At 69.9% G+C, this 115343-nt stretch carries 80 protein-coding genes, 1 tRNA gene and 3 rRNA genes (2 of these 84 cut by a window edge); 63 read left to right on the top strand and 21 right to left on the bottom strand.

All coding sequences use genetic code 11. From position 1 onward, the window contains the following. On the top strand, positions 1 to 1031 hold the 3' portion of the coding sequence (locus OG622_RS15045; RefSeq protein WP_371576578.1) for a LacI family DNA-binding transcriptional regulator. 40 nt of this gene lie to the left of the window's left edge; only the last 1031 of its 1071 coding nucleotides appear in the window; its start codon lies off the left edge, out of view; the stop codon is at positions 1029 to 1031. A 244-nt stretch (positions 1032 to 1275) separates the two neighbouring features. On the opposite strand, the gene OG622_RS15040 is transcribed toward OG622_RS15045, so the two are convergent. Continuing rightward, a complete protein-coding gene (locus OG622_RS15040; protein ID WP_371576577.1) occupies positions 1276 to 2484 on the bottom strand; it encodes an RNA-guided endonuclease InsQ/TnpB family protein in 1209 nt (402 codons plus the stop codon). Positions 2485 to 2755: 271 nt separating this feature from the next. On the opposite strand from OG622_RS15040, the gene OG622_RS15035 reads away from it, so the two are divergent. Next, positions 2756 to 5227, top strand: coding sequence for a CBM35 domain-containing protein (locus OG622_RS15035; protein ID WP_371576575.1), 2472 nt, complete (start codon positions 2756 to 2758; stop codon positions 5225 to 5227). A 76-nt stretch (positions 5228 to 5303) separates the two neighbouring features. Here the strand turns inward: OG622_RS15035 and OG622_RS15030 are convergent, their stop codons facing one another. The 4 genes from OG622_RS15030 to OG622_RS15015 all read right to left on the bottom strand — a co-directional run bounded on the left by OG622_RS15030 (position 5304) and on the right by OG622_RS15015 (position 11405). Next, a complete protein-coding gene (locus OG622_RS15030) occupies positions 5304 to 6491 on the bottom strand; it encodes a sulfotransferase (RefSeq protein WP_371576573.1) in 1188 nt (395 codons plus the stop codon). 170 nt (positions 6492 to 6661) lie between these two features. Continuing rightward, positions 6662 to 7708, bottom strand: coding sequence for an AI-2E family transporter (locus OG622_RS15025; protein ID WP_371584099.1), 1047 nt, complete (start codon positions 7706 to 7708; stop codon positions 6662 to 6664). Positions 7709 to 8070: 362 nt separating this feature from the next. Next, positions 8071 to 10122 carry a TIM-barrel domain-containing protein gene (locus tag OG622_RS15020; RefSeq protein ID WP_371576571.1) on the bottom strand — a complete coding sequence of 684 codons (2052 nt, stop codon included), beginning with the start codon at positions 10120 to 10122 and terminating at the stop codon, positions 8071 to 8073. A gap of 269 nt (positions 10123 to 10391) precedes the next feature. Further along, on the bottom strand, positions 10392 to 11405 hold the full coding sequence (locus tag OG622_RS15015; protein ID WP_371576570.1) for a LacI family DNA-binding transcriptional regulator: 1014 nt from the start codon (positions 11403 to 11405) through the stop codon (positions 10392 to 10394). Positions 11406 to 11745: 340 nt separating this feature from the next. Here OG622_RS15015 and OG622_RS15010 point away from each other — a divergent pair, with 340 nt between their 5' ends. Continuing rightward, positions 11746 to 12555: an endo-1,4-beta-glucanase gene (locus OG622_RS15010; RefSeq protein ID WP_371576568.1), complete on the top strand. Its 810-nt coding sequence runs from the start codon at positions 11746 to 11748 to the stop codon at positions 12553 to 12555. A 165-nt stretch (positions 12556 to 12720) separates the two neighbouring features. Beyond that, positions 12721 to 14661, top strand: coding sequence for an acyl-CoA dehydrogenase family protein (locus OG622_RS15005; RefSeq protein ID WP_371576566.1), 1941 nt, complete (start codon positions 12721 to 12723; stop codon positions 14659 to 14661). Between the two features lie 96 nt (positions 14662 to 14757). Here OG622_RS15005 and OG622_RS15000 read toward each other — a convergent pair whose 3' ends face one another. Further along, positions 14758 to 15213 carry a lamin tail domain-containing protein gene (locus tag OG622_RS15000; protein WP_371576565.1) on the bottom strand — a complete coding sequence of 152 codons (456 nt, stop codon included), beginning with the start codon at positions 15211 to 15213 and terminating at the stop codon, positions 14758 to 14760. Positions 15214 to 15405: 192 nt separating this feature from the next. Between OG622_RS15000 and dxr the strand changes: the two genes are divergently transcribed. From dxr to OG622_RS14945, 11 genes are all read left to right on the top strand, one after another. Continuing rightward, positions 15406 to 16680 carry a 1-deoxy-D-xylulose-5-phosphate reductoisomerase gene (gene dxr, locus OG622_RS14995; RefSeq protein WP_371576564.1) on the top strand — a complete coding sequence of 425 codons (1275 nt, stop codon included), beginning with the start codon at positions 15406 to 15408 and terminating at the stop codon, positions 16678 to 16680. Beyond that, positions 16677 to 17981: an RIP metalloprotease gene (locus OG622_RS14990; protein WP_371576562.1), complete on the top strand. Its 1305-nt coding sequence runs from the start codon at positions 16677 to 16679 to the stop codon at positions 17979 to 17981. Before dxr ends, OG622_RS14990 begins: the two co-directional genes overlap by 4 nt. A gap of 257 nt (positions 17982 to 18238) precedes the next feature. Beyond that, positions 18239 to 19396 (top strand): flavodoxin-dependent (E)-4-hydroxy-3-methylbut-2-enyl-diphosphate synthase, encoded by a 1158-nt coding sequence (gene ispG, locus OG622_RS14985; protein ID WP_371576561.1) that lies wholly within the window; start codon positions 18239 to 18241, stop codon positions 19394 to 19396. A 213-nt stretch (positions 19397 to 19609) separates the two neighbouring features. After that, positions 19610 to 20464, top strand: a complete 855-nt coding sequence (locus OG622_RS14980; RefSeq protein WP_371576559.1) for a GNAT family N-acetyltransferase — start codon at positions 19610 to 19612, stop codon at positions 20462 to 20464. A 122-nt stretch (positions 20465 to 20586) separates the two neighbouring features. Further along, a complete protein-coding gene (locus tag OG622_RS14975) occupies positions 20587 to 21117 on the top strand; it encodes a GNAT family N-acetyltransferase (RefSeq protein ID WP_371576557.1) in 531 nt (176 codons plus the stop codon). Between the two features lie 136 nt (positions 21118 to 21253). Continuing rightward, positions 21254 to 22960: a proline--tRNA ligase gene (locus OG622_RS14970; RefSeq protein WP_371576556.1), complete on the top strand. Its 1707-nt coding sequence runs from the start codon at positions 21254 to 21256 to the stop codon at positions 22958 to 22960. A gap of 132 nt (positions 22961 to 23092) precedes the next feature. After that, complete coding sequence (locus tag OG622_RS14965; RefSeq protein WP_371576555.1) at positions 23093 to 23482, top strand: hypothetical protein; 390 nt, start codon at positions 23093 to 23095, stop codon at positions 23480 to 23482. After that, positions 23482 to 24453 (top strand): FAD:protein FMN transferase, encoded by a 972-nt coding sequence (locus tag OG622_RS14960; protein ID WP_371576554.1) that lies wholly within the window; start codon positions 23482 to 23484, stop codon positions 24451 to 24453. The genes OG622_RS14965 and OG622_RS14960 overlap by 1 nt, the downstream gene beginning before the upstream one ends. Further along, a complete protein-coding gene (locus tag OG622_RS14955; protein ID WP_371576552.1) occupies positions 24450 to 25031 on the top strand; it encodes a ferric reductase-like transmembrane domain-containing protein in 582 nt (193 codons plus the stop codon). Before OG622_RS14960 ends, OG622_RS14955 begins: the two co-directional genes overlap by 4 nt. Continuing rightward, positions 25028 to 26287 (top strand): NADH-ubiquinone oxidoreductase-F iron-sulfur binding region domain-containing protein, encoded by a 1260-nt coding sequence (locus OG622_RS14950; protein WP_371576550.1) that lies wholly within the window; start codon positions 25028 to 25030, stop codon positions 26285 to 26287. The genes OG622_RS14955 and OG622_RS14950 overlap by 4 nt, the downstream gene beginning before the upstream one ends. 4 nt (positions 26288 to 26291) lie before the next feature. Then, a complete protein-coding gene (locus OG622_RS14945) occupies positions 26292 to 26504 on the top strand; it encodes a ferredoxin (protein WP_371576549.1) in 213 nt (70 codons plus the stop codon). A gap of 126 nt (positions 26505 to 26630) precedes the next feature. On the opposite strand, the gene OG622_RS14940 is transcribed toward OG622_RS14945, so the two are convergent. The 3 genes from OG622_RS14940 to OG622_RS14930 are packed head-to-tail and all read right to left on the bottom strand — an operon-like array spanning position 26631 to position 28580. Continuing rightward, entirely contained in the window at positions 26631 to 27563 is a 933-nt protein-coding gene (locus tag OG622_RS14940; RefSeq protein WP_371576547.1) for an aminoglycoside phosphotransferase family protein, read from the bottom strand. Between the two features lie 28 nt (positions 27564 to 27591). Beyond that, entirely contained in the window at positions 27592 to 28047 is a 456-nt protein-coding gene (locus tag OG622_RS14935) for a ferritin-like domain-containing protein (RefSeq protein ID WP_371576545.1), read from the bottom strand. Next, the gene (locus tag OG622_RS14930; protein ID WP_371576543.1) at positions 28044 to 28580 is read right to left on the bottom strand and encodes a hypothetical protein; all 537 of its coding nucleotides are present in this window, start codon (positions 28578 to 28580) and stop codon (positions 28044 to 28046) included. The genes OG622_RS14935 and OG622_RS14930 overlap by 4 nt, the downstream gene beginning before the upstream one ends. A 288-nt stretch (positions 28581 to 28868) precedes the next feature. Between OG622_RS14930 and rimP the strand changes: the two genes are divergently transcribed. The 9 genes from rimP to OG622_RS14885 all read left to right on the top strand — a co-directional run bounded on the left by rimP (position 28869) and on the right by OG622_RS14885 (position 41358). Continuing rightward, complete coding sequence (rimP, locus tag OG622_RS14925) at positions 28869 to 29378, top strand: ribosome maturation factor RimP (RefSeq protein ID WP_046706848.1); 510 nt, start codon at positions 28869 to 28871, stop codon at positions 29376 to 29378. A gap of 2 nt (positions 29379 to 29380) precedes the next feature. Then, positions 29381 to 30367, top strand: a complete 987-nt coding sequence (nusA, locus tag OG622_RS14920; RefSeq protein WP_371576541.1) for a transcription termination factor NusA — start codon at positions 29381 to 29383, stop codon at positions 30365 to 30367. A 148-nt stretch (positions 30368 to 30515) separates the two neighbouring features. Continuing rightward, positions 30516 to 30812 (top strand): YlxR family protein, encoded by a 297-nt coding sequence (locus tag OG622_RS14915; protein ID WP_371576539.1) that lies wholly within the window; start codon positions 30516 to 30518, stop codon positions 30810 to 30812. 147 nt (positions 30813 to 30959) lie between these two features. Beyond that, complete coding sequence (gene infB, locus OG622_RS14910) at positions 30960 to 34133, top strand: translation initiation factor IF-2 (protein WP_371576537.1); 3174 nt, start codon at positions 30960 to 30962, stop codon at positions 34131 to 34133. Between the two features lie 198 nt (positions 34134 to 34331). Next, positions 34332 to 34625 (top strand): DUF503 domain-containing protein, encoded by a 294-nt coding sequence (locus tag OG622_RS14905; RefSeq protein ID WP_371576535.1) that lies wholly within the window; start codon positions 34332 to 34334, stop codon positions 34623 to 34625. A 72-nt stretch (positions 34626 to 34697) separates the two neighbouring features. After that, positions 34698 to 35144, top strand: coding sequence for a 30S ribosome-binding factor RbfA (gene rbfA / locus OG622_RS14900; RefSeq protein WP_371576533.1), 447 nt, complete (start codon positions 34698 to 34700; stop codon positions 35142 to 35144). Then, a complete protein-coding gene (gene truB / locus OG622_RS14895; RefSeq protein ID WP_371576531.1) occupies positions 35141 to 36055 on the top strand; it encodes a tRNA pseudouridine(55) synthase TruB in 915 nt (304 codons plus the stop codon). Before rbfA ends, truB begins: the two co-directional genes overlap by 4 nt. Before the next feature lie 308 nt (positions 36056 to 36363). After that, a complete protein-coding gene (locus OG622_RS14890; protein ID WP_371576529.1) occupies positions 36364 to 40269 on the top strand; it encodes a trypsin-like peptidase domain-containing protein in 3906 nt (1301 codons plus the stop codon). Positions 40270 to 40404: 135 nt separating this feature from the next. Next, positions 40405 to 41358 carry a bifunctional riboflavin kinase/FAD synthetase gene (locus tag OG622_RS14885; protein ID WP_371576527.1) on the top strand — a complete coding sequence of 318 codons (954 nt, stop codon included), beginning with the start codon at positions 40405 to 40407 and terminating at the stop codon, positions 41356 to 41358. 96 nt (positions 41359 to 41454) lie between these two features. Here OG622_RS14885 and OG622_RS14880 read toward each other — a convergent pair whose 3' ends face one another. The 3 genes from OG622_RS14880 to eccE all read right to left on the bottom strand — a co-directional run bounded on the left by OG622_RS14880 (position 41455) and on the right by eccE (position 47674). Beyond that, positions 41455 to 45225: an SCO5717 family growth-regulating ATPase gene (locus tag OG622_RS14880; RefSeq protein WP_371576526.1), complete on the bottom strand. Its 3771-nt coding sequence runs from the start codon at positions 45223 to 45225 to the stop codon at positions 41455 to 41457. A gap of 296 nt (positions 45226 to 45521) precedes the next feature. After that, positions 45522 to 46301: a hypothetical protein gene (locus OG622_RS14875; protein ID WP_371576524.1), complete on the bottom strand. Its 780-nt coding sequence runs from the start codon at positions 46299 to 46301 to the stop codon at positions 45522 to 45524. Then, positions 46301 to 47674, bottom strand: coding sequence for a type VII secretion protein EccE (gene eccE, locus OG622_RS14870; protein ID WP_371576522.1), 1374 nt, complete (start codon positions 47672 to 47674; stop codon positions 46301 to 46303). The genes OG622_RS14875 and eccE overlap by 1 nt, the downstream gene beginning before the upstream one ends. A gap of 204 nt (positions 47675 to 47878) precedes the next feature. On the opposite strand from eccE, the gene eccB reads away from it, so the two are divergent. The 8 genes from eccB to OG622_RS14830 all read left to right on the top strand — a co-directional run bounded on the left by eccB (position 47879) and on the right by OG622_RS14830 (position 57290). Then, positions 47879 to 49402, top strand: coding sequence for a type VII secretion protein EccB (gene eccB, locus OG622_RS14865; RefSeq protein ID WP_371576520.1), 1524 nt, complete (start codon positions 47879 to 47881; stop codon positions 49400 to 49402). Between the two features lie 25 nt (positions 49403 to 49427). Next, positions 49428 to 50759 carry a type VII secretion-associated serine protease mycosin gene (gene mycP, locus OG622_RS14860; RefSeq protein WP_371576518.1) on the top strand — a complete coding sequence of 444 codons (1332 nt, stop codon included), beginning with the start codon at positions 49428 to 49430 and terminating at the stop codon, positions 50757 to 50759. Between the two features lie 480 nt (positions 50760 to 51239). Beyond that, the gene (locus tag OG622_RS14855) at positions 51240 to 52445 is read left to right on the top strand and encodes an IS256 family transposase (protein ID WP_371584098.1); all 1206 of its coding nucleotides are present in this window, start codon (positions 51240 to 51242) and stop codon (positions 52443 to 52445) included. 488 nt (positions 52446 to 52933) lie between these two features. Then, the gene (locus OG622_RS14850) at positions 52934 to 53380 is read left to right on the top strand and encodes a hypothetical protein (RefSeq protein ID WP_371584097.1); all 447 of its coding nucleotides are present in this window, start codon (positions 52934 to 52936) and stop codon (positions 53378 to 53380) included. Between the two features lie 2 nt (positions 53381 to 53382). Continuing rightward, positions 53383 to 55152 (top strand): hypothetical protein, encoded by a 1770-nt coding sequence (locus tag OG622_RS14845; protein WP_371584096.1) that lies wholly within the window; start codon positions 53383 to 53385, stop codon positions 55150 to 55152. A 94-nt stretch (positions 55153 to 55246) separates the two neighbouring features. Beyond that, positions 55247 to 56467: a S8 family serine peptidase gene (locus OG622_RS14840; RefSeq protein ID WP_371576516.1), complete on the top strand. Its 1221-nt coding sequence runs from the start codon at positions 55247 to 55249 to the stop codon at positions 56465 to 56467. A gap of 97 nt (positions 56468 to 56564) precedes the next feature. Continuing rightward, the gene (locus OG622_RS14835) at positions 56565 to 56915 is read left to right on the top strand and encodes a WXG100 family type VII secretion target (RefSeq protein WP_119580949.1); all 351 of its coding nucleotides are present in this window, start codon (positions 56565 to 56567) and stop codon (positions 56913 to 56915) included. A gap of 75 nt (positions 56916 to 56990) precedes the next feature. Next, positions 56991 to 57290, top strand: a complete 300-nt coding sequence (locus tag OG622_RS14830) for a WXG100 family type VII secretion target (protein WP_371576513.1) — start codon at positions 56991 to 56993, stop codon at positions 57288 to 57290. Between the two features lie 279 nt (positions 57291 to 57569). Here the strand turns inward: OG622_RS14830 and eccCa are convergent, their stop codons facing one another. Further along, positions 57570 to 61544, bottom strand: a complete 3975-nt coding sequence (eccCa, locus tag OG622_RS14825) for a type VII secretion protein EccCa (protein ID WP_371576511.1) — start codon at positions 61542 to 61544, stop codon at positions 57570 to 57572. Between the two features lie 335 nt (positions 61545 to 61879). On the opposite strand from eccCa, the gene eccD reads away from it, so the two are divergent. Continuing rightward, positions 61880 to 63388 carry a type VII secretion integral membrane protein EccD gene (gene eccD / locus OG622_RS14820; protein WP_371576509.1) on the top strand — a complete coding sequence of 503 codons (1509 nt, stop codon included), beginning with the start codon at positions 61880 to 61882 and terminating at the stop codon, positions 63386 to 63388. Between the two features lie 350 nt (positions 63389 to 63738). Here eccD and OG622_RS14815 read toward each other — a convergent pair whose 3' ends face one another. After that, the gene (locus OG622_RS14815) at positions 63739 to 64032 is read right to left on the bottom strand and encodes a DUF397 domain-containing protein (protein WP_371576507.1); all 294 of its coding nucleotides are present in this window, start codon (positions 64030 to 64032) and stop codon (positions 63739 to 63741) included. Between the two features lie 429 nt (positions 64033 to 64461). Here OG622_RS14815 and rpsO point away from each other — a divergent pair, with 429 nt between their 5' ends. From rpsO to OG622_RS14790, 5 genes are all read left to right on the top strand, one after another. After that, complete coding sequence (rpsO, locus tag OG622_RS14810) at positions 64462 to 64749, top strand: 30S ribosomal protein S15 (RefSeq protein WP_030041128.1); 288 nt, start codon at positions 64462 to 64464, stop codon at positions 64747 to 64749. 493 nt (positions 64750 to 65242) lie between these two features. Then, positions 65243 to 67462 carry a polyribonucleotide nucleotidyltransferase gene (locus OG622_RS14805; protein WP_046706241.1) on the top strand — a complete coding sequence of 740 codons (2220 nt, stop codon included), beginning with the start codon at positions 65243 to 65245 and terminating at the stop codon, positions 67460 to 67462. Next, positions 67459 to 68838, top strand: a complete 1380-nt coding sequence (locus tag OG622_RS14800; protein ID WP_371576505.1) for a M16 family metallopeptidase — start codon at positions 67459 to 67461, stop codon at positions 68836 to 68838. Before OG622_RS14805 ends, OG622_RS14800 begins: the two co-directional genes overlap by 4 nt. Positions 68839 to 68862: 24 nt before the next feature. Continuing rightward, positions 68863 to 69615, top strand: a complete 753-nt coding sequence (dapB, locus tag OG622_RS14795) for a 4-hydroxy-tetrahydrodipicolinate reductase (RefSeq protein WP_371576503.1) — start codon at positions 68863 to 68865, stop codon at positions 69613 to 69615. A gap of 16 nt (positions 69616 to 69631) precedes the next feature. Continuing rightward, positions 69632 to 70087 carry a hypothetical protein gene (locus tag OG622_RS14790; protein ID WP_371576501.1) on the top strand — a complete coding sequence of 152 codons (456 nt, stop codon included), beginning with the start codon at positions 69632 to 69634 and terminating at the stop codon, positions 70085 to 70087. 86 nt (positions 70088 to 70173) lie between these two features. Here OG622_RS14790 and OG622_RS14785 read toward each other — a convergent pair whose 3' ends face one another. Then, the gene (locus tag OG622_RS14785) at positions 70174 to 70731 is read right to left on the bottom strand and encodes a hypothetical protein (RefSeq protein WP_371576499.1); all 558 of its coding nucleotides are present in this window, start codon (positions 70729 to 70731) and stop codon (positions 70174 to 70176) included. Between the two features lie 187 nt (positions 70732 to 70918). On the opposite strand from OG622_RS14785, the gene thyX reads away from it, so the two are divergent. The 8 genes from thyX to OG622_RS14745 all read left to right on the top strand — a co-directional run bounded on the left by thyX (position 70919) and on the right by OG622_RS14745 (position 82164). Continuing rightward, entirely contained in the window at positions 70919 to 72568 is a 1650-nt protein-coding gene (gene thyX, locus OG622_RS14780; protein WP_371576497.1) for an FAD-dependent thymidylate synthase, read from the top strand. 211 nt (positions 72569 to 72779) lie between these two features. Further along, positions 72780 to 73679, top strand: a complete 900-nt coding sequence (gene dapA / locus OG622_RS14775) for a 4-hydroxy-tetrahydrodipicolinate synthase (protein ID WP_371576495.1) — start codon at positions 72780 to 72782, stop codon at positions 73677 to 73679. A 150-nt stretch (positions 73680 to 73829) separates the two neighbouring features. Beyond that, the gene (locus OG622_RS14770; RefSeq protein ID WP_371576493.1) at positions 73830 to 75512 is read left to right on the top strand and encodes a ribonuclease J; all 1683 of its coding nucleotides are present in this window, start codon (positions 73830 to 73832) and stop codon (positions 75510 to 75512) included. Positions 75513 to 76014: 502 nt separating this feature from the next. Further along, positions 76015 to 77540, top strand: a 16S ribosomal RNA gene (locus tag OG622_RS14765). Positions 77541 to 77849: 309 nt separating this feature from the next. Further along, positions 77850 to 80972, top strand: a 23S ribosomal RNA gene (locus OG622_RS14760). Positions 80973 to 81067: 95 nt separating this feature from the next. Beyond that, a 5S ribosomal RNA gene (gene rrf / locus OG622_RS14755) occupies positions 81068 to 81184 on the top strand. The 16S, 23S and 5S rRNA genes sit together here, the layout of an rRNA operon. Positions 81185 to 81298: 114 nt before the next feature. Further along, entirely contained in the window at positions 81299 to 81961 is a 663-nt protein-coding gene (locus tag OG622_RS14750) for a DegT/DnrJ/EryC1/StrS family aminotransferase (RefSeq protein ID WP_371584095.1), read from the top strand. 130 nt (positions 81962 to 82091) lie between these two features. Further along, positions 82092 to 82164: transfer RNA gene (locus OG622_RS14745), tRNA-Thr, on the top strand. A gap of 49 nt (positions 82165 to 82213) precedes the next feature. Here OG622_RS14745 and OG622_RS14740 read toward each other — a convergent pair. After that, the gene (locus tag OG622_RS14740; protein WP_371576491.1) at positions 82214 to 84958 is read right to left on the bottom strand and encodes a SpoIIE family protein phosphatase; all 2745 of its coding nucleotides are present in this window, start codon (positions 84956 to 84958) and stop codon (positions 82214 to 82216) included. A 406-nt stretch (positions 84959 to 85364) separates the two neighbouring features. Here OG622_RS14740 and OG622_RS14735 point away from each other — a divergent pair, with 406 nt between their 5' ends. From OG622_RS14735 to OG622_RS14690, 10 genes are all read left to right on the top strand, one after another. Then, a complete protein-coding gene (locus OG622_RS14735; protein WP_371576489.1) occupies positions 85365 to 90860 on the top strand; it encodes a HAMP domain-containing protein in 5496 nt (1831 codons plus the stop codon). A gap of 297 nt (positions 90861 to 91157) precedes the next feature. Next, positions 91158 to 91841 carry a two-component system response regulator gene (locus OG622_RS14730; RefSeq protein WP_371576487.1) on the top strand — a complete coding sequence of 228 codons (684 nt, stop codon included), beginning with the start codon at positions 91158 to 91160 and terminating at the stop codon, positions 91839 to 91841. Positions 91842 to 92024: 183 nt separating this feature from the next. Then, positions 92025 to 94760 carry a DNA translocase FtsK gene (locus tag OG622_RS14725; RefSeq protein ID WP_371576485.1) on the top strand — a complete coding sequence of 912 codons (2736 nt, stop codon included), beginning with the start codon at positions 92025 to 92027 and terminating at the stop codon, positions 94758 to 94760. Positions 94761 to 95083: 323 nt separating this feature from the next. Next, on the top strand, positions 95084 to 95947 hold the full coding sequence (locus OG622_RS14720; protein WP_371576483.1) for a helix-turn-helix domain-containing protein: 864 nt from the start codon (positions 95084 to 95086) through the stop codon (positions 95945 to 95947). Between the two features lie 123 nt (positions 95948 to 96070). Then, the gene (gene rimO / locus OG622_RS14715; RefSeq protein WP_371576481.1) at positions 96071 to 97552 is read left to right on the top strand and encodes a 30S ribosomal protein S12 methylthiotransferase RimO; all 1482 of its coding nucleotides are present in this window, start codon (positions 96071 to 96073) and stop codon (positions 97550 to 97552) included. After that, positions 97549 to 98280 carry a CDP-diacylglycerol--glycerol-3-phosphate 3-phosphatidyltransferase gene (gene pgsA / locus OG622_RS14710; protein ID WP_371576479.1) on the top strand — a complete coding sequence of 244 codons (732 nt, stop codon included), beginning with the start codon at positions 97549 to 97551 and terminating at the stop codon, positions 98278 to 98280. Before rimO ends, pgsA begins: the two co-directional genes overlap by 4 nt. After that, positions 98277 to 98822, top strand: coding sequence for a CinA family protein (locus OG622_RS14705; RefSeq protein ID WP_371576478.1), 546 nt, complete (start codon positions 98277 to 98279; stop codon positions 98820 to 98822). The genes pgsA and OG622_RS14705 overlap by 4 nt, the downstream gene beginning before the upstream one ends. 109 nt (positions 98823 to 98931) lie before the next feature. Further along, a complete protein-coding gene (locus tag OG622_RS14700) occupies positions 98932 to 99309 on the top strand; it encodes a helix-turn-helix domain-containing protein (protein WP_005481441.1) in 378 nt (125 codons plus the stop codon). Positions 99310 to 99575: 266 nt separating this feature from the next. Then, a complete protein-coding gene (locus OG622_RS14695) occupies positions 99576 to 100046 on the top strand; it encodes a Dps family protein (protein WP_371576476.1) in 471 nt (156 codons plus the stop codon). Between the two features lie 254 nt (positions 100047 to 100300). Then, on the top strand, positions 100301 to 100594 hold the full coding sequence (locus tag OG622_RS14690; protein WP_371576474.1) for a hypothetical protein: 294 nt from the start codon (positions 100301 to 100303) through the stop codon (positions 100592 to 100594). On the opposite strand, the gene OG622_RS14685 is transcribed toward OG622_RS14690, so the two are convergent. The 3 genes from OG622_RS14685 to OG622_RS14675 form a co-directional block, all read right to left on the bottom strand. Continuing rightward, positions 100542 to 101306, bottom strand: a complete 765-nt coding sequence (locus tag OG622_RS14685; protein WP_371576472.1) for an SDR family NAD(P)-dependent oxidoreductase — start codon at positions 101304 to 101306, stop codon at positions 100542 to 100544. The genes OG622_RS14690 and OG622_RS14685 overlap by 53 nt on opposite strands. 32 nt (positions 101307 to 101338) lie before the next feature. After that, complete coding sequence (locus OG622_RS14680; protein ID WP_371576470.1) at positions 101339 to 102187, bottom strand: Fpg/Nei family DNA glycosylase; 849 nt, start codon at positions 102185 to 102187, stop codon at positions 101339 to 101341. A gap of 170 nt (positions 102188 to 102357) precedes the next feature. After that, positions 102358 to 107316 carry an ATP-dependent helicase gene (locus OG622_RS14675; protein WP_371576468.1) on the bottom strand — a complete coding sequence of 1653 codons (4959 nt, stop codon included), beginning with the start codon at positions 107314 to 107316 and terminating at the stop codon, positions 102358 to 102360. Between the two features lie 136 nt (positions 107317 to 107452). Here OG622_RS14675 and OG622_RS14670 point away from each other — a divergent pair, with 136 nt between their 5' ends. From OG622_RS14670 to OG622_RS14660, 3 genes are read left to right on the top strand one after another with little or no spacing between them, the layout of a single operon-like run. Then, positions 107453 to 108379 (top strand): AraC family transcriptional regulator, encoded by a 927-nt coding sequence (locus OG622_RS14670; protein WP_371576466.1) that lies wholly within the window; start codon positions 107453 to 107455, stop codon positions 108377 to 108379. 28 nt (positions 108380 to 108407) lie between these two features. After that, positions 108408 to 109190 (top strand): AzlC family ABC transporter permease, encoded by a 783-nt coding sequence (locus OG622_RS14665; RefSeq protein ID WP_371584094.1) that lies wholly within the window; start codon positions 108408 to 108410, stop codon positions 109188 to 109190. Continuing rightward, positions 109187 to 109495, top strand: coding sequence for an AzlD domain-containing protein (locus OG622_RS14660; RefSeq protein ID WP_371576465.1), 309 nt, complete (start codon positions 109187 to 109189; stop codon positions 109493 to 109495). The genes OG622_RS14665 and OG622_RS14660 overlap by 4 nt, the downstream gene beginning before the upstream one ends. Before the next feature lie 81 nt (positions 109496 to 109576). Here the strand turns inward: OG622_RS14660 and OG622_RS14655 are convergent, their stop codons facing one another. Then, positions 109577 to 110521, bottom strand: a complete 945-nt coding sequence (locus OG622_RS14655; RefSeq protein WP_371576463.1) for a hypothetical protein — start codon at positions 110519 to 110521, stop codon at positions 109577 to 109579. Between the two features lie 80 nt (positions 110522 to 110601). Between OG622_RS14655 and OG622_RS14650 the strand changes: the two genes are divergently transcribed. From OG622_RS14650 to recX, 4 genes are all read left to right on the top strand, one after another. Beyond that, complete coding sequence (locus tag OG622_RS14650) at positions 110602 to 110796, top strand: DUF3046 domain-containing protein (protein ID WP_371576461.1); 195 nt, start codon at positions 110602 to 110604, stop codon at positions 110794 to 110796. Positions 110797 to 110890: 94 nt separating this feature from the next. Further along, a complete protein-coding gene (locus tag OG622_RS14645) occupies positions 110891 to 112354 on the top strand; it encodes an AI-2E family transporter (protein ID WP_371576460.1) in 1464 nt (487 codons plus the stop codon). A gap of 294 nt (positions 112355 to 112648) precedes the next feature. Then, positions 112649 to 113776 carry a recombinase RecA gene (gene recA / locus OG622_RS14640; RefSeq protein WP_371576459.1) on the top strand — a complete coding sequence of 376 codons (1128 nt, stop codon included), beginning with the start codon at positions 112649 to 112651 and terminating at the stop codon, positions 113774 to 113776. A 3-nt stretch (positions 113777 to 113779) separates the two neighbouring features. Further along, the gene (recX, locus tag OG622_RS14635; RefSeq protein WP_371576458.1) at positions 113780 to 114718 is read left to right on the top strand and encodes a recombination regulator RecX; all 939 of its coding nucleotides are present in this window, start codon (positions 113780 to 113782) and stop codon (positions 114716 to 114718) included. A gap of 195 nt (positions 114719 to 114913) precedes the next feature. Here recX and OG622_RS14630 read toward each other — a convergent pair whose 3' ends face one another. Continuing rightward, positions 114914 to 115343 carry the 3' portion of a cysteine dioxygenase gene (locus tag OG622_RS14630; protein ID WP_371576456.1) on the bottom strand. 110 nt of this gene lie beyond the right edge of the window, so 430 of the gene's 540 nt are visible here — the last part of the coding sequence; its start codon lies off the right edge, out of view — the gene reads right to left on this strand; it ends in the stop codon at positions 114914 to 114916.

Here is a 115343-nt window from a genome sequence, read left to right as displayed (position 1 = left end):
GGGACGTCGCGACCGCCGCCGGAGTCTCGTACCAGACCGTTTCCCGGGTGATCAACAACCACCCCAGCGTCAAGCACACGACGCGGGAGCGGGTGCGGGCGGCCATCGACGAGCTGGGGTTCCGGCGGAACGCCACCGCGCTGGCGCTGGCCAGCGGGCGCAGCCGCGCGGTGACCGTGCTGACCGCCAACACCACCCACTACGGCTATGCCTCGATCCTCCAGGGCATCGAGGAGGCGGCGCGGGCTGCGTCGTACGCGGTCGGGATCGGTGTCCTCGAATCGGCGGAGGAGGTCGCGGTCGCCGCCGAGGTGCGGCGGGCGGCGGACGCGGGCGGCGGCCTCATCGTGATCGCCTACGATCCGGCCGGTGTGGCGGCCCTCGGAGCGGTTCCCGCCGAACTGCCGGTCGTCGGCGTCGTCGAGACCCCCGCGAGCCCGCCCGGCGGCGACCGCCCCTGGGTGTGGACCGATGACCGCGAGGCCGCCTACGCGGCGACCCGTCACCTGCTCTCCCTCGGCCACGAGACCGTGCACTACGTCGCGATCCCGTCCAGCACGCGGCGGACCAGCGCCGCCCGTACCACCGGCTGGCGGCAGGCGCTCAAGGAGGCCGGGGCCCCGGAACCCCGTCCGCTGCAGGGGAGTTGGGGTCCGGCGGGCGGCCACGCGGCCGGGCTCAGGCTGGCGAGGGACCCGGCGGTCACCGCGGTCCTCTGCGGCAACGACGACCTCGCGCTCGGTGTGCTGCGGGCGCTGCACGAGGCCGGCCGGTCCGTGCCCGGCGAGGTGAGCGTCGCCGGGTTCGACGACGCCCCGCACTCCGCCTATCTGACCCCGTCCCTGACGACCGTACGCCTGGACTTCACCGGCCTCGGGCGGGCCGCGTTCGCCCTGCTGCACGGGGTGGTGGAGAAGTCCGCGCAGATCGCCCCGCACCCCGTCTCCGTACCGGAACTGGTGGTGAGGGAGAGCGTGGGCCCACCGCCCGCGCCGCCGACCGGCCAACCCGCGACCGGCACACATGCCTGAACTCTCGCTACGAGCACAGCTGTTCCGCATTTTGCCCTGCCCAGCACCCGTCCCGTTCTCGAAAGGCACGCGTTGGCTTCCTCTCCCTCGTAAACGAGGGGGATTCCCACGGCTCGCGCCGTGGGGTTTCCTGCTTCGTCGCCGACTGCCCGCCCGGAGTTCTCCGTTGAGGTCTTACACCAGCTCCACAAAATCAAAAATCAAAAAATCACCAGTGGAGCCGTCAATTGACTTCCTCCCCCGCCTAAAGGCGGGGGATTCCAGCGGTCGCCCGCTGGGGTTCCTGCTTCATCGACGACCGCCCCGTCCGGGAGGACTCCCGTTGAGGTCTTACACCGTCTCCACAGGCAGACACGGCCAGCCCGGCCGCGAGAATGTTCTTCGCCGCGTTCACGTCGCGGTCATGCACCGTGCCGCAGCCGCACGTCCACTCGCGGACGTTCAGCGCCAGTTTCGCCCGGACCGTGCCACAGGACCCGCACAGCTTGGAGCTGGGGAACCAGCGGTCGATCACAACGAGTTCGCGCCCGTACCAGGCGCACTTGTACTCCAGCATGGAGCGCAGCTCGCGCCAGGCCGCGTCCGAGATCGCACGCGCCAGCTTGTGGTTCCTGACCATGTTGCGGACGGTGAGGTCCTCGATCACGACCGTTTGGTTCTCACGGACGAGACGAGTGGTCAGCTTGTGCAGATGGTCCCGGCGCCGGTCGGTGATCCGGGCATGGACCTTGGCGACTTTCACCCGGGCCTTGTCCCGGTTCGCGGAGCCCTTGGTCTTGCGGGACAGCTCCCGCTGCGCCTTCGCCAGCCGGGCCCGGTCACGGCGCTCGTGACGGGGGTTGGTGATCTTCTCCCCGGTGGACAGGGTCACCAGGGAGGTGATGCCCGCGTCGATGCCGACCGCGGCCGTGGTGGCCGGTGCTGGGGGGACCGTGTCATCGCACAGCATCGACACGAACCAGCGCCCGGCCGCGTCCTGGGACACGGTCACCGTGGACGGCTGCGCGCCCTCGGGCAGCGGACGCGACCACACGATGGCGAGCGGCTCGCGCATCTTGGCGAGTGTCAGGGCGCCGTCGCGGTAACGGAACGCGGAGCTGGTGTACTCCGCCGAACGGCGGGACTTCTTGCGCGACTTGAACCGCGGGTACTTCGCCCGGCCCTCGAAGAAGTGGGTGAACGCGCCCTGCAGATGCCGCAGGCACTGCTGCAACGGCACCGAGGACACTTCGGTGAGGTAGGCGAGTTCCTCGGTCTTCTTCCACGCGGTGAGCATCGCCGAGGTCGCGTTGTAGTTGACCCGCTCCCGGCGCTGGTACCACGCGATGGTCCGGGCTTCCAGGGCCAGGTTGTAGACCTTGCGCACGCACCCGAACGTCCGCGACAGCTCCGCCGCCTGCGCATCGTCGGGATAGAAGCGGTACTTGAACGCCCGCTTCACGTGAGTGGTCATAACTCACAAACTATCACATCAGTTCGTGAGTTTCTGCGGGCATCGGGTGGCGGACGGCGATCCGCCCTGACGGCGAATCGCCTTTCCCTGCCCTGCTCCGCAGGAGTCTGTTTCCTCTCCGCCCTGAAGGGCGGAGTATCCACGGAGGGATCCCGATGACCGGAGGTCCAGCAGCGTGATCACCCCCACCCGCACGAGAACCCGCACACGGACCCGAACCAGGTCTCGAACCAGGACCGCCCTGGTCACAGCACTACTTGGAGTCACCTTCATGGCAGGCACCCTCCCCGCCACGGGAGCGTCGGCGGCGGCCGCCGCCGATCCGCAGCGCCTCACCGTCGACCTCTCCGCCTCCGAGGGCCCGGTGATGCGCGGCGCCAACGGCGCGCTGTACGGGCTCAGCGACGACGGGGTGCCCAGCGACGCGGCCCTGGCCCCCCTGAAGATCACCAGCATCTCGCAGAAGCCGGAGGGCGGCGCCCAGCACCCCAACGGCGACGCGCTCACCGTCTCCAAGTCCTTCTTCCGCAACGGCGGCGGCGAGGTCCTGGTGATGATGCAGGACATCTACGCCAAGTGGCCCTACGAGGACCTCGGCATCGACGACTACCTCCCCAAGGTCGACAAGATCGTCAAGGAGGTCTCGGCCGACCCGAACAGCGACCGCTTCGTCTACATCCCCTTCAACGAACCGGACCTGATCTGGTACGGCCTCAACGCCTCCGACCCGGCGAAGTACGAGGCCAACCGCGACCGGTTCCTCAAGGACTGGAAGACGGTCTACGAGCGCATCCGCGCCATCGACCCCGACGCGCGCATCGCCGGCCCGAACGAGTCGGGCTACCACACCCGCCTGATCACGGACTTCCTCACCTTCGCCAAGCGTGAGAAGGTCCTGCCCCAGATCATGACCTGGCACGAACTGGACTCCGGCTCGCTGCGCGACTTCCAGGGCCACTACGACAACTACCGTTCCATCGAGCGGCAGTTGGACATCAAGCCCCTCCCCGTCAACATCGACGAGTACGCCAACCGCCGCGACCTCTCGGTCCCCGGCCAACTCGTCCAGTGGGTCTCGATGTTCGAGCGGAACAAGGTGTACGCCAACCAGGCCTACTGGGACGCGGCGGGCAACATGGACGGCAACGTCGTCCGCTCCAACATCCCCAACGGCGGCTGGTGGTTCTTCCGCTGGTACGCGGGCCTGACCGGGGACACCGTCAAGGTCACCCCGCCGCAGGCGAACACCATCGACACCCTCCAGGGACTCGCCTCCCTCGACACCTCCCGCCGCCAGGCGCAGGTCCTGCTCGGCGGCTCCGCCGGTGACACGGACGTCGTGGTCCGCAAGGTCCCCCGGTCCCTCTTCGGCCGTACGGTCACCGCGACCGTCGCCGAGGCCGCCTGGTCCGGCTACGAGGGCCAGCACGCGACCCCGCGCGTCCTCTCCCGTACGAAGGTGAGGATCGCGGACGACGGCACGGTGACCGTCCCGCTGCGCGGGCAGCACAAGATGTCCGCCTACCGCGTCGTCCTCACCCCGGGCGGCTCCGGCACCCCCACCACCCCGTCCGTCCCCTGGACCGCCTCCTACGAGGCCGAGGACGCCGCCATCACCGACGGCAAGGTCTACACCCAGGGCACCGTGAGCAACGCCAACGGCTACGCGGCCTCCGGCACCAAGGACGTCGGCTCGCTCAACCAGGCCGGCAGCAGGGTCGACTTCACGGTGTCGGTGCCCAAGGACGGCACGTACGACCTGGCCATCCTCTACGGCAACCAGTCCGGGGTCCCGGCCACCCAGAAGCTGACGGTCGACGGCGGCGACCCGGTCACCGTCACCTATCCCTCCACCGAGAACTGGACCTACCGCGCCAAGAAGGACCTCACGGTCCAACTCCCGGCGGGCACACACCAGTTGGCTCTGGCCAAGGGCAACACCGAGGTCACCCTCGACCGGATCGACCTCACCGCCCGCACCGCCGAGCCCGCCGCCTCCTACGAGGCCACGCTCGCCGACATCGGGGGAAGGCCGTCGTACGACTACTCCTCGTCGGCGGGTGTCGGCACGGGCGCGCTGGTGCTGCGCTCCGGCGACAAGGCGATCTTCGACGTGTACGCCCCGCGCGACGGCTACTACCGGGTGGTGCCCCGGGCGTCGGCGCCGGTGAGGCTCGCCCTGCACGGGCAGTCGGTGGCCGCGGTGCCCGACCGGCCGCTGCGGCTCTACCTCGTGGCGGGCAACAACCGCGTCACCGCGACCGCCAAGCACACCGCCGTCCGCTCCCTCGACGTCACCGGCGCCGGTTCGACCACCGGCACGCTCGCGTACGAGGGCGCCGCGGCCACGCTCGCCGGCGGAGCCAAGCTCGTCGACTCCGCGTACGCCTCGGCCGGGTCGTACATCGGCTGGCTCGGCAACAGCGCGGACAGCACCGCCGAGTTCACGGTGAACGCCCCCACCTCCGGCCGCTACGTCCTGGTCGTCCACTACGCGCACAACGAGCGCCGCGACAACGGCCACTCGTACAACACCGACATCATGTCCCGTACGGCGGACATCACGGTCGGGGCCGCTGCTCCGCGCAAGGTCACCTTCAAGAACACCTGGGGCTGGGACGACTACTGGACGGTGGGCGTCCCCGTCGACCTGAGGAAGGGCGCCAACAAGGTGACCTTCGGCAACGCGGGCGCGTGGGCGCCGAACATCGACCGGATCGAGGTGGGCCGGGTCGTCGGCTAGGACGTACCGGCTCCCGGCCACCGGCGGACGCTCCGGTGGCCGGGACCCGTGTCGTTTCAGGCCCGGTCAGGCCCGGTCAGGCCCGGTCGACCTCGGCCCGCAGCGCGTTGTAGTCGCCGAAGGCGGACTCGACGTCGGCCCGGGTGAGGCCGTAGCGGGCCAGGTCGTAGCGGTGGGGTCGCGTGCCCTTGGGGCGGGCGACGATCCGGGGGAGCCGGGCGGCGTCGGCGTCGGTCCACCGGGCGCCGACGGCCTCGTAGAGCTTGGGGGCGCCCGTGGCCGGGTCCGTACCGAGCCAGGAGTACGGGACGTCCACCAGGGCCTCGCGGGGGATGGCGGCCCGGGCCGCGAGCGCGCGCTCCATGGAGCGGCTCAGCAGTTCGAGCCACTGGGCGCCGAGGACGTGCAGGTCGAGGGGGCGGAGGGTGCCGACCATGCCCTGCTCGACCAGGCTGCAGAACGACCCGACGACGGTCGCCGGGTCGCGGTGGGTCCACACGATCGTGGCGTCGGGGAAGACGGCGCGCAGGGCGTCGAGGTTGCCGAGGTGCATGGGGGACTTGAGCATCCAGCGGCGGCGCGGGCGGCCGTACTGGAGCACCTGGTAGACCTGCTTGAGGTAGCCGTAGTCCGGGACGAAGTCACGCTCGAAGTGCCAGGCCTGGTACTCGGGTATGCGGGCCTGGGACAGGGGCACCATGGCGTGCGGCAGGACGAAGGTGCACTCCTCGGGGCCCTCGGCGGCCATGGGGTGGATGTCCTGGAAGCGCGGGGCGAACAGGTTGATGCCGCCGACCCACCGGCGCGTGGACGTGATCGCCTTCCGCCGGGACTCGGCCGAGGGGTGGAGGCCGGGCGCGAGCAGCTCCCACAGCAGCGGACAGCGGTGCTCGTCCGAGATCGACAGCACCCCGTGGGTGAGTGTGGTGGCGGTGCGCGGCAGACCGACCACGAACACCGGCCGCTCGATGGTCTCCCGCTCGATCTCCGGGTGCTCGGCGATCAGCCGCCGGACGCGGGCCCGGTTGGTGAGATGCCTGCGCAGATGGGCCTGGGCGGACTGCCAGCCGACGGCGGTGAGGTCGGCGTCGCCCGCCCAGTGGCGCAGCAGGAACCGGAAACCGTCGGTGAACTCCTCGTCCCCGTCCGACTGCCCGGCCTTGGCGACGATCCGGTCGAAGACCCGGTCCGGGTCGCGACGTGAGCCGAGAGTCGGCCGGAGTAACAGGTTGGCCAGGGAGAGGGACAGGGGAGCGGAGGTCATCGAGGACTTCCCTTCGGTGCGGGTCGGGTGCGGGTCGGGTGCGATCCGGGTCCGGGCGTGATCCGGGTCCGGGCGTGATCCGGGTCCGGGCGTGATCCGGGTCCGGGCGTGATCCGGGTCCGGGCGCGTCGCCGACGGCGGTCGCCCGGGTGACGCGCCCGGACCCGTGATCATCCTGCCGCGCGGGCGACTTCCCGCGTGCCCGGGGATGCCGTCTCGCCTGCCCCGTCCCCGTACCGCGCCCGCAGCTCCGACAGCACACCGGACACCGCCGCCGTGAGCGGCACCGCGAGGAGCATGCCGAGGATGCCGGCGATGGAGGCCCCGGCCGTGAGGGCCAGCAGAATGGCCGCCGGGTGCATCTGCACGGTCCGGCTGTGGATCATCGGCTGGAGCACGTTCCCCTCCAGGATCTGCACCGCGAAGACGACCCCCACCGCCCACAGCGCCGTCACCAGACCGCGGTCCGCGAACGCGACGAGGATCGCCACCGCGCCCGACAGGAACGAGCCCAGATACGGGATGTACGCGCCGACGAACACCAGCGCGCCGAGGCCGATCGCGCCCGGCACCTGGAGTATCAGCAGACCGATGGCGATACAGGCGCCGTCGATGAAGGCGATGAGCGTCGTTCCCCGCATATAGCCCTCGATGGCCCGGAACGCGCGCCGGGCCATCACCTCCAGAGTGTCACCGGAGCCGCGCGGCGCGAGCGAGTGCAGGGAGGCGACCGCCTTGTCGGAGTCGCGCAGGAAGAAGAACATCAGCAGCATCGCCAGGATGGCCATCGCGACGAACTCGCTGACCGCGCTGACCCCGGTGAGTACCCCGGAGGCAGCGGTGCCGCCGAACTTCGACAGCAGCTCCTTGGCGTTCTTCGCGAGGTCGTCCAGCGAGGTCCCCGCGAGCCCGAACTCCTCACTGAGGACCTTCGCCGCGTCCCTGAGCGAGGTGATGATCTGGTCCCCGGTGTCGATCAGTGCGGCCACCACGATGTACGCGGCCCCGCCCATCACCACGATCACAGCCGCGCAGGTCAGCCCGGCGGCAAGGGACTTGTTGAACTTCATCGCCACCAGCCGCCGGTAGAGCGGGCCGAGCAGCGCCGTACCGAGCAGGGCGATCAGCACCGGCGTGACCGCCGTCTGGAACGTCACGCAGATCCACACGCCCACAGAGACGACCCCCGTCACCAGCAGGGTGAGCGCGCTCCACACGGCGATGTGCCGCGCGGGCCCCGGCAGGAAACCACGGGGGACACTCCCGTCCGACGCCACGACCGCTCTCGGCGGCTCCACGTACCCGCCGGTGGTGCGTATCGTCGTACGCGTCCGGTGAACCGGTCTGCGCGCGGCCCCGCCCCTACGGCCCGGCCGTCCCCCGCGTACTCCGCGAGAGTCTCCCGTACGGCTGTTCATCCTCGGTCATCTCCACTTGCTCAGAGGTCGCGCACACCCCCTGCGGATCATGGGATGGCCGTGGCGCCATAGCGTAGACCCGGCCGGCGAACGGGGATCGGGCCGGTCCGCCACCTCTGCGAGGTCGCCGCCCCCACCCGCCCCACCCCCGCGCCGCGTCCCTACTCGGCGATCGGCAACGACACCCCGTCCCGCAGAAACACCGGAATCCGCTCCAGCGGCGCAGCGACGGTCACCGACCGGCCCCCCTCATATGTCTCCCCGGTCCACGCGTCGGTCCAGCGGGCCCCCACCGGCAGATACGTCGTCCAACTCGTCGCCCCCGCCTCCAGCACCGGCGCGACCAGCAGATCCCGCCCGAACAGGTACGCGTCGTCGACCGACCAGGCCCGCTCATCCTCGGGGAACTCCAGGAACAGCGGCCGCATCACCGGCAGCCCTTCCTCGTGGGCCTCCCGCATCACCCGCAGCACATACGGCTTCAACCGCTCCCGCAGCCGCAGGTACGCCTCCAGGATCGCCCCGGCCTGCTCCCCGTACGACCAGACCTCGTTGGGCCCCCCGGTCATGGCCGGCCCCAGCGGCATACCGGGCTCACGGAAGCCGTGCAGCCGCATCAGCGGCGAGAACGCGCCGAACTGGAACCAGCGCACCATCACCTCGCGGTACTCCGGATCGTCGGGGTCGCCCCCGTGGAAGCCGCCGATGTCGGTGTTCCACCAGGGGATGCCGGACAGCGCGGTGTTCAGGCCTGCCGCGATCTGCTGGCGCAGGGTGGTGAAGTCGGTGCCGATGTCACCTGACCACAGTGCGGCGCCCCACCGCTGACTGCCCGCCCACGCCGAACGGTTGAGGGAGACGATCTCCTCCTCACCGGTCGCCCTCAGCCCCTCGTAGAAGGTGCGGGCGATCTCGGCCGGATAGATGTTGCCGACCTCCAGGCCGGGCCCCGCCCAGTAGCGCAGGTTCTCCTGGAAGCCCGGCTTGATCTCCGGCTCGCAGGCGTCCAGCCAGAACGCCTTGATGCCGTACGGCTCCAGGTAGTTCTCCTTCACCCGCGACCACACGAACTCCCGCGCCTCCGGGTTCGTCGCGTCGTAGAACGCCACCTGGACCGTCGACGCGACCTCCTTGTCCGGCCAGTCGGCGTGCGCCATCGGACCGTACTGGGTGCCGATGAAGTAGCCGCGCTGCTCCATGAGGTGGTGGTTCTCGCTGAGCGGCGACACCGACGGCCACACGGACACCACCAGCTTGATGCCCAGCTCGTCCAGCTCCCGGACCATGGCCCCCGGGTCGGGCCACTCGCTCAGGTCGAACTTCCACTCCCCGAGGTGCGTCCAGTGGAAGAAGTCGCAGACGATGACGTCTATGGGCAGGCCCCGCCGCTTGTACTCCCGTGCCACGGCGAGGAGTTCGTCCTGCGTCCGGTAGCGCAGCTTGCACTGCCAGAAGCCGGCCGCCCACTCGGGCAGCATCGGCGAGCGGCCCGTCGCCGCGCTGTAGCGGCGCTGCGCGTCGGCCGGATCGCCCGCGGTGATCCAGTAGTCGATCTGCCGGGCCGAGTCGGCGACCCACCGGGTGCCGTTCCCGGCCAGCTCGACGCGGCCGATCGCCGGGTTGTTCCACAGCAGGGTGTAGCCGCGGCTGGAGGTGAGCACCGGGATGCCGACCTCGGCGTTGCGCTGGACCAGGTCGAGCACCAGGCCCTTCTGGTCGAGCCGCCCGTGCTGGTGCTGCCCGAGGCCGTACAGTTTCTCGTCGTCGTACGCGGCGAAGCGCTGCTCCAGGCGGTGGTAGCCGTTGCCGACGGCGGTGTAGAGACGCGAGCCGGGCCACCAGAAGTGGGCGCGTGCCTCCGACAGCAGCTCGCCGCCGTCGTCCGTGCGGCTGTAGCGGATCAGGCCCTCGGCGTTCACCTCGACGGTGAGCGCGCCGACGGTCAGCCGGCCCAGCCCGTCCTCGATCTTGACGCTGCTCTCGGTGCTCTCCGCCTCGTCGAGCAGGGCGCCCGGCAGCCCGTCGAGGATCGGGCCGCCCAGGCGGGCGCGGACCCGGACCGCGTCCGGCCCCCAGGGCTCGATCCGCAGGGTCTCCTGGCGTCCGCTCCACTCCAGGGCGCCGTCCCGTTCACGGAACGTGCCGACGGTGGGGGATGACTGGGCGAGGCTGACCGCGCCCGTCGGGGTCGGGTTCTCGGCAGGCTGATTCACGGGAGGTCTCCTGGAAGGGAGGAAGGGCGGCACACCCGGCTCGGCTCCGGCGGGCAGGGCGATGGGGAGAGGAGGGAAGGCGGGAAGGCGGGAAGGCGGAAGGAAGAGGAGGAGGGGGCCGTACGGCGATCTCCGTACAGCGGCTCGCATACGACGGCTCGCATTCGACGGCTTGTCTGCGACAACTGAACTGCGGCGACTGAACTGTGACGGCTGGTCTGCGACGACTGGTCTGTGATGGTCTACGACGGATCGCGTACGACGCGGGCTCAACCGGTGGTGGACAGCGGCCCCGTGCTCGCGCGGACCGTCAACTCGGGGGCGAGGAGCACCACTTCGTCGGCGTCCCGGCCCTCCAGCTTGGCGATCAGCTGCTCCACGGCCCGCCGGCCCATCTCCTGGGCGGGGATGGCCACGGACGTCAGCCGTACCGAGGCCTGCACGGCGACCTGGTCCGGGCAGACCGCGATCACCGAGACGTCCTCGGGCACCGCGCGCCCCTGCTGCCGCAGCAGCGCGAGCAGCGGTTCCACCGCGGACTCGTTCTGCACGACGACCCCCGTGGTGCCCGGCCGTTCGTCGAAGATCCGGGCCAGGGTCGCGGCCATCGCGTCGTAGCCGCCCTCGCACGGGCGGTGCAGCACGCGCAGGCCCAACTCCCTTGCCCGGGACCGGAGTCCGTCGAGGGTGCGCTCGGCGAACCCGGTGTGCCGTTCGTACACGGCGGGTGCCTCGCCGATGACCGCGATGTCACGGTGGCCGAGCATCGCCAGATGCTCCACGCACAGCGCGCCCGTCGCCCCGAAGTCGAGGTCGACGCAGGTCAGGCCGCTGGTGTCGGCCGGCAGCCCGATGAGCACCGACGGCTGGTCGGTGCCGCGCAGCAGCGGCAGCCGCTCGTCGTCGAGCTCCACGTCCATCAGGATCATCGCGTCGGCGAGCCCGCTGCCCGTGACACGGCGTACCGCGTCGGGGCCCTCCTCGCCGGTGAGCAGCAGCACGTCGTAGCCGTACGTGCGGGCCGTGGTGGCCACGGCTATGGCGATCTCCATCATCACCGGGACGTACATGTCGGTGCGCAGCGGGACCATCAGGGCGACGATGTTCGACCTGCTGCTCGCCAGGGCGCGGGCCCCCGCGTTCGGGTGGTAGCCGAGCTCCTGGATGCTCCGCTCGACCCGCTGCCGGGTGCCCGCGGAGATGGACCGCTTGCCGCTGAGGACATAGCTCACCGTGCTCGCCGAGACTCCGGCGTGCTGGGCGACCTCGGCGAGGGTGACCATCCAGCTCTCCAAGCGTGTTTAAGCGCTTCGACAGCGCGCTATCTCTGAACAAGGGCGAGTGAGGGTGGCTCGACAGTAGCTCGGCGGTCGGTGGGTGTCCATAGGTTGTCGAAGCGCTTCGATGATGCCGGGCGCCCAAGGGGATGGTGGGGGGTGGGGTGAGTGGCGGCTGCGAGTGTGTGGGGGTTTGTCGCGTCCACGCGGCGGAGCCGCATATTGACACAGCCCCGCGCCCGTGGGGGCGTGCCTCTCACTCCCAGCTTAGAACTCGACGGCAACTTCGGGAGGCGCGGTGGCGACCAGGTCGCGTAAGTGTCCGCCCCTCCGGAAGGAACCACCCATGCGGCACCGTCGCTCCCGCCTGACCCGTACGGCCAAGATCGGCGCGGCCGCTGTCACCGCACTCGCGGTCGGGGCCTCCGTGACCGTCGCGATGGCGGGGGAGGAGGCCAGGAAGTGCACGGACTTCGACACGATCACGCTGGGCAAGTACTACGTGAACAACAACGTCTGGAACAGGGAGAAGGCCACCGGCACCCAGTGCGTCTGGGACAACTCCCGGTCCGGGTCCACCATCTCGTGGGGGACCAGCTACAGCCTGGCCAACAGCGGCACGGGCAAGGACTACGACGTGAAGTCGTACGCGAGCAGTGTGCTCGGCTGGCACTGGGGCTGGAAGACCGACAAGGCGGCGACGCGACTGCCCATCCGGGTCGGCGACCGGAAGCCGGTGCGGACGAGCTGGGAGTTCTCGGTCAGCTCCGGCCCCGGCACCATGAACGTCGCCTACGACCTGTGGCTGCACTCCAAGAACACCGCCGACTGGCAGGACCAGCCCACCGACGAGGTCATGATCTGGCTCAACCGGCAGGGCGGCGCGGGCCCGCTCGGCACCAAGTACGGGAGCGTCAGCCTCGGCGGGTCGATGTGGGACATCTACACCGGTGACATCGGCTGGAAGGTGTACTCGTTCGTCCGCCGCACCAACACCACGAAGGCGACCCTGAACCTCGACGAGTTCACCCAGGCCCTGGTCCGCCGCAAGCTGCTGAGCAACGACAAGTACGTCTCCGGCATCGAGGCGGGCACCGAGGTCTTCAAGGGCACGGGCCGGCTGGACACGAAGGCGTACTCGGTCGACATCGGCTGAAGGCGGGGCGCGCGTCGGCCGAAGAGGTCGAACGCTCGGCCGATCGCGCACGCGAGGGGTGGCGGGGCGGTCCGGAATCGGGTACCAACGATCGAGTAGCACCCATCGGTAACCAATCAGGTACCCATCCGGTACAAGATCCCGATTCGCGGCGAGGTGAGCCTCATGTCCGCCCCACCCCTCAAGAAGCCCGTTGTCACAGAACGCGAGGCCCGCCAGGTGGCGGAGGCCGCCCGGGAGCAGGCCTGGCGCAAGCCCAGCTTCGCCAAGGAACTGTTCCTGGGCCGGTTCCGCCTCGACCTCATCCACCCCCACCCGCTGCCCACGGACGAGGCCGTCCGGCGCGGCGAGCAGTTCCTGACCAAGCTCCGCGACTTCTGCGAGGCGAAGGTCGACGGGGCCCTGATCGAGCGCGAGGCCCGTATCCCCGACGAGGTGATCAACGGGCTCAAGGAGCTCGGCGCCCTCGGCATGAAGATCGACCCCAAGTACGGCGGTCTCGGACTCACCCAGGTGTACTACAACAAGGCGCTGGCCCTGGTCGGCTCGGCCAGCCCGGCCATCGGTGTCCTGCTCTCGGCGCATCAGTCGATCGGCCTACCGCAGCCGCTGAAGCTGTTCGGATCCCCCGAGCAGAAGGAAAAGTTCCTGCCGCGCTGCGCCCGCACCGACATCAGCGCCTTCCTCCTCACCGAGCCCGACGTCGGCTCCGACCCGGCCCGGCTCGCCACCACCGCGGTGCCCGACGGGGACGACTACGTCCTGGACGGCGTGAAGCTGTGGACGACGAACGGCGTGGTCGCCGACCTCCTCGTCGTCATGGCGCGGGTGCCCAAATCCGACGGACACAAGGGCGGCATCACCGCCTTCGTCGTGGAGACCGACTCGCCCGGCGTCACCGTCGAGAACCGCAACGCCTTCATGGGCCTGCGCGGCATCGAGAACGGCGTCACCCGTCTCCACCAGGTCCGGGTGCCCGCCGCCCACCGCATCGGCCCCGAGGGTGCGGGCCTGAAGATCGCCCTCACCACCCTCAACACCGGCCGCCTCTCGCTCCCGGCGTCCTGCGTGGCCGCCGGCAAGTGGTGCCTGAAGATCGCCCGCGAGTGGTCGGCGGCCCGTGAACAGTGGGGCAAGCCGGTCGCCCACCACGAGGCGGTCGGGCAGAAGATCTCCTTCATCGCCGCCACCACCTTCGCCCTGGAAGCGGTGCTCGACCTGTCCTCGCAGATGGCCGACGAGGACCGCAACGACATCCGTATCGAGGGCGCCCTGGCCAAGCTCTTCGCCTCCGAGATGGGCTGGCGCATCGCCGACGAACTGGTCCAGATCCGTGGCGGCCGCGGCTTCGAGACGGCTGATTCGCTCCGGGCACGCGGCGAACGGGCCGTCCCCGCCGAGCAGATCCTGCGCGACCTGCGCATCAACCGGATCTTCGAGGGCTCCACGGAGATCATGCACCTGCTGATCGCCCGCGAGGCCGTCGACGCCCACCTCTCCGTGGCCGGCGACCTCATCGATCCGGAGAAGTCCCTCTCCGACAAGGCGAAGGCGGGCGCGAACGCGGGCGTCTTCTACGCCAAGTGGCTGCCCAAGCTGGTCGCGGGCCCGGGTCAACTCCCGCGCACCTACGGCGACTTCCACCCGGCCGGCCACCCCGACCTCGCCACTCATCTGCGCTACGTCGAGCGCAACGCCCGCAAGCTGGCCCGCTCCACCTTCTACGCCATGTCCCGCTGGCAGGGCCGCATGGAGACCAAGCAGGGCTTCCTGGGCCGGATCGTCGACATCGGCGCCGAACTCTTCGCGATGAGCGCGGCCGTCGTACGCGCGGAGCTGCTCCGCACCACCACCGACCACGGCCGCGAGGCCTACCAACTGGCCGACACCTTCTGCCGCCAGTCCCGTATCCGCGTCGAGGAACTCTTCGGCCGCCTCTGGAACAACACCGACGACCTCGACCGCAAGGTGGTCAAGGGCGTCCTCGGCGGCGCCTACGAGTGGCTGGAGCAGGGCGTGATCGACCCGTCGGGCGAGGGCCCGTGGATCGCGGACGCGACACCCGGTCCGAGCGAGAAGGAGAACGTCCACCGCCGCATCCGATGACACCTCACACTCCCCCCGCGCCCCTTCGAGGGGCGCGGGGAACCGCGCGACCAGTCAGCCGGCCCGCGGCCTACGAACGACCCTCCCCCGCAGCGCCTAGCAGTACTTGTCGCTGGGGTCCCGAGTCGTCCAGGAGCAGGAGTCGACCTTCGAACCGCCGGCCTTCGACAGCGTCGCCGTATCACTCGTGTTGTTCCACACGTACGCCTTGCGGTCCTGGAACTTGGTCGCGCTGGTGTCCGTACCCGACCCGGTGCGGACCTTGATGTACTTGCCCGCCCCGATCTTCACGTCGAGGAACGTGTACCTGTGGTTGTCGGGGTCCTTGAGCACCCAGCCCTTCAGGGAGATCGCCGACGAACTCGTGTTCTTGATCTGCACCCACTCGCCGTTGAGGCTCGTGTTGGAGCGCGTGTCCTTGCCCGGACTGTCGAAGTACACGCGGTGGATGACCACACCTCCGGCGGCCTCGGCCGGGCTGCTCAGCAGAGTGCCGGTCAGGGCCACGGCTCCGGCGAGCGCGGGCAGGGCAGCGCGTATGCGCTTGTGCATGGATCCCCCCAGGGTCCTCGTTCACGTTCTGTTGATCCGATAATCGGATCAACAGGGCAGAAGTCATATCACTCCGCCTTCACGCGCGCTTCACAAACGGAGAAACAGCCTCGTCAACCACAGACCGCACGAAGTGGGTCATCAAGGGGACGCGCGGTCCTGCCGGACACCGGATGCGGCCACAATGGAGGGATGAGCGACAGTCCAGCCCCTCTCGCCGATCCGCATCTCGTCTTCGACCCTGTCGACGGTGTCCGGGACGTGGTGATCCTCGGATCGACAGGATCGATCGGCACCCAGGCCATCGACCTCGTCCTGCGCAACCAGGACCGCTTCCGCGTCACCGGGCTCTCCGCCGCCGGAGGGCGGGTGGAGCTGCTGGCCGAGCAGGCGCACCGCCTGCGGGCGCGGACCGTCGCCGTCGCCCGCCAGGACGCCGTGCCGGCGCTGCGCGAGGCCCTGGCGGGGGCGTACGGGCCCGGGGAGGCCCTGCCCGAGATCCTCGCCGGACCGGACGCCGCCACCGAGGTGGCCGCGTCCGACTGCCACACCGTGCTGAACGGCATCACCGGCTCCATCGGCCTCGCCCCGACCCTCGCCGCCCTGAAGGCGGGCCGTACCCTCGCGCTCGCCAACAAGGAGTCGCTCATCGTCGGCGGCCCGCTGGTGAAGGCGGTGGCCGAGCCGGGCCAGATCATCCCGGTCGACTCCGAGCACGCCGCCCTCTTCCAGGCCCTCGCCTCCGGCACCCGGGCCGACGTGCACAAACTGGTCGTCACCGCTTCCGGGGGCCCGTTCCGTGGCCGTACGAAGGCGGAGCTGGCCGACGTGCGGCCCGCCGACGCCCTCGCGCACCCCACCTGGGCCATGGGCCCGGTCATCACCGTGAACTCCGCGACCCTGGTCAACAAGGGCCTGGAAGTCATCGAGGCGCACCTCCTCTACGACATTCCCTTCGACCGTATTGAGGTGGTCGTGCATCCCCAGTCGTATGTCCACTCGATGGTTGAGTTCACGGACGGATCGACGATGGCCCAGGCGACGCCCCCCGACATGCGCGGGCCCATCGCCATCGGCCTCGGCTGGCCGCAGCGCGTCCCGGACGCCGCGCCCGCCTTCGACTGGACCAAGGCGTCCACCTGGGAGTTCTTCCCCCTCGACAACGACGCGTTCCCGTCGGTCGGGCTCGCCCGGCATGTGGGACAGCTCGCGGGCACCGCCCCGGCGGTGTTCAATGCGGCCAACGAGGAGTGCGTCGACGCGTTCCTGCACGGCGGTCTCCGGTTCGACGCGATCATGGAGACCGTCACGCGGGTCGTCGAGGAGCACGGCACCCCCGCGACGGGAACTTCCCTGACCGTGGCGGACGTCCTCGAAGCGGAGACCTGGGCGCGCGCCAGGGCCCGTGAACTGACCAACTCGACCGGCAAACCCACCGAGCGGACTACCGCGGAGGCCCGTGCATGACGACCCTGATGTTCATCCTCGGCATAGTGGTCTTCGTGATCGGCCTGGCGTTCTCGATCGCGTGGCACGAGCTGGGCCACTTCTCGACCGCCAAGCTCTTCGGCGTCCGCGTGCCCCAGTTCATGGTGGGCTTCGGCCCGACCGTCTGGTCACGCAAGAAGGGCGAGACCGAGTACGGCGTCAAGGCGATCCCGCTCGGCGGCTACATCCGCATGATCGGCATGATCCCGCCCGGCCCGGACGGCCGGATCGAGAGCCGCTCGACCTCCCCGTGGCGCGTGATGATCGAGGACGCCCGCGCGGCCTCCTTCGAGGAGCTCCAGCCCGGCGACGAGGACCGCCTCTTCTACAAGCGCAAGCCGTGGAAGCGCGTCATCGTGATGTTCGCCGGACCCTTCATGAACCTGATCCTGGCCTTCGTGATCTTCCTCGGCGTGATGATGACCTTCGGCACCCAGACCTCGACGACCACGGTCAGCAAGGTCTCGGACTGCGTCATCTCCGCGAGCGAGAACCGCTCGAAGTGCAAGGACAGCGACAAGGAGGCCCCCGCCAAGGCGGCGGGCCTGAAGCCCGGCGACAAGATCGTCGCGTTCGACGGCACCCCCGTCGAGGACTGGTCCGCCCTGCAGGCCGACATCCGTGACAACCCCGGCAAGCAGGTCACACTCACCGTGGACCGCAAGGGCGAGAAGGTCGACCTCGACACCACCCTCATCAAGAACAAGGTCAGCCAGACCGACGGCAAGGGCGGCTACGTCGAGGGCAAGTACGTGTACGCCGGCTGGCTCGGCTTCACCCCCGCCTCCGACATCCTCCCGCTGTCCTTCGGCGCCTCCGTGGACCGCATGGGCGACATGATGGAGAACGGCGTCGAGTCCCTGATCTCCCTGCCCGCCAAGGTCCCCGCCCTGTGGGACGCCACCTTCGGCGACGGCGAGCGTGAGGCCGACTCGCCCATGGGCGTGGTCGGCGCGGCCCGCGTGGGCGGCGAGATCTTCACCATGGACATCCCCGCCACCCAGCAGCTCGCCAGCTTCCTCATCCTGCTGGCCGGCTTCAACCTCTCCCTCTTCCTGTTCAACATGCTCCCGCTCCTCCCGCTCGACGGCGGGCACATCGCGGGCGCCCTGTGGGAGTCGCTGCGCCGGAACACGGCAAAGGTGCTGCGCAGGCCCGACCCCGGCCCGTTCGACGTGGCGAAGCTGATGCCCGTCGCGTACGTGGTGGCCGGCATCTTCGTCTGCTTCACGCTGCTGGTGCTGATCGCGGACCTGGTGAACCCGGTGCGCATCTCGTAGTCACCCGTTGTTCACGGCGGCCGGGCACGCTCGCGGAGCGGCGCCCGGCCGCCGTCGTACGGGTACGTGCGCCCACCTGCGTCCGAACTCCGCAGCGAGTCTCCCCAACGGGTGGGTTACGGACCGATGGAGGTCCCCCGCCGAGTGCATTCGAGGTGGGGGAGTGCTCCGGCCCATGCCTGTGCCGTAATCTCGAAGCCTGGAGCCCGCCCGTACCGGGACCCGATCCTGATCCACAACCTGGGGTTGCACAGCAGATGACTGCGATTTCTCTCGGCATGCCGTCCGTTCCGACCAAGCTCGCCGAGCGCCGGAAGAGCCGGCAGATTCAGGTCGGGTCCGTGGCGGTCGGTGGAGACGCCCCGGTGTCGGTCCAGTCGATGACCACCACGCGCACGTCGGACATCGGCGCCACGCTGCAGCAGATCGCCGAGCTGACGGCCTCCGGCTGCCAGATCGTCCGCGTCGCCTGCCCCACGCAGGACGACGCCGACGCCCTCCCGGTGATCGCCCGCAAGTCGCAGATCCCGGTCATCGCCGACATCCACTTCCAGCCGAAGTACGTCTTCGCCGCGATCGAGGCCGGGTGCGCCGCCGTCCGCGTCAACCCCGGCAACATCAAGCAGTTCGACGACAAGGTCAAGGAGATCGCCAAGGCGGCGAACGACCACGGCACCCCGATCCGCATCGGCGTCAACGCCGGCTCGCTGGACCGCCGCCTGCTCCAGAAGTACGGCAAGGCGACCCCCGAGGCGCTGGTCGAGTCCGCTCTCTGGGAGGCCTCCCTCTTCGAGGAGCACGGCTTCCGGGACATCAAGATCTCGGTCAAGCACAACGACCCGGTCGTCATGGTCAACGCCTACCGCCAGCTGGCCGCCCAGTGCGACTACCCCCTCCACCTCGGCGTCACCGAGGCCGGCCCCGCCTTCCAGGGCACCATCAAGTCGGCCGTCGCCTTCGGCGCGCTGCTCTCCGAGGGCATCGGCGACACGATCCGCGTCTCCCTGTCGGCCCCGCCGGTCGAGGAGATCAAGGTCGGCAACCAGATCCTCGAATCCCTCAACCTCCGCCAGCGCGGCCTCGAAATCGTCTCCTGCCCCTCCTGCGGCCGCGCCCAGGTCGACGTCTACAAGCTCGCCGAAGAGGTCACCGCCGGCCTCACCGGCATGGAGGTCCCCCTCCGTGTCGCCGTCATGGGCTGCGTCGTCAACGGCCCCGGCGAGGCCCGCGAGGCCGACCTCGGCGTCGCCTCCGGCAACGGCAAGGGCCAGATCTTCGTCAAGGGCGAGATCATCAAGACCGTCCCCGAATCCAAGATCGTCGAGACCCTGATCGAGGAGGCGATGAAGATCGCCGAACAGATGGAGGCGGACGGCGTCACCTCGGGCGAACCGACGGTGGCGGTGGCGGGCTGAGGGGCCGCAGGCCCCTCAGGGGCGCGGGGCTGTATCCGATGTGCGGCTCCGCCGCGTGGGCGCGACCAGCCACGCCGCACCCGTACCCGCCGAAGCGCAGTAGCCCCCGGGCCATGGGGCGCCCGCCCGTGGCGCAGCCACAGGGCCCCCCGCCACAGCCCGGCAGGGTATCGTGCGGAGACCAGCGCAGACCCCAGGGTGAGGCCCCCGCACGTGTTGACCCAGACCACCACCAGGGTCCTCGAACCGAGTGACCTGGACGCCGCACTCGCCGTCCTGGACCGAGACCCCGTCGCGAACGCCTTCGTGACGTCCCGCGTCCGGGTCGCCGGCCTCGACCCCTGGCGGCTGGGCGGCGAGATGTGGGGCTGGTACGAGGACGGCGCTCTGACCTCCCTCTGCTACGCCGGCGCCAACCTCGTCCCCATCTGCGCCACCCCCCGCGCCGTACGCGCCTTCGCCGACCGCGCCCGCCGGGCCGGCCGCCGCTGCTCCTCGGTCGTCGGCCCCGCCGAACCCACCGCCCAGCTCTGGCGGCTGCTCGAACCCAGCTGGGGCCCGGCCCGCGAGGTCCGCCCCCACCAGCCCCTCATGGTCACCGACCGGCTCCCCGACCCCGCCGAGGTCATCCCCGACCCGTACGTCCGCCGGATCCGCAAGGACGAGATGGACGCGATCATGCCGGCGTGCGTGGCGATGTTCACCGAGGAGGTCGGCGTCTCCCCGCTGGCCGGCGACGGCGGCCTGCTCTACCAGGCCCGGGTCGCCGAACTCGTGGGCTCCGGCCGCTCCTTCGCCCGCCTCGGACCCGACGGCCGTGTCGTCTTCAAGGCCGAGATCGGCGCAGCGACCCCCCGGGCCTGCCAGATCCAGGGCGTCTGGGTGGCCCCCGAACACCGGGGCCAGGGCCTGGCCGCCCCGGGCATGGCGGCGGTCCTCCGCTACGCCCTGGCCGACGTCGCCCCCCTGGTCAGCCTCTACGTCAACGACTTCAACACGGCGGCGAGGCGCACGTACACCAGGGTGGGCTTCCAGGAGGTCGGCGAGTTCATGAGCGTGCTGTTCTGAGAGGCCGGACCCCGTAAGGGGCGCGGCGCTGTATCGGGCTGCGGCCACGCCGCGTGGGCGCCGTCGGCCACATCCGGCCCGCGCCCCGCAGACAACCCGAACCCCCCTGTAGCATCCGCAACATGAGCCTCGTCATCGGCCCCTTGGACCTCTCCGCCCACGTAGACGAGGCCCTAGCCGTCCAAGCAGTCGCCTTCGGACTCGCCCCCGACGAGGTAGCCGTACGCCGCCACATCGTCCTCCGCCACATGACCTACCCGGGGGCACGCGCACTCGGCGTCACGGCCGAAGGCCACCTCGTCGGCTTCGTCTACGGCATGCCCAACGACCGCACACACTGGTGGTCCACCGTGGTGGAGCCCTACCTCCGCGCCCTCCACCACGAGCACTGGCTGGACGACTCCTTCGTGATCACCGAACTGCACGTCCACCCCCGCCACCAGAACCACGGCGTCGGCCGCGCCCTGATCACCACCATCACCGACAGCGTGCCCGAACCCCGCTCGATCCTCTCCGCGATCGACGTCGACAGCCCGGCCCGCGGCCTGTACCGCTCCCTCGGCTACACGGACCTGGCCCGCCAGGTCGTCTTCCCCAGCGCCCCCAAGCCGTACGCGGTGATGGGCGCCCCCCTGCCCCTGCGCCGCAGGTAGCCGCCGTACCACCCCGTGCCGTCACCGCCGGATTTCCAAGGGCCCCCGCCGCCCGGCTAACCTCCTGCCATCACCTCTCCCCGACTCTCGGCCGCGCTCGAGCGGGGGGACCCCCATCGGCAGGAGTACGAGAACCATGGCGAACGCACCGGTCCAGCGCATGTCCCAGTTGATGGCGAAGACGCTGCGCGACGACCCGGCGGACGCCGAGGTGCTCAGCCACAAGCTGCTCGTCCGCGCCGGCTACGTCCGCCGCACCGCGGCCGGAGTGTGGACCTGGCTGCCGCTCGGCAAGAAGGTCCTCGCCAACGTGGAGCGCATCGTCCGCGAGGAGATGGACGCGATCGGCGCCCAGGAGGTGCTGCTCCCCGCACTGCTGCCGAAGGAGCCGTACGAGGCCACCGGCCGCTGGGACGAGTACGGCCCGGAGCTGTTCCGCCTGAAGGACCGCAAGGGCGGCGACTACCTCCTCGGCCCGACCCACGAGGAGATCTTCACGCTGATCGTGAAGGACCAGGCGTCCTCCTACAAGGACCTGCCGGTGATCCTCTACCAGATCCAGACCAAGTTCCGTGACGAGGCCCGCCCCCGCGCCGGCATCCTGCGCGGCCGTGAGTTCCTGATGAAGGACTCGTACTCCTTCGACACGGAGGACGAGGGCCTCGCCCAGTCGTACGCCCTGCACCGCCAGGCGTACCAGAAGGTGTTCGAGCGTCTGGGCCTCGACTACCGCATCTGCGCGGCGACCGCGGGCGCGATGGGCGGCTCGAAGTCGGAGGAGTTCCTGGCCCCGGCCGGCGCCGGCGAGGACACCTTCGCGGACTGCCCGGCGTGCGACTTCGCGGCCAACACCGAGGCGATCACGTTCGAGTTGAAGCCGGTGGACGCCGACGGCGTGCCCGCCCTCGAAGAGATCCCGACGCCCGACACCCCGACGATCGAGACCCTCGCCGCCCACCTCGGCGTCGCGGCCTCCGCGACCCTCAAGAACCTCCTCGTGAAGGTCGACGGCGAGATCGTCGCCGTCGGTGTCCCCGGTGACCGCGAGGTCGACATGGGCAAGGTCGAGGCGCACTTCGCCCCGGCGGTCGTCGAGATGGTCACCGAGACGGACTTCGCGGGCCGCCCCGACCTGGTCCGCGGCTATGTCGGCCCGCAGGGCCTCGGCGAGAAGTTGACGTACATCGCCGACCCGCGGGTGGCGCCGGGCACCGCCTGGATCACCGGAGCCAACAAGGCCGGCACACACGCCAGGAACGTCGTCGCGGGCCGTGACTTCGAGGTCGGCGCGTACGTCGACGTCGTGGTCGTCCAGGAGGGCGACCCCTGCCCGAACTGCGGCACCGGCCTCAAGCTGGACCGCGCCATCGAGATCGGCCACATCTTCCAGCTCGGCCGCAAGTATGCCGACGCCCTCAAGCTCGACGTCCTCGGCCGGCATGGCAAGCCCGTCCGCGTCACCATGGGCTCGTACGGCATCGGCGTCTCCCGCGCGGTCGCGGCCCTCGCCGAGCAGTCCGCCGACGACAAGGGCCTGTGCTGGCCCGCCGAGGTCGCCCCCGCCGACGTGCACGTCGTCGCCGCGGGCAAGGCCCTCCAGACCGAACTGGCCCTCGACGTCTCCGAGAAGCTGCGGGCCGCCGGCCTCCGCGTCCTGGTCGACGACCGCGCCGGAGTCTCCCCGGGCGTGAAGTTCACCGACTCCGAGCTGATCGGCGTACCGAAGATCCTGGTCGCCGGCCGCCGCTCCGCCGAGGGCGTCCTGGAGCTGAAGGACCGCCGCACCGGTGAGCGCGAGGAGCTGACGGTCGACGAGGCGATCGCCCGCCTGACCACCGCCTGATCGCCGCTCGATCGCCGCTTGAAGGAAACCCTCAGAATCTTCTCCGGGGACCTATAGCCACCTCACAGGTTTCTCTCAGACCGTTCCCCGACCGTAGGGCGTGACAGAACGTCACTACGGAGGGGAACGGGCATGACGACCAGTGAACGAGGCGCCCTCGCGGGAATGCGCAGAGGCGCCCGGCGTACGGCGGCCACCGCGGCGGCGGTCACGCTCGCGGCGGCGGCCGGCATGTTCGCGCTGATCGGCACGATGCAGGCGGACGCGGACACCACCGCGAGCGGCAGCGGCAGCGGCACGAGTTCGACGTCGTCGAGCACGAGCAGCGACACGGGTTCGGGCAGCGGCAACGGCACCAGCAGCGGCACGGACACGTCGTCGGACTCGTCCTCCTCCTCTTCCTCTTCCTCCGACGGTTCGAGCGACTCCTCCTCGGAGTCCTCCTCGGACCTTCAGTCCTCCTCCGACGGCATGACGTCCTCCACGGACGACTCCGCGGACTCCACGTCGGGGGCGTCGTGATGACCGCGTCCACGACCTCCCGCCCCACGGCCGCCACGGACTGGCGGGCGCTCGGCACGAGTGTCCGCCTGGTCACCACCGACCCGGCCCTGCTCGACTCCTGCAACCTGCTCCTGGCCCGGCACCTGGCCGAGGTCGACGCCACCTGCAGCCGTTTCCGTGCGGACTCGGAGCTGTCGACGCTCAACGCGGCCGAAGGACGTCCCGTGAAGGTCAGCCCGCTGCTGGCCGAGGCCCTGGCGGTGGCCCTGCGCGGCGCCCGCGCCACGGACGGCGCGGTGGACCCCACGGTCGGCTCGGCGATGGACGCCCTCGGCTACGACCGTGACTTCACCCTGGTCCAGGAGGACGACCGCCCGGTGCGGCTCACGGTGAAGCGGGTGCCGGGCTGGAGCCTGGTCGAACTGGACCACGCCACGAACACGGTGACCCTCCCGCCCGGCGTCAGCCTGGACCTGGGAGCCACGGCCAAGGCATGGGCGGCCGACAGGGCGGCACGGACGCTGGCGCGGACGGCCGACTGCGGCATCCTGGTCAGCCTCGGCGGCGACACGGCCGTCGCGGGCGAACCCCCGGCCGGCGGCTGGCGCGTCCGCGTCCAGGACGAGACGGCCCCGGTCGACCGCCTCCCCGAGCACGGCCCGTACGCCACGGTCGGCATCCGCAGCGGCGGCCTCGCCACCTCCGGCACCACCGCCCGCCGCTGGCGCCGCGGCGACCACGACCTCCACCACATCGTCGACCCCCGCACGGGCCAACCCGCCGCCACCCCATGGCGCACCGTCTCGGTGGCCGCCGCCACCTGCGCCGACGCCAACGCCGCCACCACCGCCGCCCTGGTCAAGGGCGAGACCGCGGTCCGCTGGCTGTCCCGCCTGGGACTCCCGGCCCGACTGGTCACCCACGAGGGCACGGTCGTCACCACACCGGGCTGGCCCTCCCCGACGCCGAGAGCCGAGCCCGCCGCATGAGCGACGAGATCCTCTGGTACGCCAACAGAGCCACCGGCGCCGTCTGTCTGGTCCTCTTCACCGTCGTCGTCCTCCTCGGCATAGCGGTGCGGCTGCGCACCCGCATCCCCGGCCTGCCGCGCTTCGGCACGGTCTCCCTCCACCGCGTCCTCTCCCTCTCCGCCACCGCGTTCCTGGCCCTGCACATCGTGGCCGCCGTCATCGACGACTACGTGGACATCACGGTCGTCGACGCGTTCATCCCCTTCGTCTCCGACTATCAGCCCCTCTGGCTCGGCCTCGGCACGGTCGCCCTCGACCTGCTGCTCGCCGTCCTGGTCACCAGCCTCCTGCGGGCCCGCGTCGGCCACCGCACCTGGCGCGCCGTGCACTGGCTGGCGTACGCGTCCTGGCCGTTCGCCCTGGTCCACGGCATCGGCATCGGCACCGACAACGGCACCGCCTGGATGCTCTGGCTCACGGCCGCCTGCGTCGCCGCGGTGCTCGCCGCCCTCGCCCCGCGCGCCGCCCACGCCGTACGCGCCTCCCGCCGCACCCCCGCCACCCTGCTCCGCACGGCCGAAGGAGCCCGCCCGTGACCACCACGACCGCCCCCACCGCCCCGGCGTTCCTCTCCGACCTCGTCATGCCACCCCGGCTCCTCGCCCCCGGCGGCACCCCGGCCGACCACCCCACCCACGAACAGCGCTACGGCCCCCTCACCGCCCTCACCCCCGCCGACCTGCTCCGGGTGACCGCCGAGTCCGGCCTCACCGGCCGTGGCGGCGCCGCCTTCCCCACCTACCGCAAGCTCGCCTCCGTCGCCGAGGCGGGCCGCCGCACCGGCCGCGCGCCGGTGGTCGTCGCCAACGGCTCCGAGGGCGAACCCGCCAGTGCCAAGGACAAGACGCTGCTGCGCCTGTCACCCCACCTCGTCCTGGACGGCCTCCGCCTGGCCGCCGAGGCGACCGGCGCGGCCGAGGCGTACCTCGCGGTCGAGGCGTACCTCGCGGTCGAGGAGGGCACGGCCCACCTGGAAGCGGCCGTCACCGAACGCCGCGACCCGGTTCCCGTGCGAGTCGTCCGTGTCCCCGGGCGCTTTCTCTCCGGCGAGTCCTCGGCGCTCACCCAGCACCTCGACGGCCGGGCCGCCCTGCCCCGCCACCAGAACCCCCCGGTCCGCGAACAGGGAGTGCATCGCGCCCCCACCCTCGTCCAGAACGTCGAGACCCTCGCCCACCTGGCCCTGATCGCCCGCTACGGCGCCGACTGGTACCGCTCGGCCGGCACCCCCGCCGAACCCGGCAGCGTCCTGTGCACGCTCCACGTCCCGGGCCACACCCCCCGCGTCGTGGAAGCCCCCTACGGCCTCCCCCTGCACCGCCTGCTCCCCCTCCACGGCACGAGCGCGGTCCTGATCGGCGGTTACCACGGCACCTGGATCCCCGCCCACCGGGCCGCCCGACTCGCCCTCAGCGCAACCGACCTGGGCGCCGGAGTCCTCGTCGCTCTCCCCGCCGACCGCTGCGGCCTCGCCGAGACCGCCCGGGTCCTGCGCCACCTCGCCCTGGAGTCCGCCGGCCAGTGCGGCCCCTGCCTCAACGGCCTGCCCCGCATCGCCGCCGCCTTCCGGACCCTGGCAGCCCCCGGCCCCCAGGGCACCACCCGCGACGACATCGCGCGCTGGGCCGGCCTGGTGGAGGGCCGAGGAGTCTGCCACCACCCCGACGGCACCGTCCGCCTGGCCCGCAGCGCGTTGACCACCTTCGCCCCGGAACTCGACGCCCACGCCAAGGGCTACTGCACGGCCACGAACCACACGCCCGTCCTGCCGGTCCCCGAGAACAGGACCTGACCCGATGAACGCCTCCACGGCCCCGACCCTCGACGTCGACTGGACCGCCTGCCAGGGCCACGGCCTGTGCGCGGAGCTCCTGCCGGACCACATGACCCTGGACGAATGGGGCTACCCGCTCTTCGAGAAGGGCCCCCTGCCGAGAACGGCATGGAAACGAGCCAAGAGAGCGGCGGCCGACTGCCCGGTCCTGGCTCTGAAACTGAACGTCGGGTAGGACGGCGCCGGGTTCTCAGGGGAGCTGGCCGGTCGATATACGGCCCCGCCGCGCGGGCGCGACCAGCCGCGCGCGACCGTCACTGGCCGGACGCACCCGACCGAACCGGCTCTGTACCCGAACAGGTCAGAGCCACCCGGCGAACTCCAGCAACAACTCCGCGTCCCGAGGCCGCCCCACCCGCCGAGCCCGCACCCCCGACTCCACGGCCCGGAACAACGTCCACCCCCGCAACCGCTCCTGATCCACATCCAACGACTCGGCCAGCTTCTTCACCCGCCGCCGAGTGATCGCCGCCCCCGACGGCGAGGCGATCAGATCCTCCACCCGGTCCCGCACCAGCCGAGCAAGATCGAACGCGCACTCACCCACCACCGGATCCGGCCCCACGGCCAGCCACGGCGACCGCTCCCCGGCCAGCACCTTGCTCTGCCGGAACGTCCCGTGCAGCAGCCGCTCCTCGGGGACATCCGCGAGCAACTCCTCGCGCACGGCGAGAGCGGCGTCGACCAGGGCCTCGGTCTCCCCGTCACCGGCGGAGCCGATCCGCATCAGCTCGGCCTGCCGCCCCGTCCGCCCGGCCACGGTCTCGAAGACATGCGCCGCGGGCGGCTCCACCCACAGCCGCCGCATGGTCGCCGCGGCCTCCAGCAGCGCCTTGGCCTCGGGCAGCGACCGCACCGACAGATCGGGACGCAGCCGCTCCAGCAGCAGCACGCCGGAACTGTCCCCGGGGTTGAGCATCTGCACCGCGCCCCGCCCGTCCCAGTGCGCCAGGGCCGCGCGCTCACTCTCCGGCCGCGCCCGCTCGGGCGCCAGCTTGAGCACGGCGGGAGTGCCGTCGATCAGTCGTACGAGGAGCACCAGACTGCTGCGGCCGCCGGGTGCCTGCACCCGCTCGACGGTCAACTCGCGTAGATCGACGGCCTGTCGCAGCAGCTCGGGGAGGGTTTCCAGCCATTCGCCGATGCCGTCACCGCCGTCCGGCCGCCGGGTCTCGGCGAGCGCCCGCACCAGCCGCTGCGGCGGTTCGAAGTCCTCGAAAGCCATGCGAGCCATGTGCGAGTCGTTCCCTTCCGGAGCGTGATCAGGTGCGCGGTGTCGCCGACGGGCCGGCGGCGGCCGTCCGCTCGGCGAGACCAGGGAAGGCTACGCTTCCGCCCCGCCACCGCACCGCCCGCACCGCCGCTTCCCGCAGCGCCTCGGCCGCTGTGCCGCGCCGGTCCCTCTCGGAGGCCCGGACGAGATCGGAGTACACGTTGGCCACCCGCTCCTCCAGTTCGGCGGCGAGCCGTTCGGCGGAGTCGGAATCGGTCACCTGGAAGGGCAGCGTGTATCCGGCCGCCGCGACGGTGGGTGTGCCCCCCAGGTCCCGCACGGTCCGGGTGAGTGCGTCCCGGCGGGCCCGGTGCGCGTCGTACGCCTCCCGGGCCTCGCGCTGCCGCGACTCACCGATCTTCCCGCCGACGACGCCGTACCCGTACACGGCGGCGTGCTCGGCCCCGAGCGCCGCCTGTACCGCCTTCAACTCCCCGCCGCTCACTTCGCACCCTCCGTCAACACGTACGCGTGGCTGGCCCCCGCGGCGGCCACCGAAGCCATCAGCCGCGCCATCTCACCCGGTACCTCCAGCAACGCCTCGGCCCGCTTGTCGGCGAGCCTCCGCTCGGCGGCGGCCAGCTCGGTGAGGGCCGCCCTGGGGTCCTCGGGCGCGGGGGAGGGGGACGCGGACGCGGAGGGCGAGCCGGACGGAGAAGCGGACGCCCTGCCCGCACCCGCCGCCTTCCCGCCCCCGAACGCCCGGGCATGCCGTACGACCTCGCCCCGCAGAGGCGTCAGGAGCGCGGCCAGATCCGGATGCGCGGCGATGACGGCGTCGTACCGCTCCAGGAGCGCCTCGCTGTCCCGTGCCACACGCGCGCGTGCCCGCTCCACGGCCGAGGGACCGCTCCCGGCCGCATCCGCCCCCTCACCCCCGGGCGAGCACCCCACGAGCACGCCCACGCCGGCGGCCCCGACGAGCAAACTCCTTCTACGCGGCCCCGACGGGGCACGCGACGACAGGCTGAACGACACAACAGACGTCCTCGGGAGGTCGTACGAACAAAGAAGCGGTGTGATCACGGTACCCGTGAAACCCGCTGTGCCCCGATAGGGCGCGGGGCTGTATCGACACGCGGCTCCGCCGCTCGGGCGCGACCAGCCCTCACGCACCCGCAGCCGCCCGAATACCGGCACTCCCGAGCCATGGGGCACCCCCGCGCACAGCGACCGCGTGGACGGCAACACCCCAGCGGAGCGGCTACCCTTTGACCTGACACGCGCCCTACCCACAACAGCACACGCGGCCGAGGAGTCACCCGGATGAGCACCACCCAGAGCGAGAGGCTGCGAGAACTACTGGAACCGCTCGTACGCTCCCAGGGCCTGGATCTCGAAGAGATCGCAGTGGACTCGGTCGGACGCAAGCGGGTGCTGCGCGTGGTCGTCGACTCCGACGAGGGCGCGGATCTGGACGCGGTCGCCGAGGTCAGCCGGGCGCTCTCGGCCAAGCTGGACGAGACGGACGCGATGGGCCAGGCGGAGTACACCCTGGAGGTCGGGACGCCGGGCGCCGAGCGCGCCCTCACCGAGCACCGGCACTACCGTCGCGCCGTGGACCGTCTGGTGAAGTTCACGCTCCGCGAGGACGGGGAACTGATCGCCAGAATCCTGACCGTGGACGACGACGGCCTCGACCTCGAAGTGCCCGGTGTGAAGGGCCGCAAGGCCACCGCCCGCCGGCTCGCCTTCGACGAGATCGACAAGGCCCGCGTCCAGGTCGAGTTCAACCGCAAGGACAAGAAGGACATGACGGAAGAAGAGGAGGCGTAGCCGTGGACATCGACATGAGTGCCCTGCGGGGTCTGGTCCGGGAGAAGGAGATCTCCTTCGACCTGCTGGTCGAGGCGATCGAGGCGGCCCTCCTCATCGCCTACCACCGCACCGAGGGAAGCCGCCGTCACGCGCGCGTGGAGCTCAACCGGGAGACCGGCCATGTGACCGTGTGGGCGAAGGAGGACCCCGAGGACCTGGAGGAGGGGCAGGAGCCGCGCCCGTTCGACGACACCCCGTCGGACTTCGGGCGCATCGCCGCCACCACCGCCAAGCAGGTGATCCTGCAGCGGCTGCGGGACGCGGAGGACGACGCGACGCTCGGGGAGTACGCGGGGCGCGAGGGCGACATCGTCACCGGTGTGGTCCAGCAGGGCCGCGACCCGAAGAACGTGCTCGTCGACATCGGCAAGCTGGAGGCCATCCTGCCGGTGCAGGAACAGGTCCCGGGCGAGGCGTACCAGCACGGCATGCGGCTCCGCTCGTACGTCGTACGGGTGGCGAAGGGCGTACGCGGTCCTTCCGTGACGCTCTCCCGCACGCACCCCAATCTGGTGAAGAAGCTCTTCGCGCTGGAGGTGCCGGAGATCGCCGACGGGTCCGTCGAGATCGCCGCCATCGCGCGTGAGGCGGGTCACCGTTCGAAGATCGCCGTCCGCTCCACCCGCAGCGGCCTGAACGCCAAGGGCGCCTGCATCGGCCCGATGGGCGGCCGGGTGCGCAATGTCATGGGCGAGCTGAACGGCGAGAAGATCGACATCGTCGACTGGTCGGACGACCCGGCGGAGATGGTGGCGAACGCGCTCTCCCCGGCCCGGGTCTCCAAGGTCGAGGTGGTGGACCTCGCGGCCCGCTCCGCGCGCGTGACGGTGCCCGACTACCAGCTGTCGCTGGCGATCGGCAAGGAGGGGCAGAACGCCCGCCTCGCCGCCCGCCTCACCGGCTGGCGGATCGACATCCGCCCGGACACCGAGCAGCCGGCGGAGTAACCACTCGATCGGACGTCCGAGCTGGGCCATCCGGGTACTTCCCGGGGCCGGGGAATAGATCCAGGCCGCAGGTGGCTTAGATCACGACAACAACCGTTCGATTTTTGCCCCGAAGGGGTGAGGTCGGTGCGGGGAGGTAGACTTAGCAGTGTCTGGCCGGACGCGCGCCCGCGCATGCCCTGAACGCACCTGTGTGGGGTGCAGGCAGCGATCGGCCAAGACCGAACTGCTGCGGGTCGTGGCGACCGAGGACGAATGCGTCCCCGATCCTCGCGGTACGCTGCCCGGCCGGGGTGCGTACGTTCACCCCGCCCAGGTCTGTCTCGACTTGGGGCTACGCCGCCGGGCGTTCACGAGGGCGCTGCGTGCCCCGGGAGCGCTCGACACAAAGGCGTTGCGCCGATACGTGGAGCAGACAACAGTTGCCGAGCAGGCAACACCGTAAAACGTGCCGTGCGGAACCTCCGTACGGCCCTGGTACCCCGCGAGTTGGAAGTAGGTCGAGATTGCGATGAGCACTCGATGAGCACGCGATGAGTACGCCCATGAAGTAGCGACGGTCCGGACGCACCCGGACCTAAAAAGGAGCGAAGTGGCTAAGGTCCGGGTATACGAACTCGCCAAGGAGTTCGGGGTTGAGAGCAAGGTCGTCATGGCCAAGCTCCAAGAACTCGGTGAATTCGTCCGTTCGGCGTCCTCGACGATCGAGGCGCCCGTTGTACGCAAGCTGACCGATGCCCTCCAGCAGGGCAACGGCGGCGGTAAGTCCGCCCCCCGCAAGTCCGCCCCGGCTCGTCCGGCGGCACCCTCTTCCGCGCAGGCCGCACGTCCGGGCGCCCCGCGTCCGGGTCCGGCCGCACCGAAGCCGCCCGCCGCGGAGAAGCCCGCGGCCGCGTCTCCGGCCCCGGGCCCGCGCCCGCTGCCGGGTCCCAAGCCGCCGGCGCCGAAGCCCGCTCCGGCCTCCCCGGCCCCGAGCGTGCCCGAGTTCCAGGCACCCCCGTCGGCTCCGGCCGCACAGTCCCCGCGACCGAACGTCCGTCCCGGCCCGGCTGCTCAGCGACCGGCCGGTGGCCAGGGCGGCCAGCGTCCCGGCGGTCCCGGTCAGGACCGACAGGACCGTGGTCAGGACCGGCAGGATCGCGGTCAGGACCGTCCGGACCGTGGCCAGGCGCCGCGTCCCGGTGGTCAGCGTCCCGGCGGTGCCGGTGCGCCCAAGCCGGGCGGTGCCCGTCCCGCGGGTCCGCGTCCCGGTAACAACCCCTTCACGTCCGGTGGCTCCACCGGCATGGGTCGCCCGCAGGGCCCCCGCCCCGGTGGCGCTCCGCGTCCCGGCGGCCAGGGTGGTCCCGGTGGCGCCCAGGGCGGTGCGCGTCCCGCGGCTCCCGGCCAGGCGCCGCGTCCGCAGGGTGCCGGCGGCGGTCCCCGTCCGCAGACTCCGGGCGGCTCACGCCCGACCCCGGGCGGCATGCCCCGTCCGCAGGGTGGGGCTCCCCGTCCCGGCGGCGGCCCCCGTCCGAACCCCGGCATGATGCCGCAGCGTCCCGCTGCCGGCCCGCGTCCCGGTGGCGGTGGCCCCGGCGGTCGCGGTCCTGGTGGCGCCGGTCGTCCCGGTGGTGGCGCCGGCGGTGCCGCTCGTCCCGGTGGCGGCGGCGGTGGCTTCGCGGGTCGTCCCGGTGGTGGCGGCGGCGGCGGTGGCTTCGCCGGTCGTCCCGGTGGTGGCGGCGGCGGTTTCGCGGGTCGTCCCGGTGGCGGTGGCCCCGGTGGTGGCGGCGGCTTCGGTGGCGGCGGCGGTCGTCCCGGCTTCGGCGGTCGTCCCGGTGGTCCGGGTGCCCGTGGTGGCACGCAGGGCGCCTTCGGTCGTCCCGGCGGTCCCGCGCGTCGTGGTCGCAAGTCGAAGCGGCAGAGGCGCCAGGAGTACGAGGCCATGCAGGCCCCGTCGGTCGGCGGCGTGATGCTGCCTCGCGGCAACGGACAGTCCGTCCGCCTGTCGCGCGGTGCGTCGCTCACCGACTTCGCCGAGAAGATCGGCGCCAACCCGGCGTCGCTCGTCGGCGTGATGATGAACCTCGGCGAGATGGTCACTGCCACGCAGTCAGTCTCCGACGAGACGCTGAAGCTCCTCGCGGACGAGATGAACTTCATCCTCGAGATCGTCAGCCCGGAGGAGGAGGACCGCGAGCTTCTCGAGTCCTTCGACATCGAGTTCGGCGAGGACGAGGGTGGCGAGGAGTTCCTCGTCGCGCGTCCGCCGGTCGTGACCGTCATGGGTCACGTCGACCACGGTAAGACCCGCCTTCTCGACACCATCCGCAAGACGAACGTCGTCGCGGGCGAGGCCGGCGGCATCACGCAGCACATCGGTGCGTACCAGGTCGCGACCCAGGTCAACGACGAAGAGCGCAGGATCACCTTCATCGACACCCCGGGCCACGAGGCGTTCACCGCCATGCGTGCCCGTGGTGCGAAGTCGACCGACATCGCGATCCTCGTGGTGGCGGCCAACGACGGTGTGATGCCCCAGACGATCGAGGCGTTGAACCACGCCAAGGCGGCCGGTGTGCCGATCGTGGTCGCGGTCAACAAGATCGACGTCGAGGGTGCCGACCCGACCAAGGTGCGCGGTCAGCTCACCGAGTTCGGTCTGGTGGCCGAGGAGTACGGCGGCGACACGATGTTCGTCGACATCTCCGCCAAGCAGGGCCTCAACATCGAGGCTCTCCTGGAGGCCGTGGTCCTCACCGCGGACGCCTCGCTCGACCTGCGGGCCAACCCGGAGCAGGACGCGCAGGGTATTGCGATCGAGTCCCACCTCGACAAGGGCCGCGGCGCCGTCGCGACCGTCCTGGTCCAGCGAGGCACCCTGCGGGTCGGCGACACCATGGTGGTCGGCGACGCGTACGGCCGTGTCCGCGCGATGCTCGACGACAAGGGCGACAACGTGGAAGAGGCGGGTCCCTCGACCCCGGTCCTCGTCCTCGGTCTCACCAACGTCCCGGGCGCCGGCGACAACTTCCTGGTTGTCGACGAGGACCGTACGGCGCGTCAGATCGCCGAGAAGCGCGCGGCGCGTGAGCGCAACGCCAACTTCGCCCGCCGGGGTGTCCGGTTCTCCCTGGAGAACCTGGACGAGGCCCTCAAGGCCGGTCTGGTGCAGGAACTCAACCTCATCATCAAGGGCGACGCGTCCGGTTCGGTGGAGGCTCTCGAGTCCTCGCTGCTCCAGCTCGACGTCGGCGAAGAGGTCGACATCCGCGTCCTGCACCGCGGCGTGGGTGCGGTCACCGAGTCGGACATCGACCTGGCGACCGGCTCCGACGCCATCGTCATCGGCTTCAACGTCCGCGCTGCGGGCCGCGCGGCGCAGATGGCGGAGCGCGAGGGCGTCGACGTCCGGTACTACTCGGTGATCTACCAGGCCATCGAGGAGATCGAGGCGGCCCTCAAGGGCATGCTCAAGCCGGAGTACGAGGAGGTCGAGCTCGGCACGGCGGAGATCCGCGAGGTCTTCAAGTCGTCCAAGCTGGGCAACATCGCCGGTGTCCTGGTCCGCTCGGGCGAGGTCAAGCGCAACACCAAGGCGCGCCTCGTCCGCGACGGCAAGGTCATCGCGGAGAACCTCACCATCTCCGGTCTGCGTCGCTTCAAGGACGACGTCACTGAGCTCCGCGAAGGATTCGAGGGCGGTATCAACCTCGGAAACTTCAACGACATCAAGATCGACGACGTCATCGCGACGTACGAGATGCGCGAGAAGCCGCGTTCGTAACCAGCGGTGGTTCATGCCGGCCGGGGGTGACTCGTTCACCCCCGGCCGGTGTGGCCGTTCCTGGGGGCTTCGCCCCCGGACCCCCTGCGAAACAATCCCGTCGAGGGTGTCCGCCTTTCGTTGTACGGTTCTGATGTTCCTGCCCCGGGCTGTGGGCGGGCCATCTATCCCGTACCGGCGGGTGAACCGGATACACACATGTACGTGGGGACTCTGTCCTTCGATCTCCTGCTCGGCGACGTACGGTCGCTGAAGGAGAAGCGCTCCGTCGTCCGTCCGATAGTGGCCGAGCTGCAACGCAAGTTCGCGGTGAGTGCGGCGGAGGTCGACCATATGGATCTGCACCGCCGGACCGTGCTCGGGCTGGCGGTGGTGTCCGGTGACACGGGGCACCTGACCGACGTCCTGGACCGGTGCGAGCGGCTGGTCGCCGGGCGCCCCGAGGTGGAACTGCTCTCGGTCAGACGGCGGTTGCACGGTGACGACGACTGACCGGTCGCAGAGACAATTCAAGAACCAGCAGTAACGCAGTCAGTAACGCAGAACGAGCTAGGAGACGGACCAGTGGCCGACAACGCGCGTGCCAAGAGGCTGGCGGACCTCATCCGGGAGGTGGTGGCCCAGAAGCTGCTGCGTGGGATCAAGGACCCGCGGCTCGGCTCACACGTCACCATCACGGACACCCGGGTGACCGGGGATCTGCGGGAGGCGACCGTCTTCTACACGGTCTACGGGGACGACGAGGAGCGGGCGGCGGCCGCCGCGGGGCTGGAGAGCGCCAAGGGCATCCTCCGTTCCGAGGTCGGCCGTGCCGCGGGTGTGAAGTTCACGCCGTCCCTCACCTTCGTGGCCGACGCCCTCCCGGACACCGCCAAGACCATCGACGACCTCCTCGACAAGGCGCGGGCCTCGGACGCCCAGGTGCGCGAGAGCGCGTCGGGGGCGAAGTACGCCGGTGAGGCAGACCCGTACCGCAAGCCGGGTGACGACGAGGACGACGCCGCCGAATGACCGAGCAGCGTCAGAAGAACACCACGCCCGACGGCCTTGTCATCGTCGACAAGCCGTCGGGCTTCACTTCGCACGATGTCGTCGCCAAGATGCGGGGCATCGCCAGGACCCGGCGGGTCGGGCATGCGGGGACTCTCGATCCCATGGCCACCGGGGTGCTCGTCCTGGGGGTGGAGAAGGCGACCAAGCTGCTCGGTCACCTCGCGCTCACCGAGAAGGAGTACCTGGGGACCGTCCGGCTCGGGCAGACGACGGTCACCGACGACGCCGAGGGCGAGATCACGGCGTCGGTCGACGCGTCGAAGGTCACCCGGGACGCCGTCGACGCCGGTGTGGCCGAGCTGACCGGCGCGATCATGCAGGTGCCGTCCAAGGTCAGCGCCATCAAGATCAACGGCGTGCGGTCGTACAAGCGGGCCCGGGACGGCGAGGACTTCGAGATTCCCGCCCGGCCCGTCACCGTCTCCTCCTTCGCGGTCTACGACGTCCGGGACGCCGTCGCCGAGGACGGCACCCCGGTCCTCGACCTGGTGGTGTCGGTGGTGTGCTCCTCCGGGACGTACATCCGGGCCCTCGCCCGCGATCTGGGCGCCGGCCTGGGCGTCGGCGGCCACCTCACCGCGCTGCGCCGGACGCGCGTGGGGCCGTACAAGCTGGACTCCGCGCGGACCCTCGACCAGCACCAGGAGGAGCTGGCCGTGATGCCGATCGCCGAGGCCGCGACGGCCGCGTTCCCCCGCTGGGACGTGGACGACCGGGGGGCGGGGCTGCTGCTGAACGGGGTACGCCTGGAGATGCCCGAGGAGTACGCGGAGCGCGGCGCCGTGGCCGTCTTCGACCCCACCGGCCGCTTCCTGGCCCTGGTGGAGAGTCAGAAGGGCAAGGCCAAGAGCCTGGCGGTCTTCGGCTGAGGGCGAGCTCGGCTCTTTCAGGGGCGCAGCCCCTGGCCCGGCCGGTGCCGGAGGCACCCGGCGTACTTCGGCTCAGCCCGGCGGAGCGTGGAGCGGCGGTCACGGGGCTTGCTGTGCCCGCCGCTCCACGGTCCCCCCTCGGTTCCCCCACCCAGAGGTGTATCCATCTGCTCGGGGCTATTCACCCCTTCGTGCAGGCGCTCGGAGTGAACCGAGGGAGCGGAAGGGGGCGCGTTCGCCAGGGGATCTTTTCCGCTGATCTTCACGTGCCTACCGTCGGAACACAGGTACGACGGGGAGGTCTGGACATGGCGGTACGGGGCCGTCGGGCAACCGACGACGGCCGCCGGGCGGCGCGGGACGAAGTCCTGGTGCGGGTCGGCGATCTGGCGGGACGACCGCGCGGCACGGGCTTCGTGGCCGATCACCACGGCACGGTCGTCACCAGCCACGAGGCGGTGGACGGACTGGCCAGGATCGTGGTGCACGCCTCCGGCGACCGCGTCTGTGTGGTGACCTCCGACGCGGTGACCCCGCTGCCCGCCCTCGATCTCGCGCTCATCCGCACCGAGGGGCTGTGCGTGGACCCGCTGCCCTTCGCCCTGCGGGACGACGTCGGGACGGGCGCGTACGTCCGTATCGCGGCCGGTGGCTGGCGCGAGGCACGGGTGCTGGGCACGGCGGACGTCACGTACACCGCGACCGACGGTTTCCATCTGCTGCGCGCAGTCCTGGAGTTGGCGATCGGCACGGCCGGGAGCGAGGCGCTGCGGCTGGGCGGGGGCGCGGCCGGAGGACCCGTCGTCGATGCGACCACTGGAGCCGTGGTGGGGATCCTCGGCACGGCGCTGGAGGCACAGCACCGGACCACGGGCTTCGCCGTACCCCTGCGCGGGTGGCGGGCCGAGCAGCCGCTGGCCGAGCTGCTCGCACGCAACGCGGCGACCGTGGCCGCGTACGGGACGGATCTGAACCTGGCCGGGGTGCTGGAGCTCACGGCCACCACCGTGGGGTCGGACGGGCCGGGGGCGGGTGCCGGGGCCGTCGCGGCGTCCGGCGCCGAACCCGTCGAACGGGTCGATGTCGTAAGGGAGTTCACCACCTTCGCCGACGGCCCGGCTACGGTCCTCGGCCTCGTCGGCCCACCCGGCAGCGGCCGTACGACGGAACTGGCCGCCCTCGCCGCCCGGCGCGGCCGTGGGTCCGAGCCCGCGCCCACGCTGTGGCTGCGCGGCGCCGACCTCCTCTCCGACGACGCCTCCTTGGCGGACGCGGCACGGCGCGCGCTGGAACGGGCGGGGCGGATCGTGGCGGCGTCGGCCACGGAGGGCACGACGGGACACGAGGGCGCGTGGGGGGAGTGGGGCACGTCGGGGGAGTGGGGCGTGTCGGCCGGGGCTTCGTCGGCTTCGCCGATGTCGGGGGTTCCGGGAGACCGGCTGGGCGAGGTGGGACGGTCGCCGGCCGGCCGGTACGGCGGCGAGCTGGGGGACATCCGGCCGGAGCGGCTCGCCCGGCTCGCCGTGGCGCAGGGGCGGCCCATGCTGCTGCTTCTGGACGGGCCCGAGGAGATGCCGCCGACGCTCGCGCACCGGCTGGCCGAATGGACCGCCGGGACGGTCGAGTGGCTGCGGGAGAACGGGGCTCGGCTCGTGGTGGCCTGCCGTGCCGAGTACTGGGAGCGGGCCGGGGCGCAGTTCCCGTCGGAGCTGCTGCACGGGGAGGTGTCCGGCGGAGAGGGGCAGCCGCTGCCCGCGTGCGTGCGGCTCGGTGATCTGACGGAGGGCGAGGCCAGGCGGGCCCGGCTCAGGTACGGGATCCCCGAGGACGCGCTCGCCGGGCCCGACGCCCGGCATCCGCTCACCCTGCGGCTCCTGTCCGAAGTACGGGCGGCGCTGCCGGACACCCCGGACGGGCGGCCCGGCGAGGATGGCGCCTCCGCCGGACCGCCCGGCACGGGTGCGTTCTCCGCCGGTTCGGCGGCACCCTCTCCGGGCAGGGGAGCATCCTCCGCCGGTCCGGGGGCGCCCTCCCCGGGCACGGGAGTGTTCTCCGCCGGCCAGGCCCGGCCCGGTCGGGACGAAGTGTTGGCCGCCTACCTGGACCTGATGTGCCTGCGCGTGGCCGTGCGGCTCGCCGTGGTGAACGGGGTGCGGGGCACGGCCGTACGGCGGCTCGCGGCGCAGGTCTCCGGGCAGGTGCACGAGGCGGCCCGGCGGTGTCTGGGGCCCGGGCAGGGGGAGCTGGACCGGGCGGCGTTCGAGGCGGTGTTCCCCTGGGGGTCGGTGCCGGGGCGGCGGCTCGGCGGCACCACCGGCTGGGCCTCGGCCGTGCTCACCGAGGGGCTGCTCGTCCCCGCGGGCGACGGCTACCGCTTCGCCCACGAGGAGCTGGCCGACTGGATCCAGGGCGCGCACCTGGACCTCGACGCGGCCCTGCACGCGCTGGTGTACCGGGGCTGGGTCGCGCAGGCCGAGGCGCGGCGGGGCTGGGGCACCATGCCGTCGGAGGCCCGCGTCCGCCGCCACGCGCGCCGGGCCACCCGCGACCTCCCCGTGCCCCGTCACCGCGTCGGCCCTGTCGTCCACGCGCTGCTCCTCCTCGGCCGTCAGCAGGGGCCCACCGAACTCGCCGGGCGCCTGGAGGAGTTGCTCGACGCCCTGGACGCGCTGCTGCCGCCGGGCGCCCCGGCAGCACCCGACGACCCCACCTGGTGGGCCACCCGCCTCCTGGCCGAGGTCCTGCACCGGGTGCCCGACGCGACGCCGTACACCCGGGTGCTGCGGTTCCTCACCGAGCGGATCGGGGCCTGGCGGGTCCAGGGCCGGGGCGTGCCGGGGGAGTTCGGGCCGGACTTCTGGGCGTCGCTGCCGCTGCCCGAGGCGGAACGGTTCGACCTCCTGCGACGCCTGGTCGTCGCCGACCCGGCCACCGGCGAGGGGTCCCGCTATCTGGACGTGGTCTCCCGCCTCCTCGCGGCCGACCCCGGCGCCGTACAACCGCTGCTCACCCGTTGGTTCCTCGACGACACCCCGCTGGTCGCGACCCCCGACGCCACCGTGGCGACGGCCGCGCAGGCGCTGCTGCACACACACCGGCGATGCGCCCCGGACGACCTGACGGAGGCACTGGTCGACAGCGCGCACCGGCGCGGCGACGAGCTGCTCGCCGTACTGTCCGAGGAGGAGCCCTCCGCGGTGTGCCGGGCCGTCGACCGGTGGGCGCACGACGAGCGCCCGGCGCGGCGGGTCGCGGGGCTCGCGTACGGGCTGCGGACCGCTCCGCACGTGAGCACGGAGGCCGACCGCGAGCTGCTCCGCCACGCGGCGCTCGCCCTGCTGGGCCGCCCCGCCGACGTCACCCTGCACAGCGGCGCCCTCGCCCTGCTCGTACGGGATGTGGGGACCAGGTCGCGGTATCTGCCGCAGGCGCTGGAACGCTTCGCGGCCGGCGACCCGCAGCTGCCCGCGAGCGCCCTGGTCACCGCGCTCGTCACCCACCCGGACCCGGTCCTGGACGCCTTCCGCGCCCGGCTGCGGACTCCGGGCGCCGAGGGCTCCGACGGGGAGACCCTGCGCACCCTCGCCGAGGTCACCACGCCCGGCCTCGCGCGCCGCGTCACCACCCTCGTCCGGGAGGTCGTCGAACTGCGCCCCGAGGTGGCCGGGCACGTCGCCGCGTATGTCGACCGCAGGCTGGAGCACGGTCCGGGCACCCGCGCCGTTCTGTTCCCGTTGGCCAGCGGCCTCATCGTCGACGGTCCCGTGCAGGTGCGCGCGGCCCTCGCGGCGGTCTTCGCCGAGCCGGGCACGCCCGCCTCCGGCCCGCTGCGGCGCGAACTGCTTGACCTGCTGATGGCGACCGAGCGGGACCCGTCCGTCCTCGACGCGCTGCTGCGGGCGGCCGCCGCGCGCGGAGTGACAGCGGAGATGGGAGGCACAGGAGGGACATGGGACACAGGAGGCACGGGGGACAGCGCGGCGACTCGGTCGCTGGTCCACCGGGTCGGCATGCTTCTCGTCCGTACGCCCGAAGGGGCGACCCGATTCGACTGGGCGCTCGTCGATCTGGCCCGCCATGTGCCCGGGTTCGCGGGGCTGGTGGCCGGCTGGCTCAGCGGCACGCCCCAGGAGTGGGCGGCTGTGGTCGGGCCGAGCACCCGCCGGATGATCGAGAACCTGGCGGGGGTGCCGGGGGTGCGGGTGTCCGCGTGAAACGGGGCGAGTTTCCCGTGCTCCGGGTCACAGCCCGGATGCCGATGCGGGCCGAAGGCACCGGGCATGGCACCCTTAGACCTGCGCAAGGGTTAGGCGTCAATACGGACACGGGTTCGACGAGGAGCGGTCACAGTGCAGCGCTGGCGTGGCTTGGAGGACATCCCCGAGGACTGGGGGCGCAGCGTGGTCACCATCGGTTCCTACGACGGGGTGCACCGCGGGCACCAGCTGATCCTCCGGCACGCCGTGGAACGCGCCCGTGAGCTGGGCGTTCCGTCCGTCGCCGTCACCTTCGACCCGCACCCCAGCGAGGTCGTGCGCCCCGGCACTCATCCGCCGCTGCTCGCCCCGCACCACCGCCGCGCCGAACTGATGGCCGAGCTGGGCGTGGACGCGGTGCTGATCCTGCCCTTCACGACCGAGTTCTCGCGGCTGTCGCCGGCCGACTTCGTCGTCAAGGTCCTGGTCGACAAGCTGCACGCCAAGGCCGCCGTCGAGGGCCCCAACTTCCGTTTCGGCCACAAGGCCGCCGGGGACGTGGCGTTCCTGGCCGAGCAGGGCAAGACGTACGACTTCGACGTCGAGGTCGTCGACCTGTTCGTCACCGGTGAGGCGGGCGGCGGACAGCCGTTCTCCTCGACCCTGACCCGACGGCTGGTCGCCGAGGGCGACGTCGAGGGCGCGCGCGAGATCCTCGGCCGCCCCCACCGCGTCGAGGGCGTCGTCGTGCGCGGCGCCCAGCGCGGCCGCGAACTGGGTTTCCCGACGGCCAACGTCGAGACCCTCCCGCACACCGCGATCCCTGCCGACGGCGTCTACGCCGGCTGGCTGCACGTCGACGGCGAGGCCATGCCCGCCGCGATCTCCGTCGGCACGAACCCGCAGTTCGACGGCACCGAGCGCACGGTCGAGGCGTACGCCATCGACCGTGTCGGACTCGACCTCTACGGCCTCCATGTCGCCGTCGACTTCCTCGCCTACGTGCGCGGCCAGGCGAAGTTCGACTCGCTGGACGCGCTGCTCGTGGCGATGGGCGAGGACGTGAAGAGGTGCCGGGAGCTGATCGGGGCGTATCAGGGGGAGTAACTCCCGAAGGCTGGACATGGCAGAGGGCCCGTAACCGTTCGTGGATCATGAACGGCACGGGCCCTTTGTTGTGTCCTGTTCGACTTCTGCCTTCTGCTACTGCTGCTGCGGCGGAGCGGGCGGGTAGGGCTGGCCTTGCTGCGGATGCTGCGGATGCTGCGGATGCTGCGGATGCTGCGGCTGTTGGGGTGCGTACGGCTGGCCCGGAGCGGGTTGGCCCGGTGCCGGCTGGCCGGGATAGCCGTAGGGCTGTGGAGCCTGGTCGGGGGCCGGCTGACCCGGGTAGGGCTGGCCGGGGTGCGGCTGCGGCTGGCCCGGCTGCTGCGGGTACGGCTGTTGACCGGGCATCTGCTGGCCGGGCATCGGCGGGGCGACCACCGGCGGCGGGTTGCCGTCCGACGTCCACAGGCCGTGCGACTGCTGGTGCCTGGCGATGTCCTCGGCGACCATCGCGGCAAGCGTGAAGTACGCCTCCCGCACCTTCGGCCGCATCATGTCGAGGTCCAACTCGGCGCCGGCGGACAGGTGTTCGTCGAACGGTACGACCACGACACCGCGGCAGCGCGTCTCGAAGTGGGAGACGATGTCCTCCACCTTGATCATCTTGCCGGTGTCGCGCACTCCCGAGATGACCGTGATGGAACGTGCCACCAGATCCTGGTACCCGTGCGCGGAGAGCCAGTCCAGTGTCGTACTGGCGCTGCTCGCACCGTCCACGGACGGGGTGGAGATGATGATGAGCTGGTCGGCCAGGTCGAGCACGCCGCGCATGGCGCTGTAGAGCAGGCCGGTGCCCGAGTCGGTGAGGATGATCGGGTACTGCTTGCCGAGGATGTCGATCGCGCGCCGGTAGTCCTCGTCGTTGAACGTCGTGGAGACGGCGGGGTCCACGTCGTTGGCGATGATCTCCAGCCCGGAGGCCGCCTGGGAGGTGAACCGGCGGATGTCCATGTACGAGTTGAGGTACGGGATCGCCTGGACGAGGTCGCGGATGGTCGCCCCGGTCTCGCGCCGCACGCGACGGCCGAGCGTGCCCGCGTCCGGGTTGGCGTCGATCGCGAGGATCTTGTCCTGCCGCTCGGTGGCGAGCGTCGAGCCGAGGGCCGTGGTGGTGGTCGTCTTGCCCACGCCGCCCTTGAGGCTGATGACCGCGATGCGGTAGCAGGACAGCACCGGCGTCCTGATCAACTGCAGCTTCCGCTGCCGCTCGGCCTCCTCCTTCTTCCCGCCCAGCTTGAACAGCCCGCCGCCCGACCCCGGACGGCTGCTCTTCGTCTTCTGCTTCTTGCTGTTCAGCAGCCGGTCGGACGACAACTCCACCGCGGCCGTGTAACCGAGCGGCGCCACACCGGGGTTGGTGGGCTGCCGCTGGTCATGCTGCACGGGCTGCGGCCAGGCCGCGCCGGTGCGGGGGTCGACGGGGGCGGTAGGAGCGGAGGGAGCGGAGGGGTACGGGTGCCCACCGGGATGACCAGGCTGACCGGTGTGGCCTGACTGGCCGGGGTGGTCCGGGTGCGCTGCCTGGGCGGGCTGTACCGGGTGTCCGGGCTGGTCGGGGAAGGGGGGTTGGGGGTGCCCCGGGTAGCCGGGGTGCTCCGGATGGCCGGGCTGAGCGGGGGGCTGGGGGAAGCCGTAGCCGCTCGGAGGAGTGGGGGAGTTGGGCGGGCTCTGGGGGGTTGCGTAGGGGGCGCCCGGTGCGCCAGGGGTGCCGGGGGCAGGGGAGGGCGGGAAGCCGTAGCCGGCCTGGGGGGCGGGGGCGCCCGGGTGCCCCGGCTGGGCCGGGGGTGCGGCGGCGGCTGGCTGGCCGGGGTGCCCGGGCTGTGCCGGGGGTTGGGGGAAGCCGTAGCCGCCTTGCTGAGGGATGGGCGCCTGTGGGGGTACGGGTGCGCCGGGGTGCGGGAAGCCGTAACCGGGGATGGCCTGGGCAGGGGGTCCGGCGGGAGGGTGGATGCCAGGTTGGCCTGGCTGTCCCCCCGACTGCACCGGCTGGCCGGGGTGCCCGGGCTGTGCCGGGGGTTGGGGGAAGCCGTAGCCGCCCTGCTGAGGGATGGGCGCCTGCGGAGGTACGGGCCCGCCGGGATGCGGGAAGCCGTAACCAGCGGGGGAGGGGGCGTCGGGGGCTTGCCCGGCTGGCGGCTGCCGGCCGGGCGGCGGAGGTGTCGGACCCGGGGCGTTCGGCGTAGCGGAGGCGTCGGGCACGCCGGGTGACATGGGGACACCGGGGGTGTCAGGCGCACCAGGAGCGCCAGGGACGCCGGAGGCGCCGCCGGGGGTGGCGTCGATCGGGGTGCCCCAGGCCGCGGGCGCACCCTGCGGGGCCTGCGGGTGGAACGGCTGCTGCGGCGGCATGGACGGCCCGCCCTGCGCGGCTGTCGGCTGCTGGCCGGCGACCTCGGGGTACGCCGACGCCGACGGCCCGGTCGGGGGCCACTGCGCTCCCGAGGCAGGCGCCGCGGGCGCGGCCGGCTGGTACGCGGGCGGCAACGGCGGAAGCCCACCCTGCGGTGTCGGCGTCGGCGGCGTCCAGACCGGAGGCGTCTGCGGTACGTCTCCGGGGGCTCCCGGAGCGGGCGCGGCACCCTGGGGGGCCCCCGGCTGAGGTGCGGCGGCCTGGGGCTCGGCGGTCTGCGGCGCGGCGTCCCGGGGCTCGGTGCCGGGGGCGGTGCCGTCCGTGGGCTGGGCGGGGACAGGGGGGGCGTCGTGGGGGCCGGGGCCCGGCGATGCGGGGTGCTGAGGTGCGGCCGCCTGTGGGTCGGAGCCCTGAGACGGGAGATCCTGCGGGACGGCGCTCTGCGACGCAACGGCGCCCTGAGGGGCGGCTTCCGTCGGCTCGGCCCCGTCGGAGACGGCATCCGGGGCCACGGCACCCCCGGCCGGCTCGCCCACGGCGACACCGGCCTCGCCGGACGCATCCCTGGCGACCGAACCCTCGTCGGCCACACCGCCGTCGCTGCCCTGACCGTTCCCGCCCTGCGCGTCCTGACCCTCGCTGGACGACACGGCCTCGGCGGACGACACGGCCTCGGTGGGCTGCGCGACGGCGGCATCACCGTCACCGCTATCCCCATCGGAACCGGAACCGGAACCGGAACCGGCATCCGCATGCGCACCGGCATCGGCACCGGCGCTGTCCGGCTCCTCAGGCTGCGGGGCATCCGCGGCCGTAGCGGTTTCCGGTACATCCCCGGCGTCAGGGACCCCGGCACCCTCGCCGCCAGCGGCCACGGACCCGCCGTCAGGGCCCCCGGCGCTCCCAGACTCCGGGCTCGCCGCCTGCGGCGAGTTCAGCTCGAAGTCAGCGGCACCCGCTGCACCACCGGAAGCAGCATTCGCACCCACACCCACACCCACACCGGCGCCAGGCACCGCACCCGAAGGCGAGCCCGCAGCCGCACTCGTCCCCGTGCCGGAGGCGCCCTGGGCGGTAGCCGCGTCCCCGATCTCACGCTTCAACGCGCCGGCGGAGATCCGCATGGTCGCGCCGCTCTCGATGTCCCCCTCGTTCCCGCCGCCGCCGACCTGGGGCGCGGCGGCCAACGGGGGCCAGGGCGGCGGAAACGAACCGGGCACGCCGGACATGTCGACCGGAGGACCGACCGGCGGCGCGAACGGAGGCGTCGCGGCACCGCCGACCGGAGGAACGCCCCCGGCACCCACACCCGCACCCGTATCGGCACCAGCATTGGCACCCGTACCCGCGCCCGGTTCCGAACCGGCCACTCCCGACGGGGCGTTCTGCGTGTACCAGGCAGGCGGCGCGTAGTCGATGGTGAACTCGCCCGTCATCTCGATGGCGGACTCCGCGTCGGGCTGGTCATCGTCGGGTGTGGCCCAGCCCCCGCGCATCCCGTCCCGATCGCTGCTCACAGTTCCTCCTGGTGTGGTCGAGCACCCTCATGCCGTGCTGGGGCGACCGTTCCTGTCGTCTGATTCGCCGGGCTGGCCCCCCTCGGGCCCCGGGTCAAGTCGCACAGTCCGTACCACCCGCGCGCGGGCAACCAGCGACGTGCTGCACCCCAGCCTAATCATCAAAACCGCGGGCCCGGCAGGCCCGTCTCCCCCGATCGGCCTCGACGAAGTACTCAAGTGCCGCAAAAATGTATCAACTTGGACATAGTATCTGGACTCGATCTTCACGCGTCCAGCTCGTCCCCACCGTCGGTTCAGTCCATACGACGTGCCACGCCCAGGAGACCGGTCTCCGCGTCCGTGGCCTGCGTCATCACGTACTGGCGGTCCCGCTCCGCGCACCACAGCGTGATGCCGTCCTGCAGCCCGGGCAGCGACCGTATCTCGGGGTGCGGGAGCCCTATCACGCGTCCGATCTCCGTCGCCTCGTCCGGCGACACCCGCTGGACGCCCACAAGACGAGCCTGGCGCATCAATCGCGGCGCGACCGGACTCAGATACGGAAGAAGCGTGAGTACGGACTGCCAGGGCGCCGACGTCACGCGTCCGCGCGGTGGCCGCATGCCGCAGTCACGCACCACCAGCACCGGGGTGCCGGCCGACGCGCCCTGTGGTGGTACGCGCCCCACGTCGTACACGGCCAGGCCGTTCTGCCCGCCGCCCATGGCGTGCACCAACGGCATCCAGGCCTGCCCACGCGCGGTCTCCACGGCCACGCGCGCCCCCGTCGCCGCCGCGCGCAGCGCGAGGACCTGTGCCGTCCACAGGCCGCCGATGAGGACGACGTCGAACGGGGTCGGGCGGTTGATGCCGAGGACGGCGGGCCTGCCCTGTTGGTCGACGCCCACCACCACACCGTCGTCTCCGATGGGCAGGGAGAGCGCACCCACCTGCTCCACGGGCAACGTGTGACGCGGGTGCCGGGGGCCCAGCAGCCCGAACCCGGTGCGCAGCCGCTGCGTGAACCCCCTTGGCCCCGGAGCGCCTTCGGGTCCGGACGAGGATGACGGCGAGAGCGATGTCGTGACGGTCATCAGCGGGCACCTCCGAGCGGCAGGGTGGCGAGAACACCGGGAAGCTGCTCACGATCCAGTCGCACGAGTCCGGTCCGCGCCTGCCGCGCGGCGTGCTCCAGATCACGCCGCGCGTCGGTCAACTCCTGGTTGCTGCGGCCCGTGATGCGAAGGTGGCCGGTGATGGCCACATCCTGTCGGCCCCCCTTCGCCAGCGTCAGACTGAAGGTCGTCGCCAGCGCGGGAACCGTGGTCAGCTGTGCCACCAACTGCGCCAGCGAGGTGCCGGAGCCGCCCAGTTGAGGCCAGCGGCGCACCCAGTACGTGGTGTGCCGACGGTTGTCACAGCGCCAGCTGCGGCTGGACTCCTCGGTCCGCCGCTGCGGCGCTTCGTCCGGCCCCGTCTGTGCGGCCTGCGCGGTCACCATCGGGTTGGCACACGCGGAGGTGGCGATCGCGGCCGTCAGCTCCTCCTCCGTGAGGACGTTCGCCCGGAAGCCGGCGCCCGTCAGCCGACTGGACAAGTGCTCCGCCGCCCTTACGAGACACTTCTGCGCCCCGCGCAGACCGCCGCCGCGCGCGGCCACCGCCTCCGGGCACAACTCGGGGTCGAGTTTCAACGCGATCCACATGATGCGTACCGCGGGAGCCCCGGTCTGTGCCTGGAGCGGCGCGTAGTTGCTCACCACGACCGACTGCTGGGGCAGGTGCAGCGCCGGCGCCGGCTGCGTGTGTACCAGGACCTGCGCCGACTCCAGCACGATGCCATCGACCTCCAGGACGTCCTGTACGAGTGCGACAGGCAGTGGCCGACGACCGCGCTCGGCGCGCAGGGCACCGGTGTCCGACTCCAGTTGGAGCACCGCGGTGAGGAATCCTCCGTCACCCACCATGCCGACCGGCCGCTGATCGCGGCGATCGCCGCGGTTGAAGCTGTACGTCCGCAGACTCGGATCACACTCCACGGCAGGCGCGAGACCCGGATCGACCCCCGGGGACAGGGGCGTGCTCGCGGCCCTGCGCATCCGGGCCCGCAGCGCCAGCAGTGAGCCCAACCACTCAGGCAGGGAGTGCCCACGGCGTCGCACGAGGGCGAGTACGACCAGCACCGCGGCGGCCACGATCGCCGAAACGAGCGCGAGCGTGCCGAGGAGCCATCCGGCCACCACGAGAGCGGCCGCCGTCTCCAGCATCACCAGCCGCCGTACCGCGAACGAACCCCTGTGCCCCGAGCGGGACATCAGATGAGGTGAGACGGACCCGCGGGATGACGGGGAGGCGCCAGGTGCCGCTCCCGACCGCGCTGTTGGATCGGGGGAGGAGGAACCGTGCGAACGCGACCGGCGCGCGTCACCCGGTTGCGATCGCGACCGGCCCCGTGTTGCGGAAGCCATTGCTCCAAAACCCCCGAACTCTCCCGAAATCCCTTGCGCCCAGCGCCCTTCGAAGCCTGAGCACCCTGCCCGCGCCATCAGCACAGTCACGCAACAGGCATAGTAGGGGGCGCCTCTGACAGCCTGGGCACCAGAGGCGATCGAGGACGGGGACGGATCTTCACAGGTCCCCCATGGCTCCGCACGGGGAGAGAGCGGACACAGATGGCATCACGGCGGGACGAACTCAACGCCTACACCTTCGCGAAGCGCCGTACGCTCGCATCCTTCCTTCAGCCATCTCCGTCGGGCTCGGAGGAAGGTGCCCCCAAACCACTGAGGGCGCTGTGGCCCGGCGTCATCATCGGCGTGGTGATACTCGCGGTCTTCGGGGGCATCGGCATGTTCAGCCCGACGGCACCCAAGGGCTGGGACAAGGCGGAGGAGCACGTCATCGTGGCGAGCGACTCCACCACCCGGTACGTGGTGCTGAAGACTGACGGCCAGAAGCAGCTCCATCCCGTTCTCAACATGGCGTCGGCCAAGTTGCTCCTGGACCCCGGCAAGGCCGACGTCATCACCGTCGACGAGAAGATCCTGGACAGCGGCAAGCCACCGCACGGTGCCACGATCGGGATCCCCTACGCCCCCGACCGCCTGCCCTCCGCGGACGAGGCGGAGATCGCCAAGCGCTGGGCGGTGTGCGAGCGTCCAGGTGACGGCGGCCGCGCCATCCAGAAGGCCGCGTTCGTCCTGGCCGAGAAGGAGTTCTCCCGGACGGGCGGTGCCAACAAACTCTCCGGCGGCGAATTGATGTATGTCGTCGGCCCGGACGAGAGGACCCGGTACGTGGTCGACGCCCGGGGCACCGCGTACCAACTGGCCGACCCGGCCGACACCGAGCTGCTCAAGGCCCTCGACACCCAGGGCCGAGACCCGCAGCGAGTGTCACAGGAATGGCTCGACACCCTCCACAAGGGTGACCCGATCTCCATCCCGGGGATCGACGGCACGCCCGGCTCGAAGGCGAACGCCTCCACCGGCCTTGAGCAGTACGACAAGGTCGGCGAGGTCATCAAGGCATACGACGGCCAACGGATGCAGTACTACGTGGTGTTGCCGGGCGAGGTGGCCCGTGTCTCCGAGTTCGTCGCCACGCTGCTGCTCAACAGTGGTGACCTCGTCGGCGTCGGGCAGGCGGGCGAGGCGCAACAGGTACATCCCGGCGCGGTCGCCGACAGCACGACCTTCGGGGCTGACAAGACCTGGCCGACGTTCAGGCCGAAGACGGTGAACGACGGCACCGAGGCCACCTCCGGTCGCAACACTGTCTGCAACGTTCTGCTCTCGGTCGGCTCGAAGGGGAGGACGAAGCTGTCCACCTGGGTTGGTACCGACTTCCCCGCTCGACTGCCCACCGGTTCCTCCAGCGCGTACGTCACTCCCGGGTCCGGCCAGCTGTACCGCCAGTTCCAGGGCACGGAGACGACGGCGGGCGGCGTCTTCCTGGTGACGGACACGGGCCTGCGTTATGCCCTGCAGTCCAACAGCGACAGCGTCACCGACGACGAGGGCGTCGGTACCTCCGCCAAGCGGCGCGAGGAGGAGCTGAACCAGGCGAAGATCGCCCAGACCCGGCTCGGCTACGAGAAGGTGACGCCCTCACCGGTCCCTGTGCAGTGGTCGACGTTCCTGCCGACGGGACCGCGCCTGTCGGAGGCGGCGGCGCGGCAGCCGCAGGGCTCGTAGACGCGCGGTGGAGGGGAGCGAAGCGATGTCGAAAGCGAACGTGAGGGCGCTGCACGCGCGGAGCAGCCGGAACGCGGGGACATGGGGGCTCCGAAGCGGCCGGGGCGCGAGGCCGGCGGCCCTGGCCGCCGCGACCGCGCTGATCGCCACCACCCCGGTGCTCGCCCTGCCCGCGACCACCGCCCGGGCGGACGGCGGCCAGTGCACGTTCTCGTCGAAGAACTACGCGGGCCGCCCCTGGGCGCTGCAACGCGTCAACCTCGACGAGCTGTGGGCCCTGTCCACGGGGAAGAACGTCCGAGTGGCCGTGATCGACACCGGGGTGGATGTCAAGAACCCCCAGCTCACCAAGGCCGTGGACGCCTCCAGGGGTGCGAACTACCTCCCCACGAAGAACTCCAGGGGCGAGAAGATCGACCGCGGCAACAGCCAGGGCACCACCGACACGGTGGGCCACGGCACGCGCGTGGCAGGCATCATCGCGGCCCGACCGCTGAAGGGGACCGGTTTCGTGGGCCTGGCCCCGGACGCCGAGATCATCCCGATCAAGCAGAACAACGCGGAGGGCGACGGAACGGCCCTCACCCTGGCGTCGTCGATCCGCCACGCGGTCGACGAGGGCGCCGACGTCATCAACATCTCGCAGGACACGGCCAACGCCGTAAGACCCGACGCTCGGCTGGAGGCGGCCGTCGAACACGCCCTCGGCAGCGACGTCGTGGTCGTCGCCTCGGCCGGCAACGACGGCCTGGGCGGCAACGTCAAGGTCACCTACCCGGCGTCGTACGAGGGCGTCCTGGCGGTGGCGGCCTCCGACCGCAACAACGAACGGGCCTCCTTCTCACAATCAGGAGATTTCGTAGGGGTGGCGGCCCCCGGCGTCGACATGATCTCCACAGTCCCCGGCGGCGGCCACTGCTCCGACAACGGAACGAGCTTCTCGGCGCCGTACGTCGCCGGGGTGGCGGCCCTCCTGAAGTCCAAGTACCCGAAATGGACAGCCCAGCAGATCGTCGCCCAGATCGAGCAGACGGCGGAACGCTCGATCCCCGGCCACGACCCTCTCGTCGGCTGGGGAGTGGTCGACCCCGTCAAAGCCCTGACGGACGCGGACCCCGAGCGCCCGGTCGAGAGTCCGAAGCCCGAGGACGGGGTGACCAAGGGCGAGGCCCCTGCGGTCACCCCGCTGCAGTTCGGCGAGACGGCGGAAGAACGGAACACCCGCCTGGCGACGTACGTGGTCGTGGGCGGCCTGGTGCTCGTGGCGGGCCTGGGCGGCACGGCGGTGGCGATCCGTGACGGACGGCGCAGGCAGCGCCGGTCGGGACCGCTAAGCGACGACACACGGACGCGCTGACCGAACTGACCGAACTGTGCCTGATCCTGTCCACCGCACTTCTGGCCATGGCCGGCCTCGGCATCTTCCTGGCCATCCAGCGCTTCGGTGTCTCCCGATGACGCGGCGCGGGCGAACAACGAGCTGACCAGCGCGTGTACGGGGCCCTCGACGACGGCTCCCCCTACCCGACCGACCAGGTCGTCGACACCCTACTACTTCGATGACTACGCGACCCTCATCGAGGACATGGTGGCGCACAACGCTTCCCCCGTGCGCTCGGTCGGCAGCCCTCGCGTCGCTGTGCCGCTGTTCCGATGGTGTGGTGGCCACTCAAGTTGGCAACCCGGCCCAGGCAGGTTTCCGGGGAGTGTCTAATCAACGGCGGATCTGCTGATCAAGGAGATGCGTCTGATGACGGAGACCGTCGTGGAGAACGAGCAGGCCGAGCAGGTGGTTCAGGCACCGACGAGTGCGGTGTCGGACGAGCAGCTCGTTGCGATGCTCGTTGACCGTGCCCGAAACGAGGGGCTGCAACTGACCGGCGAGGGCGGGCTGTTGCAACAGCTCACGAAGCGAGTGCTCGAGTCCGCTCTGGAGGGCGAGATCACCGACCACGTCGGCTACGAGAAGCACGATCCGGCCGGGAAGAACAACGGCAACAGCCGCAACGGGACCCGGGCGAAGACCGTGCTGACCGATGTCGGCCCGGTGGAGGTGAGGGTGCCGCGCGATACCGCCGGCAGCTTCGAGCCGCAGATCGTCAAGAAGCGCCAACGGCGTCTGACCGGCGTCGACGAGATGGTGCTCTCCTTGTCCGCGAAGGGCCTCACTCACGGAGAGATCTCCGCTCATCTCGCCGAGGTCTACGGAGCGGAGGTGTCCAAACAGACCATCTCCACCATCACCGATAAGGTCATGGACGGCATGGCCGAATGGCAGAACCGGCCCCTCGACCGCGTCTACCCCGTCCTGTTCGTGGACGCCATCAACGTGAAGATCAGGGAAGGAAAGGTCGCGAACCGTCCGATCTACGTGGTGATGGCGGTGACCGTGGACGGCACCCGCGACATCCTCGGCATCTGGGCCGGCGACGGCGGCGAGGGCGCGAAGTACTGGCTGCACGTGTTCACGGAGCTGAAGAACCGCGGCCTGGACGACGTGCTCATGCTCGTCTGCGACGGGCTCAAGGGCCTTCCCGATGCGGTGGAGGCCGTCTGGCCCCGCACGATTGTCCAGACGTGCGTGGTTCACCTGCTGCGCAATTCGTTCCGTTACGCCGCCCGTCAGGACTGGGACAAGGTCGCAGGGGCGCTCAAGCCCGTCTACACCGCACCCAGCGAGGATGCGGCGACGGAGCGGTTCCTGGAGTTCCAGGAGTCCTGGGGAGGGAAGTATCCGGCGATCGTGAAGCTGTGGTCGGACGCCTGGGCCGAGTTCGTGCCCTTCCTCTCCTTCGACGTCGAGATACGCAAGGTCATCTGCAGCACGAACGCGATCGAGAGCGTTAACGCCCGCATCCGCAGGGCTGTCCGCGCCCGCGGGCACTTCCCCAACGAGGCCGCCGCTTTGAAGTGCATCTACATGGCGCTGATGAGCCTGGACCCGACCGGCAAGGGCCGCAAGCGGTGGACCATGCGCTGGAAGGCGCCCCTGAACGCCTTCCAGATCGCCTTCGAAGGCCGCCTCACCCCGAGCAACAACTGACCTTCAACAACCAAGATCAGCCGTTAAGTTGACACACCCGGTTTCGGGCACAGCTGTTGTGTGTGGATTCGCTGCCGAGGTGGGGAGTGCGTGTGAAGGCAAGTCTTGGGAGGGTTCGGACTCCGCCTGCTGCTTCGGTTGTTGACCGAGGATGAGGGCGCCACTCGTCTCGCGCACGGAGATGACGCGGAGGCGCGATCGATCGTCTGCGAAGCCTGATGAAGATCGCAGACGCGCGGCGCCGTCGTCCGTATGGGTGGTCATTCGTTCGCAGCGAACAGGCAAGAAGGGCAAAGTGGGCAGCTGATAGGTCCCGTAACGGACCCGTCGCGCATCGCTGTTGGTCCCGTTGTTCACGTTGACTACAGTGACAGCGAGAGCGTTGTGAGGTGCGGCGCGCTTTGCGATCGTACGGTGAGTGGTTGGTCGGTCTCGATCCGGTTGCGGCCGATGGATGTACGGGGAAACGGGGAAACGGGGAGGGCGTCGTGCTGCCGGTAGACATGGCGGGGGGCGTGTCAGCGGCCAGGGCTGCGAACCTGGAGGCCAGTGGTGAGGCGCTGGACAAGTTCGTGAAGCGGGTGGACGCGGTTCTGCGCGACCTCGAGACGTCGGCCGGCAACCCGACGAAGGTGGGCGCTCAGACCATCAGGTCCACGTCCCTGAGTGCGGGGGCGGACGGCATCTTCCCTGAGGCTGACGGCTTGTACACGCAGTACAACCGGGTCCATCACGAACTCACGTCCTTGTCCAAGACCCTGCATCTGCAGATCGAGGCGACCGCCATCGCGGTTCAGGGTGCGCATCGGGGTTTCGACAACCTTGAGGAGGAACTGCGTCGGCGGTTCTATGCCATCCAAGGAGAGATCACGGAGATTCAGGACGCCAAGGATGCCAAGCAGCGCGTCGGCGACAACCCCACCGTGGTGATGTGACCATGACTGATAAACGACACGAGGCGGACTTCGACCGCGTCGAGGGGCAGAACGGTGTCGCGGATATTGTCCGAGGGTTTGAGGACCGTCCGCAAGCCGGGTTGCTCAACCGCATGGTGCGCTCGGCCTTCGTGGATAGCTCGCTCGGGCGGACCATCGCGGATCGGACGGACTTTGAGAAACGCGACTTCAGCCTCAATCAACTGATTGACCTCGTCGAGCAGACGGAACCAGAGGACCTGGAGTCCTCGGGCAAGGCTCTGTGGGATGCGCGCGACGCCATCAAGGCGGCAGCTGACGAACTCGAAGGCCACATCGAAAACGTTCACTGGGTCGGGGAGTCGGGTGATGCCTTCCGTAAATGGGGTAGTTCACTCGTCACCAACGCGCATCACTTGAGTGACTTCTCCGGTTCGGCAGGGGACCAGATCACCGCTGCCGCCGTGGGCCTTGCGTCTGTGCGCGGTGCCATGCCGTCTCGTGATCCGGAACCGAGCCGGAAGCGGCCCGAGCACTTCACTGAGGCTGAGAAAGTCGCGGACAAGAGCGAGTACACGGCCGCCGTACGCGTGGAGAAGGATCGTCAAGAGGCGATCAACCAGATGAATCGGTTGGCGTCGTACTACGCGGTGTCCGAAGAGGTGCTGGCGTCCCTGCCTGCCAAGGACAAGGCGCCGGAGTTCACGGCCATGCCTGACGTCGGAGTTCCGCGGCCTGCGAAAGAATATCGCCCCGGCGAATCTGCCTCGGGTGCGAATGGAGAGTCCGGAACGGCAACTGTCCTGGGCCATCACGCTACCGTGACGGACGATGCCACTCGGCACGGCGTAAGCGACAACCCCAGGTTCACAAAGGATATTACCGGCAAGACCACGCACCCCGACGAGCCCGTCCGCACCAATATCGACGGCGTCGGCACGCTGCCACCGTCCACGACCACACCCGTGTCCGGCCACACTCCGTCGGCATGGAGTACCCCTGCTCCGGGTGGCGGACAGTCGGGGATGTTCGAGGGCAGCCTCGGGACGCCGGTCTCCAACAGCACATCAGGCCGGAACCCGGGCGGAACAGGTGGTCTTCGTACCCCTGCGTCGGCTCAGGGGCGCACTGTTCCGCCCGGTTCGATCAATTCAGGTCCTGGGCGCTCGACGGCGCAAGGACCTGCGAACCAGATGGGGCGTGCCACCTCGACCGGCCAGCCCACTGCCAGAGGCTTGGCTCCCGGATCGCATTCGTCCCCGATGGGTCGAGCCGTCACTGGTGGTGCGCCGCGGGTTGGCGGCACGGCTGCTCCGCGGACGAACAACGGTCCCGTGACCGGAGCTGGTCGGGCCAACGGAGTTGTCGGGGGACAGCCCAGGGCCGCCACCAGGGCTTCTGCGCAGGGCGGCGCCAGGATTCCTCGCGGGACGGTCGTCGGCGGCCAGGAAGGGGCCAACTCAGGGCTCGCTACTGGTCGTCCCGGGCAGCATGGCGCTTTCGGATCGCCCGGGTCCACGGCGAGGTCGAGTGCAAGCGCGACGCCCCCTCGTGGTGGTGCGGCGGCATCCGAGGCTGTCACGGGCAGGCCGACCGCACGCAACTCCGTTGCGGGAGCAGAGCGCAACGGCCTGACACGCGGCGGCGCCGGTCTCGTGCGCGGCCCTGGCCACGCTGCTCCCGGTGACGATGGGAACGCCCAGGGATCGCCGCGTCCCGACCACCGGGTCGAAGACGGAGAGACGCACCTGCCCAACAGGCCGCGGCGTGATGTGCCGCCGGTCGCCAACTGACCGAGTACGAGCGAGGACACGGAACACGATGACGTCAGCGACCAGCCGACGAGCCGAGCGGGCTACGTTCCACAGATCGGCCCCCGGTAGACGAGTGCGGGCTGTGGGCGCGGTCGTCGGTGCCCTGGCGGCCGTGAGCGTGGGATTCGCCCCTGGTGCCGCCGCCTACGACGCCCAGTCCAAGCAGTGGTACCTGGAACCGATGCAGGCCGAACAGATGTGGAAGGTCAGCACGGGGACGGGCGTCAAGGTCGCGGTCATCGACAGCGGCGTGAACGTAAACACCCCCTCTCTGAAGGGCCAGGTCCTGACCGGCGAAGTTCCCAAGTCGGTCGCGTACAGCGTCACGGACGATTACTCCGGCCATGGAACGACCATGGCCGAGCTGATCGCAGGTACGGGAGCAGGAGGAGGCCTGCAGGGGTTGGCGCCGGGGGCGAAGATCGTGCCATATCGCGTTGAGCTTGCGGGACTCAAGGGTGGAGTGGAGGAACGGGAGAAGACGCCCGAGGCCATAGACGCGATCAGGGCAGCAGCCGACACCGATGCGCAGATCATCAGTATGTCGTTCGGAGCAGAGGGACCGAGCTCCAAGGAGCGAGAGGCCATCGAGTACGCCGCTTCCAAGGGCAAGTTGATGATCGCAGCCGTTGGTAACGAGGGGCGTGACAAGGGCAGGATTGGATACCCAGCGGCGTACCCCTATGTAATCGGCGTGTCGGCGACAGATGAATCCGGGACGGTGTCGGAGTTCGCCTCCTCCGGGAACTATGTGGACCTGGCGGCGCCAGGGCAGGGCTTCCCCGGCTGGTGCGACGCGAATCTCCGCTCGTACTGCGATGACGACCAGGGCACGAGCGCCGCAGCTGCCATCGCCTCAGCCTCCGCCGCCCTGATCTGGTCCGCCCACCCCGACTGGACCGTCAACCAGGTCACCCGCTCCTTGATCGACACGGCCGGCCGTACGTGGGCGAAGGACAAGCCGAGCAAGTACGTGGGTTATGGGTTCGTCCGACCGCGGATGGTTCTCAAGGACGCCGACTATGACGCGGGCGCCGCAGGCGTCGACCCCCTCGCGAAGGACAACGGTGGCGACCTGTTGGCCAACTCCGCGACCGCCACCTCCTCCCCTTCTCCGTCGACCGCATCACCAGCCCCCGAAAAGGGCTCCACGGGCGGTACCTCGGCAGCAGCATCAGCGGTGGAGTCGTCCAAGGACAGCAACACCCTGTGGATCGCGCTCGGCGCAGCTGCCGCAGTCCTCGTGATCGGTGGTGCCGGCGCGGCTGTGGTGCGGGCGCGACGCGCCAGGTGACTTCGACGGCTGTGAAGGGCCGTCAACGGCCCTGCGCTGTCCGGCCCAAGCCAGGACAGTTGGATCAGGAAACAAGACACAGGAAGGACGGCTGACCATGGCCGGCTCACAGAAGCAGAAGCTCGAAAACGATGCGGTAATTCTGCTCCAGAAGCAGATGCTCGCGAAGTACGAGAACGTCAAGTCGCGTGTGCACAGGCTTCAGGGAATCATCGACAGCCTGGAGACCGGTCAGTGGGACGGAATCGGCCGCGCCGCGTTCGACAAGAAGCAGTTCGAGATCAACCAGTCGTTGCGGAGCATGGGCAACATCCTCGCCGAGGTCATCGAGGCGATGACCTCGGCGCGCAACATCATTGACACCAAGGAGGACGAGGTGCGTGCTGCGGTCAACAGGATCGACATCCAGGACGGCGCCCCCACGGTCTCCCCACTGAGCTCCTACTGAGTCGAGCCGCACTCGGGATCACGGCCGGGCACCGGCACTCATCAGGCACGCACCAGCGAGACGAGGTAAGCAGGCATGGGCAACAACACCGATGGGCTTTCCGTCACTTATGACGCGCTCGACATCACAGCGACCAAGATCGCCAATGAGGCGAGGGATCTTGAGCAGGACCTGCAGGAGTTGAAGAGGCTCGTCGAGAACAGCGTGCAGTACTGGGAGGGCGAGGCCCAGGACACGTTCAAGATGAAGCTCGATCGGTGGGACAAGGAAGCCACCGACATCCACACGGCGCTCACGGGTATCGGCCATGTCGTGGCTACGGCGGGCGGTACCTACATGGAGGGCGACAAAAAGGGAGCCAGCTACCTCCAGTAGCACCAGGCCTGATGCAGCAGTTCCGGGGTGGGCGCGCACGGGAGGCGCCCACCCCGTCCTTGGTCAGGGCCCACCCATGGCGGAGGCCCCCTGGCCTGCGCGCCCGAACTGCCCCAGCCGCCTGCGGGCCCCAGCCGCCTGCGGGCCGCGCTCACCGAAGCGACCACGGCCCGAGACCCTCCCAGGTCAGCTGGCCGTCAGGCGTGACGGCGACCGGCACGGCGTCGGGCCGCCAGGTCCCGTTGGGCGCAGCCACCGCCAGGTCAGGTCCTCAGCCCGTCACACATCCCCGCCCTCGACCAACCCGACCTGAACCAACGGCTTCCCCCGCTTCCGAGACACGAACACCCCCCGCCCCGCAGGCATCGGCCGCGGCCGCACGCCGCCCAGCAGGTCGCCCTCGCCCGGGTCGCCCGCGAGGACGACGCCCTGCGCGCCGAGTTCCTTGATGCGCTGGGTGAAGGCTTCGTAGCCGGCACGGCCCGCCCCCGCGCTGGAGCGGGCGATGATGAAGCGGACGCCGACGTCACGGGCGAACGGGAGCATTTCCGTGAGTCCCGACAGCGGGTTTCCGCTCGACGTGGACACCAGGTCGTAGTCGTCGATGATCACGAACACCGTGGGGCCGCGCCACCAGCTGCGGTCGCGAAGTTGCTCCGGTGTGACGTCCGCGGTGGGCGTGCGGCGTTGCATGAGGTCGGCCAGCGCGTCCATGTGGTGCTGCATCTGGTTCGACATGGGGATGTACTCCGCCAGGTGGGAAGGCGGGGTGACACCCAGCAGCGAGCGGCGGTTGTCGACCACGAACAGCTTGCAGTTGTTGCCGTCGTAGCGCTCCGTGAGACGTTTGATGATCAGCTTCAGCAGGTTCGACTTACCGGACTCGCTCTCGCCGAAGACGAGGAGGAACGGGTCCTGGTCGAAGTCCACGAACACGGGTTCGAGGTTGTCCTCGTCGAGGGCGAAGGAGATGCCGCGGTTCGGGAAGCGGTCCCCCGGGGGCAGCTGCGCCGCCGGGAACTCCCGCGGCAGCAGGCGCACTTCGGGAGCGCCCGACTGTTGCCAGTGGCGGCCGACCTCGGCCGCCAGGCCCGCCGTCGCCTCCGCCAGGTCCGTGTCGGATGACAGGCCGTCGATACGCGGGACCGCCGCCATGAAGTGCTGCTTCTGCGGCATCTGACCGCGCCCGGGAACACCGGTGGGAACGTTCGCCGCCACCTTGCGGTCGAACTCGGAGTCCATGGGATCGCCGAGCCGCAGCTCCAGACGGTTCATCAGATGGTCCTTGAGGTTCGAGCGGACCTCCATGGAGCGCGACGCGGTGAGGATCAGATGGACTCCGTAACCGAGGCCGCGCGCCGCGATGTCCAGGATCAGAGGTTCCAACGCCTCATAGTCCTGGCGGAAGTTGCCCCAGCCGTCGATGGCAAGGAAGACATCGCCCCAGGGCTGGTCGGCCACCGAGATGTCGCCCCGAGCACGGCGGGCCCGGAAGTCGGCGATCGACGAGATCCCCGAGGCGCGGAAATACTCCTCACGCCGGGTCAGGACGCCGTACACCTCCGCCACCGTGCGCCGGACCTTCTCCGGGTCCAGGCGCGAGGCCACCCCGCCCACATGCGGCAGGTCGGCCACGGCCGACAGACCGCCACCGCCGAAGTCGAGCCCGTAGAACTGCACTTCGTGAGGGGTGTGGGTGAGTGCGAACGACGCGACGATCGAACGCAGCAGTGTCGACTTGCCGGACTGCGGGCCGCCGAGGACCTGCATGTGGCCGGCCGCGCCGCCGAAGTCGGTCCACAGCGGTTCGCGGCGCTGCTCGTAGGGCTTGTCGACGATGCCGACCGGGACGACGAGCCGCCCCGCGCCCTCGTAGCCGGGCTGTGTCATGCCGCGGCCCGGCACCGGGGCGAGCCCGGGCAGCAGTGAGTCGAGCGACGGCGGGCTGTCCAACGGGGGCAGCCACACCTGGTGGGCGGCCGGCCCCTGCGCTTCCAGGCGCCGGACGATCACGTCCAGCACCGTGTCGGCGAGCGCGTCGTCCTGCCGTTCATCGGGCTCGTCCTGACGCTGCCGCGGCACCGGCGCGTACTGCACCGGGACTTCGGCCGCGGTGAACAGCACGGGCCGACGGTCGACCGGCAGCGGCCCGCCCGGCACGGCGGCCTGCTGGGAATCCGAGCGGTGCACGCCGGAGACGTACGCGGCCTTGAAACGCACCATCTCCTCCGTGCCGAACTTCAGGATGCCGGAGCCCGGTACGTTCGGCAGCTCGTAGGCGTCAGGGACGCCGATCGCGGCGCGCGACTCCGCCGCCGAGAACGTCCGCAGACCGATCCGGTACGACAGGTAGGTCTCCAGCCCCCTCAGGCGGCCCTCCTCCAGCCGCTGCGAGGCCAGCAGCAGGTGCACGCCAAGAGAACGGCCGATACGACCGATCTGCACGAACATCTCGATGAAGTCCGGCTTCGCGGTGAGCAGTTCGCTGAACTCGTCGATCACCAGGACGAGCGACGGAATGGGCTGGAGCGGGGCGCCGGCCGCGCGGGCCTTCTCGTAATCGTGGATGTTGGCGTAGTTACCGGAATCGCGGAGCAGCTCCTGGCGACGGTTCAGCTCACCGCGGATCGAATCGCCCATGCGGTCCACCAGGGTCAGGTCGTCCGCGAGGTTGGTGATCACGGCCGCCACATGGGGCATCTGCGCCATACCCGCGAACGTCGCACCACCCTTGAAGTCCGCCAGGACGAAGTTCAGCGTCTCGGAGGAGTGGGTCACGGCCAGACCCAGGACCAGCGTGCGCAGCAGCTCCGACTTCCCGGAGCCGGTCGCGCCGACGCAGAGGCCGTGCGGACCCATACCCTCCTGCGCGGCCTCCTTGAGGTCGAGCATCACGGTCCGGCCGTCCTCGCCGAGGCCGATCGGTACCCGCAGCCGCTCCGACTGGGAACGCGGGCGCCAGGTGCGCCGCGGATCGACCGAGGCCGCGTCGCCCAGGTTCAGCAGTTCCGTGAAATCCAGGTTCGCCAGCAGTGGTTCGCCGTCGTCGCCGCCCGATGCCATGCGCAGCGGCGCCAGTTGCCGGGCAAGCGCTTCGGCGGCCTCGTACGACAGGATGTCCGGCGTGCCCTCGTAGATCATGCCGTGCGCCGACTCCAGGCGCAGTTCCCTGGGGTGCACGATGACCGAGAGGTCGCCGCGCCCGAAGCTGAGGTCGCCGGGGACGACCTCGACGACCGTCACGCCCTGCAGACCTTCGGGGCCGGCCAGCAGGGAAGTGGGCGGCAGCGAAACGCCGTCGAGCACGACGACCAGGTGAGGTTGCTCGGGGGCCGGCGGAGCGGCGGGGTGGAAGCGGGGGCGGCCCTGGAGGACAGTGGCCAGCCGGTCCTCCAACTCCATCGGATCGATGCTGATCAGGCGCATGCTGCCCGCGCCGTCCGCCACGCCCCGCGTCTGCGTGTGCGGCAGCCACTTCGCCCACTCCCACTCCGGTGCGGTCTCCCGCCCGGTGGCGACTGCGACGACCATGTCCTCGGAGGAGTGCAACGCGGCGAGGCCGGCCACGACCGCTCGGGCGGTTCCGCGGACGGTGCCGGGCTCGCCACTGATCGTCACGTGGTAGAAGGCGCGCAGCGAGACCGCCATCGGCAGATCCTCAAGCGTGCTGTGCGTGGCAAGGAAACGCTGCATGGCCCCGGCTGTCAGCGGTTCCAACTCGTCGACCGGAGCGGTCTGCGGCGTGATCAGGGCAGTGGCCAGGGCCTGCGGGCCGAGGCCCACACGCACCTGCCCGAAGTCCTCGTCACCGGTGCGCCGCTCCCACACCCGGCTGCCCTCGGCGACCAACGCCCACAGCTGCTCAGGTGAGGGATGCAGGTAGTACTGGGCGTCGCGCTGGGCCTTGGCGGTGTCCATGGCCCGGTGCCGGGTCTGCGACAGATAGCGCAGATAGTCTCGCCGTATGTCCGCCAGTTGCCCCTGATTGCCGCGGCGGTAGCGGACCAGCATCGCGACGCCCATCGCGATCGTGGAGGCCACCATCACCATGCCCATGATCTTCATGAAGGGCTGGGCCTGCGGGTTGAAGAAGAACACCACCGAACCGCCCATGCCGAGCATGGGCAGGAGCTGCATGAGAGCACCCTCCTGCTGCCCACGCGGAAGCTCCGGCGGAGGCTGCAGCACGACCTCGTCCGTGGGCACTTCCTTCGGCAGCACCCGCGGCGGGCGCTTGACGACGATGTGGCTCACTACGCACCAATTCCCTTGCCGGACCGGTCGTTTCGTCCGCCGTCCCGTGGCCGGCCAACGTCGATCGCGAAGGGCGATCCTACTGACAACCGTCGACACCGGCGGGCGGTAGGGTGCCCGTGAGCTGCGTGAGCAGTTGCGAATCGTTCCGGGAAAACCGGGCAATCCGCAACGCTCGGAACCAAGCGCCGCCCCGCAATTCCCGGGCGTGACGGCATCGTTGCCCGGCTGCGGGGGCGAAGCGGTGCAACCTACACAGGATCTTTGCGGGCGAGCGGGTGCATGGCGGCATCGCACACCGCCCGACCACCGACGAGGGGGAACAGCAGGTGGGCATGACGGCCTCCGCGCCGGTCGGCGTGACCGGCGGACCGGGCATCGGAGCCCCTTCGGGGGCAGGCACGGGCTTCGGCTTCTGCCGGATCACCATCGTGGCACCCGACAGCCGTATCGACGTCGCGCTGCCCGACGACGTACCGGTCGCCGACCTGTACCCGGAGATCCTGAGGCTCTCCCAGCAGAGCCCGGACGAGGGGGCTCCCGTCGGCTATCACCTCGTACGCCGTGACGGCACGGTCCTCGACGGCGCCCGGTCGCTCGCGGCGCAGCGCATCCTCGACGGAGAGTTGCTCGCTCTGCGTCCGTTCGCCGAGTCACTGCCGCCGGCTGTCCTCGACGATGTCTCCGAGGCGGTGGCCGCCGCCGTCACCCGTGATCGCACCCTGTGGAACGGCGAGCTCACCCGGGCCGCCGGCCTTGTCGCGGGCGGCGTCCTGCCCGCGCTCCTGGCGTTCGTGGCCTGGAGTTCCCAGCTCCGTCACGACATGCACAGCCTGCAGGGCGTGATCGCCGGCGTCTGTGGACTCCTCCTGCTCGGCATCGCTTGTGTGCGCGCACGTGTGTACGGCGATCGCGGCTCGGCGATCGCCCTCGGCCTGGGTGCCTTTCCGAACGTCGCCGTGGCCGGCTCAGGGCTGCTCCCTCTCTCCGAGGGGCAGGGCATCGGACGGTTGCAGTTTCTGCTCGCCTGCGCGGCGGTTCTGCTCGCCGCCGTGCTACTCACCCTGTTGTCGCCCGGTGGTGACGGTCCCTTCGTCGCTTTCGTCCTCGCCTCCGCGGTCGGTCTGATCACCACCTTCGTCGCCATCCTCACGAAGCTGCGGCCCATCGAGACGGCCGCGCTCTGCGCTCCGCTCTCCGTTGTCGCGCTCGCCTTCCTGCCCGGCCTGTCCATGCGCTTCGCACGGCTGCCGATCGGGTTCGAACCGCCCAATCCGTCCTGGGGCGGCTACGACGCCGACGAGCCGGGCTCGCCGGAGCCCGTCGACGTCGAGCGCATCGCGGCCCAGGCCCGCCGCGGCCACGAGCTTCTCGTCGGCCTTGTCGGCGGCTGCGCGCTCGTCTCCGTGGGCGCGTCGATGGTCCTGGGCTTCTCCGGCGATGTGTGGGCGGAGCTCCTGGCTCTGTCCACAGGCGTGGCCATGCTGATGCGCGCCCACCTTTTCCGTTACACCGCACAGGTGGGCGCCGCCCTGGCGGCCGGCCTTGTGGCCCTGGTCCTGCTCGGACTCGGGCTCGTGCTGAACCCGCCGCCGGACTACGTGCGTGACGCCGCCCTCGGCGACACCACCGCCCTCGACATCCGCAGCGTCTGGCTCGCAGCAGTGATCGCCGTGGCCGCCGTTCTGGTCACCGCCATCGGTCTCATCACCCCACGGCGTGGTGTGACTCCGTTCTGGGGACGTTTTCTGGAGATCGCCGAGAGTTTCGTCCTGCTCACGCTGATCCCGCTTGCGCTGGCCGTCTTCGATGTCTACGCCCGGGCACGAGCCATGACCAGCTAGCGGCGTGGCTCGCCGATTCAAGGCCAGCGGCTCTGGAACACGACGACCATCTCCCGGTGTGTGGACGAAACCTTCACCGGCGGACGCGCGCGGGCCCGGTCGAGCGGGCGTACGAGGTGATACGAGGTGACCCATGGCACCCGGCTGCTCGCTTCCGGCTCTCGTTGGTACCGCGGCAGGCGACGCCGGACCAGTAGCAGGGCAAGCAGCCGACCAAGCAACGCCGTGTCCCCTACATGCCGCGAGCGGCCGGAACCGTCGTTCGGCGGACCCTTCGCCCGGCCGACACCGAACGGACGGGGGCAGGGAACCGATCGTCGGTCCCCTGCCCCCGTCCGTCACCGCCAGGACTACGCGTCCGGCCCCCCACGGTGCGGGGCCGGCTCAAGATCGAACTCCCCGTCCCGGGCCCCCAGCACGAACGCCCGCCACTCCGCCTCCGTGTACCGCAGCACGGTGTCGGGGTCGAGCGAGGACCGCATGGCCACGGCACCCTGCGGGAGGTAGGCGATCTCGACCCGCTCCTGCTGATCCTCGGTCCCCGGCGCGCTGTGCCACTCGACGCCGGAGATGTCCAGGGCGTACAGCTCGTCCTTCTCCCGCTCCTTGCGCGCCTTGAGTTCCTTGTCCTCGGCCTCGGCCATCGCGGCTCGGTCCCTTCTTCTGTGCCAACGAGCTCTGTGTCAACAAGCTGTACGGTCACCCTACTTGCCGTCGTTCCCCCTGGTCAGGGGTTTGCCGATGTACGCCCACCGCACCGACTGCCGCCGCGTCGTCCGGCCCGCCGCCGACGTACGCGACAAGGAGCGACGGCCGGCCCTGCCCGGCTGCCGCCGCCGATCACCCGCCGGCGGGGCGTCGGACGCGTACCCGGCCCGGAGCCGCCCCGGCCCGGGGTTCCCGGTCGGGCGCATCCCCGCAGGCTGGTACTCTTTCCCGTGGCCGTTTGTGTGCGCACCCCCGGATTCCGGAGGTAGCCCCCAGCGGACCCCGTCACCCGAGTCACAGAAGCCCCCCTGAGACGCAGACCAGGGGCACTCGGTGGCATCAACGAGACTCATGAGGAGTATCGCGTGTCGCTCGACGCCGCTACGAAGAAGCAGATCATCAGCGAGTTCGGTACCAAGGAGGGCGACACCGGCTCCCCCGAGGTCCAGGTTGCGATGCTCTCCCGCCGTATCTCGGACCTGACCGAGCACCTCAAGACCCACAAGCACGACCACCACTCCCGCCGTGGTCTGCTGATCCTGGTCGGTCAGCGTCGCCGCCTGCTGCAGTACCTCGCCAAGAAGGACATCCAGCGCTTCCGTGCGCTGGTCGACCGCCTCGGCATCCGCCGCGGTGCGGCGGGCGCCAAGTAAGACGCCGTGAGGGGAGCGGTTCCCGGGAGATCGGGGGACCGCTCCTTTTGCTGTACGCACCGCCGCGGCTCGCCGCACGCACGCCGCCGCCGGCGCTGGGAACTCCACGGAGCCCCCGCTGGGAACTCCACGGAGCCCCCGCTGGGAACTCCACGGAGCCCCCGCTGGAAGGGGGCGCGCGAGCCCCGACGCACGCGGGACGTACGGGCGGAAACGTGCGGAGTGTCACCACCCCTTTGTAGTGTGGTAGCACAACGCCATACGCACGACACAGCGTGAGGGCGCCCGGACAAGGGCGACGGCACGCACACCGAACGAGGAGAAGCGCACCTCGCCGCCGCCGGTCCTCGGTAGTGGCCCCCGGGAGATTGCGAACCCCGAGGGCTTCGATCGAAGACCGGCCCGCACCAGACGGCGCGCTTCTCCGCCACCGTCCCCCTGCCACACGGGCAGGCCCAGGGACGAAAGACGAAAAGTATCGGAGAATCCACTAGTGGAGAACGAGACCCACTACGCCGAGGCCGTCATCGACAACGGCTCCTTCGGCACCCGCACCATCCGTTTCGAGACGGGCCGCCTGGCCCGCCAGGCCGCCGGCTCCGCCGTGGCCTACCTGGACGACGACACCATGGTGCTGTCGGCCACCACCGCCTCCAAGAACCCCAAGGACCAGCTCGACTTCTTCCCCCTCACGGTGGACGTCGAGGAGCGGATGTACGCCGCCGGCAAGATCCCCGGCAGCTTCTTCCGCCGTGAGGGCCGTCCCTCCGAGGACGCCATCCTCACCTGCCGGCTGATCGACCGCCCGCTGCGCCCGTCCTTCAAGAAGGGCCTGCGCAACGAGATCCAGGTCGTCGCCACGATCATGGCGCTCAACCCCGACCACCTGTACGACGTCGTGGCGATCAACGCCGCCTCCGCGTCGACGCAGCTGGCCGGTCTGCCCTTCTCCGGCCCGATCGGCGGCGTCCGCGTCGCGCTGATCAACGGCCAGTGGGTCGCGTTCCCGACGCACACCGAGCTCGAGGACGCCGTCTTCGACATGGTCGTCGCCGGTCGCGTCCTGGAGGACGGCGACGTCGCGATCATGATGGTCGAGGCCGAGGCCACCGAGAAGACCATCACGCTGGTCGCGGGCGGCGCCGAGGCGCCGACCGAGGAGGTCGTCGCCGCCGGTCTGGACGCCGCGAAGCCCTTCATCAAGGTGCTCTGCAAGGCCCAGGCGGACCTCGCCTCGAAGGCCGCCAAGCCGACCGGTGAGTTCCCGGTCTTCCTCGACTACCAGGACGACGTCTTCGAGGCGCTCTCCGCCGCCGTCAAGGACGAGCTCACCCAGGCGCTCACCATCGCGGGCAAGCAGGACCGCGAGGCCGAGCTGGACCGCGTCAAGGGTCTCGCCGCCGAGAAGCTGCTCCCGCAGTTCGAGGGCCGCGAGAAGGAGATCTCCGCCGCGTACCGCTCGCTGACCAAGTCCCTGGTCCGTGAGCGCGTCATCAAGGACAAGGTCCGCATCGACGGCCGCGGCGTCACGGACATCCGTACGCTCGCCGCCGAGGTCGAGGCCATCCCGCGTGTGCACGGCTCGGCGCTGTTCGAGCGTGGCGAGACCCAGATCCTGGGCGTCACCACCCTCAACATGCTCCGGATGGAGCAGCAGCTGGACACCCTCTCCCCGGTGACCCGCAAGCGCTACATGCACAACTACAACTTCCCGCCGTACTCCGTCGGCGAGACCGGCCGCGTGGGCTCCCCCAAGCGCCGCGAGATCGGCCACGGAGCGCTCGCAGAGCGCGCCATCGTGCCGGTCCTGCCGACGCGCGAGGAGTTCCCCTACGCGATCCGTCAGGTGTCCGAGGCCCTCGGCTCCAACGGCTCGACGTCCATGGGCTCGGTCTGCGCCTCCACCATGTCGCTGCTGAACGCCGGTGTGCCCCTGAAGGCCCCCGTCGCCGGTATCGCCATGGGCCTGATCTCCCAGGAGATCAACGGCGAGACGCACTACGTCGCCCTCACCGACATCCTCGGTGCGGAGGACGCCTTCGGCGACATGGACTTCAAGGTCGCCGGCACCAAGGAGTTCGTGACCGCCCTCCAGCTCGACACCAAGCTGGACGGTATCCCCGCCTCCGTCCTGGCCGCCGCCCTCAAGCAGGCCCGTGACGCCCGCCTCCACATCCTCGACGTGATGATGGAAGCGATCGACACGCCGGACGAGATGTCGCCGAACGCCCCGCGGATCATCACCGTCAAGATCCCCGTGGACAAGATCGGTGAGGTCATCGGCCCGAAGGGCAAGATGATCAACCAGATCCAGGAGGACACCGGCGCCGAGATCACGATCGAGGACGACGGCACCATCTACATCGGTGCCCAGCAGGGCTCGCAGGCCGAGGCCGCCCGCGCCACGATCAACGGCATCGCCAACCCGACCATGCCGGAGGTCGGCGAGCGCTACCTGGGTACGGTCGTCAAGACCACCACCTTCGGTGCGTTCGTGTCGCTGCTCCCGGGCAAGGACGGTCTGCTGCACATCTCGCAGATCCGCAAGCTCGCCGGCGGCAAGCGCGTGGAGAACGTCGAGGACGTCGTCGGCGTGGGCTCCAAGGTCCAGGTCGAGATCGCCGAGATCGACTCCCGCGGCAAGCTCTCCCTCATCCCCGTGATCGAGGGCGAAGACGGTTCTGAGGACAAGAAGGACGACGGCGACAAGTGACGTCCCGTAGCTCCAAGGCGACGGCCCGCACCTCCACGGAGGCGCGGGCCGTCGCCCGTACCCAAACCCTGATCAAGGGCATGAACGGCATCGGTACGGTCCGCAAGACCACGCTCCCGGGCGGCCTGCGCATCGTCACCGAGACCCTGCCGTCCGTGCGCTCCGCCACCTTCGGTATCTGGGCGCACGTCGGCTCCCGCGACGAGACGCCCGCCCTGAACGGCGCCACCCACTACCTGGAGCACCTGCTCTTCAAGGGCACCTCACGCCGTAGCGCGCTCGACATCTCCTCCGCGATCGACGCGGTCGGCGGCGAGATGAACGCGTTCACGGCGAAGGAGTACACGTGCTACTACGCACGCGTGCTCGACACCGACCTGCCGCTCGCCATCGACACGGTCTGCGACATGCTCACCGGCTCGCTCATCCGCAAGGAGGACGTCGACGTCGAGCGCGGCGCCATCCTCGAAGAGATCGCGATGACCGAGGACGACCCGGGCGACTGCGTGCACGACCTGTTCGCGCACACCATGTTCGGCGACACCCCCCTCGGCCGCCCGGTACTCGGCACGGTCGACACGGTCAACGCCCTCACCGCCGACCGCATCCGCCGCTTCTACAGGAAGCACTACGACCCGACCCACCTCGTGGTCGCCTGCGCCGGAAACGTCGACCACGACAAGGTCGTACGACAGGTCCGCGCGGCCTTCGAGGGCGCTGGCGCCCTCACCCGCCCCGACGCCACCCCGATCGCCCCGCGAGAGGGCCACCGCGGCCTGCGTACGGCCGGCCGCGTGGAGCTCGTCGGCCGCAAGACCGAGCAGGCGCATGTCGTCCTCGGCATGCCGGGCCTCGCCCGCACCGACGAGCGCCGCTGGGCTCTCGGCGTCCTCAACACCGCGCTCGGCGGCGGCATGTCCTCCCGCCTCTTCCAGGAGGTCCGGGAGAAGCGCGGCCTCGCCTACAGCGTGTACTCGTACACGTCCGGTTTCGCCGACTGTGGCCTCTTCGGCGTGTACGCCGGCTGCCGTCCCTCCCAGGTCCACGACGTGCTGAAGATCTGCCGCGACGAACTCGACCAGGTCGCCGAGAACGGACTGCCGGACGACGAGATCGAGCGCGCCATCGGCCAGCTCCGCGGCTCCACGGTCCTCGGCCTGGAGGACACCGGCGCGATCATGAACCGCATCGGCAAGAGCGAGCTGTGCTGGGGCGAGCAGATGTCCGTCGACGAGATGCTGACCCGCATAGCCATGGTGACCCCGGACGAGATCCGTGCAGTGGCCCGCGAGATCCTGGGACAGCGCCCCTCCCTGTCGGTGATCGGCCCGCTCAAGGACAAACAGGCGTCCCGTCTCCACGATGCCGTCGCCTGACACCCCCAGTTAAGGAACCAAGCAATGAGCAAGCTGCGCGTGGCGGTCCTCGGTGCCGGGGGCCGCATCGGCTCCGAGGCCGTACGGGCCGTCGAAGCCGCCGAGGACATGGAGCTGGTGGCCGCCCTGAGCCGGGGCGACAAGCTGGAGACCCTGGCCGAGACCGGCGCCCAGGTCGCCGTCGAACTGACCACGCCCGCCTCGGTCATGGACAACCTCGACTTCTGTGTACGCCACGGCATCCACGCGGTCGTCGGCACGACGGGCTGGACCGACGAACGCCTCGCGCAGCTCAGGGGCTGGCTGGACAGCTCCCCGGAGACCGGCGTGCTCATCGCGCCCAACTTCTCCATCGGGGCCGTCCTGACCATGAAGTTCGCGCAGATCGCCGCGCCCTACTTCGAGTCCGTCGAGGTCGTCGAGCTGCACCACCCCAACAAGGTCGACGCCCCCAGTGGCACCGCCACCCGCACGGCCCAGCTCATCGCCGAGGCCCGCCGCGCCGCCGGCACCGCGCCGGCGCCGGACGCCACGGCGACGGCCCTGGACGGCGCACGGGGCGCGGACGTCGACGGAGTCCCCGTGCACGCCGTACGCCTGCGCGGCCTCCTGGCCCACCAGGAGGTCCTGCTCGGCGGCGAGGGCGAGACCCTGACGGTCCGTCACGACTCCCTCCACCACAGCAGCTTCATGCCGGGCATCCTGCTCGGCGCCCGTCGCGTGGTGACCACCCCGGGCCTCACCTTCGGCCTCGAACACTTCCTCGACCTGGGCTGAGCGGCCGGAAACGTCAATGCGCGCGAAGATCACCTACGCCGTCACGGCAGCCGTCCTGGTCGTCTACTTCGTCCTGGTCGGCAGCCGCGGGCTCCTGCTCATAGAGACCGGCACTCCGGTCACCATCGCCTTCGGCGTCGCCGTGCTCGTCCTGCCGGGCATCGGTCTCTGGTTCCTGTGGAAGAACACCCAGTTCGTCCGCAGGGCCAACCAGCTCGCCGCCGAACTCGACGCCGAAGGGGGCCTCCCCGTCGACGAGTTGAAGCGCACCCCGAGCGGTCGCATCGACCGCGACTCGGCCGACGAGGTCTTCGCACGGCGCAAGGAGGAGACCGAGGACGCCCCCGACGACTGGCGCACCTGGTTCCGCCTCGCCGTCGCCTACCACGACGCCCGCGACACCCCCCGGGCCCGCAAGGCCATGCAGCGCGCGATCGCCCTCCACGACGGCAGACCGGCACCGACCGGCTGAGCTCCCGCTCCCCGCCCCGGGGTGAGCCTCATATGGGTGAGGGGCCGGTCCGCACCCGCGGACCGGCCCCTCACCCATATGTTCGACTACGCGGCGCGCCCGTACTCCGCCGCCCACGCCTCGATCGTGTCGGCCGCCCGGTCGAAGGCCTCCGTACGCGCCAGGAAGTCGGCGTTGTGCGTGGTCATCAGCGGTGTCACGTACTCCTGCACAAGGTCCGTGCGGACGAGGAGCAGCGCCTGCCCCTGCACGGACCGCGGCAGCCCGAGCCACCGCACCGGCTGCTGCACGGTGCGCACCGAGACGCTCGCCGCCCAGGACGCCGTACGCGTCCTGAAGAAGCCCACCTGACGCACCCCCCGCGCACTCACCCAGATGCCGACCCGCAGCAGCCGCAGGGCACAGCCGATGACCAGCAGCGCGGCGCCGAAGCAGATCGCGCCCGCCCGCGGTGTCTCGGCCACCGCGATGATGACGGCCGCGACCAGCACGTACGAGGCGAGCAGCAGCAGGAGCGCCGCCGCGCCGACCCGCCACGGGCCGGGCCGGTAGGGACGCCGCCAGCGGTCGCGGTCCTCGAACGGCAGCGCTTCGTCCACCGCCTGGTCGAAGGCGCGGTCGGCGGTCAGGAAGGGCAGGGGCACGGCTGGTCCTCACTCGATCCACGCACAGGTTTCGCCGGGTGAGGCTACCGAGCCGGGCCCCTCCCCACCACTTTCTGGGGTCCAACAGGGGCACAAGGGGTGCAACTCGGGCCATCCGGCCCTCGTGGATGCCGGGCCGTAGAGTGGGCGCCGCCCGAGAGCAGCAATGGGAAGGACCCTGCGAGCCGTGACCGACACCCCCGCCGACGACCTCAAGCCCAGCTTCCGCAGCGATGTCACCGTCGAGTTGGTGAAGCACAGCGCGGCCGACTCGGACGTGCTGTGGGCCGCCCGAGTCTCCACCGCCGGCGAGCAGTCCCTGGAGGAGCTGAAGAAGGACCCCGAGCGCTCCAAGGGCCTCATCAACTACCTCATGCGGGACCGGCACGGCAGCCCCTTCGAGCACAACTCGATGACCTTCTTCATCACCGCCCCGATCTTCGTCTTCCGCGAGTTCATGCGCCACCGGGTCGGCTGGTGCATCGCCGGTGACACCGAGATCACGCTGGAGAGCGAGACCGGCGAGCTCCGTCGACGCACCATCGCCGAGCTGTACGAGCTCTGGCACCTCGATGCAGAGGACCGGCTTCCGCATTCCGCCGGTGGAGTGACCTGGCACAGCAGGGCCGGGCAGTGGATGGCTCAGGTCCGGAGCGGCGAGAAGAACCACTACCTCGGGCTGTACGAGAACCGTGAGGCAGCCGAGTCGGCCGTGGCGGAGTTCCGGGAGCTGCACCCCGGCACCCGCCTCCGCAAGCTCGAATCGGTCCGTCGCAACCATGTGCGCTGCTACGACGAGGAGACACTGCTGGCCCAGCGAGCCAGGATCGTCGATGTCATCGAGTCCGGGGTCAAACCACTGATCAAGATCACCACGGAGTCCGGGAAGACGCTCCGCAGCACGGTCGATCACGCGGTGTTCACACCTGAGGGCTGGTGCAAGGCCGGTGAACTCTCCGTCGGGGACGAGGTCATGGCAGCGGGGACGGCTCCCGTCCCCGCGCAGGCCCTGGTTCCGCCCGGTCTGCGGCGCGGTATCGGCGTGTGGACCTCCATGCAGCGAGAGCGGCTGATCGAGGAGATCGACACCTGCCATCTCTGCGGCGAGGACTTCCCCCGTGCCGAACTCGCCCTGGACCACGTGGTTCCGGTGGCCGGTGACCTGACCCAAGCCCTCGACGAGAAGAACCTCGCACCCGCCTGTGAGCCCTGCCACGCGATCAAGAGCGCCGGCGAGCAGGCCCTGGCGCGGCGTGACGGCAAGATCGCCCAAGCCGTCCCGGACCGGATCGTCGCCATCGAGCAGGACGGCGAGGAGATGACGTACGACCTCTCCGTGGAAGGTCCCTGGCACAACTTCCTCGCCAACGGGATCGTCGTGCACAACTCGTACAACGAGGAGTCGGGCCGCTATCGCGAACTCCTGCCCCACTTCTACGTCCCCGACGAGGCGCGCAAGCTCGTCCAGGAGGGCCGTCCCGGCAAGTACGTCTTCGTGGAGGGCACGCAGGCGCAGCAGGAGCTGGTCGGGCGGGTCATGGAGGACTCGTACGTCCACGCGTACGAGGCGTACCAGGAGATGCTCGCCGCAGGGGTGGCCCGTGAGGTCGCCCGCGCCGTGCTCCCGGTCGGCCTGTTCTCCTCGATGTACGCCACCTGCAACGCCCGCTCGCTGATGCACTTCCTCGGTCTGCGCACCCAGCACGAGCTCGCGAAGGTGCCGTCCTTCCCGCAGCGGGAGATCGAGATGGTCGGCGAGAGGATGGAGGCGGAGTGGGCGAAGCTCATGCCACTCACCCATGCCGCCTTCAATACGAACGGTCGCGTGGCGCCGTAGCGGACCGCCGAGTTTCGGCCAGGCACTGATGTACGGGTCAGCCGAGCGAAGTGTCCGTATTGCGGCCTTTCGCGAAGTTCATCTAGCCTGATCAAACGGACCCGGCACTGCTTGAACCCCCGAGCAGGCAGTGCCGGGCTCCGCATTTGTCCTGACTTTTCCAGCCCCCCGAGGGCAGACCGTGCCCTGAGCAGCGAGTAGCGTGTTACCCATGGCTCCGACCTCGACTCCGCAGACCCCCTTCGGGCGGGTCCTCACCGCCATGGTCACGCCCTTCACGGCGGACGGCGCACTCGACCTCGACGGCGCGCAGCGGCTCGCCACCCACCTGGTGGACGCAGGCAACGACGGCCTGGTCATCAACGGCACCACCGGCGAGTCCCCCACCACCGGTGACGCGGAGAAATCGGACCTGGTACGAGCCGTCCTGGAAGCCGTCGGAGACCGTGCCCACGTCATCGCCGGCGTCGGCACCAACGACACCCACCACAGCACCGAGCTGGCCCGCACCGCCGAGAAGGTCGGCGCCCACGGTCTCCTGGTCGTCACGCCGTACTACAACAAGCCCCCGCAGGAGGGCCTGTACCGCCACTTCAAGGCGATCGCCGACGCCGCCGACCTGCCGGTGATGCTCTACGACATCCCCGGTCGCAGTGGCGTCCCGATCGACACCGAGACGCTCGTCCGGCTCGCCGAGCACCCGCGCATCGTCGCCAACAAGGACGCCAAGGGCGACCTCGGCCGCGCCAGCTGGGCCATCGCCCGCTCCGGCCTCGCCTGGTACTCGGGCGACGACATGCTCAACCTTCCGCTGCTCTCCGTGGGCGCGGTCGGCTTCGTCTCGGTCGTCGGCCACGTGGTCACCCCCGAGCTGCGCGCCCTCGTCGAGGCGTACGTCTCCGGTGACGTCCAGAAGGCCACCGAGATCCACCAGAAGCTGCTCCCGGTCTTCACCGGCATGTTCCGCACCCAGGGCGTCATGACCACCAAGGCCGCGCTCACCCTCCAGGGTCTGCCCGCCGGACCGCTGCGCGCCCCCATGGTGGAGCTTTCGCCCGAGGAGACGGCCCAGCTCAAGATCGATCTTGGCGCCGGCGGGGTACAGCTCTAACACCGGACTTTGCACGACGCGACAACCTGACTTCACAACTGAATAGGCAGGACGAAAGTGCCTGCGTCCACATCCACAACTGCTTTTGCACGAACGTCATGCGCGCCACGTGCCACAGAGGTACGTGGCGCGCGTGGTGAGGAGAGTCTTTTGAGTCATCCGCATCCTGAACTCGGCCCGCCGCCGCCGCTCCCCGAAGGTGGCCTGCGGGTCACCCCACTGGGCGGCCTCGGCGAGATCGGCCGGAACATGACGGTCTTCGAATACGGCGGCCGACTACTGATCGTCGACTGCGGGGTGCTCTTCCCCGAGGAGGAGCAGCCCGGTGTCGACCTGATCCTGCCGGACTTCTCATCCGTCAGGGACCGCCTCGACGACATCGAGGGCATCGTCCTCACACATGGCCACGAGGACCACATCGGAGCGGTCCCGTACCTGCTCCGGGAGAAGCCCGACATCCCGCTGATCGGCTCCAAGCTCACCCTCGCGCTCATCGAGGCCAAGCTCCAGGAGCACCGCATCCGCCCGTACACCCTTGAGGTGGTCGAGGGGAACCGCGAGCGCATCGGCCCCTTCGACTGCGAGTTCGTCGCGGTCAACCACTCCATCCCGGACGCCCTGGCCGTGGCCATCCGCACCCCCGCGGGCATGGTGGTCCACACGGGCGACTTCAAGATGGACCAGCTCCCGCTGGACAACCGTCTGACAGATCTACACGCGTTCGCACGGTTGAGCGAGGAGGGGATCGACCTCCTCCTCTCCGACTCCACGAACGCCGAGGTCCCGGGGTTCGTTCCGCCCGAACGCGACATCTCCAACGTTCTGCGCCAGGTCTTCGCGGGCGCCGGCAAGCGGATCATCGTGGCGAGCTTCGCCAGCCACATCCACCGCATCCAGCAGATCCTCGACGCCGCGCACGAATACGGCCGCCGGGTCGCCTTCGTCGGTCGCTCGATGGTCCGGAACATGGGCATCGCCAGGGACCTGGGATACCTGAAGGTCCCGCCGGGCCTCGTCGTGGACGTCAAGACACTCGACGACCTGCCGGACCGCGAGATCGTCCTCGTGTGCACCGGATCGCAGGGCGAGCCGATGGCGGCGCTGTCCCGCATGGCCAACCGGGACCACCAGATCCGCATCGTCCAGGGCGACACGGTGATCCTGGCCTCCTCCCTGATCCCCGGCAACGAGAACGCGGTCTACCGCGTCATCAACGGCCTCACCCGCTGGGGCGCCAACGTCGTGCACAAGGGCAATGCCAAGGTCCACGTCTCCGGGCACGCCTCGGCCGGCGAACTGCTGTACTTCTACAACATCTGCCGGCCGAAGAACCTCATGCCGGTGCACGGCGAATGGCGCCACCTGCGTGCCAACGCCGAACTGGGCGCACTGACGGGCGTACCGCACGACCGCATCGTCATCGCCGAGGACGGCGTGGTCGTCGACCTCATCGAGGGCAAGGCCAAGATCTCCGGCAAGGTCCAGGCCGGTTACGTGTACGTCGACGGCCTCTCGGTCGGACTCGGCGAGCCGGCCCTGAAGGACCGGCGGATCCTGGGCGACGAGGGCATCATCTCGGTCTTCGTGGTGGTGGACTCCTCCACCGGGAAGATCACCGGCGGTCCGCACATCCAGGCCCGCGGCTCCGGCATCGAGGACTCCGCGTTCAGCGCGGTCGTCCCGCGGATCGCCGAGGTCCTGGAGCGCTCGGCGCAGGACGGGGTTGTCGAGCCTCATCAGCTGCAACAGCTGATCCGCCGCACCCTCGGCAAGTGGGTCTCCGACACCTACCGGCGCAGGCCGATGATCCTGCCTGTGGTGGTGGAGGTCTGACCCTCCGTCAGTGCCCGCCTGGAGCGGGGCTCCTCGATTTGCATCGGGGCGCCCCGCTCCAGTACGTTTACGGCTCCGCTAAGGGGGGAACCCGACGCAACTGTGCGTCAGGAGCCACCCGGACCGGCGGAAATTCCGACTCAGAACTTCTGATAAAGTCGGAGTCGCCGGAAAGGGAAACGCGAAAGCGGAAACCTGGAAAGCACCGAGGAAATCGGATCGGAAAACGATCTGATAGAGTCGGAAACGCAAGACCGAAGGGAAACTGCCCGGAGGAAAGCCCGAGAGTAGCTTGGGTGAGTACAAAGGAAGCGTCCGTTCCTTGAGAACTCAACAGCGTGCCAAAAATCAACGCCAGATATGTTGATACCCCGTCCGCCGGAATCTTTTCCGGTGGTCGAGGTTCCTTTGAAGTAAAACACAGCGAGGACGTTGTGAACGGTCGGGCTTATTCCGCCTGACTGTTCCGCTCTCGTGGTGTCGACCCGATTACGGGTAAACATTCACGGAGAGTTTGATCCTGGCTCAGGACGAACGCTGGCGGCGTGCTTAACACATGCAAGTCGAACGATGAACCGCTTCGGTGGGGATTAGTGGCGAACGGGTGAGTAACACGTGGGCAATCTGCCCTTCACTCTGGGACAAGCCCTGGAAACGGGGTCTAATACCGGATACAACACTCTCGGGCATCCGATGAGTGTGGAAAGCTCCGGCGGTGAAGGATGAGCCCGCGGCCTATCAGCTTGTTGGTGAGGTAACGGCTCACCAAGGCGACGACGGGTAGCCGGCCTGAGAGGGCGACCGGCCACACTGGGACTGAGACACGGCCCAGACTCCTACGGGAGGCAGCAGTGGGGAATATTGCACAATGGGCGAAAGCCTGATGCAGCGACGCCGCGTGAGGGATGACGGCCTTCGGGTTGTAAACCTCTTTCAGCAGGGAAGAAGCGAAAGTGACGGTACCTGCAGAAGAAGCGCCGGCTAACTACGTGCCAGCAGCCGCGGTAATACGTAGGGCGCGAGCGTTGTCCGGAATTATTGGGCGTAAAGAGCTCGTAGGCGGTCTGTCGCGTCGGATGTGAAAGCCCGGGGCTTAACCCCGGGTCTGCATTCGATACGGGCAGACTAGAGTGTGGTAGGGGAGATCGGAATTCCTGGTGTAGCGGTGAAATGCGCAGATATCAGGAGGAACACCGGTGGCGAAGGCGGATCTCTGGGCCATTACTGACGCTGAGGAGCGAAAGCGTGGGGAGCGAACAGGATTAGATACCCTGGTAGTCCACGCCGTAAACGGTGGGAACTAGGTGTTGGCGACATTCCACGTCGTCGGTGCCGCAGCTAACGCATTAAGTTCCCCGCCTGGGGAGTACGGCCGCAAGGCTAAAACTCAAAGGAATTGACGGGGGCCCGCACAAGCAGCGGAGCATGTGGCTTAATTCGACGCAACGCGAAGAACCTTACCAAGGCTTGACATCGCCCGGAAAGCATCAGAGATGGTGCCCCCCTTGTGGTCGGGTGACAGGTGGTGCATGGCTGTCGTCAGCTCGTGTCGTGAGATGTTGGGTTAAGTCCCGCAACGAGCGCAACCCTTGTTCTGTGTTGCCAGCATGCCCTTCGGGGTGATGGGGACTCACAGGAGACTGCCGGGGTCAACTCGGAGGAAGGTGGGGACGACGTCAAGTCATCATGCCCCTTATGTCTTGGGCTGCACACGTGCTACAATGGCAGGTACAATGAGCTGCGAAGCCGTGAGGCGGAGCGAATCTCAAAAAGCCTGTCTCAGTTCGGATTGGGGTCTGCAACTCGACCCCATGAAGTCGGAGTTGCTAGTAATCGCAGATCAGCATTGCTGCGGTGAATACGTTCCCGGGCCTTGTACACACCGCCCGTCACGTCACGAAAGTCGGTAACACCCGAAGCCGGTGGCCCAACCCGTAAGGGAGGGAGCTGTCGAAGGTGGGACTGGCGATTGGGACGAAGTCGTAACAAGGTAGCCGTACCGGAAGGTGCGGCTGGATCACCTCCTTTCTAAGGAGCATCTAGGCTGCCGGGCTTGCCCGGTGGTCCAGGGCCATGACGCAGGCGAATGTTCTGCGGTGGTTGCTCAAGGGTGGAACGTTGATTATTCGGCACGGTCGGTATGGATGAGAGCGTTAGTACTGCTTCGGCGTGGAACGCGAAGCTCATCGACTGATCGTGTCGGGCACGCTGTTGGGTGTCTGAGGGTATGGCCGTATGGCTGCCTTCAGTGCCGGCCCCAGTGAACTCCGGTGGTTACCGGGGGTGATGGGTGGTTGGTCGTTGTTTGAGAACTGCACAGTGGACGCGAGCATCTGTGGCCAAGTTTTTAAGGGCGCACGGTGGATGCCTTGGCACCAGGAACCGATGAAGGACGTGGGAGGCCACGATAGGCCCCGGGGAGTCGTCAACCAGGCTTTGATCCGGGGGTGTCCGAATGGGGAAACCCGGCAGTCGTCATGGGCTGTCACCCTTGCCTGAACACATAGGGCAAGTGGAGGGAACGCGGGGAAGTGAAACATCTCAGTACCCGCAGGAAGAGAAAACAACCGTGATTCCGGGAGTAGTGGCGAGCGAAACCGGATGAGGCCAAACCGTATGCGTGTGAGACCCGGCAGGGGTTGCGTATACGGGGTTGTGGGATCTCTCTTGATCAGTCTGCCGGCTGGTCGGCGAGTCAGAAACCGTTGATGTAGGCGAAGGACATGCGAAAGGTCCGGCGTAGAGGGTAAGACCCCCGTAGCTGAAACATTAACGGCTCGTTTGAGAGACACCCAAGTAGCACGGGGCCCGAGAAATCCCGTGTGAATCTGGCGGGACCACCCGCTAAGCCTAAATATTCCCTGGTGACCGATAGCGGATAGTACCGTGAGGGAATGGTGAAAAGTACCGCGGGAGCGGAGTGAAATAGTACCTGAAACCGTGTGCCTACAAGCCGTGGGAGCGTCGCGCATCGAGTTTACTCGGTGCGTCGTGACTGCGTGCCTTTTGAAGAATGAGCCTGCGAGTTTGCGGTGTGTTGCGAGGTTAACCCGAGTGGGGTAGCCGTAGCGAAAGCGAGTCCGAACAGGGCGCTTCAGTAGCACGCTCAAGACCCGAAGCGGAGTGATCTAGCCATGGGCAGGTTGAAGCGGAGGTAAGACTTCGTGGAGGACCGAACCCACCAGGGTTGAAAACCTGGGGGATGACCTGTGGTTAGGGGTGAAAGGCCAATCAAACTCCGTGATAGCTGGTTCTCCCCGAAATGCATTTAGGTGCAGCGTCGTGTGTTTCTTGCCGGAGGTAGAGCACTGGATAGGCGATGGGCCCTACCGGGTTACTGACCTTAGCCAAACTCCGAATGCCGGTAAGTGAGAGCGCGGCAGTGAGACTGTGGGGGATAAGCTCCATGGTCGAGAGGGAAACAGCCCAGAGCATCGACTAAGGCCCCTAAGCGTACGCTAAGTGGGAAAGGATGTGGAGTCGCAGAGACAACCAGGAGGTTGGCTTAGAAGCAGCCACCCTTGAAAGAGTGCGTAATAGCTCACTGGTCTAGTGATTCCGCGCCGACAATGTAGCGGGGCTCAAGCGTACCGCCGAAGTCGTGTCATTTCAGCATATAGGGCCAACGCCTGCTGGGATGGGTAGGGGAGCGTCGTGTGCCGGGTGAAGCAGCCGCGGAAGCGAGTTGTGGACGGTTCACGAGTGAGAATGCAGGCATGAGTAGCGATACACACGTGAGAAACGTGTGCGCCGATTGACCAAGGGTTCCTGGGTCAAGCTGATCTGCCCAGGGTAAGTCGGGACCTAAGGCGAGGCCGACAGGCGTAGTCGATGGATAACCGGTTGATATTCCGGTACCCGCTGTGAAGCGTCAAACATTGAACCAGGCGATGCTAAGTCCGTGAAGCCGTTCCGGACCCTTCGGGGAATGGAAAGTGGTGGAGCCGACGGACCAGACTTGCAGTAGGTGAGTGATGGGGTGACGCAGGAAGGTAGTCCATCCCGGGCGGTGGTTGTCCCGGGGTAAGGGTGTAGGACGTCAGGTAGGTAAATCCGCCTGGCAATAGTCTGAGACCTGATGCCGAGCCGATTGTGGTGAAGTGGATGATCCTATGCTGTCGAGAAAAGCCTCTAGCGAGTTTCATGGCGGCCCGTACCCTAAACCGACTCAGGTGGTCAGGTAGAGAATACCGAGGCGTTCGGGTGAACTATGGTTAAGGAACTCGGCAAAATGCCCCCGTAACTTCGGGAGAAGGGGGGCCATCACTGGTGATCCGATTTACTCGGTGAGCTGGGGGTGGCCGCAGAGACCAGCGAGAAGCGACTGTTTACTAAAAACACAGGTCCGTGCGAAGCCGTAAGGCGATGTATACGGACTGACGCCTGCCCGGTGCTGGAACGTTAAGGGGACCGGTTAGTCACTCTTCGGGGTGGCGAAGCTGAGAACTTAAGCGCCAGTAAACGGCGGTGGTAACTATAACCATCCTAAGGTAGCGAAATTCCTTGTCGGGTAAGTTCCGACCTGCACGAATGGCGTAACGACTTCTCGACTGTCTCAACCATAGGCCCGGTGAAATTGCACTACGAGTAAAGATGCTCGTTTCGCGCAGCAGGACGGAAAGACCCCGGGACCTTTACTACAGTTTGATATTGGTGTTCGGTTCGGCTTGTGTAGGATAGCTGGGAGACTTTGAAGCTCGGACGCCAGTTCGGGTGGAGTCGTCGTTGAAATACCAGTCTGGTCGTGCTGGATGTCTAACCTGGGTCCGTGATCCGGATCAGGGACAGTGTCTGATGGGTAGTTTAACTGGGGCGGTTGCCTCCTAAAGAGTAACGGAGGCGCCCAAAGGTTCCCTCAGCCTGGTTGGCAATCAGGTGTTGAGTGTAAGTGCACAAGGGAGCTTGACTGTGAGACCGACGGGTCGAGCAGGGACGAAAGTCGGGACTAGTGATCCGGCGGTGGCTTGTGGAAGCGCCGTCGCTCAACGGATAAAAGGTACCCCGGGGATAACAGGCTGATCTTCCCCAAGAGTCCATATCGACGGGATGGTTTGGCACCTCGATGTCGGCTCGTCGCATCCTGGGGCTGGAGTCGGTCCCAAGGGTTGGGCTGTTCGCCCATTAAAGCGGTACGCGAGCTGGGTTTAGAACGTCGTGAGACAGTTCGGTCCCTATCCGCTGCGCGCGCAGGAATATTGAGAAGGGCTGTCCCTAGTACGAGAGGACCGGGACGGACGAACCTCTGGTGTGCCAGTTGTCCTGCCAAGGGCATGGCTGGTTGGCTACGTTCGGGAGGGATAACCGCTGAAAGCATCTAAGCGGGAAGCCTGCTTCGAGATGAGTATTCCCACCCACTTGATGGGGTAAGGCTCCCAGTAGACGACTGGGTTGATAGGCCAGATATGGAAGCCTGGTAACGGGTGGAGTTGACTGGTACTAATAGGCCGAGGGCTTGTCCTCAGTTGCTCGCGTCCACTGTGTTGGTTCTGAAACCACGAACAACCCCATTCCCGGTTTGGTCACGGGGGATGGTGCGGTTGAGTGTTTCATAGTGTTTCGGTGGTCATAGCGTGAGGGAAACGCCCGGTTACATTCCGAACCCGGAAGCTAAGCCTTACAGCGCCGATGGTACTGCAGGGGGGACCCTGTGGGAGAGTAGGACGCCGCCGAACAAATATTGAAAGAGCTGGTCCCCGAATTTCGGTTCGGGGACCAGCTCTTTTTTGTTGGGCGTCACTTGCAGTTCACATTGCGCGACCAGGATCCGCGCCATGGGTACCGTTGGAATGCTCAGAGCCGCGGGTGTCGGCGTCGGTGACGAAGTGGTCGTGCCGGCGTTCGGGAACCCGGAGGTCGCTCAGGCGGTGAGCCTGGCAGGGGCTGTGCCGGTGTTCGCCGACATAGACCCGGTGACGTACTGCCTGGATGCTTCGGCTGTCGAGGCCGCTGTGACGCCGCGGACGGTGGCAGCGGTCGTCGTCCACCGCTTCGGCCGTTCGGCCGACGTCGCGTCGCTGCGTCAAGTCGGGCAGCGGCATGGGCTGTTGCTGCTGGAGCAGGGGGAGTCGGAGACGCCGTACAGCGAGCTGGGGGAGCGTCGGCGGCAGGCCGCGTACCTCAGTGCGAAGCTGAAGGGCGTACGGACCCCCGAAGGGTGCGACGGGCACACCTTCCAGCAGTACGTCGTGCGGGTGCCCGGAAACGGGCGGCCCGACCGGGACGCCTTCGCGCGGGCCGTACGGGCCAAGGGAGTCGAGTGCGGGGTGCCGGTGAAGACACCGGTGCACCGGATGCCCGGCTTCCGGCGGGACGTGTGTCTGCCCGAGACCGAGCGTGCCGCCGACGAGACACTGGCGCTGCCCATCGGCGGCGAGATGTCGCGGCGGGAACTGCAGCGGCTGGTGTCCACCTGTAATGCGCTCGGCGGGTTGCTGCAGCCGGCCTTCTAGTTCTTCGGATGCGCGCGGCAACTCGGGGGCGCGTGGACCCTTGGGTCGTGCGCTGGTTGGTTCGAAGCGGCTGCCGGTTGGGGGTATGATCTATCTCGTTGCCGCGAGGGAGACCTCGAACAGGTGACAGGCCCCCATAGCTCAGTCGGTAGAGCGTCTCCATGGTAAGGAGAAGGTCAACGGTTCGATTCCGTTTGGGGGCTCAGTCAAAAGGCCCCGCCCGATTGGGCGGGGCCTTTGTCGTATCCGGAGTCAGTCCCTCTGGAGGCCCGGGACACGCATCGCCAGGATGGCCATGTCGTCGGAGGGGGCGTCGGAGGCGAAGCGTTCGACCGCGCGCATGACGCGGGCCGCGACCGCGCCCGCCGTGAGGCCCGTGCAGGCGGTGAGAACCTCGGTGAGGCCGTCGTCGCCCAACATGCGGGTGCCTTCACGGCGTTCGGTGACGCCGTCGGTGACGCACAGGAGGACGTCGCCGGGGTCGAGGGTGACCGTCTGCTCGTACAGCTCCAGATCCTCCATGACGCCGAGGAGCGCCTGTGGTTCGGCGGCGGGCTCGACCGTGCCGTCCTGGCGCAGGCGCAGCGGGAGCGGGTGGCCGGCGCAGACGACCTTCAGTACGGCGCTGCCGTCCTCCTGGGGCCACAACTCGCCGTACAGGAGCGTCAGGAAGCGGCTGCGGGCGCCCTCGTCGATGATCGCGGAGTTGAGGCGCTCCAGGACCGCCGGGCCGCCGTAGCCCTCGCGGGCCAGCAGGCGCAGGGCGTGTCGGGCCAGGCCGGTGACCGCGGCGGCCTCAGGGCCGGTGCCGCAGACGTCGCCGATGGCGAAGCCGTACGCGCCGTCGCGGATGGGGAAGAGGTCGTAGAAGTCGCCGCCGACCTCGTTGCCCTCGCCGGCCGCGCGGTAGATGACCTCGACCTCGACGCCGTCGATCTGCGGAAGCTCGGGCGGTAGGAGGCTGCGCTGGAGGGACTGGCTGATGGCCACGCGCTCCGAGTACAGGCGGGCGTTGTCCAGGGCCAGGGCCGCCCGGCGGGAGAGGTCCTCCGCCAACTCCAGGATCTCCTGGCGGAAGTGTTCGTCCGTGGGCTTGCCGAGGGTCAGCATGCCGATGACGCGGTTGCGGGCCACGAGCGGGAGGACGACGGTCTCGCCGCCCACAGCCGAGGCCGTCGCCAGCGTCGTGCCGATGCCCGAGCTCACCGTGGCGGGCTCGCCGAGGCCCAGGCTGCGCATGGAGGTGCGCAGAGCCGCCTGGTGGGCCGCCTCGGCGGGAGCCGTCCAGACGCGGGCGCCCGGGGTGGGGATGGGCTCCGGCGGGCGGATCTTGGAGAGGAGGGCCTTGAGGCCGTCGATGAGGTCCTCGTCCTCGTGCAGGACGTAACTGAGGTACGGGTCCGAGGCCTGGTCGGCGATCGTGTAGACGGCGCACCAGGTGGCGAGGGTCGGGATCGTCATCTGGGCCATGAGGGCCAGGGTCTGGTCGCGGTCCAGGGTGCCGGCCAGGAGGTCGGAGGCTTCCACCAGGAAGCTCAACGAGCCGCGGCGCAGACGCTCCAGCTCGCCCAGACGGGCCGACTCGACGGCCAGGGCGATGCGGTCGGCGGCGAACTGGAGGCGCAGCGCCTCCTCGTTGGAGTACCGGCCCTGGGACTCGGCGGCGACGCCCAGGGAGCCCGTGAGGCGTCCCTCGACCTTGAGGGGGACCGTGACGACCGAGCGCATGCCCGTGCCGTTGAGGAGGGGGACGGCGCCGGGGACGGCCATGAGATCGTCGTGGACGGCGGGCATACGGGCCGAGCCGTAGCGGCCGGGGCCGGCGTCCACCGGGACGCGGGCGAAGCGCTGGCGGGCCGACGGGAGGCCCGTGGAGGCCCGTACCTCCAGCTCCGTCTCGTCGTCGGTCGCGAGGAGCAGGAAGGCGGAGTCGCCGTCGAGCATGTCGCGGGCGCGCTCGACCGTGCGCTGGAGCAGGCCGTCGAGGTCGTCCGGGGCGGGCGAGCCGATGAAGACCTCGAAGGGGTCCGCTGCCTGGCCCTCGCCGGAGCCGGAGCCGTCACCGGCCGGCATGCGGATCGGCGTCTGGAGGACGGCGCGCTCGTCGTCCCGGACGAGAAGGCAGACCGTGGAGGGGTCGCCGGCCGTGTCGCGGACCCGGAGGTGGGAGGCGTAGACCGGGGTCACGCGGCCGTTGGCGCCGCGGATGCCGTAACTGCCCTCCCAGCGGGAGAGTTGCAGGGCCTCGACGACGCCGGTGCTGGTGCCGGGGGTGTGCGGCCAGGCGGCGAGGTCGGTGAGGGGCTTGCCGATGACCTGGTCGGGGGCGTACCCGAAGAGTTCCTCGGCATCCTCGTTCCAGGCGCCGATCGCGCCCACGCGGTCGATCTGGACGACCGCGACGCGGACCCGGCCGTCGGCGAGCGGGAGCAGGTCGGCGGGGAGGGCCGGGCCGGCCGAGCGGGTACCCACCGGGCGGTCGGGGAGGTCGAGTTGGAACCAGACCTGCTTGTGGGTGGACGTGTACTCGACGCCCCAGCGGGAGGCCATCGCCGCGCACAGCTGGAGACCGCGGCCGCCCTCGCGGTCCGGGCTGCCCATGTTGATGTGGCTGCCCTGGAGGGGGATCTCACGCTCGGGATATCTGTCGGCGACCTCGATGCGTACGTTGTCGTCGGCCCGCAGACACAGGACGTCGGCGGAGGTGCCCGCGTGGACGACCGCGTTGGTGACGAGTTCGCTGGTGAGGACCACCGCGTCGTCGACGATGTCGGCGAAGCCCCAGCCCTGGAGGGTGTCGCGGACGAACGAGCGGGCGGTCGCGACGGATCGTGAGACGGCAGTGAAACTGGCGGCCGCGCGCGCGGTGATCACAGAACTCCTTGTCCGGTTCTCGACGTGCGGGGATCCTGGGACGGCCTCCTGCCGTGGCAGAGGCTGATTCTCCGTCGGCCTGGGTTCCTGGGGGGTTTCCCCGGGATGCAGTCCGGTGGTCATGGTGCGGCCGCCCCTCCGATGCCTGCCCGCTCGTGCTCGTGCGCCACCGCCCAGGCCGGACGGGTCCGGCATGGCTGGACAGCCGCATGCAAGGTTACTTACCTTCGCCGTCCATGCGGATGCCGGTCGTCTGTGTTTCCGTCCGGAGGTGTGCGGACCGTGTGCGAAGCTGCCGAACTGTTATGGCCTGGTTCAGCCATGGTGAAACACTGGGCAGGCTTCAAGGAGAAGGTCGGGCGAGCCCGAGTACCTTCCCGGTGCGTCGGGGAGTGGCACCCGGCCCGTTGAGCAGAAGTATCCGAGTACGAAGCAGTACGAGTGGTACGAACAGTGTGAGCAGTACGAAGCGTTCGAATGCGGCGAAGTACGTCCAGCAGGAACGGCCGACCCTTGCGGGAGGGACACAGTGGAGTCTGGCGCAGCGACGCGGGGCACTAAGGCGCGCGCGAAAGGCGGACAGTCCCTGAGCGATCAGCACAAATCACGTAAACCGCGCAATGGGACCACCACGGTGGACACGGCTGCCCTGAACCGGCTGCTGACGGCGCTGGAGGCGATGCGGGACGGTAATTTCCGCAAGCGGCTGACCGTCTCGGGCGACGGGGTGATGGCCGAGATCACCGCCGTGTACAACGAGGTGGCGGACCGGAACCTGCATCTGACCGGTGAGTTGTCGCGGGTGCGGCGTGTGGTGGGGCGTGAGGGGAAGCTCACCGAGCGGCTGGAGACGGGTGCCACCGAGGGGTCGTGGGCGGCCGCGATCGACGCCTCGAACGCACTGGTCGACGACCTCGTACGGCCTGTCTCCGAGGTCAGCCGGGTGCTGTCGGCCGTCGCGGACGGCGATCTGTCGCCGCGCATGGAGCTGCGGTCGCAAGGGCCGGACGGGACCGGGCATCCGCTGCGCGGGGAGTTCCTGAAGGTCGGCCGTACGGTCAACAACCTGGTCGACCAGCTGTCGACCTTCACCGACGAGGTCACCCGGGTGGCCAGCGAGGTGGGCACCGAGGGCAAGCTGGGCGGGCAGGCCAAGGTGCGTGGCATGTCCGGTTCCTGGAAGGACCTGACGGAGTCCGTCAACACCATGGCGCACCGGCTCACCGCACAGGTGAGGGACATCGCGCTGGTGACGACCGCGGTCGCGAAGGGCGACTTGTCACGGAAGGTCACGGTTCATGTGGCCGGCGAGATGCTGGAGCTGAAGGAGACCGTCAACACGATGGTCGACCAGCTCTCCGCGTTCTCCTCGGAGGTGACCCGAGTCGCGCGTGAGGTGGGCACCGACGGGCAGCTGGGCGGTCAGGCCGAGGTGCCGGGCGTGGCGGGTGTGTGGAAGGAACTCACCGATTCGGTGAACACCATGGCCGGCAATCTCACCGCGCAGGTGCGGGGGATCGCCCAGGTCACCACGGCGGTCGCCAACGGCGACCTGTCGCAGAAGGTCACCGTGCCCGCACGCGGTGAGGTCGCCAAGCTCGCCGAGACCATCAACCAGATGACCGAGACGCTGCGGATCTTCGCCGACGAGGTCACGCGGGTGGCCAACGAGGTCGGTGCCGAGGGTCGGCTGGGTGGTCAGGCGCAGGTGCCGGGCGCGGCGGGAACGTGGAAGGACCTCACCGATTCGGTGAACACGGTCTTCCGGAATCTCACGATCCAGGTGCGGGACATCGCGGCGGTGACCACCGCGGTCGCCAACGGCGACCTCTCGCAGAAGGTCACCGTGGACGTGGCCGGCGAGATGCTGGAGCTGAAGAACACCGTCAACGGGATGGTCGACCAGCTGTCGTACTTCGGTGCCGAGGTCACGCGGGTGGCCAACGAGGTCGGTGCCGAGGGTCGGCTGGGTGGTCAGGCGCAGGTGCCGGGCGCGGCCGGTACGTGGAAGGACCTGACGGACTCCGTCAACACCGCGTTCCGGAATCTCACCGGACAGGTGAGGAACATCGCGGCGGTGACGACGGCCGTGGCCAACGGCGACCTCTCGCAGAAGGTCACCGTCGATGTCGCGGGCGAGATGCTCGAACTGAAGAACACCGTGAACACGATGGTGGACCAGCTGTCGTCGTTCGCCGACCAAGTGACGCGGATGGCCCGGGACGTGGGCACGGAGGGCCGCCTCGGCGGTCAGGCCCGCGTGGACGGCGTGTCCGGTACGTGGAAGGAACTCACCGACTCCGTCAACTCGATGGCCGGCAACCTCACCTCGCAGGTGCGCAACATCGCGCAGGTGACGACGGCCGTGGCGCGGGGCGACCTGTCCCAGAAGATCGACGTCGACGCGCGCGGCGAGATCCTGGAGCTGAAGAACACCATCAACACGATGGTCGACCAGCTGTCGTCGTTCGCCGACCAGGTGACCCGGGTCGCCCGGGACGTGGGCACGGAGGGCCGCCTCGGCGGTCAGGCGCAGGTGCCCGGTGTCGCCGGTGTGTGGCGCGATCTCACCGAGTCCGTGAACGGCATGGCCGGCAACCTGACCGGCCAGGTCCGCAACATCGCGCAGGTCGCCACGGCGGTGGCCCGCGGCGACCTGTCCCAGAAGATCACCGTGGACGCGCGCGGCGAGATCCTGGAGCTGAAGAACACGCTGAACACGATGGTGGACCAGCTGTCGTCGTTCGCGGAGGAGGTCACCAGGGTCGCCCGCGAGGTGGGCACGGAGGGCCAGCTCGGCGGTCAGGCCGAGGTGCAGGGCGTCTCCGGCACCTGGAAGGACCTCACGCAGTCGGTGAACTTCATGGCGAACAACCTGACGATCCAGGTGCGTCAGATCGCCGAGGTCACGACCGCCGTCGCCAAGGGCGACCTGTCGAAGAAGATCACCGTCGACGCCAAGGGCGAGATCCTCGAACTCGTCACCACCGTCAACACGATGGTCGACCAGTTGTCGTCCTTCGCCGAGCAGGTGACCCGGGTGGCCCGCGAGGTGGGCACCGAGGGCATCCTGGGCGGCCAGGCGCACGTGCCGGGCATCACCGGCATCTGGAAGGACCTCAGCGGCAACGTCAACCTGATGGCCAAGAACCTCACCATGCAGGTGCGGAACATCTCGCAGGTCGCGGCGGCCGTCGCCAACGGCGACCTGACCCGTACGGTGACGATCGAGGCGCGTGGTGAGGTCGCGGAGCTCGCGGACACCTTCAACAGCATGGTGAAGACGCTGAGTTCGTTCGCCGACCAGGTCACCAAGGTGGCCCGCGAGGTGGGCACGGACGGCATCCTGGGCGGCCAGGCGCACGTACCGGGTGTGGCGGGCACGTGGAAGGACCTCACCGAGTCCGTGAACTCGATGGCGTCCAACCTCACCGGACAGGTCCGCAACATCGCGATGGTCACGACGGCCATCGCCAAGGGCGACCTGACCAAGAAGATCGACATCGACGCGCGCGGCGAGATCCTGGAGCTCAAGACCACCATCAACACGATGGTCGACCAGTTGTCGTCCTTCGCCGAGGAGGTCACCCGGGTGGCCCGCGAGGTGGGCACCGAGGGCCAGCTGGGCGGTCTGGCGAGGGTGCGGGACGTCGACGGCACCTGGCGGGACCTCACCGAGTCGGTGAACGAGATGGCAGGGAACCTGACCCGGCAGGTGCGCGCCATCGCGCGCGTGGCCACCGCGGTGACCCGGGGCGACCTGAACCTCAAGATCGACGTCGACGCGTCCGGCGAGATCAAGGAACTGCAGGACTACATCAACAAGATGATCGCCAACCTGCGCGACACCACGATCGCCAACCAGGAGCAGGACTGGCTCAAGGGCAACCTCGCCCGGATCTCCGCCCTGATGCAGGGCCGCCGGGACCTCGACGACGTGGCCTCGCTGATCATGAGCGAGCTGACGCCGGTGGTGTCGGCGCAGCACGGGGCGTTCTTCCTCGCGCTGCCGTTCCTGGACGGCAAGGACCTGGCCCCGGACAACGACGAGCAGTACGAGCTGCGCATGCTCGGCTCGTACGGCTACTCCATGGGCTCCATGCCGACGTCGTTCCGGCCCGGTGAGGCGCTGGTGGGGACGGCCGCGAAGGAGAAGCGCACGATCCTGGTGGAGAACGCGCCGAGCGGCTATCTGAAGATCTCCTCCGGGCTGGGCGAGGCGCCCCCGGCACAGGTCATCGTGCTTCCGGTGCTCTTCGAGGGGACCGTGCTCGGCGTGATCGAGCTGGCGTCGTTCACGCCGTTCACGCAGATTCAGAAGGACTTCCTGAACCAGATCGCGGAGATGATCGCGACGAGCGTCAACACCATCTCCGTGAACACCAAGACCGAGGTGCTGCTGAAGCAGTCGCAGGAGCTGACCGAGCAACTGCGTGAGCGGTCCGACGAGTTGGAGAACCGGCAGAAGGCACTGCAGGCGTCCAACGCCGAGCTGGAGGAGAAGGCCGAGCTGCTGGCCCGGCAGAACCGCGACATCGAGGTCAAGAACACCGAGATCGAGGAGGCACGCCAGGTCCTGGAGGAGCGCGCCGAGCAGCTCGCGGTCTCCATGCGCTACAAGAGCGAGTTCCTGGCGAACATGTCGCACGAGCTGCGCACCCCGCTCAACTCGCTGCTGATCCTCGCCAAGCTGCTCGCCGACAACGCCGAGTCGAACCTGACGCCCAAGCAGGTCGAGTTCTCCGAGACGATCCACGGAGCGGGCTCCGACCTGCTTCAGCTGATCAACGACATCCTGGACCTGTCGAAGGTCGAGGCGGGCAAGATGGACGTCTCGCCGACCCGTATCGCCCTCGTCCAGCTCGTCGACTACGTGGAGGCCACCTTCCGGCCGCTGACCGCGGAGAAGGGCCTCGACTTCTCCGTACGGGTCTCGCCGGAGCTGCCCGCCACTCTGCACACCGACGAACAGCGGCTGTTGCAGGTGCTGCGGAACCTGTTGTCCAACGCGGTGAAGTTCACCGACTCGGGGGCCGTGGAGCTGGTCATCCGGCCGGCCGGCGCGGATGTGCCGGTGGCCATCAAGGAGCAACTGCTGGAGGCGGGCTCGCTGCGGGACGCGGACGCCCCCATGATCGCGTTCTCGGTGACGGACACGGGCATCGGCATCGCGGCCAGCAAGATGCGGGTCATCTTCGAGGCGTTCAAGCAGGCGGACGGCACCACGAGCCGCAAGTACGGCGGGACGGGCCTGGGGCTGTCCATCTCGCGGGAGATCGCCCGGCTGCTGGGCGGCGAGATTTACGCGCAGAGCGAGCCGGGACGCGGCTCCACCTTCACCCTGTATTTGCCGCTGCACCCGAGCGAACTGCCCCCGCAGGGCTACGCGAACAGCGCGCCCGCCGCGCTGGAGGCGGGGGAGCTGCTGGCGTCCGAGCACGAGCTTGCCGAGCGCACCGAGACGCCGGCCGAGGTGAAGTCGTACCGCGAGACGCAGAACGGGGCCGCCGCGCTCTTCCGGCGGCGTCGCAGGTCCATGCCGGCGGGTTCCCCGTCGGACCTGTACCAGCAGGGCAACGGGCAGGCCCAGGAGCACTGGGCGCAGCAGGTCGCGCAGGAGGCGGCGCAGCCGCGCCGGACGATCCGCTTCGACGGCGAGAAGGTACTCATCGTCGACGACGACATCCGCAACGTCTTCGCGCTCACCAGCGTCCTGGAGCAGCACGGTCTGTCCGTGCTGTACGCCGAGAACGGCCGTGAGGGCATCGAGGTCCTGGAACAGCACGACGACGTGACGGTCGTCCTGATGGACATCATGATGCCCGAGATGGACGGATACGCGACGACCACGGCGATCCGCCGGATGCCCCAGTTCGCCGGACTGCCGATCATCGCCCTGACGGCCAAGGCGATGAAGGGCGACCGGGAGAAGGCGATCGACTCGGGAGCCTCCGACTATGTGACGAAGCCGGTCGATCCGGATCATCTGCTGTCGGTCATGGAGCAGTGGATGCGAAGTGAGTGACAGGAAGGGCCGCGTGTGGTCACAACGCGTTGGAGGTTGCGCCGAGTTGCTGACTGAGTGTGGCCGGGGTCGTGTAGAAACGCGGGATTCGGGGAACCTTCTGGTCCCCTGCCGCGTTTCTGCTACGAGCACAGTGACATCACGGTGACAGGGTGTGGCGACGGGCGGGGTGCGGCTACGATGACCGGCACAAGGACGGGTGGCGCGAGGGAGTCGTCCCCTGGGGTGACGCCGAGTGGTGTCACGTCGAGTCCTGCGGACAGGGGAGGCCCCAAGCCGGGGCGAGGAGGACGGGCCATGGTGCAGAAGGCCAAGATCCTCCTGGTCGATGACCGGCCGGAGAATCTGTTGGCGCTGGAGGCCATCCTCTCCGCGCTCGATCAGACACTGGTGCGGGCATCGTCCGGGGAGGAAGCGCTCAAGGCGCTGTTGACGGACGACTTCGCGGTTATTCTGCTGGACGTCCAGATGCCGGGAATGGACGGGTTCGAAACGGCCGCGCACATCAAGCGGCGCGAGCGGACCCGGGACATCCCGATTATTTTCCTCACGGCCATCAACCACGGACCGCACCACACGTTCCGTGGGTACGCGGCGGGTGCGGTCGACTACATCTCGAAGCCGTTCGATCCCTGGGTGCTGCGCGCCAAGGTTTCGGTGTTCGTCGAGCTGTACATGAAGAACTGCCAGCTCAGGGAGCAGGCGGCGCTGCTGCGACTCCAGTTGGAGGGCGGCGGTAAGGGCGCGGCGGGCGGTTCCAAGGAGCCCTCCGGCGGCATCCTCGCCGAGCTCTCCGCGCGGCTCGCGGCCGTCGAGGAGCAGGCGGAGGCGCTGTCCAAGCAACTCGACGACGACTCGGCGGATGCCGCCGCGGTGGCCACAGCGGCCCATCTCGAACGCAAACTGACGGGCCTGCGCAGGGCGCTGGACGCGTTGGAGCCGGGCACGGGCGGCCCCTCGTCGGTGCCGTCGCAGAACTGAGCACGTTCCGGAGCGCGGGCGGGGTCACACAAGTGGCCCGGTCCCGCGCTCAGTTGTGATGCGGCTGTGGGGGCTGAGGGCCTGTCAGGCCATGTCAGCTTCGGGGCTTCGAGTGCGCGACACGAACGGGTGAAGCAGTAGGCACACGTGTCGGCTGTGGTCTCCACCGGTAACCTCACCCCCATGGCCTCACGTCAGTCCGCAGCGAAGAAGCCGCCCGCGAAGAAGGCGGCCGCTCCGACGAAGGCTCCGGCGAAGAAGGCCCCCGCGAAGAAAGCCGCCGCCCGGAAGGCGCCTGCCAAGAAGGCGACGGCGAAGAAGACGGCCCCTCCGAAGCCGGCGCCCAATCCCACCGGAGGCGTGTACAGACTCGTACGCGCCATCTGGCTCGGTGTCGCGCACGCCGTCGGCGCCGTCTTCCGTGGCATAGGGCAGGGCGCGAAGGGTCTCGACCCGGCGCACCGCAAGGACGGCGTCGCGCTCCTGTTGCTCGCCCTCGCCCTGATCGTGGCCGCCGGCACCTGGTCCAACCTGCGCGGGCCGGTCGGCGATCTCGTCGAGATGCTCGTGACCGGCGCCTTCGGCCGGCTCGACCTGCTCGTTCCGATACTGCTCGCCGTCATCGCCGTACGGTTCATCCGGCATCCCGAGAAGCCCGAAGCCAACGGCCGCATCGTCATCGGCCTGTCCGCACTCGTCATCGGCATCCTCGGCCAGGTCCACCTCGCGTGCGGCTCGCCCGCCCGCAGCGCCGGCATGCAGGCGATAAGAGACGCCGGGGGGCTCATCGGCTGGGGCACGGCCACCCCGCTGACGTACACCATGGGCGAGGCCCTCGCCGTGGCGATGCTTGTGCTGCTCACGGTCTTCGGGCTGCTCGTCGTCACGGCCACGCCGGTCAACGCGATCCCGCAGCGGCTGCGGCTGCTCGGGCAGAAGCTGGGCATCGTCGCGGACGACGATGACGACGAGGAGTACGGCGAGGACGACTCCCGCTACGACGAGCAGTGGCGCGACGCGCTGCCCGCGCGCCCCCGCAGGCGCGGCTCCGCCCCCGAGCCGTACGACCCCGACGGCGCCGAGCAGGAGGCCCTCACCAGGCGCCGCCCGAGGCGCTCCGCGGTGCGGCAGCCCGACCCGAACCGGCCGATGGACGCCGTGGACGTCGCCGCGGCCGCCGCTGCCGCGCTCGACGGGGCCGTGCTGCACGGGATGCCGCCCTCGCCGGTGGTCGCCGACCTCACCCAGGGGGTGAGCGTGGGGGACCGGGAGGAGACCACCCCCGTCCCGGCCGCGCGCAGCAAGACGCCCAAGCAGGAGCCCTCGGCCGCCAAGCCCCCCAAGGGCGCCAGGCAGGACGCCCTGGTGCCGGACCTGACCAAGCAGGCTCCGGACGCGCCCCGCGAGCTGCCGCCGCGGGCCGAACAGCTACAGCTCTCCGGCGACATCACCTACTCCCTGCCCTCGCTCGACCTCCTGGAGCGGGGCGGCCCCGGCAAGACGCGCAGCGCGGCCAACGACGCCATAGTGGCCTCCCTCTCGAACGTGTTCTCCGAGTTCAAGGTCGACGCCTCCGTCACCGGCTTCACCCGCGGGCCGACGGTCACCCGCTACGAGGTCGAGCTGGGCCCGGCGGTCAAGGTCGAGCGGATCACCGCGCTGACCAAGAACATCGCCTACGCCGTCGCCAGCCCGGACGTACGGATCATCAGCCCCATCCCCGGCAAGTCGGCCGTCGGCATCGAGATCCCCAACACCGACCGCGAGATGGTCAACCTCGGCGACGTCCTGCGCCTCGCGGACGCGGCCGAGGACGACCATCCGATGCTGGTGGCGCTCGGCAAGGACGTCGAGGGCGGCTATGTGATGGCCAATCTGGCGAAGATGCCGCATGTGCTCGTCGCGGGTGCGACCGGCTCGGGCAAATCGTCCTGCATCAACTGCCTGATCACCTCGGTCATGGTCCGGGCGACCCCCGAGGACGTCCGTATGGTCCTCGTCGACCCCAAGCGCGTCGAACTGACCGCGTACGAGGGCATCCCGCACCTCATCACGCCGATCATCACCAACCCCAAGCGGGCCGCCGAGGCGCTCCAGTGGGTCGTGCGCGAGATGGACCTGCGCTACGACGACCTGGCCGCGTTCGGCTACCGGCACATCGACGACTTCAACGAGGCCATCAGGAACGGCAAGGTCAAGCTGCCCGAGGGCAGTGAGCGCGAGCTGTCCCCGTACCCGTATCTGCTGGTGATCGTGGACGAGCTGGCCGACCTGATGATGGTCGCGCCGCGGGACGTCGAGGACGCGATCGTGCGCATCACGCAGCTCGCGCGCGCGGCCGGCATCCACCTGGTGCTCGCCACGCAGCGGCCGTCCGTGGACGTCGTCACCGGTCTGATCAAGGCGAACGTGCCCTCGCGGCTCGCCTTCGCCACCTCCTCGCTCGCCGACTCGCGCGTCATCCTCGACCAGCCGGGCGCCGAGAAACTGATCGGCAAGGGCGACGGGCTGTTCCTGCCGATGGGGGCGAACAAGCCGACCCGCATGCAGGGCGCGTTCGTGACCGAGGGCGAGGTCGCGGCGATCGTCCAGCACTGCAAGGACCAGATGGCGCCCGTCTTCCGGGACGACGTCACCGTGGGCAGCAAGCAGAAGAAGGAGATCGACGAGGAGATCGGCGACGACCTCGACCTGCTGTGCCAGGCGGCCGAACTGGTCGTCTCCACACAGTTCGGTTCGACCTCCATGCTCCAGCGCAAGCTGCGCGTCGGCTTCGCCAAGGCCGGGCGGCTCATGGACCTCATGGAGTCCCGGGGCATCGTGGGGCCGAGCGAGGGCTCCAAGGCGCGTGACGTTCTTGTCAAACCCGACGAACTGGACGGCGTGCTGGCCGTGATCCGGGGGGAGACTGGGGCGTAAGGGCCGCGGCGGAATCACGGAAGGGCGCGACAGAGGCGCACGCCGGGGGAAAATTGGTTGTCCGGCGGGCGGAACGCGGATGCAATTACGACTTCCGGGTATGCGAACGTGACCCACCCGTAAGGAAATAGTGAGCAACCGTTTCCCTTCGTCGTAGGTCAAGTTGGACGAGGGGACAACTTCATGCCCCACTCTCACCACCAGCAGGATGTCCGGCCATTCTGATGGCGTACAAAGTCCCACCGCCCGGTTGCCCCACCCTTTCGTACCCCCCCTAGACTGAACCCCCAGCACAGGTGGCTACACGCTCGAAAGGCGCCCCCGTGTCCATCGGCAATTCCCCTGACGGCAACTTCCCCGAAGACGAGCGTCCGTTCGAAGACGACCTTGACGAACGCTTGGCGGAACGCCCCTCGATCGGCCGTGCCCTCCAGCAGGCGCGCATCGCGGCCGGGCTGACCGTCGACGACGTCAGCAACGCCACCCGGGTCCGCATCGCCATCGTGCACGCGATCGAGCAGGACGACTTCGCCACCTGCGGTGGCGACGTCTACGCGCGCGGTCACCTCCGCACCATCGCGCGCGCGGTGCGCATCGATCCCGTCCCGCTGCTCGAACAGTACGACGAGGCACACGGGGGACGGCCCGCGCCGACCCCGGCGGCCCCACTGTTCGAGGCGGAGCGGATCCGTCCCGAGCGGCGCGGCCCCAACTGGACCGCCGCCATGGTCGCCGCGATCGTCGCGGTGATCGGCTTCGTCGGTTTCACCGCGTTCGACGGCGGGGGCGACGGCGACACCACGCAGGTCGCCGAGGGCTCCACGCCGACCACCAGCAGGCCCGCGTCTCCCACGCCCAAGACCGGCAAGCCCGACGCCGACCCGAAGCCCGACCCGACCGACAGCGCCATCGCGGCCGCGCCCCGCGACAAGGTGACCGTGCAGGTCAGCGCCTCGGACGGCCGTAGCTGGATCTCCGCCAAGGACCACAACGGCCGACTCCTGTGGGACGGTCTGCTCAAGCAGGGCGAGTCCAGGACCTTCCAGGACGGCTCCAAGATCGACCTCGTGCTCGGCGACGCCGGGGCCATCCAGCTCTACGTCAACGGCAAGAAGATCAAGGACGACTTCCAGCCCGGCCAGGTCGAACGCCTGACGTACACGAAGGGCGATCCCGAGGTCGGCTGACCCTCGATACGTCCGGGTCACGGATGTACAGACGATTCAAAGGTAGACGCGGGTACGGGGTTGGCCAAGATCGGCCAACCCCGTCGACGTGGGCTGTCACTGGGACGAAGTAGTCTTGAGCCCATGCCTGAACGCCGTACCGTCGCACTTGTCACTCTTGGCTGCGCCCGCAACGAGGTGGACTCGGAGGAGCTCGCAGGCCGCTTGGAGGCGGACGGCTGGGAGCTCGTCGAGGACGCCGAGGAAGCGGACGTCGCGGTCGTCAACACCTGTGGCTTCGTCGAGGCCGCCAAGAAGGACTCCGTCGACGCACTCCTGGAAGCCAACGACCTCAAGGGGCACGGCAGAACCCAGGCCGTCGTGGCGGTCGGCTGCATGGCCGAGCGGTACGGCAAGGAACTCGCCGAAGCGCTGCCCGAGGCCGACGGCGTACTCGGCTTCGACGACTACGCGGACATCTCCGACCGCCTCCAGACCATCCTGAACGGCGGCATCCACGCCTCGCACACCCCGCGCGACCGGCGCAAGCTGCTGCCGATCAGCCCGGCCCAGCGCCAGGAGTCGGCGGCCGGGGTCGCGCTTCCGGGGCACGCCCCCGTCGATCTTCCGGACGGCCTCGCTCCGGCCTCCGGGCCGCGTTCGCCGCTGCGCCGCCGTCTGGACGGCTCGCCCGTCGCCTCCGTGAAGCTCGCCTCCGGCTGCGACCGCCGCTGCTCCTTCTGCGCCATCCCGTCCTTCCGCGGCTCCTTCATCTCGCGCCGGCCCTCGGACGTGCTGAACGAGACACGCTGGCTGGCCGAGCAGGGCGTCAAGGAGGTCATGCTGGTCTCCGAGAACAACACCTCGTACGGCAAGGACCTGGGCGACATCCGGCTGCTGGAGTCCCTGCTGCCCGAGCTCGCCGAGGTCGACGGCATCGAACGGGTGCGCGTGAGCTACCTCCAGCCCGCCGAGATGCGGCCCGGCCTCATCGACGTGCTTACCTCCACACCCAAGGTCGTGCCCTACTTCGACCTCTCCTTCCAGCACTCCGCCCCGGCCGTGCTGCGCTCGATGCGCCGCTTCGGCGACACCGACCGCTTCCTGGAACTGCTCGACACCATCCGCGGCAAGGCCCCCGAGGCCGGCGTGCGGTCCAACTTCATCGTGGGCTTCCCCGGCGAGAGCGAGGACGACCTCGCGGAGCTGGAGCGGTTCCTGAACGGCGCGAGACTGGACGCGATCGGCGTCTTCGGGTACTCCGACGAGGAGGGCACCGAAGCGGCGACGTACGAGAACAAGCTGGCCGAGGACGTGGTCGCCGAGCGGCTCGCGCGGATCTCGCGGCTGGCCGAGGAACTGGTCTCGCAGCGTGCCGAGGAGCGCGTCGGGCAGACCGTGAGCGTGCTGGTCGAGTCGGTCGACGGCGACGAGGGCGCGTACGGCCGTGGTGCCCACCAGGCTCCCGAGACGGACGGCCAGGTGCTGTTCACGAACGGCGAGGAGCTGAGCGTCGGCCGTATGGTCGAGGCCAAGGTGGTCGGCACGGAAGGCGTCGACCTGGTGGCCGAGGTGCTGCCGGGGTCGCTCGGCTCCCTCGCGTGTACTGAGGAGGCGGCCAGATGACGGGAGCCCCGGCATCCGCGGCGGGCGGCACCTCCGGCGCCAAGGGCGCGACGAGCGCCTCCGGCGTTCCCGGCGCCCCGAGCGCTGCCGGGGACACGCGGTCCGTGCGGGGCGGGAAGCTGGGCGCTGCCGCCGTCAATCAGGCCAGCCTCTGGAACATCGCGAACATCCTGACCATGGTCCGCCTGGTCCTCGTGCCGGGCTTCGTCGCGCTGATGCTCATGGACGGCGGATACGACCCGGTCTGGCGGGCCTGGGCCTGGGCCGCCTTCGCCGTCGCCATGATCACCGACATCTTCGACGGCCACCTGGCCCGGACGTACGACCTCGTCACCGACTTCGGGAAGATCGCCGACCCCATCGCCGACAAGGCGATCATGGGTGCCGCCTTGATCTGCCTGTCCTCCCTGGGCGATCTGCCGTGGTGGGTCACCGGAGTCATCCTCGGCCGGGAACTCGGGATCACGCTCCTGCGTTTCATCGTCATCCGGTACGGGGTCATCCCGGCGAGCCGCGGCGGCAAGCTGAAGACCCTGACCCAGGGCATCGCCGTCGGGATGTACGTCCTGGCGCTGGAGGGTCCCCTGGCCACTCTGAGGTGGTGGGTGATGGCCGCGGCGGTCATCCTGACCGTGGTCACCGGACTCGACTATGTGAGACAGGCCATTGTGCTGCGACGGCGTGGAACCGCCGAGCGCGAAGCCGCGGCGGAGGGAGCGGAGCGTTGACCTCCACGGCCGCCGAAGTGCTGCGACTACTGACGGTGAGGGGCGAGACGGTCGCCGTCGCGGAGTCGCTGACCGGTGGTCTGGTCGCGGCCGCGCTCACCGCGGCCCCCGGGTCCTCCCAGGCGTTCCGAGGCTCGGTCACCGCGTACGCCACGGAGCTCAAGCACCAGTTGCTCAATGTCGACGCCACCCTGCTGGACCAGCGCGGAGCGGTGGATCCGCAGGTCGCGACCGAGATGGCGGAAGGCGTCCGCAAGGCGCTCGGCGCGGACTGGGGAATTTCGACCACCGGTGTCGCGGGACCGGAGCCCCAGGACGGCCGACCCGTCGGCACGGTCCATGTGGCCGTCGCCGGGCCTTCCACCGCGGATTCCGGCGTATCAGGTGGCGGGAAAGTGCTGTCGTTGCGGTTGAACGGCGGCCGGACGGAAATCCGTATGGAGAGTGTACGGAGCGTACTCGCACTGCTTCTTGAGGAGCTTGCGGGCGAACAGACCGGGAACGAGCGGGCACAAAATACGGAACAGAACGGGGGGACCTGATGTTTGCAGCCCTGAGTGAACACAACAGCGCTCCCCGCACGGCCGCAGCGCAAGGCGGTACGGTGGGGCGTGAAGGATGCGGCTACACGGTCCGAGGAGGGAGCCACCGATGATTCTGCTCCGTCGCCTGCTTGGTGACGTGCTGCGTCGGCAGCGCCAGCGCCAGGGCCGTACTCTGCGCGAAGTCTCCTCGTCCGCCCGAGTCTCACTCGGCTATCTCTCCGAGGTGGAGCGGGGGCAGAAGGAGGCATCCTCCGAGCTGCTCTCCGCCATTTGCGACGCGCTGGACGTACGGATGTCCGAGCTCATGCGAGAAGTGAGCGACGAGCTCGCCCTTGCCGAGCTGGCCCAGTCCGCAGCTGCCACCGAGCCGGTGCCAGCACCAGTACGTCGACCGATGCTCAACTCCGTCTCGGTGGCCGGTGTGCCGCCGGAGCGGGTCACGATCAAGGCGCCCGCCGAAGCGGTGGACGTCGTCGCGGCGTGATGTGCCGCGAGTGTCTGTGTGAGGTCCGGCACGCGCCGGTGAAGAAGTAGAAGCGAAGCGGGAGCCCCGGGCGGGGCCTCCAGGGAGACCTGGGGGTGCCGGCCGGGGCTTTTGTGTTGCGCCGGCAGAGCGGGCTGCGCTCCCGTTTGCCGGGGTGGTGGTGTGCGGTCATGGTGGAGGAGCGGAACGGGGACGTGCGCGCGACTCGTTCGTTCGTGCGGGCGCACGGGGTCGTACGGTCGTCTCAAGAATCCGGAGCTGCGCTGATGTACGTGGTGAAGAGCCCGCTGTCCGAGGTCGATCTCAGGACCGTCTCCGAGGCGCTGCAGGGTGCCCTCGTCGATCTCGTCGACCTCTCCCTCGTGGCCAAGCAGATCCACTGGAACGTGGTCGGGCCGCGCTTCCGCTCGGTCCATCTGCAGCTCGACGAGGTCGTGGACACCGCCCGGCTGCACTCCGACACGGTCGCCGAACGCGCCTCCACCCTCGGTGTCTCCCCGGACGGGCGGGCCGGGACGGTGGCCGGGAGCAGCGGTATCGGCTCGGCCCCGGACGGCTGGGTCAAGGACGCGGACGCGGTGGGGACCCTGGTGGAGGCGCTCGGCTCGGTGATCACCCGGATGCGGACGCGGGTGGAGAGCACCGCGGCGGCGGATCCGGTGAGCCAGGACATCTTCATCGGGATCACGGCGGACCTCGAGAAGCACCACTGGATGTTCCAGGCGGAGAACGGGTAGCGCGCGGCGGACGCGAGCGCGTGCCGGCCTTCCGCACACCTTGTGACCGGCGGGCTGTGCGCCCCCTGGCCGGTGGGTGCGGCGGGGGGCGTGAGGAGGGCGGTGAGCGGCTGCGGGGCGCGCATCACGCGCCCCATGGATGCGGTCCTTGTGAGGGGGCCGTGCGTCCCTGTGCCGGTGGTGCGCCCTCTCCGGCCGTGACGAGAGCCGTCTAGCGTCGTTCTGGGGGCCCGGAGGCCTTGGAGGTGGCGGCCATGCGGATAGTTCGCTGGGGGGCGGCTCTGGGGCTCGGTGCGTTGTGGTGGTGGGGTGTGCTGCGGCTCGCGCTGGCGCCGGATGCCGGCGCGGTGGAGGGGGCGGTCGCGGCCGGGGGGTGGGGGTTGAGCCTTCTGCCTGTGCACTGCGTGCCGAAGGGGCGGGCACACGGACGGTCGGGGGACGCGTCAGGGGGCGCGGGGGGTGGCCCGGTTCTGGAGGGCGCGGTGGGGGCCGCGGTCACCAGGGCATGGCCACCCCGCCGTTCGGACGGAGGATCTGGCCCGTCGTGAACGCCGAGGCGTCGGAGGCGAGGTGCAGCACGGCGTGGGCGATGTCGTCGGGCTCGCCGACCCGGCTCAGCGGTGACAGCCGGGCCATGAAGGACTCCGTCCGCGCCTGTGCCTCGCCGTCGTGGCGGTCGGTCATGGGCGTACGGATCCAGCCCGGGGCCACCGCGTTGACGCGGATGCCGTGCGGGCCGACCTCGGTCGCCAGGGTCTTCGTCAGCTGGACCACCGCCGCCTTGGTCACGCCGTAGCAGAGCAGTCCCGGGCCGCCGGTGTCGACGGCGCCGGAGGCCATGGTGACGATGCTGCCCCGCGTCTTGTCGGCGATCATCCGGCGGGCCGCTGCCTGGCAGGCGTGGAGCACACCTTTGAAGTTGACGCTCCACACCCGTTCGAGATCCTCGTCCAGGGTCTCCAGTACCGGGCTGCTGTGCATGATTCCGGCGATCGCCGCCATCACATCGAGCCGCTCGCACGCGGCCACGGCCTGTGTGAGCTGGGCGCGGTCGGTGACGTCGAGGTGGTGGGTGCGGGCGATACCGTTCCTGGCCTTGATGAGGGTCGCCGTCTCGTGCAGGCCCTGCGCGTTGCGGTCCGCGCAGTGCACCGTCGCGCCCGCCTCGGCGAGCAGGACGGCCGAGGCGCGGCCGATACCGCTGCCGGCGCCGGTGACGAACGCGGTGCGGCCGGTGAGGTCGTACGCCGGGATGGGCATGAGGTGACGGTACGAGCGTTTCTGACGGTCCGTCAATTGGGTGGGCGGCGTTGAACTCGGGCGTTTCGGCGGGGTGTTCCGGCGGTTGCCGGTGCCGGGCCAGGCTGGCAGGTGGGGCACCAGTAGGTGGGGCGTTCGCGGGAGCCGTCGCCCTGGTCGGCCGCGCGGACGGGGGTGTGGCAGCGCAGGCAGGGGCGGGGGGCCCGGCCGTACACGAACAGGTCGTGGTGGCGGTGGCCTGTCGTGCTGCGGATCGGGCGGTCGCGGTTGGCTTCGAGGAGTTTCTTGGCGAGGGCGGGCAGCCGGGCGGCGAGGTCCTCCGGGAGGGCGCCGACGGGGAGCCAGGGGGTGACCCGGAGCAGGAAGCAGAGCTCGCTCTTGTAGACATTGCCGATACCGGCGAGATTGCGCTGGTCCAGGAGCGCCTCGCCGAGGGCGCGGGCGGGGTCGCTCAGGAGGTTGGTGAGGGCCCGGTCGGGGTCCCAGTCCGGGCCGAGCAGGTCGGGACCGAGGTGGCCGACGGCGCGGTGTTCGTCGGTGGTGCGGATCAGCTCCAGTACGGGGAGGCGGTAGCCGACGGCCGTGAGGTCGGTGTTGCCCAGGATCGCGCGGATCTGGTGCGCCGGGCCGCCGCGCCAGCGCTCGCCGTTGGCGTACACCTTCCAGGACCCCTCCATCCGCAGGTGCGAGTGGAGGGTCAGGCCGCCTTCGATGCGGGTGAGGAGGTGCTTGCCGCGGGGGGTCACGTCCAGGACGGTGCGGCCGGTGAGGCCGGCCGTGGCGTATTTCGGTACGCGTAGGTCGGAGCGGGACAGCACCTTGTCGGCGAGGGCGGTGTGGAGTCGTCTCGCCGCTTGCCAGACGGTGTCACCTTCGGGCATGGGTCAAGCGTGGCATGGGTTCGGTGCGGGGCGCCCCCTGGCTCGGGTGCGGGCGATGGGCCGGCGGGTGCGGGTGCGGCTGCGTGGGTGCCGGTTCTTGGGTGGCTGGGCGCGTGGTTCCCCGCGCTCCTGATGACGGGCCTGGGCTGTGGTGGCCCGTTGCTCGGTGATCATGCGCGGATACGAAGGCCGCGTGGTGTCGCGATGAAGCCTGCTGCTTCCAGGAGGGGGCCGTGGGGAGAGGTGAGGGCGGAAGTGCCGTTCACGCGCTCCACCGTGACCGTGCCGAGGGAGCCCGCGCGTGCCGCTGCGGCCAGGGCTTCGGCGGCCGGGCGGAGGCGGGGGTCGTCCATGGGTCCGGCGTCCCGGTCGGCGGGCCAGGCCAGCAGGGTCTTGCCGCCGCGCTCCATGTAGACGGTCAGCTCGCCGTCGACCAGGACAACCAGGGAGCCCGCCTTGCGGCCCGGTTTGTGTCCGGCTTCGGTGGGCGGCTCGGGCCAGGGAAGGGCGGCGCCGTAGGCGTTCGCGGGGTCGGCGGCGGCCAGGACGACGGCTCGGGGGGAGGCTGGGGTGCGCGTGCGGTGCGGGTCGTGGCCGGTTGGGGCGTGAGGGCCGGGGCGGCCGTACGGCCCGCTGCGGCCGTCGGGGCCGCCGTCGCTGTACGGGCCCCCTCGGCCGTATGCGCTGTGCTCGCCGTGGGGGTCGGTGCCGAACTCGGCCGGAGAGGCGGAGACGAAGGGGGCAGTGGGGGCAGAGGAATCGTCGCGGCCCGGGCCGTGGAGGCCCGGGTCGTCAGGGAAGTCGTCCCAGGAGGCGGGGGCGAGGGCGGGGGCCGTGCCCGGGCCTTTGGCAGAGCCGTTGGGGGCGGGGCTCGGCAGGGGCTCGTTTCGTTCGCGGGCGTTGGACACCGCGCGTAGGCGGTCCACTGCGCCGTCCATCGCGAACTGGGCGGCGCCCAGACCCTCGACGACGTAGCCACGGCGGGCCTGGCCGCTCTCCTCGAAGACGGACAGGACGCGGTAGACGGCGGAGAAGCCGCCCTGGACGCCTTCGGCGGCCACGGCACCCCGGGTCACCACACCGTGGCGGTCGAGGAGGGTGCGGGCCAGGGCGTGGGCTCGGACGGTGAGGTCGGGCTCGTGGGCGGGGAGGAGGGACCAACGGCCGGCGACCGTGGGTGGGCCCGTACGCGACTGGGGGCGTGCGGCGGCGCTCAGGGAGCCGTACCGGCCGCGCGGGACCGTGCGCTTGGCGCGGTGGGCGGTGGAGCCCGCGGTGCGGCCCGAGCCCAGGAGGGAGCGCATGGGGGTGAGTGTGTCGTTGGTGAGGCGGCCCGACCAGGCCAGGTCCCAGACGGCGTCCGCCAGTTGGGGATCGGTGACGTCGGGGTGGGTGGTCGCGCGGACCTGGTCGGAGATCTGGCGGAAGAAGAGGCCGTAGCCGCCGGAGAGAGTGGTCAGGACCGACTCGTGGAGCGCGGTCAGCTCCAGGGGGTGCGGGGGCGGGAGGAGGAGCGGGGCCGTGTCCGCCAGGTACAGCGAGACCCAGCCGTCCTTGCCGGGGAGAGCTCCGGCGCCCGCCCAGACAACCTCGCCGGCCGCGGTGAGTTCGTCGAGCATCGCGGGGCTGTAGTGGGCGACCCGGGAGGGCAGGACCAGCTTCTCCAGGGCGGAGGCGGGCACGGAGGCGCCCTGCACCTGCTCGATCGCGCGCACCAGTCCGTCGATGCCCCGCAGCCCGTGCCCCCCGCCCACGTGCTGCCACTGCGGCAGGAACTGGGCGAGCGCGGCGGGCGGTACCGGCTCCAGCTCCTGCCGCAGCGCTGCCAGCGAGCGGCGGCGCAGGCGGCGCAGTACGGCCGCGTCGCACCACTCCTGGCCGATGCCCGCCGGGTGGAACTCGCCCTGCACGACACGGCCGTTCGCCGCCAGTCGGTGGAGCGCCCCGTCCGTGACGGCCACACCGAGGCCGAAGCGCGCGGCGGCCGTGGCCGAGGTGAACGGGCCGTGCGTGCGGGCGTAACGGGCCATGAGGTCGCCGAGCGGGTCCTTGACCGGCTCCGTGAAGGCTTCCGGGACGCCGACCGGCAGGGCTGTGCCGAGCGCGTCGCGCAGCCGTCCCGCGTCCTCGATCGCCGTCCAGTGGTCGGTGCCGGCGACCCGCACCCGGATGATGCGGCGGGCCCCGGCCAGCTCCCGCGCCCACTGTGGCTCGGCGCCGCGCTCGGCCAACTCGGCGTCCGTGAGAGGGCCGAGGAGCCGGAGCAGGTCCGCGACACCTTCGGCGTCCTTGACGCGGCGGTCCTCGGTGAGCCACTGGAGCTCCCGCTCCAACTCCGTCAGCACCTCGGCGTCGAGCAGCTCGCGCAGCTCCGCCTGGCCCAACAGCTCGGCCAGCAGACGGGAGTCCAGCGACAGGGCGGCGGCGCGGCGCTCGGCGAGCGGGGAGTCCCCCTCGTACAGGAACTGGGCGACGTATCCGAAGAGGAGTGAGCGGGCGAAGGGCGAGGGCTCCGGGGTGGTGACCTCGACGAGGCGGACCTTGCGGGACTCGATGTCGCCCATCAGCTCGGCGAGACCCGGGACGTCGAAGACGTCCTGGAGGCATTCGCGGACCGCCTCCAGGACGATCGGGAACGAGCCGAACTCGCTCGCCACCTGCAGTAGTTGGGCCGCGCGCTGGCGCTGCTGCCACAGTGGCGTGCGCTTGCCCGGGCTGCGGCGGGGCAGTAGGAGCGCGCGGGCGGCGCACTCGCGGAAGCGGGACGCGAACAGCGCCGAGCCGCCCACCTGGTCGGTGACGATCTGGTCGACCTCGCCCTTGTCGAAGGCGACGTCGGCCGCGCCGATCGGGGCCTGCTCGGCGTCGTATTCCGTGCCCGCCTTCATGGGCTCCATGTCGAGCAGGTCCAGGCCCATCAGGTCGGCGTCGGGCAGGCGCAGGACGATGCCGTCGTCGGCGTGCATGACCTGGGCGTCCATGCCGTACCGCTCGGAGAGCTTCGCGCCGAGGGCGAGAGCCCAGGGGGCGTGGACCTGGGCGCCGAAGGGGGAGTGGACGACGACCCGCCAGTCGCCCAGCTCGTCGCGGAAGCGTTCGACGACGATCGTGCGGTCGTCGGGGACGTGTCCGCAGGCCTCGCGCTGTTCGGCCAGGTAGGAGAGGACGTTGTCGGCGGCCCACGCGTCGAGTCCGGCGGCCAGCAGGCGCAGCCGGGCGTCCTCCTCGGACAGGGAGCCCACCTCGCGCAGGAACGCGCCGACCGCGCGGCCCAGTTCGAGCGGGCGGCCGAGCTGGTCGCCCTTCCAGAAGGGCAGACGACCCGGGACGCCCGGCGCGGGGGAGACCAGCACCCGGTCGCGGGTGATGTCCTCGATGCGCCAGGAACTGGTGCCGAGGGTGAAGACATCCCCGACCCGGGACTCGTACACCATCTCCTCGTCGAGCTCGCCGACCCGGCCGCCGCCCTTCTTGGGGTCGGAGCCCGCGAGGAAGACCCCGAAGAGGCCGCGGTCCGGGATCGTGCCCCCGGAGGTGACCGCGAGGCGCTGGGTGCCCGGCCGTCCTGTGATCGTGCCCGCGACCCGGTCCCACACCACGCGCGGGCGCAGCTCCGCGAAGGCGTCGGACGGATAGCGGCCCGCGAGCATGTCGAGGACGGCCGTGAACGCGGACTCGGGGAGCGAGGCGAAGGGCGCGGCGCGGCGGACGGTGGCGAGGAGGTCGTCGAACTGCCAGGTGTCCATCGAGGTCATGGCGACGATCTGCTGCGCCAGGACGTCCAGGGGGTTGCCGGGGATCCTCATGGACTCGATGGAGCCGCTGCGCATCCGCTCGGTGACCACCGCCGACTGGACCAGGTCGCCGCGGTACTTGGGGAAGAACACGCCCCTGGAGACCGCGCCCACCTGGTGTCCGGCACGGCCCACGCGCTGCAGGCCGGAAGCGACCGAGGGCGGTGACTCCACCTGCACGACGAGGTCCACCGCGCCCATGTCGATGCCCAGCTCGAGGCTGGAGGTGGCGACCACGGCCGGCAACCGGCCCGCCTTCAGGTCCTCCTCGACCAGGGCGCGCTGCTCCTTGGAGACCGAGCCGTGGTGGGCCCTGGCGAGGACCGGGGGCGCTCCCTGGGCCGCGCCCGAGCCTCCCATCAGCTCCGCCGGGGCGTGGTGCTCGTCCAGGGGCACACCGGTGGCCCGCTCGTACGCGATCTCGTTGAGCCGGTTGCACAGCCGCTCCGCGAGGCGGCGGGAGTTGGCGAACACGATCGTGGAGCGGTGGGCCTGGACGAGGTCGGCGATGCGCTCCTCGACGTGCGGCCAGATCGACGGCCGCTCCGCGCCCTCGTTGCCCTCGGCGACCGGGGAGCCGCCCAGTTCGCCCAGATCCTCCACCGGCACGACCACCGACAGGTCGAACTCCTTGCCGGACGGAGGCTGGACGATCTCCACCCTGCGGCTCGGGGAGAGATAGCGTGCGACCTCGTCGACGGGACGGACCGTGGCGGACAGGCCGATACGCCGTGCAGGCCTGGGCAGCAGCTCGTCGAGCCGCTCCAGGGAGAGCGCGAGGTGGGCGCCGCGCTTGGTGCCCGCGACCGCGTGCACCTCGTCCAGGATCACCGTCTCCACGCCCGTGAGCGCGTCGCGTGTGGCCGACGTCAGCATCAGGAACAGTGACTCGGGGGTGGTGATCAGGATGTCCGGAGGACGTGTGGACAGGGCCCGGCGCTCCGCGGGCGGGGTGTCCCCGGAGCGGATGCCCACCTTCACCTCGGGCTCGGGCAGCCCCAGGCGCACCGACTCCTGGCGGATACCGGTCAGCGGACTGCGCAGGTTCCGCTCCACGTCCACCGCGAGCGCCTTCAGCGGTGACACGTACAGCACCCGGCAGCGCTTCCGGGGGTCGGCCGGGGGCGGGCTCGACGCCAACTGGTCCAGCGCGGCGAGGAACGCGGCCAGCGTCTTTCCGGAGCCGGTCGGGGCGACCACCAGCACGTCCGAGCCCTCGCCGATCGCCCGCCACGCCCCGGCCTGGGCCGCGGTGGGCGCGGAGAAGGCCCCCGTGAACCAGCCGCGGGTCGCGGGGGAGAAGCCGTCGAGGGCTCGATCTGCGGAGCTGACCATGCCCCCATCCTGCACCCGACCACTGACAATGGCCCGGACCTGCGGAAACGGCTCGGGCGGGGCGGGCTTGCCGGTGACCGAGATGCAGGCGGGCTCGGATTCGGCGCCCGCACGGCCCACCACGCAGAATGGGGACATGGCGGGTTCGGGGGAGCGGGCGAGGCACTGGCGGTACGCGGATCTGCCCGGCGTCGATCTGCTGCGGGCGAGCTACGTCGAGAAGAAGTTCGTGCGGCACACCCATGAGAACTTCGTGATCGCGGCGATCACCGACGGCGTCGAGGTGTTCCACCACGGGGGTGCCGACCAGTACGCGGGTCCGGGAGCCCTGGCTCTGGTCAACCCCGACACCCCGCACACCGGCCGCGCCGGTGTGCCCGAGGGCTGGCGGTACGGCGCGGTCTACCCCTCGCCGGACGTGGTGGCCGAGATAGCCGCCGAGACCACCATGATCCGCGGCACCCCCGGCTTCGTGACCCCCGTGCTCGACGACCCGTACGCGGCGGGCCTCGTCCATCAGGTGCTGCGGGCCGTCGACGAGGGCAACGCGCTGGCCGCGGACACCCTGCTGCGGGTCGCCGTGACCCGGCTGCTGCGCCTCAACGGCGGGCCGCTGCCCCAGCGTGTCGTGCGCACGGCCGGCGCCTCCGTCGCGGCACGCGCGCGTGCCGTGCTCGAGGAGCGGATGACCGACCCGCCGACGCTGGAGCGGCTCGCCGCCGACCTCGGCATCAGCCCTTTCGCCCTTCTGCGGGCTTTCCGCTCGGCCTACGGCATGCCGCCGCACGCCTGGCTGACCGACGCCCGGGTCCGCCGGGCCCGTGGCCTGCTCGACCGGGGCACGGCTCCCGCCGCGGCCGCCGTCGCCGTCGGCTTCACGGACCAGCCGCATCTCAACCGCCACTTCAGCCGGATCGTGGGCGTGCCTCCGGGCGCGTACCAGCGGGAACGTGTGGGCGGTTTTGACCGTGGGAGTGAGCGCAGGGTCGGCGCCCGCGAGCGCGAGGTTGACGCGCGCGGGCGCAGGAACGACGCGGGCGCAAGAACGTACAAGACCCATTAGGGCTACTGCTCGTACCGTCCGGGGCGTGGTGACTGAACAGACTGGTCTCGTGGAGACGCATGACGGTGACGGCGCGAAACCCGACGGAGCCGTCGTCCGGGACGCCCTGGGAGTCGGGGGCGCCGTAGGACTGTCCGGGTTCGCCTTCGGGGTGACCTCGGCCGGCAGCGGGCTGAGCCTGCTGCAGTCCTGCGCGCTGAGCCTCCTGGTGTTCACCGGGGCCTCCCAGTTCGCCCTGGTGGGCGCGCTCGCGGCCGGCGGGAATCCGTTCACGTCGGCAGCCGGGGCCTTCTTCCTGGGCGTGCGCAACGCGTTCTACGGGCTGCGCCTCTCCCAGGTGCTGGCCCTCCCGCGCGCGGTGCGGCCGTTCGCCGCCCAGTGGGTCATCGACGAGACCACGGCCGTCGCCCTCGCCCAGCCCACGCGACGCGCCGCCCGCATCGGTTTCACCGTCACCGGGCTCAGCCTCTACGTGCTGTGGAACCTCACCACGCTGCTCGGCGCGCTCGGCGCCGAGGCCATCGGCGACACCGACGCGTGGGGGCTCGACGCGGCCGGACCCGCCGTCTTCCTGGCACTGCTCGCGCCGATGCTGAGGACCACCGGGGAGCGGGCCGTCGCGGGCATCGCCGTCGTCCTGGGGCTCGGTCTGCTGCCCGTGCTCCCCGCCGGGGTCCCGGTCCTCGTCGCCGCGCTGGCCGCCCCGGTCGTCCTCTGGGCGGAGGGCCGCCGCAGGACCGACGACCGGCGCGGCGACGACCTGCAAGAAGACCATCCGCAAGAGGACCACCGGCAGGGAGAGGACCGATGAACGTCTGGATCGCGATCATCGGCACCGCCGTCGGCTGCTACGCAGTCAAGCTCGTCGGGTTGCTGGTCCCCGAGGGCGTCCTGGAACGTCCGCTCGTCCAGCGCCTCGCCGCCCTGCTGCCCGTGGCCCTCCTCGCCGCCCTCACGGCCCAGCAGACCTTCTCCGACGGGCACGACCTCGTGCTGGACGCGAGGGCCGCGGGGCTCGCCGCAGCCGCCGTGGCACTGCTCCTGCGTGCCCCCTTCCTGCTCGTGGTGGCCGCGGCGGTGATCGTGACGGCGGGAGTGCGGGCGATGACGGGTTGACGAGGCTGTTGTGGCCGCACGCGCGGACCACACGTCGGGGCCCGCGTTTGTGCGGCACGCGCGCGTGCCGGTCGATCGGTCTCAGCCGATCGAGCGGCCGTACGCCCGCAACGTCCGCAGCGCCTCGATCGTCACGATCGGGCGGCTCTCCATGGCGGTGCTCGGGGCCCACTGGCGCCAGCGGATAGGCCAGCCGCCGTCCTCCGTCTGTTCGCTCGCCAGGAAGTCGAGGGAGCGGGACATCTCCTCGTCGGTGAACCACGCGCGCGCGAGGGATTCCGGGGTGTGCGCGAAGTCGTGCGGGTAGTGGTGCTCGCCCGGCGCGTAACCGGCGGACACCGGGTAGTCGTCCGGCCGTTGCGGATCCAGCGTGGCGAGCCGGTGTTCGCGCACCAGGCGGCCGAGTCGGTCGGAGGCGGCCCGCGCGCGCGAGCGGTCGGGCACGGACTCCAGGAACGCCACGGCGGCGTGCACCTCGTAGGGGTGCGACTTCTCCAGGGACTCGACCGCCTGCCAGCAGAAGTCGGTGGCCCGGAACAGCCATGCGTGCCACACCTGGTTGCGGTGCAGCAGGCCCACCACCGGCCCGGTGGCCAGCAGATCACTGGGCGGGTCGTCGACGATCGGCACGAACGGGGCCACCGGGTAGCCCCGCTGGCCGGGGTGCACCGCGGGAAGGGCGCCGTTCGGGGTCGACACCGACGTCAGATAGCGGCACACGCGCTCCACCCGCTGTCCGCCGCAGCGCCCGATCGAGTCCAGGACACGCAGCGCGTGCCCGGTGTGCAGCGGCTGGCTCACGGGTCCGCGCAGATCGGGTTCGAGCGCGTGGCCGTACCCCTCGTCGGCGTTGCGGTAGGCGGACAGCGCGGTCTCCACCGCGTCGGCGCTCCCGTCCAGGAAGTGGTACGCGAAGCGGCGCTGCTCCAGCACGCGCGCGGTCAGCCAGACGAACTGTTCGGCGCTAGCCAGCGGGTTGTGCGCCGGGGACGACGAGGGGAGTGGGGATGCTCCGGTTTCGGCCATGGCTCCGACCGTAGGGCGGAAAGCGGTATCGGCAAGCCGGTCCCGGCCAGGCCCACCCCCTGGGGCGGGATACTGGACTCATGCGGTTGACGGTCTTCTGGCAGCGGATGGCGGATCACTTCGGTGAGGGGTACGCCGACACCTTCGCGCGCGATCACGTGATGTCCGGCCTCGGCGGGCGCACGGTGCACGAGGCGCTGAACGCCGGCTGGGAGGCCAAGGACGTGTGGCGCGTGGTGTGCGCGGCCATGGGCGTTCCGGCAGAAAACCGCTGAAAAACAACAGACTTCACCAGGCCGACGCCGGTCGTCGGACCGGGAGATCCGGGGGCGGCGGCTGATTGTCGGTGGCGTGGGCGAGACTTGGTCCGTGGCCCCCACAGACGAGAGCGCGCAGTTCGAGCACCAGGCATCCCCGTTCGGCACGACACCGCCCACCGGCCCCCCGGCCGGCCCGGAGCCCGATGCCGCGCCGAACGGACGCATGCCCCGCTGGCTGCCGCGCGCGATGGTGCTTGCGCTCTCCCTCGTCGCCGTCTTCCAGTTGGGCAGTTGGGCGTTCCACCAGCTCATCGGCTTGCTGATCAACATCCTCATCGCGTTCTTCCTGGCGCTCGCGATCGAGCCCGCGGTGAGCTGGATGGCCTCGAAGGGGCTGCGCAGGGGCTTCGCCACGCTCCTGGTCTTCCTGATCACGCTGATCGGGGCCGCCGGGTTCGTCACCCTGCTGGGTTCGATGCTCGCCGGTCAGATCATCAAGATGGTCGAGGACTTCCCGGCGTACCTCGACTCCGTCATCAGCTGGATCAACACGAGCTTCCACACCGAGCTCAAGCGCGTCGACATCCAGGAAGGGCTGCTCCGCTCCGACTGGCTGCAGAAATACGTGCAGAACAGCGCCACGGGCGTCCTCGACGTCTCCGCACAGGTGCTGGGCGGCCTCTTCCAGTTGCTGACGATCGCGCTGTTCTCGTTCTACTTCGCCGCCGACGGTCCACGGTTGCGGCGCGCGCTGTGCTCCGTGCTGCCGCCCGCCAAACAGGCCGAGGTGCTGCGCGCGTGGGAGATCGCGGTCGACAAGACCGGCGGCTACCTGTACTCCCGCGGCCTGATGGCATTGATCTCCGGCGTGGCGCACTACGTCCTGCTGGAGTACCTCGACGTGCCCTACGCGCCCGCGCTCGCGGTCTGGGTCGGTCTGGTCTCGCAGTTCATCCCCACGATCGGCACCTACTTGGCGGGTGCCCTGCCGATGCTGATCGCCTTCACCGTCAATCCCTGGTACGCGTTGTGGGTCCTCGTCTTCGTGGTCATCTACCAGCAGTTCGAGAACTACGTGCTGCAGCCCAAGCTGACCGCCAAGACCGTGGACATCCACCCGGCCGTCGCCTTCGGATCGGTCATCGCGGGCACCGCGCTGCTCGGCGCCGTCGGCGCGCTCGTCGCCATCCCCGCCGTCGCCACCCTGCAGGCCTTCCTCGGGGCGTACGTGAGGCGGTACGACGTCACGGACGACCCCCGCGTGCACGGGCACCGCGGACGCGGCACGGGCAACCTCCTCGCCCGTCTGCGGAGGCGGCCGCCTCGGACAGCGGAGGAGGACGGAACCGACGGCGACGTCCTCACGCGCGTGCGCAGGCGGCTGCAGGAGAAGCTGGACCAGAAGCGTGGCACGAGCCGGTCGGCGGACGACTCCGCGGATGCGCGGCGGGACGACGACACCGCGCGCCGGGACACGGAAGCCGGGGGAGGCGCGGGGCCGGGGGACGGCGTCGACCCCGAGGGCAGCACCGGGCCCGAGAACAGCACCGGGCCCGAGGACGGCGCCCCGTAGGGCTGCTGTCGCTGTAGCCCTACACCCGGCGCCGAACCTCGTTCAGGCCGCCGTCTCCGCGTGAACCCGCTCGCCCGGAAGCGCTCCGGATGCCGCGTGGTGCGCTTGACACTAAAATCGAACATCCATTCTTATGGAGGCTCCGGCGAAGCCTTCGGCTGGAGTCCGGCAGGGTTTTCGTGGAGAAGTGCCCGAGTTATCCACAGGCTGGGCGGGCGTCGGGGCCCATTGTCAGTGGCAGGCGTTAGCGTCTTTCACGTGAAGCGATCGACTCAAGCAAACCGGGTGGAACCCATGGCAGGAACCGACCGCGAGAAGGCGCTCGACGCCGCGCTCGCACAAATTGAACGGCAGTTCGGCAAGGGTGCAGTGATGCGCCTCGGCGAGCGGCCGAATGAGCCCATCGAGGTCATCCCCACCGGGTCGACCGCGCTCGACGTCGCACTTGGTGTCGGCGGCCTGCCGCGCGGCCGAGTAGTGGAGGTGTACGGCCCGGAGTCCTCCGGTAAGACGACCCTGACCCTGCACGCGGTGGCGAACGCGCAGAAGGCCGGCGGCCAGGTGGCCTTCATCGACGCGGAGCACGCCCTCGACCCCGAGTACGCGAAGAAGCTCGGCGTCGACATCGACAACCTCATCCTGTCGCAGCCGGACAACGGCGAGCAGGCTCTGGAGATCGTGGACATGCTGGTCCGCTCCGGCGCCCTCGACCTCATCGTGATCGACTCCGTCGCCGCGCTCGTCCCGCGCGCGGAGATCGAGGGCGAGATGGGCGACAGCCACGTCGGCCTTCAGGCCCGTCTGATGAGCCAGGCGCTGCGAAAGATCACCAGCGCGCTCAACCAGTCCAAGACCACCGCGATCTTCATCAACCAGCTCCGCGAGAAGATCGGCGTGATGTTCGGCTCCCCGGAGACCACGACCGGTGGTCGGGCGCTGAAGTTCTACGCCTCGGTGCGGCTCGACATCCGTCGCATCGAAACCCTGAAGGACGGCACGGACGCGGTCGGCAACCGCACCCGCGTCAAGGTCGTCAAGAACAAGTGCGCGCCGCCCTTCAAGCAGGCCGAGTTCGACATCCTCTACGGTCAGGGCATCAGCCGCGAGGGCGGCCTGATCGACATGGGCGTGGAGCACGGCTTCGTCCGCAAGGCCGGCGCCTGGTACACGTACGAGGGCGACCAGCTCGGCCAGGGCAAGGAGAACGCCCGTAACTTCCTGAAGGACAACCCCGACCTCGCCAACGAGATCGAGAAGAAGATCAAGGAGAAGCTCGGCGTCGGTGTCCGGCCCGAGGAACCCACCGCAGAGCCGGGTGCGGACGCGGCGGTCTCTGCCACGCCCGCGGACGACGCCGCGAAGACGGCGCCCGCGGTGGCTGCCAAGACCGCCAAGACCAAGGCCACGGCGGCGAAGAGCTAGTCCGTGACGCGCAGAACGGACTGGGGTGAGCACGCATACCCCGGTGCCTCCGAGAGTCGGGGGCGCGGGGGTACCGGCGAGGGCTCCGGGGGGCCCACCGCCGACGGGTACGGGTTCGGACCGTACGAAGATCCGCCGTCGTACGGCACGGACGGGCTCCACGACGGTGGTGCCTACGACGATCAGCCGCACGGCAGCGACGGTGACGGTGACCCCGGTCGGCGCGAAGACGGCTCGCGCTCCGGTGCGGGCTCGGCCACCGGTGCCCGTCGGCGTGGCGGAGGTGCCCCGCGGGGTGCGGGCGGTGACGCGCGTGGCAGACGCGGCGGGCGGAGCGGTCGGCGGCGTGGCTTCGGGGAACCGGGCGACGGCCCGGACGACGGGGGGCCGCAGGACGGGGGTTCGTCTTTCTCGTCGAGGGCCGAGAAAGGGGAGTCCTCAGGGGACCCGGCTGAGCGGGCGCGCGCGATCTGTCTGCGCCTGCTCACCGGGACCCCGCGCACCCGCAAGCAACTCGCGGACGCCCTGCACAAGCGTGAGATCCCTGAGGACGTGGCGGACGAGGTGCTGTCGCGGTTCGAGGAGGTCGGGCTGATCAACGACGGCGCGTTCGCGGATGCCTGGGTGGAGTCCCGGCACCACGGCCGGGGCCTGGCCCGTCGAGCCCTCGCCCGGGAGCTGCGTACCAAGGGTGTCGACTCGACACTGATCGACGAGGCCGTCTCCCAGCTCGACGCAGAGCAGGAGGAGAGCACCGCGCGTGAGCTCGTCGCCCGCAAGCTGCGTTCCACCCGAGGTCTCGACCGCGACAAACGCCTCCGCCGCCTCGCCGGCATGCTCGCCCGCAAGGGCTACCCCGAGGGCATGGCCCTCCGCGTGGTCCGGCAGGCGCTGGAGGAAGAGGGGGAGGACCCGGAGGGGCTGGAGGACGAGGGGTACTGAGCCGAGGGGTACGGGCGAGGGGTAGTGAGGGCTCGGCAGGGGTGCCGGGTTCCTGGCGGGTGACGGTGCTCGATCGAGGCCGCGGAACGGGGATGGGGACAGGAACAGGCCAACCCGGCTGCGTCCGAGCGGAGGTCACGGGGCCCGTGCGGTTGTCCATCCCTCCGGAGCGCTCGGGCTGTTCGGGCCCCGGGCTCACTGCCAGTCGGCCGGGCGTTCCACGTGCTCCAGGCGCAGCACCTGTCCCGTGCGACTGAAGCGGCGGATGCGGGGGAGGGGCGGATAGTAGGCGTGGACCGAGATCGCGTGCTCCTCGGTGGACTCGTTGAGTACCTCGTGGACGTGGTGGCGTCCGAAGGAGCGGCCCCTGCCTGCGGACAACTGCCGTTCGCGGTCGACGCCTTCGGTGAGTTCGAGGGTCTTCCAGCCGTCGGTGGGCAGCCGGGCGGCGAGCGAGTACTCCTTGAGCTCGCCCGCGGCGGTGACGAAGGCGCCCACCGAGTCGGCGTGGTCGTGCCAGCCGGTCCCGGTGCCGGGCGGCCAGCCGATGAGCCAGGCCTCGCTGCCGCCGGGGCCTTCGAGCCGTACCCAGGTGCGGCCCTCGGGATCGAGCGGGAGCGAGGCG

The organism is Streptomyces sp. NBC_01314 (assembly GCF_041435215.1).
GTDB lineage: Bacteria > Actinomycetota > Actinomycetes > Streptomycetales > Streptomycetaceae > Streptomyces.
The sequence above is the reverse complement of the archived record's forward strand: the minus strand, read 5'-3'. Positions and strand labels throughout refer to the sequence as shown.

Coding starts and splice junctions, on each gene's coding strand:
- OG622_RS14940 (WP_371576547.1), bottom strand. CDS start 27,563: ATGGCTCGCATGGCTTTCGAGGACTTCGAACCGCCGCAGCGGCTGGTG.
- recA (WP_371576459.1), top strand. CDS start 112,649: ATGGCAGGAACCGACCGCGAGAAGGCGCTCGACGCCGCGCTCGCACAA.
- dapB (WP_371576503.1), top strand. CDS start 68,863: ATGAGCAAGCTGCGCGTGGCGGTCCTCGGTGCCGGGGGCCGCATCGGC.
- OG622_RS14750 (WP_371584095.1), top strand. CDS start 81,299: ATGCTCAGAGCCGCGGGTGTCGGCGTCGGTGACGAAGTGGTCGTGCCG.
- ispG (WP_371576561.1), top strand. CDS start 18,239: ATGACTGCGATTTCTCTCGGCATGCCGTCCGTTCCGACCAAGCTCGCC.
- OG622_RS14685 (WP_371576472.1), bottom strand. CDS start 101,306: ATGCCCATCCCGGCGTACGACCTCACCGGCCGCACCGCGTTCGTCACC.
- OG622_RS14650 (WP_371576461.1), top strand. CDS start 110,602: ATGCGGTTGACGGTCTTCTGGCAGCGGATGGCGGATCACTTCGGTGAG.
- OG622_RS15035 (WP_371576575.1), top strand. CDS start 2,756: ATGGCAGGCACCCTCCCCGCCACGGGAGCGTCGGCGGCGGCCGCCGCC.
- OG622_RS14725 (WP_371576485.1), top strand. CDS start 92,025: ATGGCCTCACGTCAGTCCGCAGCGAAGAAGCCGCCCGCGAAGAAGGCG.
- eccB (WP_371576520.1), top strand. CDS start 47,879: ATGGCATCACGGCGGGACGAACTCAACGCCTACACCTTCGCGAAGCGC.
- OG622_RS15000 (WP_371576565.1), bottom strand. CDS start 15,213: ATGCACAAGCGCATACGCGCTGCCCTGCCCGCGCTCGCCGGAGCCGTG.
- OG622_RS14790 (WP_371576501.1), top strand. CDS start 69,632: ATGCGCGCGAAGATCACCTACGCCGTCACGGCAGCCGTCCTGGTCGTC.
- OG622_RS14945 (WP_371576549.1), top strand. CDS start 26,292: ATGAACGCCTCCACGGCCCCGACCCTCGACGTCGACTGGACCGCCTGC.
- OG622_RS14835 (WP_119580949.1), top strand. CDS start 56,565: ATGGCCGGCTCACAGAAGCAGAAGCTCGAAAACGATGCGGTAATTCTG.
- OG622_RS14670 (WP_371576466.1), top strand. CDS start 107,453: ATGGCGGGTTCGGGGGAGCGGGCGAGGCACTGGCGGTACGCGGATCTG.
- OG622_RS14830 (WP_371576513.1), top strand. CDS start 56,991: ATGGGCAACAACACCGATGGGCTTTCCGTCACTTATGACGCGCTCGAC.
- OG622_RS14660 (WP_371576465.1), top strand. CDS start 109,187: ATGAACGTCTGGATCGCGATCATCGGCACCGCCGTCGGCTGCTACGCA.
- dxr (WP_371576564.1), top strand. CDS start 15,406: ATGAGCGACAGTCCAGCCCCTCTCGCCGATCCGCATCTCGTCTTCGAC.
- OG622_RS14740 (WP_371576491.1), bottom strand. CDS start 84,958: ATGACCACCGGACTGCATCCCGGGGAAACCCCCCAGGAACCCAGGCCG.
- mycP (WP_371576518.1), top strand. CDS start 49,428: ATGTCGAAAGCGAACGTGAGGGCGCTGCACGCGCGGAGCAGCCGGAAC.
- OG622_RS14905 (WP_371576535.1), top strand. CDS start 34,332: ATGTACGTGGGGACTCTGTCCTTCGATCTCCTGCTCGGCGACGTACGG.
- OG622_RS14975 (WP_371576557.1), top strand. CDS start 20,587: ATGAGCCTCGTCATCGGCCCCTTGGACCTCTCCGCCCACGTAGACGAG.
- OG622_RS14730 (WP_371576487.1), top strand. CDS start 91,158: ATGGTGCAGAAGGCCAAGATCCTCCTGGTCGATGACCGGCCGGAGAAT.
- OG622_RS14845 (WP_371584096.1), top strand. CDS start 53,383: ATGACTGATAAACGACACGAGGCGGACTTCGACCGCGTCGAGGGGCAG.
- OG622_RS14655 (WP_371576463.1), bottom strand. CDS start 110,521: ATGGCCGAAACCGGAGCATCCCCACTCCCCTCGTCGTCCCCGGCGCAC.
- rimO (WP_371576481.1), top strand. CDS start 96,071: ATGCCTGAACGCCGTACCGTCGCACTTGTCACTCTTGGCTGCGCCCGC.
- rimP (WP_046706848.1), top strand. CDS start 28,869: ATGAGCACCACCCAGAGCGAGAGGCTGCGAGAACTACTGGAACCGCTC.
- OG622_RS14875 (WP_371576524.1), bottom strand. CDS start 46,301: ATGACCGTCACGACATCGCTCTCGCCGTCATCCTCGTCCGGACCCGAA.
- OG622_RS14960 (WP_371576554.1), top strand. CDS start 23,482: ATGACCGCGTCCACGACCTCCCGCCCCACGGCCGCCACGGACTGGCGG.
- OG622_RS14680 (WP_371576470.1), bottom strand. CDS start 102,187: ATGCCCGAAGGTGACACCGTCTGGCAAGCGGCGAGACGACTCCACACC.
- OG622_RS14855 (WP_371584098.1), top strand. CDS start 51,240: ATGCTCGTTGACCGTGCCCGAAACGAGGGGCTGCAACTGACCGGCGAG.
- truB (WP_371576531.1), top strand. CDS start 35,141: ATGACCGAGCAGCGTCAGAAGAACACCACGCCCGACGGCCTTGTCATC.
- OG622_RS14675 (WP_371576468.1), bottom strand. CDS start 107,316: ATGGTCAGCTCCGCAGATCGAGCCCTCGACGGCTTCTCCCCCGCGACC.
- OG622_RS14955 (WP_371576552.1), top strand. CDS start 24,450: ATGAGCGACGAGATCCTCTGGTACGCCAACAGAGCCACCGGCGCCGTC.
- OG622_RS14890 (WP_371576529.1), top strand. CDS start 36,364: ATGGCGGTACGGGGCCGTCGGGCAACCGACGACGGCCGCCGGGCGGCG.
- OG622_RS14815 (WP_371576507.1), bottom strand. CDS start 64,032: ATGGCCGAGGCCGAGGACAAGGAACTCAAGGCGCGCAAGGAGCGGGAG.
- OG622_RS15010 (WP_371576568.1), top strand. CDS start 11,746: ATGCGGCACCGTCGCTCCCGCCTGACCCGTACGGCCAAGATCGGCGCG.
- eccE (WP_371576522.1), bottom strand. CDS start 47,674: ATGGCTTCCGCAACACGGGGCCGGTCGCGATCGCAACCGGGTGACGCG.
- OG622_RS14700 (WP_005481441.1), top strand. CDS start 98,932: ATGATTCTGCTCCGTCGCCTGCTTGGTGACGTGCTGCGTCGGCAGCGC.
- OG622_RS14695 (WP_371576476.1), top strand. CDS start 99,576: ATGTACGTGGTGAAGAGCCCGCTGTCCGAGGTCGATCTCAGGACCGTC.
- OG622_RS15015 (WP_371576570.1), bottom strand. CDS start 11,405: ATGGTCACCCTCGCCGAGGTCGCCCAGCACGCCGGAGTCTCGGCGAGC.
- eccD (WP_371576509.1), top strand. CDS start 61,880: ATGACGGCCTCCGCGCCGGTCGGCGTGACCGGCGGACCGGGCATCGGA.
- OG622_RS15005 (WP_371576566.1), top strand. CDS start 12,721: ATGTCCGCCCCACCCCTCAAGAAGCCCGTTGTCACAGAACGCGAGGCC.
- OG622_RS14990 (WP_371576562.1), top strand. CDS start 16,677: ATGACGACCCTGATGTTCATCCTCGGCATAGTGGTCTTCGTGATCGGC.
- OG622_RS14965 (WP_371576555.1), top strand. CDS start 23,093: ATGACGACCAGTGAACGAGGCGCCCTCGCGGGAATGCGCAGAGGCGCC.
- dapA (WP_371576495.1), top strand. CDS start 72,780: ATGGCTCCGACCTCGACTCCGCAGACCCCCTTCGGGCGGGTCCTCACC.
- OG622_RS14970 (WP_371576556.1), top strand. CDS start 21,254: ATGGCGAACGCACCGGTCCAGCGCATGTCCCAGTTGATGGCGAAGACG.
- OG622_RS15040 (WP_371576577.1), bottom strand. CDS start 2,484: ATGACCACTCACGTGAAGCGGGCGTTCAAGTACCGCTTCTATCCCGAC.
- OG622_RS14690 (WP_371576474.1), top strand. CDS start 100,301: ATGCGGATAGTTCGCTGGGGGGCGGCTCTGGGGCTCGGTGCGTTGTGG.
- pgsA (WP_371576479.1), top strand. CDS start 97,549: ATGACGGGAGCCCCGGCATCCGCGGCGGGCGGCACCTCCGGCGCCAAG.
- OG622_RS15030 (WP_371576573.1), bottom strand. CDS start 6,491: ATGACCTCCGCTCCCCTGTCCCTCTCCCTGGCCAACCTGTTACTCCGG.